Raw genomic sequence first — 99,349 nt, forward strand, 5'->3', positions numbered from 1 at the left:
GCTGTTCTACGACGAGAAGGGCTACGCGGGCCTGTCCGACACCGCCCGCTGGTACATCGGCGGCCTGCTCAAGCACGCCTCCGCCGTCCTGGCCTTCACCAACCCGACGGTGAACTCCTACCGCCGCCTGGTCAAGGGCTTCGAGGCCCCGGTCAACATGGTCTACTCGCAGGGCAACCGCTCCGCCGGTATCCGTATCCCGATCACGGGTTCCAACCCGAAGGCCAAGCGCATCGAGTTCCGCGCTCCTGACCCCTCCTCCAACCCGTACCTGGCATTCGCCGCCCAGCTGATGGCCGGCATCGACGGCATCCGCAACCGGATCGAACCGCCGGCTCCGATCGACAAGGACCTCTACGAGCTCCCCGCCGAGGAGGCCAAGGACATCCCCAAGGCTCCGGGCACCCTCGAGGAGGCTCTGGAGGCCCTGGCCGAGGACAACGAGTTCCTGCAGGCCGGCGGCGTGTTCACCCAGGACCTGATCGACACCTGGATCGAGTACAAGTACGAGAACGAGATCCGTCCGCTCTCGCTGCGCCCGAACCCATACGAATTCGAGCTCTACTACGGCGTCTAGTCCCTGACGTAAACGCAGGTAAGACACAGAATGGCCCCCGCCTTATGGCGGGGGCCGTTCCTCGTTAAGGCTTCCCCGTTATTACTTCCCGGTGAATGCGCAGTTATTCGCCGGTGGCGCCGTCGATCTGTTCCCGCAGCAGATCCGCGTGGCCGTTGTGGCGGGCGTACTCCTCGATCATGTGCACCAGCACCCAGCGGAGTGATATGTTGCCCCGGCGGTGGTGCTTGCCGGTGACGTCCAGGTCCGGCGCGGCGGCGACGAAGGCGTCCGCGAAGTCCACGGCAGCGCGCCAGGCCGCCCAGGCCTCGCCAACGGCCTCGGCGGTGGGTTCCACGCCGTTGAAGTCGTAGTCCGGGTCCTCGTCCGACTCGAACGGGGCCGGGACGCTCTCGCCGGCGAGCATCCCCCGGAACCAATGATGCTCGACGTAGGCAAGATGCCGCACCAGGCCCAGGAGGGACAGGGTGGAGGGCGGCACCGCGGCCCGGGCCAGGTCGGCCGGGGCAAGGCCTGCGCACTTGAGCTCGAGGGTCTGGCGGTGCCAGGTGAGGAAGCCGGTGAGGGTGGTGCGCTCATCGGCGGTGGGGCCCGGTTCGGGACGGGGATCGGTGACGGGGTTGGCAGTCATGGCCGCCAGTCTAAGGCGAAGCCGTCAGAATGCGCGGTACATGATCCGCTGCGGCCCGGCGTTCCCGCCTAGATACTGCCCCCGGTCCTCGAAACCGGCCCTGCGGTACGCCGCCTGCCCGGCCGGGTTGGCCTCGTTGACCGAGAGGACGACGCCGCGCTGGGTCCCGCCGAGCGCGGCGGTGAGCCTGGCAGCCTCCCGGACCGTCCCCGTTGCCGCGGCGGTGCCGTAGCCGCGGCCCTGCGCACGCTGGTCGATGGCGAAACCGCGCAGCAGCCAGGCCGAATCGTCGTCGGCCCAGCCGGCGGAGCGGGCGGCGCCGGACTGCAGGGTCGCGGCGCCCACCGCGGCCCCGTCGACGTCCAGCACGTACGGGTGCCGTGACTCCTCGGCCAGGCCCATCAGGGCCATCCGCAGCGGCTCGCCGACGAACCGGTCCTGGCCGGCGCCGAGTTCGACGCCGGCCAACTCACCGAGCTTGACGGCGCGGGCGTCGTCGTCGAGGTCTTTCAAAGGAATCAGCCACACATGCGGGGCCGCCGGGGGTCGGGCCACGGTCCTAGAGCACCTTGGAGAGGAAGTCCCGGGTGCGCTGCTGCTGCGGGCTGCCGAAGAGGGCCTCCGGCCCACCCTGCTCACAGATGACGCCGTCGGCCATGAACAGGACCCGGTCCGCCACCTCGCGGGCGAAGCCCATCTCGTGGGTGACCAGCACCATGGTCATGCCCTCCGCGGCGAGGTCCTTGATGACCTGCAGCACCTCGCCCACCATTTCCGGGTCCAGCGCCGAGGTGGCCTCGTCGAAGAGCATGATGTCCGGATTCATCGCCAGGGCGCGGGCGATCGCCACACGCTGCTTCTGGCCGCCGGACAGCGACGCCGGACGGGCGTCGGCCTTCTCGGCGAGCCCGACCCGCTCGAGCAGCTTCAGGCCGTTGGCGCGGGCCTCGTCCTTGGTCTGCTTCTTCGATTCAACGGGTGCCAGCATGATGTTCTCGATCACGGACATGTGCGGGAACAGGTTGAAGTGCTGGAAGACCATGCCGATGTGCCGGCGGACCTCGTTGATGTCCACCTTCGGGTCGGTGACGTCGAAGCCGTCCACGGTGACGTGGCCGGCGGTGATGTCCTCGAGCTTGTTCAGGCAGCGCAGGAACGTGGACTTGCCGGAGCCGGAGGGGCCGATCACGCAGACCACCTCGCCCTCGGCCACCTCGGCGTTGATGCCCTTGAGGACCTCATTGCTGCCGAAGGACTTCTTCAGTTCCCGGACCGAGATCTTGCTGGCGGTGGTAGCTGCCGTGGTCATTTGTTGAACCTCTTATCCGCGAAGTTGGCCAGCCTGGTCAGGAGCATGATGACGACGAAGTAGAGCACCGCGACGATCAGCAGGGTTTCGGTGATCCGGAAGTTGCCGGCGTAGATCTGCTGGCCCTGATAGAGCAGTTCGGCGAAGCCGATGGCCAGCAGCAGGGAGCTGTCCTTGAGCATGATGATCAGCTGGTTGATCAGCGACGGGGTCATGATCTTGAAGGCCTGCGGGACCACCACCTTCTGCATGGACTTTGCGTAGCCCAGGCCCAGGCTCCGGCTGGCTTCCAGCTGGCCGGGGTCCACGGACTGGATGGAGCCGCGGACGATCTCGGTGATGTACGCCGCCGAGTTCAGGCTCAGGGTCAGGACGGCGGCGACCCAGATGTCGATGGGCTGTCCGGTGAGCTGCGGGATGCCGAAATAGAAGAAGAACGCCCAGACCAGCAGCGGGGTGCCGCGGAAGATGTTGACGAACGTGGTGGCGATGCCGCGCAGGATGACCGAGGTGGAGATCTTGAAGAAGCCCATGAACAGGCCGATCAGCATGGCCAGGACGAAGGAGATTGCCGTGACCAGGACGGTGTTGCCGAGGCCCTTCATCAGCGCCGGGAAGCTGTTCGCGAGCAGGTCCCAGAAGCTGGAGGAGGTGGCCTGGGTGGGGTCTTTGAGGTACTTGTCGAGGATCTTCTGGTACTCGCCGCTGGACTTCAGGTCGGCGAGGCCGGTGTTAAAGGCCTTGAGCAGTTCCGGGTTGCGGCCCTTGTTGACGGCGAAGCCGTAGGAGCCGCCCTTTTCTTTCTCGGTGACGGACTTCAGCCCGTTGTTCTGGCTGATGCCGTAGGCCAGCACCGGGTAGTCGTCGAAGACGGCGACGGCGTTGCCGGACTTGACCAGTTCGTACATGGTGGCGGACTGGTCCAGGGACTTGACCGTGAAGCCGTACTTGCCGGCGATCGACTTGGCGAAGGTCTCGCCCTCGCTGCCGGTCTTGGCGGTGACGGTCTTGCCCTTGAGGTCCTCGTAGCCCTTGATGTCGGTGTTGTTCTTGGCCACCGCCATCTGGACGCCGGATTCGAAGTAGGGGTCCGAGAAGTCGTAGATCTGCTTGCGCGGCTCCGTGATGGACATGCCGGCGATCACGCCGTCCACCTGGTTGGAGGAGAGCGCTTGCAGCGCTGCGTTGAAGCCGAGGGACTTGATCTCGACCGAGAAGCCCTGGTTCTTGGCGATCGTCCGGATGATGTCCATGTCGATGCCGGTGAGGTCGCCGCCGGCGTCGCGGAACTCGAACGGGGCGAACGTGGTGTCCGTCCCGATGACGTAGGTCTTCCCGGCAACGCTCGACGGCGCGGTTCCCGGCTGTGCGGCGACAGGAGCCGCGGGGGCGGCCGCGGAGGCGCCCTGGGCGGGCGCCGCGGCCGCGCCGGGGGCCCCGAGGATCAGTGCGGCGAACGCGAGCAACGCCCCGAGGACGGTGGCCGTCCGCGGCCGGGAGGTCCCGGCCTGCTGGAGTCTGGGCAAGGTAGAACAACCCCTAGGTAAGTGCGGGTGACGGCCCATGGGACCGGCAAAGTACCCCTCGAGGCTACCCGCATTTGGCCTCCGGCGGCACGCGAGGGCGCCACCCCGGCGCCGCGGCCCGCTACTGGCCGTAAAAAACGCGCTCGAAGACGGCCCGGGCGCGCCGGCTGAGCCGGAGGTAGTCCTCCTCCAGGGCGGCGGCGTTGCCCTGGCCGTAGCCGCACCAGCGGGCCACGGCCTCGAGGTCGCGGCGGGAGGAGGGCAGGAGGTCCGAGGCGCGGCCGGTCCAGATGACGTTGGCGGAGCGGATCCTGCTGGCCAGCCGCCAGGCACGCAGCAGCAGCACTACTTCCCCGGCCTCCAGCAATTCGAGTTCCGCGGCCGCCTCGAGGGCCTGCACGGTGGAGGTGGTCCGCAGTTCCGGGTGCCTCCCTGCGTGCCGCAGCTGCAGCAGCTGGGCGAGCCACTCGACGTCGCTGAGGCCGCCGCGGCCCAGCTTCAGGTGCCGGGCGGGATCCGCGCCGCGGGGCAGCCGTTCGGACTCCACCCGGGCTTTAATCCGGCGGACCTCCCGGACGTCCTGCTCGGCGAGGGACTCGGGGTAGCGGATCGGGTCGATCAGGGCGATGAAGTCGGCGGCGAGCTCGTCGTCGCCGGCCATCGGGCGGGCCCGGAGCAGGGCCTGCGCCTCCCACACCAGGGACCAGCGCCGGTAATACTCCCCGTAGGACTCCAGCGACCGGACCATGGGCCCGTTCTTGCCCTCGGGGCGCAGGTCGGCGTCGACCATGAGGACCCGCTCCGCCAGCACGGCGGGCTTCAGCGGCTGGGTCAGCAGGCTGGAGAGCTTGCCCACGATCCGGGCCGCCTGCTGCTGCGCCTCCTCCTCGGAGACGCCGGGCAGGCCGCGGTGGACGTACATGACGTCCGCGTCCGAGCCGTAGCCGATCTCGCGGCCGCCCTGCCGGCCCATGGCCACCACCAGCACCCGGGTCTTCAGTGGTTCGCCCGCGGCGACGACGGTCTCGGCCACGCGCAGGGCGCCGAGGACCGCGGCGCGGTCCGTGTCCGCCAGGGCGGCGCCCACCTGGTCCTGGTCCAGGAGCCCGGCGCTGTCCGCGATGGCGATTCGGAGGATCTCCCGGCGGCGGATCAGCCTGATCAGCCGCATGGCGCTCTCCGGGTCCGAGTGGCGGGACATCTTCGAGGTGATTTCAAGCCACTGCGCCTCGTAGCTAAGCGGCACCAGGTCCTTGTCAGAGCCGAGCCAGGCCACCGATTCGGGCGAGACCTCCAGCAGGTCCGCGATCAGCCGGGAGTTGGAGAGCACATGGCAGAGCCGCTCGGCGGCCGCCGTCGAATCCCGCAGCAGCCCGAGGTACCAGTGCGTGGTGCCCAGGGCCTCGCTGACGCGGCGGAAGGCCAGCAGGCCGCCGTCGGGGTCCACGCCCTCGGCGAGCCAGCCCAGCAGGATCGGCAGCAGCTGGCGCTGCAGCGCGGCGCGGCGGCTCACCCCCGCGGTCAGCGCCTCGATGTGCCGCATGGCGCCTGGCGGGTCCAGATAGCCCAGCGCCGCGAGCCGGCCCTGCGCGGCCTCCGGGGTCAGCCGGGCCTCCTCGGTGCTGAGGGCGGCGGCCGTGTTCAGCAGCGGCCGGTAGAAGATCCGGTCGTGCAGTTCCCGGACCGAGCGTTTGGTCTTGCGCCAGTCGTCCAGGAGCGCGTCCGGGTGCGGACGGTCGTCGGAGAGGGAGCCCAGCACGGCCTTGGCCAGGGACCGCAGCGATGCCTCCTTGACCGGCATGAGGTGGGTGCGGCGTAGCTGGAAGAGCTGGATCCGGTGCTCCAGCAGCCGCAGGTAGCGGTAGTCGCGGTCGAATTCCGCGGCGTCGGTGCGGCCGATGTAGCCACCGGCCGACAGCGCGGCGATCGCGGCGGTGGTGTCCCGGCAGCGCAGCGACTCGTCGGACTTCCCGTGCACCAGCTGCAGCAGCTGGACGGTGAATTCCACGTCGCGCAGGCCGCCGCGGCCCAGCTTGAGCTGCCGCTGCTCCTCGTCGGACGGGATGTGCTCGGTGACGCGCCGGCGCATGGACCGCACGGATTCGACGAAGCCCTCACGGCCGGCGGAGGACCAGATCAGCGGCGCGACGGCGGCCTCGTAGCGGGCGCCGAGGTCTGCGTCGCCGGCGATGGCCCGGGCCTTCAGCAGCGCCTGGAACTCCCAGCTCTCGGCCCAGCGCGCGTAGTAGCTCTCGTGCGAGGGCAGGGTGCGCACCAGCGGCCCGGACTTCCCCTCGGGCCGCAGGTTCGCGTCGACCTCCCAGAGGCCGGGTTCCTTGCCGGTGGACATGATGGCGCGGGAGAGGCCGGAGGCGAGGGCGGTGCCGATCGTGGCGGCGCGGGCGTCCTCCAGCGGGCCGCCGTCGATCACGTAGATAACGTCCACGTCGGAGATGTAGTTCAGTTCGCGGGCCCCGCACTTGCCCATGCCGATCACGGCGAGCCCGACGGCGGCGACGTCATCCGCCCCGAACTGCTCCGCCGCCTCGGCCCGGGAGACGGCGAGGGCCGCCTCGATGGCGGCGGCGGCGAGGTCCGCCAGTTCGGCGCCGACGGCGGGCAGGTAATCCAGCGGGTCAGCCGCGCAGAGGTCCTTGATGGCCAGGTCCACGACGCCGCGGCGGTACGCGGTCCGGAGCGCGGCGTAGCCGTCCTGGCCGGTCAGCCCGGCGACGGGTCGCGCGGCCTTCGGGTCGGCGCGGACGGACTGCAGCAGCCGGGTGCGCAGCGCGGCGGGGTCCGCCGGGACCGGTTCGGGGCTGACGGGCGCGTCGAACGCGGCCAGGTGCCCCGGGTGGCGGAGCAGGAACTCCCCCAGCGCCTCGGACGCGCCGAGCACCCGGTAAAGCGGCTCGCTGCGCTCCGGATCCGCGGCGAGCCGGCGCAGGTCCGGGTTCTTCTCGATCAGCCGGACCAGGGACAGCAGGGCGGTGTCCGGGTTGGCGGCGAGCCGGAGCCCGGCGAACAGCGCCTCCCGGTCCAGCCCCTCGAGTTCGGGGGCGGCCAGGAAGCGTTCGCCGCGGTCGAGGTCGTCGAACCCCGCGGCGATCAGGCGCCGGGCCAGGCTCACCGGACTCCCCTAGAGGATCGCCAGGTTGCGCTGCAGCTCGTAGGGCGTGACCTGGAGCCGGTAGTCCTGCCACTCGGCGCGCTTGTTGCGCAGGAAGTGTTCGAAGACCTGCTCGCCGAGGATCTGCGGCATCAGCTCCGAGTCCTCCATGGTCCGGATCGCGTCGTGCAGGCTGGCCGGCAGCGGGTCGTGGCCCATGGCGCGGCGCTCCGCGGAGCTCAGCGACCAGATGTCGTCCTCGGCCGCGGCCGGCAGTTGGTAACCCTCCTCGATGCCCTTCAGCCCGGCGCCCAGCAGCACGGCGTAGGCCAGGTAGGGGTTCGCGGCGGAGTCGATGCCGCGGTATTCGATCCGCGCGGACTGGCCCTTGCCCGGCTTGTACAGCGGCACCCGGACCAGCGCGGAGCGGTTGTTGTGGCCCCAGCTGAGGTAGCTGGGCGCCTCTCCCCCGCCCCAGAGCCGCTTGTAGGAGTTCACGAACTGGTTGGTGACGGCGGTGAACTCGGGGGCGTGCTTGAGGATGCCGGCGATGAACTGGCGTGCGGTCTCGGAGAGCTGGAACTCGGCCCCGGCCTCATAGAACGCGTTGGTGTCGCCCTCGAAGAGCGAGAAGTGGGTGTGCATGCCGGAGCCCGGGTGCGCCGTGAACGGCTTGGGCATGAAGGTGGCGTACGTGCCCTGCTGCAGCGCGACCTCCTTGATCACGGTGCGGAAGGTCATGATGTTGTCCGCGGTCTGCAGCGCATCGGCGTAGCGCAGGTCGATCTCGTTCTGCCCGGGGCCGGCCTCGTGGTGGCTGAACTCCACCGAGATGCCCACGGATTCAAGCATGGTCACCGCGGTGCGGCGGAAGTCCTGGGCCACGCCGCCGGGGACGTGGTCGAAGTAACCGCCCTCGTCCACGGGAACCGGGGCGCCGTCCGGGCCGGGCTGCTGCGACTTGAGCAGGTAGAACTCGATCTCGGGGTGGGTGTAACAGGTGAAGCCCATGTCCGCGGCCTTGGCCAGGTTGCGCTTGAGGACGTTGCGCGGGTCCGCGGCGGACGGCTCGCCATCGGGGGTGAGGATGTCGCAGAACATCCGCGAGGTCGCCTCGGTCTCGCCGCGCCAGGGCAGGATCTGGAAGGTGGAGGGGTCCGGCTGGGCCAGCATGTCGGATTCGAACACGCGGGCCAGGCCCTCGATCGAGGAGCCGTCGAAGCCCAGGCCCTCCTCGAAGGCGCCCTCGACTTCGGCGGGCGCCAGCGCCACGGACTTGAGTGAGCCGACGACGTCGGTGAACCACAAACGCACGAAACGCACGTCGCGCTCCTCGATCGTCCGCAGGACAAACTCTTGCTGGCGGTCCATAGTGCCTCTTTCCGGGTCTTCGTCCGTGCCTCGGCGCGCCCAGGCCCATGGCCGGCGGCGGCGCCCGCAGCTGCTCACGGTTCACTCTACTAATCATTACCGCCGATTGCTGGCCCGGCCCGGGCGCGTAACCCAGCGTTAACACAACACCCCGGTCCGGCCACCCGGGAGCGTCCCGGACGGCGCTCCGGACTGCCCGCCGAAGCAGGTCATGCCGGCCCCTCCGGTAGCTAGGACCCCCGGTATCGCACTACGCTCATTCCATGGCCCCCAGCACCAGCCCCGATTCCGGCATGTCCGCAGAACTTCCCGCCCCCTACGGCACCGGCCCCGCGCAGGCAGCGCCGCCCGCCGCGAAGCCCGCCGGCCGGATCCGCACGCACCACCTGCGCCAGGCGAAGGAGAAGGGCGAACGCTTTGCCATGCTCACCGCCTACGACCAGTACAGCGCGGAGATTTTCGACGACGCCGGCATCGAGGTGCTGCTGGTCGGCGACTCGGCCTCCAACAACGTCTTCGGCAACGAGACCAGCCTGCCGGTGACCGTCGACGAGCTGCTCCCGCTGTGCCGGGCCGTGACCCGCTCCGCCCGCCGCGCGCTGGTGGTGGCGGACCTGCCGTTTGGCAGCTACGAGGTCTCCGCCGAGCAGGCCGTCGCCACCGGCGTGCGCTTCCTCAAGGAGGGACTGGCGCACGCGGTCAAGATGGAAGGCGGGGCCTTTTACGCGGACACCGTGCGCGCCATGGTCCAGGCCGGCATCCCGGTCATGGCCCACATCGGCTTCACACCGCAGAGCGAGCACGCCCTGGGCGGCTACCGGGTGCAGGGCCGGGGCGACGACGCCTCGCGCCTGATCGAGGATGCGGTGGCCCTGGCCGACGCCGGGGCGTTCTGCGTGCTGATGGAGATGGTCCCGGCCTCGACGGCGGCCGCCGTCGACGCCGCCCTCGATGTCCCCACCATCGGCATCGGGGCCGGCAACGCCACCACCGGCCAGGTGCTGGTCTGGCAGGACATGGCGGGGCTGCGCGGCGGGAAGATGGCTAAATTTGTCAAGCAGTACGCGGACCTCCGGACCACCCTGACGGACGCCGCCCGCGCCTATGGCGACGACGTCCGTTCCGGGCAGTTCCCGGGCCCCGAGCATTCCTTTTAGGCGGGCTGCGCCCTAGGCTGACTGGGCCTTAGGAGGCGTCCTCGACCTTGATGGCGGAGACCTCGAACTCGAGGGTGATCTTGTCCGAGACCAGGACGCCGCCGGAGTCCAGGGCGGTGTTCCACTTCAGCCCGAAGTCCTGCCGATCGATCCGCCGCGATCCCTCGAAGCCGGCCCGGAGGTTACCCATGGGGTCCCGCTCGACGCCGATGAAGTCCAGCGGGATGGAGATCTCCTTGGTCACCCCGCGGATGGTCACGTCGCCGATGACGATGAAGTGGCCCTCGTCCACCTGGTCCACCCGGCTGCTCTTGAAGGTGATTTCCGGGTAGGTGGGGGCGTCGAAGAAGTCGTTGGTGCGCAGGTGCTGGTCCCGGTCCGCGTTGCGGGTGTCGATGCTCGCCACCTTGACGGTCAGTTCCACCGAGGAGCGTTCCGGGTTCACGGGATCGACGGTGATCACGCCGTCGAAGTCGTTGAAGGCCCCGCGGACCTTGGTGACCATTGCGTGCCGGGTGGAGAACCCGATCCGCGTGTGGGTTGGGTCGAAGCGCCACTGTCCCGCGTATTCCGGAGAGAGTTCGGCCATGATGAACCTCCTAGCGGTACCGGTCGTACCGGCACCCGGATATGGATGGATGGTAATGCGAACGGTGTCCCGGCTCTGGCCGGAGCCGCCGACGGGCGCCGGAGCGCGCCCGGGGTGGCTGTTTAGTCGTCGTCGCCCTTGTCCCACGCCTCGTTGCGTGCCTTGACCTTCTCGAGGGCGTGTTCGGCTTCCTCGCGGGTCTTGTACGGGCCGATGAGCTGGCTCCAGTCCGACATCGCGTCCTCCTCGATCTCGTGGGTGTTGACGTTGTACCAATACTCGGCCATCGGATCTCCTTCTGCACGTGCCGGGCGGCTGCATTTTTTTCGGCTTAGGCCACTGCTTATAGAATCAATCTATGCCTTCCCTCACCTCGACTGCACCCATTGGCACCCTTGTCCCGGGCACGATCAGCCCGCAGCGTGCCGTGCCGGCGTCGATTCCGCGTCCGGAGTACGTGGGGAAGCCCGCGCCGGCGAAATTCACCGGGTCCGAGGTGAAGTCCGCGGAGACCATCGAGAAGATCCGCGTTGCCTCGAAAATCGCCGCCCAGGCGATCGTCGAGGTGGGCAAGCACATCGAACCGGGCGTCACCACGGACGAACTGGACCGGGTGGGCCACGAGTTCCTCCTCGACCACAAGGCCTACCCCTCCACGCTGGGCTACCGGGGCTTCCCGAAGTCGCTGTGTTCCTCGCTGAACGAGGTCATCTGCCACGGCATCCCGGACAGCACCGTGGTCCAGGACGGCGACATCCTGAACATCGACATCACCGCGTTCATCGGCGGCGTCCACGGCGACACCAACCACACCTTCCTGGTGGGCGACGTCGACGAGGAGTCCCGGCTGCTGGTGGAACGCACCGAGGAGTCGCTGCGCCGGGCCATCCGCGCGGTGGCCCCGGGACGGGAGATCAACGTGATCGGCCGGACCATCGCCTCCTACGCCAAGCGCTTCGGTTACGGCGTGGTACGCGACTTCACCGGCCACGGCGTGGGCGAGGCATTCCACACCGGCCTGATCATCCCGCACTATGACGCCGCGCCCGCCTACAACACCGTGATCGAGCCGGGTATGGTCTTTACCATCGAACCCATGCTCACCCTCGGCACCATCGAGTGGGACATGTGGGCCGACGACTGGACCGTGGTGACCCGCGACCGGAAACGCACCGCGCAGTTCGAACACACGCTGCTGGTGACCGACTCCGGCGCCGAGGTCCTCACCCTCCCCTGACCCGCAGTCCCCGCACCACCTTTTCAGCACGAGCCGCGCAGCGCGCGTCCCCAGCCCCTGCCCCCAGCCACGAACGGACACACATTGGCCAAGAAAGACGACAAGTCGAAGAAGAACGCCCCGCTGATCGGCATTGATATCGGCGGCACCGGTATCAAGGGCGGCATCGTCGACTTGAAGAGGGGCAAGCTGGTGGGCGACCGGCTCCGGGTTCCGACCCCGCAGCCCTCGACGCCGGAGGCGGTGGCCGACGTCGTCGCCCAGGTGGTGGCCGAGCTGTCCAAGCGCTCCGACGCCCCGGAGGCCGACAGCCCCGTCGGCGTGACCTTCCCGGGCATCATCCAGCACGGCGTGGTCCACTCCGCCGCCAACGTCGACCACGCGTGGCTGAACCTGGACATCGACGCGCTGCTCACCGCCAAGCTGGGGCGCCCGGTGGAGGTCATCAACGACGCCGACGCCGCCGGCCTCGCCGAGGCCCGCTACGGTGCCGGCAAGGGCGTCGACGGCACCGTCCTGGTGATCACCCTGGGCACCGGCATCGGCTCCGCGTTCATCTTCAACGGCAAGCTGGTCCCCAACGCCGAGCTCGGCCACCTGGAGATCGACGGCTTCGACGCCGAGAGCAAGGCCTCCGCCGTCGCCCGCGAACGCGACGGCTTGAGCTGGACCGAATACAGCGTTCTGCTGCAGCGCTACTTCTCGCACGTGGAGTTCCTCTTCTCCCCCGAGCTGTTCATCGTCGGCGGCGGCATCTCCAAGCGCGCGGACGAGTACCTGCCGCACATGTCGCTGCGGACCCCGATCGTTCCCGCCGAGCTGAAGAACGACGCCGGCATCGTGGGCGCGGCCATCGAGGTGGCGCTGACGCACAAGCTGGCCAAGTAGCCCGCTACTCTGCTCAGGCAGTAAGACCCGCGCCAGAAACAAAGAACCGGCCCGCAGTTGTCCAACTGCGGGCCGGTTCTTCTTTTTCGGATCTCACTGTGGAGCCGGTGGTGGCTGCGGCTTCCCCTCCGTTGCCACCACCGGAGTCTGTGGGTGCCTAGAGCGGGCTCTTCTGGACCGGTTTTCCGTCGAGGCCCTGACCCTCCAACCCCTTCGTCTCCGCCTCGTGGCGGAGCAGGGCGATGGCGGACTCAAAGTCCTCGAGGGATTCGAATGCCTGATAGACGCTGGCGAACCGCAGGTAGGCGACCTCGTCGAGGCGCTGCAGCGGGTTCAGGATGGCCAGGCCCACCTCGTGGGCCTCGATCTCGGCGGCGCCGGCGGCGCGGATGGTCTCCTCGACCTCCTGTGCCAACATGGCGAGGTCGTCCTCGGTCACCGGCCGACCCTGGCAGGCCTTGCGGACACCATTGATGACCTTGCTCCGGCTGAACGGCTCGCCCACGCCGGACCGCTTGATGACGGTGAGGCTGGTGGTTTCCACGGTGGTGAAGCGGCGGCCGCACTCGGGGCACTGGCGGCGGCGGCGGATGGCCGAGCCGTCGTCGGCGATGCGGCTGTCCACCACGCGGGAGTCAGGATTACGGCAGAACGGGCAATACACGTCTCTTCCTTTCCTGCCGCAACTCCGGAAGGAAGCACCGCTGGCGGGGCTTCCGGATTCAGTCTACGACTAGATCTGGGCGAATAACAAGCCTGTAATTACTACATGTTGTGGTTGGCGAACCGAGCGGTCACGGCCTCGCCGTGCGCCGGCAGGTCCTCGGCCACCGAAAGGCTGACGATGTGCCGGCTGACGACCTCCAGCGCGGCCCGGTCGTAGTTGATGACCTGGATGGCGCGCAGGAAGGTGGTGACGTTCAAGCCCGAGGAGAAGGCCGCGGTGCCGCTTGTGGGCAGCACGTGGTTGGACCCGGCGCAGTAGTCGCCCAGGCTGACCGGGCTGTAGTCGCCCACGAAGATGGCGCCGGCGTTGCGGATCCGGGCGGCGACGGCGGCGGCATCCGAGGTCATGATTTCCAAGTGCTCGGCGGCGTAGGCGTCGCAGGCGGCGATTCCCTGCTCCAGGTCCTCGACCAGGACGACGCCGGACTGCGGGCCGGAGAGGGCTTCCCGGACGCGGGCGCTGTGCTTGGTGGCGGCGGCCTGGGTGTCGAGCTCCCGGCGCACGGCCGCGGCGAGATCCTCGGAGTCGGTGATGAGGACCGAGGCGGCCTTGGGGTCGTGCTCGGCCTGGCTGATCAGGTCCGCGGCCACGAGCCCGGGGCGGGCGGTGGCGTCGGCCAGAATCGCGATTTCGGTGGTGCCGGCCTCCGAGTCGATCCCGACGGCGCCCTTGACCAGGCGCTTGGCGGTGGCCACGAAGATGTTCCCCGGGCCGGTGACGACGTCCACCGGGTCGATGCCGGGCAGGGCGGTGTCGGAAGCGTCCGCCGGCGAGGCGTCCGCGGGAACGCCGTAGGCGAAGGCGGCGATGGCCTGCGCCCCGCCGATCCCGTAGACCTCATCGATGCCCAGCAGCGCGGCGGCGGCGAGGATGGTGGGGTGCGGCAGGCCGCCGAAGTCCTTCTGCGGCGGCGACGCCAGCGCGATCGAGGGCACGCCCGCGGCCAGCGCCGGGACCACGTTCATGATCACCGACGAGGGGTAGACCGCCAGGCCGCCGGGAACGTAGAGGCCCACGCGGGAGACCGGCACCCAGTTCTGGCTGACCACCGCGCCGTCGCCCAGTGCGACGTCGGTGTTGGCCGGGCGCTGGGCATCGGCGAAGAGCCGGGCGCGGCGGATGGATTCCTCCAGCGCGGCGCGCACCTCCGGGTCCAGGCCGTCCAGCGCGGACTGCAGTGCCTCTGCCGGCACCCTGGGGTGGGACTGCTCGACGCCGTCGAACCGCCGGGCGAGGTCGCTCAGCGCGGCGAGGCCGCGGGCGCGGACGTCGGCGATGATCTCCTGGACCTTGCCCTCGGCGTCGGCCACGGTGCCGTGCTGGGCACGCGGGACGGCGGCGCGGAGGCCGGCGAGGCTCAGCTGCCGGCCGCGGACGTCCACGGTCCGGAAATCGAGGCCGGTGGAGGCGGGTACCAGGGACGCGGGGCGGTCGGCAGAGGAAGTCACCCGCCTATTTTACGGCTCCTGGTCAGGGTGGCCGAACAGGGAGGCGACGAAGATGGACAGCGCGGTGGCCGCGGGCCAGACCAGCAGCACGGCGTAGGCCCGCAGCGAGAAGGCGATGCTGGCACTGGCGGAGGTGTCCCCGGCCGGGGTGAAGACCGCGCCGGCCAGGACGCCGGTCCCCCACGCCAGGAGCGCCCCGACGGCGCCCGCGGCGACGGCGCCGATGACGGTCAGCGGCGGGAGGCTGGCCGGCTTACTGCCGGCGGCCAGGATCCCGCCGACGCAGCCGGCCGCCAGGTACAGCCCGGCCAGGACCAGGTCCCGGGGCAGCCAGGTGGAGGGGTTGCTGCCGCTGGCCAGCGCCGGGTCGCGGCTGATCAGGTTCAGGCCGGTGGGTGCCAGGGCCCACCAGAGCAGTCCGACCGGGATCCCGGCCAGGGCGATGACCAGCAGCCCGCGCCACGGCGCCCTCCGGTGCCTGGACGCGGGGACGCCGGTGTCGGCGCCGTTGCCCCATCCTGTCCCGCCGGTGCCGGCGGTATCCCCGGGCGTGCCGCCGGTGGGCGCGGCGCCGGAGCCGTGGGGGTCGACGGGCGGGTGCACCGCGGGTTGTGTCATGCAACAAACCTTAACCCAGGATTCCGCGCCCCCGGCACGCCGGCCGGGCCAGGATGACGCCGCGCGGCGCCCCGCGACCGGCCGAATACCGCCGTCGGGCGTTGCGGGAATACGCTGGCACCAGCAACAGCCGCACCACAGCAGGGAGATGGACCACCGTGTCGTCAGCCGAAGAGCCCTTCGAGGGAACGTTCAAGGAAATGTTCCGCCGGCACGCCGCGGGCGTCGCCATCATCACCGCGAGCTACAACGGGGCTCCCTACGGGTTCACGGCCACCTCGGTGGCGTCGCTGTCGGCCAAGCCGCCCCGGTTCACCTTCAACATGGCCCGGACGTCCAGTTCCTGGCCCGCCGTCGCCAACTCCAGCTACATCGGCGTGCACATGCTGGGCTTGGAGAACCAGACCCTGGCCGACCGCTTCGCCCGCGGCCGGGACCGCTTCGAGGGCGACCACTGGGAGGAGGGACCGCACGGGGTCCCGGTCCTCAAGGACGTCTCCGGCTGGCTGATCGGAAAGATCCAGATGCGGCTCTCCTTCGAGAACAACGCGGTCGTGGTCGTCGAAGTGGTCGACGGCGCGGTCGGCGGAGCCTCCGTGCCGCTGCTCTACCACGGCGGCGCCTACTCCCAGCCGGTGCCGCTGGACTACGAGATCTGAGCCCCTACCCGTCCAGGCACGTCGGCCCGAGGAGGACCTTGAGGTCGCCGTAGAGCGAGGGGCTCGGGTTGACCCGCAGGTGCACCGGCAGGCCCATCACCTCTACGCGTGAGTCGCCGTGCAGGTGCAGCCGCACCTCGGACTTGCCCCGGTGGGTCTTCAGGACCTCGCCGAGTTCGTTCACGACGGCCTCGGTGGCCTTGTGCGTGGGCATGGTGATGACCAGCGGCCCGTCCAGGCCCTCGCTGAGGTCCGGCACGGAGAGCTCCATGCAGTTCACCGCGATGGCCCCGTCGTCCCGGCGCTGCAGGCGGCCCTTGACGACGACGATCAGGTCCTCGGCCAGGACGGAGGCGATGGGGCCGTAGACCTGGCCGAAGAACATCACCTCCACCGAGCCGCCGAGGTCCTCGATCTCGGCGCGGGCGTAGGCGTTGCCGCTGGCCTTGGCGATCCGCCGGCTCAGCGAAGTGATCATGCCCGCGATGGTGATGATGGCGCCGTCGTGCGGGCCGTCCTCGGCGATGATCGAGGTGATGGACTGGTCCGCGTGCTGGGTCAGGACGCCCTCCAGGCCCTGCAGCGGGTGGTCCGAGACGTAGAGGCCCAGCATGTCCCGCTCGAAGGAGAGCTTGTCCTTCTTCTCCCATTCGGGCAGGTCCGGGATGTCGATGCTGAGCGAGGACTCCGATTCGGTGTCCTCGATCCCGGCGAACAGGTCGAACTGGCCGATGGCCTCGTTGCGCTTGAGCGTGATGACGGAGTCGATCGCCTCTTCGTGGACCATGGCGAGGGCGCGCCGGTGGTGTCCCAGCGAGTCGAAGGCGCCGGCCTTGATGAGCGATTCGATGGTGCGCTTGTTGCAGACCACGGCCGGGACCTTCATCAGGAAGTCCTTGAAGGAAGTGAAGGCACCCTCGCGTTCGCGGGCGGCCACCATGGCGTCGACGGCGTTGGCGCCGACGTTGCGGATGGCGCCCATGCCGAAGCGGATGTCGTTGCCCACCGGGGTGAAGTTCAACGCGGACTCGTTGACGTCCGGCGGCAGCACCGTGATGCCCATCCGGCGGCACTCGTTCAGGTAGATGGCCGACTTGTCCTTGTCGTCGCCGACGCTGGTCAGCAAGGCCGCCATGTACTCCTGGGCGTAGTGGGCCTTCAGGTAGGCGGTCCAGTAGGAGATCACGCCGTAGGCGGCCGAGTGGGCCTTGTTGAAGGCGTAGTCGGAGAACGGGAGCAGGATGTCCCAGAGGGTCTTCACGGCGTCCATGGAGTAGCCGTTGTCCTGCATGCCCTGGGAGAAGCCGGCGAACTGCTTGTCCAGTTCGGACTTCTTCTTCTTGCCCATGGCGCGGCGGAGGATGTCGGCCTGGCCCAGGCTGTAGCCTGCGAGCTTCTGCGCCACGGCCATGACCTGCTCCTGGTACACGATCAGGCCGTATGTGCCGCCGAGGATCTCGGCGAGCGGTTCCTCCAGCTCCGGGTGGATGGGGATGACCGGCTGGATGCCGTTCTTGCGCAGCGCGTAGTCGTTGTGCGCGTTGGCGCCCATCGGACCCGGCCGGTAGAGGGCCAGGACGGCGGAGATGTCTTCGAAGTTGTCCGGCTTCATCAGCTTCAGCAGCGACCGCATGGGCCCGCCGTCGAGCTGGAAGACGCCCAGGGTGTCACCGCGGGCCAGCAGCTCGTAGGAGGCGGCGTCGTCCAGGGCCAGGGATTCCAGGTCAAGGTCGACGCCGCGGTTCATTTTGATGTTTTCCAGGGCGTCCGAAATGATCGTCAGGTTCCGCAGGCCCAGGAAGTCCATCTTGATCAGGCCCAGGCCCTCGGACGTCGGGTAGTCGAACTGGGTGATGACCTGGCCGTCCTGGAAGCGGCGCATGATCGGGATGACATCGATGATGGGATCGGAGGACATGATGACGCCGGCGGCGTGCACGCCCCACTGGCGCTTCAGGCCCTCGATGCCGAGGGCGGTCTCGAAGACCTTGGCGGCCTCCGGGTCGGTGGCGATCAGCTGCCGGAAGTCCCCGGCCTCGCCGTAGCGCTTGGCCTCGGGGTTCTGGATGTCCGCCAGCGGGATGTCCTTGGCCATAACCGCCGGGGGCAGCGCCTTGGTGAGGGTCTCGCCCATGCTGAACGGGTAGCCCAGCACGCGGGAGGAGTCCTTGAGCGCCTGCTTGGTCTTGATGGTGCCGTAGGTGACGATCATGGCCACGCGCTCGTCGCCGTACTTCTTCGTCACGTAGTCGATCACCTCGGACCGGCGGCGGTCATCGAAGTCGACGTCGAAGTCGGGCATGGAGACGCGGTCCGGGTTGAGGAACCGTTCGAAGATCAGGCCGTGGTGCAGCGGGTCCAGGTCGGTGATGCGCATGGCGTAGGCCACCATGGAGCCGGCGCCGGAGCCACGGCCGGGACCGACGCGGATGCCGTTGTTCTTGGCCCAGTTGATGAAGTCCGCGACCACCAGGAAGTAGCCGGGGAAGCCCATCGAGGTGATGACGTCGAGTTCGTAGTCGGCTTGGGCGCGGACCTTGTCCGGGATTCCCTGCGGGTACCGGTAGTGCAGGCCCTTGTCCACCTCCTTGACCAGCCACGAGGTCTCGTCCTCGCCCTCGGGGCAGGGGAAGCGGGGCATGTAGTTGGCGCCGGTGTTGAAGGAGACGTCGCAGCGCTCGGCGATCAGCAGCGTATTGTCGCAGGCGTCCGGGTGGTCCCGGAAGAGTTCGCGCATCTCCTGCGGAGACTTCAGGTAGTAGCCGCTGCCGGAGAACGCGAACCGTGAGCCGCCGTTGTCGTAGGTGGGTTCGAGCAGGGTGGAGCCGGACTGGATGGCCAGCAGTGCCTCGTGGGCCTTGGCGTCGTGCTCGTGGGTGTAGTGCAGGTCGTTCGTGGCCACCAGCGGGAGGTTCAGTTCCTTGGCCAGGCGCAGCAGGTCGCCGGTGACGCGGCGTTCGATGTCCAGGCCGTGGTCCATCAGTTCGCAGAAGTAGTTCTCCGCGCCGAAGATGTCGCGGAACTCGGCGGCGGCTTCCAGCGCCTCCCGGTACTGGCCCAGCCGGAGCCGGGTCTGCACCTCTCCGGAGGGGCAGCCGGTGGTGGCGATGAGCCCCTCGGAGTAGGTGTTCAGCAGCTCCCGGTCCAGCCGCGGCCACTTGCCGAAGACGGAGTCCAGGGACGCGATCGAGGAGGCGCGGAAGAGGTTCCGCATGCCGGTGTTGTTATAGCTCAGCAGCGTCATGTGCGTGTACGCGCCGCCGCCGGAGATGTCGTCCTTGCGCTGGTTTTCCTCGCCCCAGCGCACCCTGGTCTTGTCCGTGCGGGCGGTGCCGGGCGTGACGTAGGCCTCGACGCCGATGATCGGCTTGATGCCGGCGTCGGTGGCGCGCTTCCAGAAGTCGAAGGCGCCGAACAGGTAGCCGTGGTCCGTGGTGGCCAGCGCCGGCATGCCCAGCCGTCCGGTCTCATCGAACAGTTCCCCGAGCCGGGCGGCGCCGTCCAGCATGGAGTATTCGGTGTGGTTGTGGAGATGGACGAACGAATTGTTGCTGGAAGTCACCGGTTCATTCTAGTGCCGGGCACGGACGGTGGGCGTCAGGCGTTGCCGGAGGCGAGGACCTCGAGCGCGTACTGCAGGTCCTGCGGGTAGTCGCTGGTGACGGTGACCCGCTCCCCCGTCCGGGGGTGGTCGAAGGAGAGCTGCCGGGCGTGCAGCCACTGCCGGGTCAGGCCCAGGGTGGCGGCCAGCCGCGGGTCGGCGCCGTAGGTCAGGTCTCCGGCGCAGGGGTGGCGGAGCGCTGAGAAGTGCACGCGGATCTGGTGGGTGCGCCCGGTTTCCAGGTGCACTTCCACCAGGGACGCCTTGCCGAACGCCTCGAGGACCTCGTAGTGGGTGACCGAGTCGCGGCCGTCCTCGACGACGGCGAAGCGCCAGTCGTGGCCCGGGTGGCGGCCGATGGGTGCGTCGATGGTGCCTGCGAGCGGGTCCGGGAGGCCCTGGACGACGGCGTGGTAGACCTTGTCCACGGTGCGGTCCTTGAAGGCCCGCTTGAGCTTGGTGTACGCGTCCTCGGTCTTGGCGACCACCATGACCCCGGAGGTGCCGACGTCGAGCCGGTGCACGATCCCGGCGCGTTCGGTGGCGCCGGAGGTGGAGATCCGGTACCCGGCGCCGGCGAGGCCGCCGACGACCGTGGGCCCCACCCAGCCGGGCGAGGGGTGCGCGGCGACGCCGACGGGCTTGTCGATCACGACGAAATCATCGTCGTCGAGCAGGATTGTGAGGCCTTCCACGACTTCCTCCACCACTTCCAGGGGGTCCCTGCGGTCCGGGACGACGACGTCGAGTCCGGCGCCGGCGCTGAGCTTCAGCGACTTTCCGACCGGCTTGCCGCCGGTGCTGACGTGTCCCTCGGCGATCAGCGCCGCGGCCTGGGACCGGGAGATGTCCATGAGGCGGGCCAGCCCCGCGTCGATGCGGGCGCCGGCGAGCTCCTGGGGGACGGTGTAGTGCCGGGCCGCGCCGGCTGCCGGCTCAGACATGGTTGCCGCCGTCGTGCTTGTCGGCATCATCCTTGTCGGCGTCGTGCTCGTCGCCGTCGTGGGCTTCCTCGCGCCGCCGGACGCCGTCCAGCGGGATGCCGCGCAGGGTCAGGAGGCAGATGATCACCACGGAGGACACAACCGCGGAGTCGGCGATGTTGAAGATGGCGAAGTTGGGCAGCTGGATGAAGTCCACCACGTGGCCCATACCGAAGGACGGGTCGCGGAAGAGCCGGTCGGTCAGGTTGCCCAGGGCGCCGCCGAGGAGTAGGCCCAGCGCCAGCGCCCACCAGGCGGAGCCGAGCTTGCGCAGCTGCAGCAGGATGGCCACGGAGACGGCGGCCATGATGATGGTGAAGACCCAGGTGACGTTCTCCCCGATGGAGAACGCGGCGCCGGAGTTCCGGATGTAATACCAGTGCAGCAGCGGGGGCAGGACCGGGGTCCGCTCCCCCTCGATCATGGTGGAGGTGACCCACAGCTTGGTGAGCTGGTCGAAGACGTAGGCGAACACGGCGAAGCCCGCGAACAGGGAGAGCAGGAGCCCGCGGCGCGGCCGGCGGGCGGGTGCGTCCCGGGGGACGGCGGGGGTTGGTGCGTTCGTCATAGTGCTTTCGTTCCGGTTCCGGTCATGCCACATGCAAAAAGCCGGTGGCCGAGGAGTCCTCAGCCACCGGCTTTCAGAATACGTGCTGAAGCTGGTGGTCCGCTTCGACTAGTTCGCTTCGACCTCGGGGGCCGCGACGGAACCGCGGGCGTCCAGGTCACGCAGCTGGCCCTCGATGTAGGCCTTCAGGCGGGAGCGGTAGTCGCGCTCGAAGCCGCGGAGCTGCTCGACCTTGCGTTCCAGGACCGAGCGCTGCTGCTCGAGGGCGCCCAGGATCTTGCGGGACTTCTCCTGCGCGTCGTTGACCAGGCTGCTGGCTTCGATCTGTGCCTCGGCGATGATCTTGTCGCGCTGCTGCTCGCCGTCGGCGATGTGCTTGTCGTGCATCTGCTGCGCCATGGCCAGCAGGCCGGCGGCGGATTCCGCGGAGGCGGAGGCGGCGACGGGGGCCGCAGCGGCGGGGGCGGGAGCCTTTTCGGCTTCCTTCTTCTTCGCGGCTTCGGCAGCCTTTGCGTCGGCTTCGGCCTTGGCCTTGGCCTCGGCCTTGGCGCGGTCATCCTGCTCGGCCTTGACGGGTGCGGGGACCTTTTCCACGACGGGTGCGGCCGCGGCGGGGGCCGCAGCCGTGCCGGAACCGGCCTCGGCGAGCTTCTTGCGGAGCTCGTCGTTTTCCTGGTTCAGGCGTCGGAGTTCGACGACGATTTCGTCCAGGAAGTCGTCAACCTCGTCCTGGTCGTATCCTTCGCGGAACTTGGTCGGCTGAAAGCGCTTGTTGACAACGTCTTCTGGCGTCAAAGCCATCTGGTCACCTCGTTGGTCTAGTTAGTCAGGAGGCCTTCCGGCCGTCAAAACTACGGTACCTAAATATGGTCTGGTTCCTCTAATTCAACACCGCAGTGTTGGACCGGAGTTTTATCTGATGATGGTGCTGTCCGCGGGCCGCGTCAGATGGCGACGGCCGTCGCGTAGGTCAGTGACCTGGCTACTCCCATGGCAATCGAGACCGCCAGGAAGAGGACCAGGAAGGCAAGGTCCAGGGAAATTCCGCCGAGCCGGAGCGGCGGGAGGATCCGGCGCAGCAGCTTGAGCGGCTTGTCCGTCACGGCGTAGACCGCGTGGGCGGTGATCAGCGCCGCGCCGCGGGGACGCCAGCTGCGCGCGAACATCTGGACCCAGTCGAAAACCAGGCGCACGATCAGCGCGACAAAGAAGAGCAGCAGCGCGATATAGATCAGCCCGAAAACAATTCCCATGAGTTAGTTCAGTTCTCCATGTTCGTTCCGGATACCGCAGTGTCCTGGCCGGGGGGTGCGCTTCTATTTCAACACGAAAATTCCGGCGGGGCGGCCGGGCAGGTGATCCTGCCTGGCCGCCCCGCCGGAATCAGGGACTAGCTTTGGTTGAAGAAGGAGGCCGTGGTCTCGCTGGCCTTCTTGTCGTCGCCGATCACCTCGACGTAGGAGGGCGAGAGCAGGAACACCTTGTTGGTGACCCGTTCGATGCTGCCCCGGAGGCCGAAGACCAGTCCGGCGGAGAAATCGACCAGCCGCTTGGCGTCCGCCTCCCCCATGTCCGTGACGTTCATGATCACCGGGATGCCGTCGCGGAAGCTCTCACCGATCAGCTTCGCGTCGTTGTAGGACCGCGGGTGGATCGTGGTGATCTGCCGGAGGCCGGAGGTCTCTTCGCGGCTGGCGGCCGCTCGCTTGATGGGTGTCACGGGTGCGCGGTATTCCTCTTCGGCGGCATAGGGCTCTTCCCGGGGGGCTTCGCGGACGGGGGCCGGGGCGCGGCGCTCCTCGCGGTCGTGCTCCATAGGTTCGTCCTCATCCTTGTGCGGGGTGTGATGGTCAGACTCGTAGTGTTCATCGCCGTCGGCGAGCCCAAGATAGATCATTGTCTTGCGCAGAGCGCCAGCCATGGGTCCACTCCTAATCGTGTCAGTATTACCCCGCCATTACCTTCCAATACGTTGAACCTACCGCACGGCCGGACGCGGACCGAGAATATCGGAGCCAATTCGCAGGTGTGTCGCCCCGTGCCGGATCGCGGCCTCCAGGTCCTGGCTCATTCCCGCGGAAATGCCGCTGGCCTGCGGAAAGTCTGCGCGCAGCGCCGCGGCGATGCCGGCGAGTTTTTCGAACGCGGGTTCGGGCGGTGCGCCGAGCGGTGCGACGGCCATGACACCGGCCAGCCGGAGGCCGGGCGCGTCGGCGAGTTGGGCGGCGAGCTCCGGCACGGTCGCGGGCAGCGCGCCGCCGCGGTCGCCGTCGGCGTCGTCGGCCAAGCTGACCTGGATGAAGCAGTCGAGGTCGTCCCGGCCGGTGCGGTCCTGTTCTACGGTGATGGCCTTGGCGAGGGCGGTTGCCAGCTGCGGCCGGTCCACGGAGTGTACGGCGGCGGCGTAGCGGACCACGGACTTGGCCTTGTTGGTCTGGAGCTGGCCGATGAAGTGCCAGCGGAGGGCCAGGGCGGAGAGTTCGGCCGCCTTCTCCGCGGCCTCCTGGTCGCGGTTTTCGCCGACGTCGGTGATGCCCAGGGAGGCCAGGCGTGCCACGTCGGCGGCGGGGTGGAACTTGGTGACCACGATCAGCTGCGGCAGGTCGGCGCCACGGCCGGCGGCCTCCGCGGCCGAGGCGATGCGCCTGCGGACGGCGGTGAGCCGTTCGGAGAGCTGCGCGGTGCGGGGATCCGCCCCGGGATCCGGGGCCGGTGCCCCGCTCATGCCGCCGCCCAGACCAGGCCGGCGAAGCGCCCGGTGGAGGCGTCCCGGCGGTAGGAAAAGAGCTCAGGGTCTTCGAGCGTGCAGCCGCCGCTGTACATGACCTCGACGCCGGCGGCCTCGAGCTGGCTCCGCACCCCGGCGGGGAGGTCGAGCCCGGGGGTTCCCTGCGCGGTGGTGGTCCAGGTGGCGGGGACGGCGGCGGCCACCTCCTCGCGAAGCTCCGCGGGCACCTCGTAGCAGCGGCCGCAGACGGAGGGGCCGATCCAGGCCCGGATCGTCCCGGCACCGAGGGCGCGCATCCGGTCCACGGCGGCGGGGACAACCCCGGCGGCGGTGCCCGGACGGCCGGCGTGGGCGACGCCGAAGACGGGGGCCGGGGCTCCGGCGCCGTCCTCCGCGGCCCGCTCCCCCACGAGGACGACCGGCACGCAGTCCGCCACCATCACGGCCAGCGGCGCGCCGGCGGAGACCAGGGCGTCGGCGGTGGGGGCGACACCCTGGCCGGCGTCCGCGGGGATCTCGGCGACGTCGTTGCCGTGCACCTGGTTCATGAAGGAGAACCCGTCCGGGCCCACGCCGGCCTCCGCCGCGAGGTCCTGCCGTCGCCTGCGCACCTCGGCGGGGTCGTCGCCGACGTGCAGGGCCAGGTTGCCGGCCGCCGCGTTCGTGAAGGCAACCCACACGCCGGGGCTCACCTCTGCCCGACAGGAAAACACGTATCTCACCACTATTCCGGTTGTTGCTGTCTTTCGTGAGCGGATGTCCTCCGCTCCCACCACGGTACCCGCCCGCAACGCAGCATGGCACCGCCGGGGCGGTGCCATGCTGGGTGTTGCGGGTGGTGCCGGTGGCCTACTTCAGGAAGTCGGGGACGTCCAGGTCATCGGAGTGGCGGCCGGACAGGTCCGGCTCCACGACCGAGGGCAGGTCCACGTCGAAGCCCGAATCGGCGGGTACGGCGGCGGGACGCTGCTGGCCCCAGCTGCTCAGGCCAGAGGCACCGACGCCGGCGTGCATCGGCTGCGCCGGGGCGGAGGCCGGAGCCTGGGCCGGGACGGGAGCCGGTGCGGCCTGGCGTACGGGGGCCGGCTGGGACTGGTCCATCGACGGCGAGGTGGCCTTGACGTCGTCGAAGCCGGCGGCGATGACGGTGACGCGGGCCTCGTCGCCGAGGGCGTCGTCGATCACGGCGCCGAAGATAATGTTGGCTTCCGGGTGCGCGACTTCCTGTACCAGGCGGGCCGCCTCGTTGATTTCGAACAGGCCCAGGTCGGAGCCGCCCTGGATGGAGAGGAGGACGCCGTGGGCGCCGTCGATCGAGGCTTCCAGCAGCGGCGAAGCGATGGCGAGCTCGGCTGCCTTGACCGCACGGTCCTCGCCGCGGGCCGAGCCGATGCCCATCAGGGCCGAACCGGCGCCCTGCATGACGGACTTGACGTCGGCGAAGTCGAGGTTGATCAGGCCGGGGGTGGTGATCAGGTCCGTGATGCCCTGGACACCGGAGAGCAGTACCTGGTCGGCGGAGCGGAACGCGTCCAGCACCGAGACGTTGCGGTCGCTGATGGAGAGCAGCCGGTCGTTCGGGATGACGATGAGGGTATCGACCTCGTCGCGCAGGGCGTCGATGCCGGCCTCGGCGGAACCGGCGCGGCGCCGGCCCTCGAAGGTGAACGGGCGGGTGACGACGCCAATGGTCAGGGCGCCGAGGGACCGGGCGATGCGGGCCACGACGGGCGCGCCGCCAGTGCCGGTGCCGCCGCCTTCGCCGGCAGTCACGAAGACCATGTCCGCGCCGCGGAGCACCTCTTCGATTTCATCGGCGTGGTCCTCGGCGGCCTGGCGGCCGACCTCGGGGTTCGCGCCGGCTCCGAGACCACGGGTCAGCTCGCGTCCGACGTCGAGCTTGACGTCGGCATCGGACATCAGCAGCGCCTGCGCGTCGGTGTTGATTGCGATGAATTCGACGCCGCGAAGTCCCACCTCAATCATGCGGTTGACTGCGTTCACGCCACCGCCGCCGATGCCGACGACCTTGATGACGGCCAAGTAATTCTGCGGAGCTGCCACGTTACGTGTCCCTTGTTCGTGTTCTATTGCGAAATCTGATGGAGTCCAGCTTGAAAGGCTAACCTTAACCTTCGACTTGAGGGTTATAGTTATGTCAACTAACTCGTAGTTGGAACGCTATTGGCTAGGCCGGGGACATTCAATGACCGGCTCAGCGTGTCGCGCTAATACCGGCTAAATGGCGAATCTCCCCGGCCGGCCGTCAGCGGGTGACGGGGTGGCGCGGGACGCTGACGTCGTAGACCTTGACCGGGTTCTTGGGGTCCGCCGGCGCCTTCAGCAGGGCGGCCAGGACCCGGGCCTTGAGGTCCTTCTCCCCCGCGTTCCCCCAGACGATTGTCTGCCCGTCCACGAGCTTCAGTTCCACGGCGTCCACGGACTTGGCGGAGGCGTCGGAGAGCCGGGCGAGGATGTCCGGCGGCAGCGCGCCGAGTACGCCGGTGATGGCGTGGAACAGGTCCTGCGGCAGCGCCCCTCCCCCGCCGTCGATGACGGGAAGCTTCACCGCCGCGGCATCCGGCGCGGTTCCGAGCGGAACCCCGTCCGGGTCCACCAGCTGGAAGGCCTCGCCCTGCTTGAGCAGGGCCACCGGGACACGCTCGACGATGGTCACCTGCAGGGTTGACGGCGGCCGGGCCTGGCTGGTTACGGACTTGACCTGCACCAGAGGCTGCAGCAGCGCGGTGACGTCCCGGTCGCTGACCTGGGGCAGGGGCTTGCCCTGCAGCGGTGCCAGCGCGGCCTGGATCTGGTCCTGGCTAAGCATCCTGGTGCCCTGCACGGTCACCGTGCGGACTGCGAGCCACGGCGAATAGACGGCGGCGGCGATGACCCCCGCGATCAGGACCGCGACGACGGCGATGGTGCCGAGGACGATCCGGCGCCGCCGCCGGGCCTTCGGTTCGGGGAAGGCCAGGACCTTGCCGGGCGCCGGCTCCGGCGCCGGGCCCGTGCCGGGGCCGGGAGCTGACTTAGTGGCCGAGATGACGTCCGAGCCGGACCTTGGAGCGCCGGCGCCGCCCCGTTTCGAGCTCCCAGTTGCGGGCGGGTAGCCGGGCCGGCGGGAGCTAGGCACCGGGGATCCCGGCGGTGAGCGCCTCCACCAGCAGCGGCCCGTACGCGGTGACGTCGCCGGCGCCGGCGGTGAGGACGATGTCGCCCGGGCCTGCGGCGGCCAGCACGGCTTGGACGGCGTCCGCGCCGGGGCCCACCAGGTGCCCGTTGGGGCCCAGGTGGTCGGCGATCAGCTGGCTGGTGACGCCGGGGATGGGGTCTTCGCGGGCCGGGTAGATGTCCAGGACCCAGGCGGTGTCCGCGGCGTTGAGGGCCTCGGCGAACTCCCGGGCGAATTCGCGGGTCCGGGAGAACAGGTGCGGCTGGAAGAGCACGTGGACCCGGTGGTCGCCGGCCACCGAGCGGGCCGCGGCCAGGGCGGCGCGGACCTCCGTGGGGTGGTGGGCGTAGTCGTCGTAGACGCGGACGCCGCAGCCCTCGCCCTTGTACTCGAAGCGGCGGGCGGCGCCGGTGAAGCCGCCCAGCGCGGCGGCGGCGGCCTCCGGCGCGACACCCAGCTCCAGTGCCACGGCGAAGGCGGCGGCGGCGTTCAGCGCGTTGTGCCGGCCGGGGACCTGCAATTCGACGTCGTAGCGCCCGGTGGCGGTCTCCAGCGTGAGGGCGCCCCGGCCGCCGTCGTGCAGGATCACGTCGGACTCCGGGGAGGTGCCGTAGAGGAGCACGCGGGTGGTGCCGCGTTCGCGGGTGCGCAGGGCGAGGTCCCGGGCGCCCTCGTCGTCGGCGCAGGCGACCAGCAGGCCGTCGGCCGGAAGCAGGCCGGTGAAGCGGTCAAAGGATTCGTAGACGGCCTCGGCGGTGCCGTAGTGGTCCAGGTGGTCCGGTTCGACGTTGGTGACCACCTCGATCTGTGGGCGGTAGTTCAGGAACGAGGCATCGGATTCGTCCGCCTCGGCGATGAACACCGGCGAGGACCCGGAGGCGGCGTTCACGCCGAGCGCCGGGACGTTCGCGCCGATGGCGAAGGAGGGGTCCAGGCCGGCGCCCTGCAGCAGCACGGTGATCATGGAGGTGGTGGTGGACTTGCCGTGGGTGCCGGCGACCGCGACGGCGGTGTCCCGGGCCATGGCGGCGGCCAGCGCCTCGGAGCGGTGCAACACGGGGAGCCCGGCGGCCTTGGCGGCGGCCAGTTCGGGGTTGTCGGCGCGGATCGCGGACCCGGCCACCACGGTCTGGGCGTCGCCGAGGTTGGCCGCGTCGTAGCCGACGGCGATCCGGGCGCCGGCGGCGGCGAGGTCGGCCATCACCGGCAGGTCCTTGGCGTCGGAGCCGCTGACGGGCACGCCGCGGGCCACCATGATGCGCGCGACGGCGGACATGCCGACGCCGCCGATGCCGATGAAGTGGACCCGCCCCAGTGACTCCTGGGTGCGTTCGGCCGCCTGGCCAGTACCGGTTTCCTGTGCCATTGCTTTACCGCTTCCTGCCGTGCCGGTCACTGCTTGTCCTGCGTCGTGGGGTCTGTGTCTGGGGCGCCCGTGCCGGTGCCATTGCCGGCGTCCGCGCCGGCGGCCTCGAGCACCAGCGCGGCCATCCGCCGGTCCGCGTCGCGGATGCCGAACTGCTCCGCGGCGTGCGCCATCCGGTCCAGCCGCGCCGGGTCGCCCAGGAGCGGGAGGATGGTCCCGGTGATCCACGCGGCGTCGAAGGCGGCGTCGTCGACCAGCAGCGCCGCCCCGGCGTCGACCAGCCCGGCAGCGTTCAGGGCCTGCTCGCCGTTGCCGATGGGCAGCGGCACGAACACCGCGGGGAGCCCGACGGCGGCCACCTCGCAGACGGTCGCTGCACCCGCGCGGGCCAGCAGCAGGTCGGCGGCCGCGTAGGCGAGTTCCATGCCATCGATGTATTCGACCTGGCGATAACCCGGCGCCTCGAGGAGGCGGCCCCGGGCGTCGTGGACGGCTTTGTCCCGGCCGGTGATGTGCAGCGTCTGGACGCCGGCGGCGCCGAGGGCGTCCGCAGCGGCGGCGATCGCCCGGTTGATGCTCTGGGCGCCGGAGGAACCCCCGGTGACGATCAGGGTGGGCTTGTCCTGCTCCAGACCCAGCGCTGAGCGGGCGGCGGCGCGCGCGCCCGCCCGGTCCAGCCCGGAGATCTCGCGGCGCATGGGCATGCCGACGTGGCGGGCGCCGCGCAGCCTGGTGGCCGCGAAGGCGACGGCGACGTGCCGGCTCAGGCGGGCGCCGACCCGGTTGGCCAGGCCCGGGCGGGTGTTGGCCTCGTGGACCACGATGGGGATCTTTCGCCGCCACGCCGCAAGGTAGAGCGGAGTGCAGACGTAGCCGCCGACGCCCACCAGCACATCGGCCCGGGCGTCGTCCAGGATGACACCGGCCTGCCGGACGGCGCCGGCAAGCTTGCCCGGCAGCCGCAGGAGCGCCGTGGACGGCTTGCGCGGGAAGGGCACGCGGTCCACGGTGGCGAGGTCCAGCCCGGCGGCGGGCACAAGCCGGGTTTCCATGCCGCCGGGGGTGCCGACGGCCAGCAGGGCGGCGTCCGGCCGTGCCTCCTTGACGGCGTTGGCGATCGCCAGCAGCGGGCTGATGTGGCCGGCGGTGCCGCCGCCGGCAAGGACGACGGAGAGGGGCGGTGGGGTCTTCATCAGGTCTGGGTACGCTTCCGTGCGGGGTTCTTGGGGCTGGGGGTTCGGGTGCCGGCGGGCCGGGGGGCTGGTGCCGTCGCGGTCGGCGCCGGGCTGGCGGGCTTCGCGGCGGCCTGCTTCGCGCCCGGCTGCTTCGTGCTGGCCTGCTTCGTGCCGGCCTGCTTCGTGCCCGGCGGCTTGCGGGTGGCTGTGGAGGGAGCGGCCGCTGTGGCGGCGGTAGGCGCGGTGGAGGGCTTCGCAGCGGCCGGCGCCGCCGTCGTCGCCTCTCCCTCGCGCCGGGCCACGACCCTGCGGCGCAGGATCCGGGTGAAGCCGGCGGGACCGAAGCGGAGCAGGCCCTTGGGCTGCATGTCCGGCGCCATCTGCGCCCGGGCCAGGGACAGGACGACGCCCACGGCACTGAGGGACATGAGGAGCGCCGAGCCGCCGTAAGAGATGAACGGCAGCGGCAGGCCGATCACGGGCAGCAGGCCGGTGACGACGGCCATGTTGACGGTGGCCTGTCCCAGCAGCCAGACCATGATGGCGCCGGCGAGGACGCGGTGGAACAGGTCCTGCTGGGCCACCACCACGCGGTAGATCGCGGTGCCGAGGACGGCGAAGAGGATGAGGACCACGATCGTGCCGATCAGGCCAAGTTCCTCGCCGATGATCGCGAAGATGAAGTCGTTGTGCGCCTCGGGGATCCAGCTGTACTTCTGCCGGCTCTGGCCCAGGCCCACGCCGAACCAGCCGCCGGAGGCCAGGCCGTAGAGGCCGTTGGTGGACTGGTAGTTCAGGTCCGAGCCGTCGGAGCAGGTCTGCCCGGTCCAGGAGAGGATGCGGCACATGCGGTTGGGGCTGGTCACGGCCAGGACGGCGGTGCCGATCGCCAGTGCCACGCCGGCGATCCCGAACAGGTAGAGCCGGACCCCGGCGAAGAACAGCCCGGCGGCCATGATGATCATGATGATCATGGCGGTGCCGAGGTCGTTGCCAGCCAGGATCAGGCCGAGGATGGCGGCGGCCCCGGGGAACACGACGGGGACCAGCACGTGCCGCCACTGGCTGAGGAACGCGGCCTTGCGGTTGAGCACGGTGGCCATCCAGAGCGCCAGCGCCAGCTTCGCGGCCTCGGAGGGCTGGAAGGTGAAGGGCCCGACGTCGATCCAGTTCTGGTTGCCCAGCGTGCTGCGGCCGATCAGCAGAACCAGGCCCAGCAGGAGGATGGCCAGGAAGATGGCCGGCCAGGCGAAGCGCTTGAGCCAGACGACGTTCACCCGGGAGAGGACGAACATGACGAAGACGCCAATCGCGGCGAAGAGTCCCTGCTTCAGCGCCGCCGAGTAGGGCGACTCCCCCGCGGCGATGGACTCGACGCTGGACGCCGAGAGCACCATCATGATGCCAATCGCCGTGAGCGCCAGGGTCGACCCCAGGATCAGGTAGTAGGTGGAGCCGTTCCGGGACCGGCCGTTGCCCTCGAGTGCGGACCAGAACATCCGGTACCAGCCGCGGAGGCGGCCGGCGGCGGACGTGCCGCTGGTGGGTGCCGTGGCGGGACGGGTGGGCGTGCTGACCATTGCTACTCCTCGGTGGTCTGAGCCTGCCCTTCCACGAGCTCGCGGACGGCTTCGATGAAGGCGTCGCCACGGTGAGCATAGGAAGAGAACTGATCCATGGACGCAGCTGCCGGGGCCAGGAGCACAGTGTCCCCCGGGGCGGCCAGCTGTGCGGCGGACGCTACGGCCTGGGCCATCACAGTTTCGCCAAAGATCGGCGAGGGGGCTGCGTCGGCGTCGGCCGGTCCGGCAGTCTGCTCCTTTTCAGTCTCACCCTTGGCGTGGCCGATCACCGGGACATCCGGCGCGTGTCGCTCGAGCGAGGCCAGCAGGTCCGAGGAGTCGGCCCCGATCAGCACCACGGCCTTGAGCCTGGCGGCGTTTTCGCGCACCAGTGAGTCGTAATTCACACCCTTGGATAGGCCGCCGGCGATCCAGATGACGTGCTCGAACGCGGCCAGCGAGGCGGCCGCGGCGTGCGGGTTGGTGGCCTTGGAGTCGTTGATCCAAAGCACCCCGCCCTGCTTCGCGACGGGCTGGATGCGGTGGTCCCCCGGGAGGTAGTTCTGCAGGCCCTGCCGCACGGCGGCGGGTGCCACCCCGTAGGCGCGGACCAGGGCGGCCGCCGCGAGGGCGTTGGCCACCATGTGCCGCGGGGCCACCGGTCCGAGGTCGCTCATGGCGGCGAGCTCGGCGGCGCTGTCCTTGCGTTCGGCGATGAAGGCACGGTCGACGAGGAGGCCCTCGACGACGCCCACCATGCTGATCGCCGGGGTCAGGGTGGTGAAGGCGACGGCGCGGCAGCCCTCGACGACGTCGGCGTCCTCGACCATCCGCTCGGTCTCGATCTGCTCGGCGTTGTAGACGCAGGCCTTCTGGGTCCGTTCGTAAACCTTGGCCTTGTCCGCGAGGTAGGAGTCGTAGGAGCCGTGCCAGTCCACGTGGTCCTCGGCGACGTTGAGGCACACGCTGGCCACCGGGGAGATGGAGTGGCTCCAGTGCAGCTGGAAGCTGGAGAGTTCCACGGCGAAGACGTCGTAGTCCACCGGGTCGCGCAGCGCGTCCAGGATGGGGGTGCCCACGTTGCCGACGGCGATCGCCTTGAGGCCGGCGGCCTGCAGCATCGACTCGGTCAGGCCCACCGTGGTGGTCTTGCCGTTGGTGCCGGTGATGGTGATCCAGTCGGCGGTCTTGCGGCCCTCACGGACGCGGACCCGCCAGGCGAGTTCGACGTCGCCCCAGATGGGGATGTGCGCCCGCGCGGCGGCGGCGAGCAGGGCCTGGTCCGGGCGCCAGCCCGGGGACGTGACGATCAGGTCCGGCTTCTGGCCGTCCACGGTAGGTACGGAGCCAACGGCGTCCTCGCCGAGCAGCACGCCGGCCGCGCCGACGATCTTGAGTGTGTCCGCCTGGGCCAGGGCCTTGGGGGTCTCGGCGACGTCCACCACCACAACCCGGGCGCCCAGTTCGATCAGGGTGTCCGCGGCGGCGAAGCCGGAGATACCGATGCCGGTCACCACCACGCGCAGGCCGGCCCAGTCGGCGTCCCAGCTGGTGAGTCCCTCCAGCCGGGGCGAGCTGGCGAGGGGTTCGGGAATCGTGCCGATCACAGCAGTACCACCCATTCCGCATAGAAGATGCCGAGGCCGGCGGCAACGAACAGCCCGCAGAGGATCCAGAACCGGACCACGACCGTGACCTCGGCCCAGCCCTTGAGTTCGAAGTGGTGCTGCAGCGGCGCCATCTTGAAGAACCGCTTGCCCTTGGTGATCTTGAAGTAGCCCACCTGGATGATGACCGAGAGGGTAATCAGGACGAACAGGCCGCCGATGAAGGCCAGCAGCAGTTCGGTGCGGGACAGGATGGCGAAGCCGGCCACGGCGCCGCCGATTGCGAGCGAGCCTGTGTCGCCCATGAAGATCTTGGCCGGGGAGGTGTTCCACCAGAGGAAGCCCACCAGGGCCGCGCTGAGGATGGCCGCCAGCAGGGCCAGGTCCAGCGGGTCGCGGACGGTGTAGCAGCCCCCGCCGGCCTGCCGGGGCGATCCGCAGGACTGGTTGCTCTGCCAGATCCCGATCAGCGTGTAGGCGCCGAAGACCATCACGGAGGCGCCGGCGGCGAGGCCGTCCAGGCCGTCGGTGAGGTTCACGCCATTGGTCGCGGCGGTGACGATCAGGTTGGACCAGAGGACGAACAGGATCGCTCCCAGCACGGTGCCGCCGAAGGCCATGTTGAGCCAGGGAATGTCGCGGACCAGGGAGATCTGGTACGACGCAGGGGTGACGCCGTTCTCGTCCGGGAAGGTCAGGGCGAGGACGGCGAAGATGATGCCGACCGCGGCCTGGAGGATGAGCTTGGCCTTGGCGTTCAGGCCCAGGCTGCGCTGGGCGGAGATCTTGATGAAGTCATCCAGGAAGCCCACCAGGCCCATGCCCACCATGAGGAAGAGCAGGAGCATGGCCGAGGCGGTGGGTCCCGGCGAGGCCGGGTTCATCCACCACATCACCAGGTGCGTGGCGAAGTAGGCGATCAGCACGCCCACCACCACGACGGCGCCGCCCATGGTGGGGGTGCCGCGCTTGGTGTGGTGCGAGGTGGGGCCGTCGTCGCGGATGAACTGCCCGTAGCCCTTGCGGACCAGGAAGCGGATGAAGAGCGGGGTACCGAGGAAGGACAGCAGCAGTGCCAGTCCGGAGCCCATCAGCAGTGCGATCACGGCAGGGTGCTCCCGTCGGTGGCAGGGGTGGCGTCCGGGCCGGTGCCCGGGGCGGCGTCCGGCGCCGGTGCAGCTAATGCTATCCGGTCCCCCAGGTGGCGCAGGCCAATGCTGTTGGAGGATTTGAAGAGGACCAGGTCGCCGGGTTCGAGCTCGGCCTGGAGGATCCCGAAGGCCTCCTCGACGTCCTCGGCGAAGATGCACTCGTCGCCCCAGGAACCCTCGTTGACGGCGGAGACGTAGAGGGCACGGGCTTCCCGGCCGATCACCAGGAGCCGGGAGATGTTGAGCCGGACCACCTGGGTGCCGACGGCGGTGTGCTCGCGGATGGAGTCCTCGCCCAGTTCCAGCATGGCGCCGAGTACGGCCCAGGTGCGCCGGCCGCGGCCGAGGTCGGCCAGGGTGCGGAGCGCGGCCCGCATCGACTCGGGGTTGGCGTTGTAGGCGTCGTTGATGATGGTGACGCCGTCGGACCGTTCGGTGCGTTCCATCCGCCAGCGGCTTGCGGCGGTCTGGCTGCTGAGGGACGCGGCGATCTGCGCGCCGGGGATGCCGGCGGCGAACGCGGCGGACGCGGCGGCCAGCAGGTTGGTCAGGTGGTGGGCGCCGATCAGGCGGGCGGAGACGTGGTGCGTGCCGCCGTCGGGCAGCACGAGGTCGAATTCGGGGCTGCCGCCGGCGTTGAGCTCGACGTTGGTGGCGAGGACGCCCGCGCCGGTCTGCCCGGATTCGGCGGAGAAGCCCAGCACGGTGGCCTGGGTCCTGGCGGCCATGGCCGCAACGCGGGGGTCGTCGAGGTTGAGCACGGCGGTGCCGTCGGCCGAGAGGCCCTCGACCATTTCGCCCTTGGCGCGGGCGATGTTCTCGACGCCGCCGAATTCGCCGGCGTGGGCGGTGCCGACGCAGAGCACGACGCCGATCTCCGGGCGGACCATTTCGGCGAGGTAGGTGATGTGGCCGACGCCGGTGGCACCCATTTCGATGACGAGGTAGCGGGTGCCGAAGCCGGCCTTGAAGACGGTCAGCGGGACGCCGACCTCGCCGTTGTAGGAGCCCTGGGGCGCGACGGTTTCGCCGGAGCCGGAGAAGATGCCGGTCAGCAGGTCCTTGGTGGTGGTCTTGCCGGCGGAGCCGGTGATGCCCACCACGGTGAAGTCCTCGCCGGCGGCGGCGCGGTGCTGCCGGATCCGGCGTACGGCCTCGGCGGCGAGGGCGCCCATGGCAAGGACCGCGTCCTCGACGATCACGGCCGGGAAGGGCTTGCCGGCGGCGTCGGAGACTTCGCGCTCGGCCAGCGCCAGGACCGCGCCGCGGTCGAAGGCGGCGGCGACGAAGTCGTGCCCGTCGGCGGCCTCACCGGGCTTGGCCACGTAGAGGGAGCCCGGCGTCGCTTCGCGGGAGTCGGTGACCACTGACCCGGGCGTGAGCTCCGGATCGGCGGCCAGCCGGCCGTTGGTTATGTCGGCGATTTCCGCCGCGGTAAATGCAATCATCTCGGTTTAGGACTCTATCCGCTGGTCGTCGAGAACGGTGAATCCCCGGGCTGTCAAGGCAGTGCGCAGTTCCACGCGGTCATCGAGGGCCACGTTGACGCCCTTGACCTCCTGCCAGACTTCGTGCCCGCGGCCGGCCACCAGGATGGTGTCGTGCGGCGCGGCCAGCTCCGCCGCCTTGCGGATGGCCTCGTCCCGCGGGAAGACCTCCAGCACGGTGCTGGCCAGGGCCTCGTCGCGGACGGCGGCGTGGGCGCCGGCCAGGACGTCGGCCCGGATGCCGCCGGCCTCCTCGTCGTGCGGGTCGTCGTCGCTGACGATCACGACGTCGGCCAGCCGGGCGGCGATCGCACCCATCGCGGGGCGCTTGCCCTGGTCGCGCTGGCCGGTGGCGCCGAAGACGATGATCACCTTGGAGCCGGGCTCCGGGGAGCGGACGGCGGCGAGGGCGCGTTCGAGTGCGTCGGGGTTGTGGGCGAAGTCGACGACGGCGGCAGGCTCGGTGGCGACCAGCTGCATGCGGCCGGGCACGGCGACGGTGAACGGGTCGGCGGCGTCGAGGGCGGCCTGCACCTCCTCGACGGTGGCGCCACCGGCCAGGACCATGACGGTGGCCAGGGCCGCGTTGGCGACGTTGAAGCCGCCCGGCAGGCCGGTGTGGACGGTGAGGACCGCGCCGTTCCGGTGCCGGAGCACGAAGTCGGTGCCGAGCCCGCGCGGGGTGGTCCCGGTGACGGTCCAGTCGGCGTCGGGGCCGGCGGCATTCCCTGAGGTTTCGGGTTCCGTGCCGGCGTTTGTGGCCAGCGTGGTGACCGGCAGGCCGGCCCCGGCGGCGAGGCCGGCGAGCCTGCGGCCCCATTCGTCGTCGACCGTGACCACGGCGGCGCGGGCCAGTTCGGGGGTGAACAGCCGGGCCTTGGTCTGGAAGTACTCCTCCATGGTCCCGTGCAGGTCGAGGTGGTCCTGGGTCAGGTTCGTGAAGCCGGCGACGTCGAAGTCCACCCCGTCGACGCGGTGGAAGGCGATGGCGTGCGAGGAGACCTCCATGGAGGCCGCATCGAGGCCGCGTTCGCGCATGAGCGCCAGCAGGGCGTGCACGTCCGTGGACTCCGGGGTGGTCAGCAGGCTGGGGATCGGCTCGCCGCCGGCCAGGATCTCGATGGTGCCGATCAGACCGGGGCGCCGCCCCAGTGCGCGCAGCAGGGCGTTGGTGAAGTACGTGGTGGTGGTCTTGCCGTTGGTGCCGGTCACGCCGTACAGCGCCGGCGCCGGGTCTGCGGTACCTTCAGACGGGCTGTCTGTTCCCTGCCCGGTGGCCCGCTCGGGGCGGCTGCGGTAGATCAGCGCGGAGAGCTTGCCCACCAGGGCCCGCGGCTCGGGGGTGACCAGCACGGGCACGGGAACGTCGTTTGAGAGCGCCAGCAGCCGCGCGCCGGCGTCGTCGGTCAGCACGGCGACGGCCCCGGCATCCACGGCCTGGGCGACGAAGTCGGCCCCGTGCCGGGTCGCACCGGGCAGCGCGACGTAGAGGTCCCCCGGCCGCACCGAGCGGGAGTTCAGCGAGATGCCGGTGATGTCGACCGCGGCCGAGGCGCCCGGAACCACGACGCCGATCCAGCCGCCAAGGGTTTCCAGGGGCACGGGGGCGACGGCGGCCGGGCGGAACGCCGCGGCGGCGGCCCGGCCCTCGTTCTCGGCGGCCTGATCCTGGGCGGTGGGGTCTGACAAGGGGTTCTCCGTCGGTGGTGCGGGCAGCGCGCGCTGCGCGCGGAGGATTGCCCCGCACCCAGGCCCGGCTGCGTGAATAACGTGCTGCTGGCTGGTGGTCTCGTGTGCTACTTGGCGTACTGCGGCAGCCTGACCGGCGCGCCGGTGGAGGGCTGGACGTTGTAGGTCCGCAGCGTCTGGCCCATCACGGACCGGAAAACGGGCCCGTTGGTGATGCCGTAGATGCTGCCCTTGGGCCGCTGCAGGACCACTTCAACAATAAACCGCGGATCGTCCATCGGCGCCATCCCCACCATGGAGGCCGTGTAGCCGCAGAAACCGGGCTTGCCGTCGTCGCACGGGGACTCGGAGGTGCCGGTCTTGGCGCCCACCCGGTAACCGTCGATCGCCGCGTCCTTGATCTCGCCCTCGGTCACGGCGCTCTCCAGGATGTCCCGGACCTGCTTGGCGGTGTCCTTGCTGACCACCTGCCGGCTGTCCTTGGCGGGGACCTTTTCCTCGTGGCCGTCCGGGTCGATGTAGCTGTCGATCAGGCGGGGCTGGAGCATGACGCCGTCGTTGGCGATGCTCTGGTAGGCCCGCACTGTTTGCAGGGTGGACTGCGCCACGCCCTGGCCGAAGAGGACGGTGTACTGCTGCCGGCCGTCCCACTGGTCCGCGGGGGTGAGGATGCCGGGGGTTTCGGCGGGCAAGCCGATGTCCGGGGCCTCGCCGATGCCGAACTTCTGCAGCCAGTCGTGCCGCTTTTCCTTGCTCAGCTTCTGGCCGACCATCACGGTGCCGGTGTTCATCGAATAGCCCACGATCCCGGCGAGGGTCCGCTGCTCGGTGCCGTGCTCGAACGCGTCGGAGAAGGTCTGCCCGTCCACGGTGTAGGTCGGCGGGACGGTGTAGGTGTCCAGTGGGTGGGAGGTGCCCTCCTCGATGGCCGAAGCGGCGGTGATCATCTTCTCCACCGAGCCGGGCTCGTAGGCGGCGGTGACGGCGCGGACGCCGCGGTCCTTGGCGTCAACCTTGCCCGGGTCGTTGGGGTCCGGGGCGTTGGTGTCCGCCATGGCGATGATGTTGCCGTTCTTCACGTCGGAGATGACGATGATCCCCCACTCGGCGCTGAGCTTATCCTTCTGGCTCTGGATGGCCTGCTGGGCGAAGTACTGCAGGTCCGAGTTCAGGGTCAGCTTGACGTCCTTGCCGTTGACGGCGGGGGTCAGCTGGTCCACACCCACGGGGATGCGCAGGCCGTCGGCGCCGATCTCGAAGACGCGCTTGCCCGGGGTGCCCTTCAGCACGTCGTCCTGGGTCTGTTCGAGGCCGGCCTGGCCGGTCGTGCCGTCCTTGAGGAAGCCGACGATCCCGCCGGCCACCGAGCCGTTGGGGTAGACGCGCTTGCTGGTGCCCTCCGAGGCCAGGCCCGGGATCTGCAGTTTGGAGATCCGGTCCTCGACGTCGGGCCGGATGTCCTTGGCCACGATGTAGTAGCGCTGGGTGCCGGTCAGGGCATTCTTGACGTCGTCCTTTTTCATGCCGAGGACGTTGGCGAGTTCCTCGATGCCCTGGTCCCGCGGGATCTTGACGACCGTGTCCTTGCCGTCCACCGTCTCGAGCCGGGGGAAGGTGGCGGTGGTGGTGTTGACGGTCTGGTCCACCACCACGTTGTAGCGGATGACGCTGCTGGCCAGGACGTTGCCGGAGGCGTCCAGGATTTTGCCGCGCTCGGCCGGCAGCACCGTGGGCGTGAGCCGGTTCTTCAGTGCCGCCTCGGCCATGCCGCCCATGTCCAGGCCCTGGACCAGGAAGAGCTTGGCGCCGACCACCAGCAGCAGAGCGAGCATCAGGCAGAGCCCGATCCGCAGCCGCCGGGTGGCGCTTGAGGTCCGGGATGAGTGTGCCTTGCCGGTGTTCTGCGCCACGGTACTTCCTTGCTGGTCGGCGGTGCGGGGTGGTCCTGTCCGTTACCGGCCAGGGCTACTTGCCGGGGGTCTTCTGTGCCGGCGCCGGGATGGAGCCGCCGTGCAGTTCGACGGCGGGCGCGGCCGCGGCGGCCTTGGCTGCCGCCTGTTCCGCCGCCTGCTTGGCTGCCGCGGCGGCGTCGGCCGCGGTCTTCGCGGCGGCGTCGGTGGCGGAAGCCGCGGCGGAGGTGCTGTCGGCCGGCTTGCGGTTGGCGAGCGGATCCTGGGCGGACGGCGCTGGGACGACGGCGACCTGGCCGGCGATGGCCGGGGCGGCGATCACGGCCGAGGGCGCGTCCGACTTCGCCGCGGGCTTGGCCTTTCCGGTGACCGAGAGCGTGGACAGGTCGATCTGGCCCTTGGCGGTGGAGGCCACCATGCCCAGCTCCGTGGCCTTGGCGGCCAGGTTCTGCGGGGCGTCGTAGTTCTGCACCTGCTGGGTGAGGTCCTGGTTCTGCTTGGTCAGCGTGTTCTGCTTCGCCCGCAGTTCCACCAGCTGGTACTGGGCGGAGGAGACGGAGATGTTCAGCACCAGCACGGCCATCAGGGCCAGGGCCAGCAGGCCGAAGCACATGACGACGAACGGGGCCCGGCGGCGGCGCGGAACGGACCGGGCCACCGAGAGCGGGGTGCGGTTCTTCCGGGCCGGCTGCCCCGGCTGGAGCTCCGGCAGTGCGCGCGCGGTCGCAGCGGTGGACACGGGGTACGTGGTGGCGGCGGCAGCGCTCATGCGTCTCTCCTGGCTTTGATGCGTTCCACGGCGCGGAGCCTGGCGGAGGCTGCGCGTGGGTTTTCGGCGATTTCGGCGGCGGTGGGCACCTCGGTGCCCTTCGTCAGGGTTTTCAGTTCCGGCTTGTGCTCCTCGAGCTCCACCGGAAAGCCCAGGGGCGCGGAGGACTTCGAGCCGGCCTGGAAGACGGACTTGACGATCTTGTCTTCCAGCGAGTGGTAGGACATCACGACGACCCGGCCGCCGAGGGCGATCGAGGCCACGGCGGCGGGGATGGCGCGTTCCAGCACGTCGAGTTCCTCGTTGACCTCGATGCGCAAGGCCTGGAAGGTCCGCTTGGCCGGATGTCCGCCGGACTTTGCGGCGCCGGCGGGGACGACGGCGCGGATGGTGTCGACCAGCTGGGCGGTGGTGGTGAAGGGACGCTCGGCGCGGGCGGCGACGATCCGGTTGGCGATCCGGCCGGCGAACTTCTCCTCGCCCCACTTGCGGATGATCCGGACCAGGTCCTCTTCGCTGTAGGTATTGACGACGTCGGCAGCGGTGATCCCGCGGCTGGTGTCCATCCGCATGTCCAGCGGCGCGTCGAAGGAGTAGGCGAAGCCCCGCTCCCGTTCGTCCAGCTGCAGGGAGGAGACGCCGAGGTCCATCAGGATGCCGTGGACCTCACTGAAGCCGAGGTCCTCGATCACCTCGGCGATTTCGTCGTAGACCGCGTGGACCAGGTCGGTGCGGTCGGCGAACGGGGCCAGCCGCTCCCCCGCCAGGGCAAGGGCTTCCTCGTCCCGGTCGATGCCGATCAGGTGCAGGTCCGGAAACCGCTGCAGCATCGCTTCCGAGTGCCCGCCCATCCCGAGCGTCGCGTCCACGACGACGGGCGTCTCGCCCCGGCGCCGGGCCGCGTCGAATCCCGGGGCCAACAAATTGATGCACCGGTCCTTGAGGACCGGTACATGGCGTTCGGACGTAGGCTTCGCCTGGTTTGAGTCGTCACTCATGCCTGCGTCCTTTCCTGGGTTGGCGGTGCTGGAGGGGTGCTTCTTGGTCCAGATCCCCATCCGCGCCTATCCTGCGGTCCGCCTGGCTCCGGGGAAGTGAGCCAGGTGGGTGCGGGATGGGCGGCTGGAGATCTCGATCAAGAAGCGGTGGTGCGGCGGCGCCGGGGGCTAGAGAATCCCCGGGATGGCGTCGTCGGTTTCCGAGAAGGCGGTTTCCTTCTCAGCCAGGTACTCGTTCCAGGCCTGGGCGTCCCAGATCTCCGCGCGGGTGCCGGCGCCGATGACGGCCAGCTCCCTGCCGAGTCCTGCGTACTCCCGGAGCGCCGGCGGAATCGTCACGCGCCCCTGCTTGTCAGGTACCTCGTCCGAGGCTCCAGAGAGGAAAACGCGGATGTAGTCACGGGCCTGCTTGGAGGACAGTGGAGCCTCCCGCATCTGCTCGTGAACCCGGCCGAATTCCGCCTCACTGAAGACGTAGATGCAACGTTCCTGGCCCCTTGTGAGAACCAGCCCCCCGGCCAGTTCCTCGCGGAACTTTGCCGGCAGGATGATGCGGCCCTTCTCGTCCAGGCGTGGTGAATGAGTGCCGAGAAACACGGCCCACCACCCGTCTGTTCTTGGAAGTCCAACGTCCCCTGTGCTGCCACTACCCTCTTACGCGCTCCACATTACTCCACTTCACTCCCCCGTCAACGACATTCCGGCCTTTCGGCCACAATTTCGACACATTTTTTCTGGCGGCGTCCCGCGCCAACAAAGGGAAGGAGCCAAAGTGGGGCGCGGTGGAGGGCAAAAGGGGCCGGGTGGGGACCAAAAGGTGGGTTAAAAGGCGAAAGGCCCGCCGAAGCGGGCCTTTGTCGCGGAAACCGGGTGCCGGTGGTGTGAAGTGGAGGCGTTGCCGGTGGAGCGGGGTGGAGCAGGGTCTGTGGTCAGGCGTCCCCGCCGCGGTGCCGTTCTTCCCAGCGTTCCTCGAGGTTGCTCATGAATGAGCTGCGGGGCTTGCCGGGTTTGCGGGGTGCTCCTCCGGTCTTGGCCTTGACGCCGCCGTTGCGCATGGTGGCGTAGTAGACGCCGCCGCCCATCACCACGAAGCCGAGGACCCCGACGATGATGTTCTGCAGCGAGACGCCGAGCAACAGCAGGAGGACGCCGGCGAGGGTGCCGAGGATTCCGATCACCAGGTGCCGGGTGGACCAGGAGCGGACCGGGTCCGATCCCATGGAACTGGCAAACTTGGGATCGTCCTCGTGCAGCTGCTTCTCAAGTTGCTCAAGCAACTTCTGTTCGTGCTCCGAGAGCGGCATCACGACCTCCTTTAATCGGCCAACGTCCGGATCTGACGCGGCCCTGTCCTACCTGCCCAACGTCCGGAACTCCCCGTCGGTTCCCGTCGTCCGCCATCGGACGACTGGCACCCTCGAGGCCGTTCACGGTCGCTTCCCCTGACACAGCCGGCAGTCCGAACGTTCCATCCAGCCGTTCGAAATCTACGTATAAATAAGGATAGTTTGTCGGGGCCCGTTCTGAAAGACGCCGAAAGTCCTCCGGCAACGCCCCGCCCGGGTCTCCGCCGCGTGGTCAGTCCGTACCCGGGGACGGGTCCAGCAGGCGGGCCGGAAGGACCGAGCTGGCGCCGAATTTCCGGGTCACCTTATCCAGGGCCTGCTCTGCGGCGCGCCAGTTGTCGTCCCGCCGGTCCAGGCTCAACTGCAGCGGCGCCTGCGCGGCCTCCTCCAGCTGTTCGGCCCGGATGCCGATCAGGCGGACGGCCATGGGGCGGTCCCCGACCGAGTCGAGCAACTGCACCGCCACGCCGTAGAGAAGCTGGGCGCTGTCCAGCGGGGTGCTGACGGTCCGGCTACGGGTAATGGTGGAGAAATCGGCGTAGCGCAGCTTGAGCGCGATGGTCCGCGCGTGCATGCCGGCGCTCCGGAGCCGTCCCGCGGTCCGGTGGGAGAGGCGCAGCAGCTCGCGGTGCAGCAGTGCCGCGTCGGTGGTGTCCACGGCGAACGTCTCCTCGGCGCCGATGCTCTTCTCCAGCCGCACCGGGGTGACCGGCCGCGGGTCGATGCCCCACGAGAGCCGGTGGACGTGTTCGCCGGTGGCGCCGAGGATTTTCCGCAGCGAGGGCAGCGGGGTGGCGGCAACATCGGCCACGGTGCGGATCCCCATCCGGGCCAGGACCTCGACCGTCTTGGCGCCCACGCCCCAGAGCGCGTTGACCGGCAGGGTGTGGAGATAGGGCACGGTCTCCTCCGGGGCGATCAGCAGCAGCCCGTCCGGCTTGCAGCGGGTGGAGGCGATCTTTGCCACGAACTTGCTGGCGGCGATGCCCACCGAGGCGGTGATGCCTAGCTCGGCCGAGACCCGGCGTCGGATCAGGGCGCCGATCTCCCGCGGCGGGCCCAGCCGGCGGATGGCGCCGCCGACGTCCAGGAACGCCTCGTCGACGCTGAGCGGTTCCACCAGGTCGGTGATCGAGCCGAAGATGGCCATGATCTGCCCGGACACTTCGTAGTAGAGCTTGTGGCGGGGTTCGATGATGACCGCGGCCGGGCACATCCGTGCGGCGAGGGCCATCGGCATGGCCGACTTGACGCCGAACTTGCGTGCCTCGTAGGAGGCGGAGAGGACGACGGACCGTTCCCCGGGGTAACCGACGATCACCGGCTTGCCCTTGAGTTCGGGCCGGGTCCGGAGCTCCACCGAGACGAAGAAGGCATCCATGTCCACGTGCAGGATGCTGCTGCCGCGCAACTCACGCAGCGCATCGGCGCTCAACGCCGTTCCGCCGGATGATCCGCTGCCCGTTCCGGCACTGCTGCCGCTCTCCTGCCCCACCGGATCAATCCTAGCCGCAGGGCCTGACTAAACTGGAGGCTGGATCCGGCATCAACACCAGGAGGAATGTCTTCGTGAAGGTAATTGGAGAGCGTACACGGGCCGTGGCCGCAGTCGCCGCGGCAGGGGCCCTGCTGGCCCTGACGGCCTGCACCTCCGGGGCGGGAACGCCGGCCGCATCCTCGGCGGCCGCTCCGGCACCCACCGCGACGGCCTCCGTCACCGCCTCCCCGAGCCCGTCCGCCACGCCGGGCACCTCCGCGACCGTGGGTGCCCTGGTGGCCGGCTTCCCGCAGCAGCTCCTGCCGCTGATGCCGAACGCCAAGGTGGAATCCAGCAGCTTCGACAAGACCGGCTCCCCCGCCACCGTCGCCCTGGTGGGCAAGGTATCTGCGCCGTCTTCCGACGTCGTGGCCTATTACACCCAGCAGCTGGAGGGCCAGGGGTTCAAGGCCGTCCCGGGCGAGAAGGTCGGCGCCGTGGCGTCCAAGGACTTCGTCCGGGGCGACAACGAGACCGTTAACCTCGCCGTCGTCGAGGCCTCCGGGGTGTCCACCTTCACCATCGGCGCCAACGTCGCCCCCGGGTCCGTCAAGTGAGCCTGGCCGAACAACTCCGGGACGAACAGGCCGCCTACGTCGCCGCCGTGGCCGGGAAGCTCACCGAGTTCCTGACCGGGCGGGCCGCGATCATGGCCACCATCTCGCCGGACATCGACCCCCTGATGGGGTCCATCTCCAACCTGGTCACCGGCGGCAAGCGGCTCCGCGCGCTGATGTGCTACTGGGGCTGGCGGGGCGCCGGCGGGGACGCCGCGGCCGCCGAGGTGATCACCGCGGGCTCGGCGCTGGAGCTGTTCCAGGCGGCGGCGCTGATCCACGACGACATCATTGACCGCTCCGACACCCGGCGCGGCGGCCCCAGCGTGCACCGCCGCTTCAGTGAACTGCACGGAGAGCAGGGCTGGGCCCTCGATCCCGAACGCTTCGGCCACGCCGCGGCCATCCTCACCGGCGACCTGTGCCTGTCCTTCAGCGAGGAATCCTTCACCGAGATCGGCAGCCGCGCCGCCGCCGGCAGCCGGGCCCGGCTCATCTTCAACCTGATGCGCGCCGAGGTCATGGCGGGCCAGTACCTGGACATCCTCGAGGAGGTGGCCGGGCCGCGCCGCGACCGGGCCGGGGCCGTCAGCCGGGCGCAGTCCATCATCCGGTTCAAGTCCGCAAAATACTCCACCGAGCATCCGCTGGCACTGGGCGGTGCGCTGGCCGGCGCCACCGATGCCCTGCTGCGCGGGTACTCGGCCTTCGCCCTGCCGCTCGGCGAGGCCTTCCAGCTGCGCGACGACGTGCTGGGCGTGTTCGGCGACCCGGTGACCACCGGCAAGCCCGCGGGCGATGACCTCCGCGAGGGCAAACGCACCGTTCTGGTGGCCTTCGCCCTGGAGATGGCCACCCCGGAGGAGTCCGGGTTCATCGACGCCCGGCTGGGCAGTCCGGGCCTGGGGGACGAAGACGTCGAGGAGATCCGCCGGATCATCGTCGAGTGCGGGGCCCTGCAGGCCACCGAGACGCTGATCGAGGAGTTCGGCCAGGCCGCCTTCGACGCGCTGGAGTCGCTGGAACTGGACGAGCTGCCGAAGACGGCCCTGCGCCGGCTCGCCGAGGCCGCCGTCAGCCGCGCGGCCTGACGCGCGTTAGCGGCAATAACAGCGACAGCAGAAGCACCGACAACAGCAGCGGCAACAAAAAGCGAAGGCCGTGCCCCTGGCAGAGTGACTGCACCGGGCACGGCCTTCGCCGTTGACGCTGAAAGGTGATCCAGGAAACCGCCTCTGCGGTCCGCTACCAGGCCATTGTCTGGGCGCGCCGGCGGATCTCGGTCTTGCGGCCCTCCCGGAGGGCGTCGATCGGACGGCCGCGCAGGGATTCGTCCGCGGTGAACAGCCAGGTAATCAATTCCTCATCCGAATAACCGGCGTCGGAAAGGACCACAATGGTGCCCTTGAGGCTTTCCACCGCGTGGCCGTCCTGGATAAACGCCGCGGGCACGGAGCGGATGCGGCGCTCTCCAACCCGGATCGCCGCCAGCGCACGCTCGTCCAGCAGCGCATGAACCTTGGTGATGGAGACATTCAGCAGCTCGGCAACATCGGGCAGGGGCAGCCATTCGCCTACAAGGCTTTCTACATTACTCACGCGTCAAGAGTGCCATGTCGGGACGTATTGCGCCTAGTCAGCCGCGTCCCGGACGGTAATTCACCCCGCTCCGCAGCACCCGTCCACGACACACCCACAAAACGGTTTTACGGAATGTCAAACAGTTCTTGTGCTATTTCCCAATTCATGAGAGATTCACATAGATCACATTTGTAACTGGGGTATCTAGAGTCACACTGATAACACCAGTAACACCGGCCTGACCTGCAGCGTTCGCCGCTGAGAAGAGGATCTTTCCCATGACGACGTCCCGTGCGCCGAAGCCAACCCCTAGGCCCGGCCTCCCGCTGATCGCGGCCACGACGGCGGCCCTGCCCGCCGTCGTCCTGTCTTCGCTGGCGATCGCCCAGCCGGCCACCGCGGAATCCCGGCCGCGCGCCATCCCGGCCACCCTGGCCGCCGCCATGAAGGCCCAGGCCGCCGGGCTCACCGCCCAGGCCCTGCCGTCCGCAGTCATCCCGGCCGCCGCCGTCTCCACCACCATCCCGGCGGCATTCCAGCCGGCCCAGGCGCCGGCGCCGGCCGAGTACACGATTGCCCGCGGCGACACCGTCAGCGCGATCGCCGGCAAGTTCGGCCTGGACACCTACCAGGTCCTGTCGCTGAACAACATGCAGCCGAACACGATCATCTACCCGGGCCAGAAGATCAAGCTCAGCGGCAACGCGGTCGCCTCCCCCCAGGCTCCCGCCGCGCCATCGGCCCCGGCACCCGCTCCCGCCGGCGGCCAGTCCTACACCGTGAAGTCCGGCGACACGCTCAGCGCGATTGCGGCCCGCAGCGGCGTCCAGCTCTCCGATGTCCTGAACTGGAACGGGCTGAACATGCGCTCGATCATCTACCCGGGCCAGCAGATCAAGGTGGGCGGCGGTTCCGCCCCCTCCGCCCCGGCACCGGCGGCTCCCGCCCCTGTGGCAGCCCCCGCGCCGTCCGCACCCGCGCCGGCACCGGCCCCCGCCTCCGGCTCCTACACCGTGAAGTCCGGCGACACCCTCTCCGGTATCGCGGCTAAGAACGGCGTGAAGCTCGCCGACATCCTCTCGGCGAACCGGCTGACCATGAGCAGCATCATCTACCCGGGCAACAAGCTGGTCATCCCGGGCGCGGGTTCCTCCACCACGGTCAACCCGAGCTCCAGCACGCCGCCGGCCACGGTCACGCCGCTCGTCCCGAGCACCTTCCTCGGCTTCAGCTACCCGGAGGCCGTGGTCAGCTCCGCCAACGCGAACAAGGCGATCCTGAACGCCTCACCGGTGCCCAGCACCGCGCAGATGAAGCAGATCGTCGCGGACACAGCGCGCCGGATGGGCGTCGACCCGTCCCTGGCCATGGCCTTCGCTTTCCAGGAGTCCAGCTTCAACCAGCGCTCGGTTTCCCCCGCCAATGCCATTGGCACCATGCAGGTCATCCCGTCCTCGGGACAGTGGGCCTCGGACCTGGTGGGCCGCAAGCTGAACCTGCTGGACCCGTACGACAACGCCACGGCCGGCGTCGCCATCATCCGCCAACTGGTCCGCACCAGCAAGGACCTGGACACCGCGATCGCCGGTTACTACCAGGGCCAGTACTCGGTGAGCAAGAACGGCATGTACGACGACACCAAGGCGTACGTCGCGTCCATCAAGCGGCTGCAGCAGCAGTTCAGCTGACCCCGGCTTCGCGCGGGGCTGAGCCCTCCGTCGCGTAACGATACGGGCCCGGATTGCATGTCAATCCGGGCCCGTTTCTGTGCAGAACGTAGGATCGAATGGTGCAGGACTACACTTCGGATGCTCTCGTCGGGACCCTCGTGGACAACCGGTACCTGGTTCGTTCCAAGTTGGCCAGGGGCGGCATGTCCACCGTCTACCTCGCAACGGACCGCCGCCTGGAGCGGGACGTGGCGCTCAAGGTCCTGCACCCGCACATGGCCGGCGACCCGCAGTTCCTGGACCGCCTGGGCCGGGAGGCGAAGGCGGCGGCCCGGCTCTCCCACCCGCACGTGGTGGGCATGCTGGACCAGGGCGAGGACGGCCCGCTGGCATACCTGGTCATGGAGTACATCAAGGGCCACACCCTCCGGGACATGCTCAAGGAACGCGGCGCCCTCACGCCGCGACTGGCCTTGGCCTACATTGACCCCGTGGTTGAGGGCCTCGCCGCCGCGCACGCCGCCGGGCTGATCCACCGGGACGTGAAGCCGGAGAACGTCCTGATCGCCGACGACGGCCGGATCAAGATCGGCGACTTCGGCCTCGCGCGGGCCATCACGACGTCGACCAGCACCGGCGCGCTGATCGGCACGGTGGCGTACCTCTCCCCCGAGCTGGTGATGGGGCGGCAGGCTGATGCCCGCAGCGACATCTACTCCCTGGGCATCATGCTCTATGAGATGCTCACCGGCCGCCAGCCGTTCGACGGCGAGGTTCCCATCCAGGTGGCCTACCAGCACGTGAACTCCAGCGTGGGCGCGCCCTCGCTCCTGGTGCCTGGACTTGCCGGGGAAATCGATGAGCTGGTGCAGTGGTGCACCGCCAACGACCCCGACAAGCGCCCGGTGGACGGGCAGGCCCTGCTCTCCGAGCTGCGCCACATCCGGACCAACCTCAGCGACGCCGAACTCGACCTGCAGCCGCCCGCCGCCCGCCCGCTCTCTCCCGCGCTGCCCGGCGCCGCGGCCGGAGCTGCTGCCGGAGCCGCTGCCGGCGACGGCGGGGCGCACACCGAGTTCCTCGGCGCCCTTCCGCAGCCCACCGAGGTGATCGGCCGCGGCGGCAGCAACCCCACCACCGTGATCCCGGGAACGTCCCGTCCGCCGGCCCGGGGAGCCGCCGCCGGCGGCTTCGGCCCGCTGACCGCCCCCGGCGACTCCGACGACGGCGACTCGCCCTACGGCGACTCCGGCGACAGCGGCTCCGGTTTCGGGGCGGAGGCCTGGGCCGGTGACGCCGCCGCGCCGCCGACCAGCAAGCGCGCCCAGCGCAAGCTGGACCGGGACGAGGAGAAGGCCCGGCAGCGCGCCGCCGCCACGCCCAGCCGCACCCTGCGGCCCGGCAACCCCCGCCGCCGCGGCCTGGTCTGGATCGTGGTGCTGGTGCTGGTGGCGGTGCTCGCCGCCGGAGCCGGGTGGTTTTTCGGGATGGGTCCCGGCTCGCCCGGCACCGTGCCGCAGGTGGGCAACAAGACCGTCGCCGAGGCCCAGGCCCTGCTGCGGACGGCCGGTTTCAACTCGACCACCCGGGACGTCTACGACGACAGCGTCTCCCCCGGCCTGGTGGTCGGCTCGGAACCCCCGGCCGGCAAGGTCATCCGCAAGTTCGAACCGGTCTCCCTGGCCGTCTCCAAGGGCCCGGAGCTCTTCCCGCTGCCCGGGCTGACCGGCAAGTCCCTGGACGAGGCGAAGACGGCGCTCAACGGCGCCGGCATGGCGCTGGGCCCGGTCACCCAGACCTTCGACGAGTCCGCCCCGGCCGGTGCCGTGCTGGCTCAGGACCCGGCCGGGGGCACGCCCGCCAAGCACGGCACCCCGGTGGGCCTGACAGTCTCCAAGGGACCACAGCCCATCCCCGTCCCGGATGTGCGCGGCAAGGACCAGGACGCCGCCGCCAAGGCCCTGCAGGCCGCCGGGTTGCAACCCGTCGTCGCCCCCGAACCCGTCTTCGACCGCTCGGTGCCCAAGGGCGCCGTCGTCAGCCAGGACCCCGCCGGCGGCGCCACCCTCACCCGCGGCGGCTCGGTCACCCTGACCATCTCCAAGGGGCCGCGGATGGTGGACGTGCCCAGCTTCGTGGGCAAGCAGGCCAAGGAGGCCCGCGACGCGCTGGAGAAACTGGGCTTCAAGGTGCAGGTGGAGAACATCCTGGGCGGGTTCTTCGGCACCGTCCGGGCCCAGGACCCGGTCAACCGGAGCGTCCCGGAGGGATCCACCATCACCCTGACCGTGGTCTAGCCGGCCCGGCCAGGCCCTCCCAAGGGGACTTAAGCGCAAGGACCCCCGGTCGCCGAGCGGCGGCCGGGGGTCCTTGCGTTTAAGCTGGGCGGGGTCCTAGCGCTTGGCGAGGGATCCGGCCACGAGGAACGCCATCTCGAGGGACTGCATGTGGTTCAGGCGCGGGTCGCAGACCGACTCGTAGCGGTCCAGGAAGGCGTCCTGGTCGATCGGGTCCGCGCCGCCCAGGCACTCGGCCACGTCGTCGCCGGTCATCTCCACGTGCAGGCCGCCCGGCACGGTGCCGAGGCCGTGGTGGACCTCGAAGAAGCCGCGCACCTCGTCGATGACGTCGTCGAAGTTGCGGGTCTTGTAGCCGTTCGGGGAGGTAACGGTGTTGCCGTGCATCGGGTCCGTGACCCAGAGGACCTGCGCGCCGGAGGCGGTGACGCGCTCCACGATGGGCGGCAGTTTCTCGCGGATGTTGCCGGCGCCCATGCGGGTGATGAAGGTCAGGCGGCCCGGTTCGCGGTTCGGGTCCAGCTTGTCGATCAGCCGCAGCGCGTCGTCACCCGTGGTGGTGGGGCCGAGCTTCACGCCGATAGGGTTGCGGACCCGGGAGAGGAAGTCCACGTGGGCGTGGTCCAGCTCGCGGGTGCGCTCCCCGATCCAGAGGAAGTGCGCGGAGGTGTCGTACGGCAGGCCGGTGCGGGAGTCGATGCGGGTCAGCGCCCGCTCGTAGTCCAGCAGCAGCGCCTCGTGGCTGGCGTAGAACTCCACGCGCTTGAGTGCCTCGAAGTCCGCGCCGCAGGAGGACATGAACTTGATGGCCCGGTCGATGTCGCGGGCGAGCGATTCGTAGCGGGCGTGCGCCGGATTCTCGGTGAAGCCCTTGTTCCACTGGTGCACCAGGCGGAGATCAGCGAAACCGCCCTGGGTGAAGGCCCGGATCAGGTTCAGGGTCGACGCCGAGGTGTGGTACGCCTTCAGCATCCGGCCGGCGTCGTGGGCGCGGGATTCCGGGGTGAAGTCGTAACCGTTGACGATGTCGCCGCGGTAGGCCGGGAGGGTCACACCGTCGCGGGTCTCGTCGTTGGAGGACCGCGGCTTGGCGAACTGCCCCGCCATCCGGCCCATCTTGATCACGGGCATGGCTGCGCCATAGGTAAGCACGACGGCCATCTGCAGGATGGTCCGGACCCGGGCGCTGATCTTGTCCGCGGTGGCGGCCTCGAAGGTTTCGGCGCAGTCACCGCCCTGGAGCAGGAACGCCTCGCCCCGGGCCGCGGCGGCGAGCCGTTCCCGGAGGATGTCCACCTCGCCGGCGAACACCAGCGGCGGCAGCACGGAGAGCTCCTTGACCGAGGCCTCGAAGACGGCCGGGTCGGACCAGGTGGGCTGCTGGGAGGCCGGGAGCTTCCGCCAGTCGTCCAGCCCGGGATAGTTGGCCGCCCCGCTCTGGGAGATGCCGGCGAAGGCGCCGGCTGCGAACGCGGGGGCCACGGGGGCGCCCGGCATCGGGGAGGAGGTGAGAGGGGACGTGGAGGGTGCGGATAGCTCAGTCACCCTCCTAGGATAGTTCGCCGGGAGCGGTTCAACGGCGCCGGGGCGTCAAAGTCCGGGCCCCTCCCGTCACACTGTTCCCGGCGCCTCCGGGCCCGGGCCGGCCTCCTGCGTGGGTGCCTCGGTGGCCTTGCCGGCGAGCCGGAGCTTGACGACGGCGGCGTACTCGTCCACGTACTCCTGCCCGGAGAGTCTCATCAGCTCGTACATGATCTCGTCCGTCACGGAGCGCTGGATGAGCCGGTCGTCCTCCATGCCGTAGTAGCGGCTGAAATCCATCGGCTCGCCGAAGATCATGCCGATCCGGCGGATGTTGGGGACCCGCTTGCCGATCGGCTGGACCTTGTCCGTGCCGATCATCGCCACCGGGATCACCGGGACCCGGGCCTGCAGCGCCAGCCGGGCCACGCCCACCTTGCCGCGGTACAGCCGCGAGTCCGGGCTGCGGGTGCCCTCGGGGTAGATGCCCAGCAGCGAGCCGTTCTTCAGCACGTCCATGCCGGCGTTCAGTGACTGGGCGGAGGCCGCTCCCCCGGACCGGTCCATCGGCAGCTGGTTGGTCAGGCGGAAGAAGGCGGCCGTGAGCTTGCCCTTGACGCCCTTGCCGGTGAAGTACTCGGACTTGGCCAGGAACACTACCGGCCGGGGCACCATCAGGGGCATGAAGATGGAATCGGAGAAGGAGAGGTGGTTGGAGGCAAGGATCGCGGCGCCGCTGGCGGGAACGTTGTCCAGGCCCTTGACCCACGGCCGGAAGAGCGTCTTGAGGACCGGTCCGAGGACGAACGTCTTCATGAACCAATAAAACACGTGGTGTACCTCTCCGGCAGGCGTCTGGCCGGCCCTTCCTCGGGTCCGGCCAGGACTTCAATGACACCCTACTCTAGTGAGTTTTGTCCCGAACAGTGACACGATGGGCTCATGAGCGACAGCAGTACCTCCTCCCGGCCTGCCGCTTTCTCCTACCCCGGCCACGGCGCGAACGCGCGCACCGGCGTGGCCATCTGCCACGGCTTCACAGGCAGCCCGCTGAGCGTGCTGCCGTGGGCCGAACACCTTGCCGCCGCTGGCTACGCGGTGAGCGTTCCCTTGCTTCCCGGACACGGCACGAACTGGCGGGATCTCGCGCGCCGGAGCTGGCTGGAATGGTACGGCGCCTTCGAGGATGCCTACCGGGAACTGGCCGCCACCACCGGTACCTGCTTCGTCGCGGGCCTGTCCATGGGCGGGACCATCGCGCTGCGCACCGCCGCCCGGAACCCGGTGGCCGGAGTCGCCGTCGTCAACCCGGGGCTGAGCTTCTACGACCGGCGCGTCCGCTACGTCGGCGTCCTCAAATATCTGCAGCGCACCACCGTTCCGCTGCAGGAGGCGGAGTCGACGGCGGCCGCCACCGACGACGGCGACTACTCGCTCACGCCGCTGCAGGCCGTACACCAGTTGCGCAAGCTCTTCTCGACTACGCTCCGGGAACTGCCCTCGGTCACCGCGCCGGCCCTGGTGTTCAAATCGGACACCGACGCCGTGGTGCCGGCCTCCTCGCTGGCCCTGCTCGAGCGCCGGCTGGGTCCGTCCGCACCGGAGGTGGTGCGGCTGCCGGACATCGGACACGTGGCGACCCTCGATGTCGATGCGCCACTGATCTTCGAACGCTCGCTACGCTTCTTCCAGGACCACACCCCCGCCCCCTCAGGAACCCCGGAGCAGCCATGACGCCAGCGCCCGACCACTCGCCGTTCAGCCACCCCTTCAGCGGGGAGGGCCCGAGCGTCGGCGTGGTGGTGTCCCACGGCTTCACCGGCAGCCCGCACGGTGTCCGGGCGTGGGCGGAGTCCCTCGCGCGGGAAGGCTACGCGGTGCGGATGCCGCTGCTGCCGGGCCACGGCACCAGCTGGCAGGAGCTGGCCCGGACGCGCTGGCAGGAATGGCACGCCGGCCTGGAGGCCTCCTACCTGGAACTGGCGGAAGAATGCGACCACGTGGTGGTGGCCGGACTCTCGATGGGAGGGGCGCTGGCGTTGCGGCTGGCCGCCACCCACCCGGTGGCGGGCGCCGTGCTGGTCAACCCGGGCCTGGTGATCGACGATCCCCGCGCCCCGCTGGCCGGCTTCGTGCGCTTCGTCCTCAAGAGCACACCGGCGATCGCCGGGGACATCCTCAAGGAAGGCGTCGACGAGGGCGCCTACGCCCGCACCCCGGTGGCGGCCGCCTACGAGTTGAACAAGATGTTCAAGGACACGGTGCGGCTGCTCCCCCGCGTCACCGCCCCGGTGCGGGCCTACCGCTCCACGGTGGACCACGTGGTCTCGGAGGCCAGCATGACGGCGCTGCGCCGTGGACTGGCCAACGCCCCGCTGGAGGTGGTGCCGCTGAGGAACAGCTACCACGTGGCTACCATGGACAACGACGCGCCGCAGATCTTCAGCGGCACGGCCGAATTCATCCGCTCGATCGTGGCAGCCCACGAACCGGGCGCCAGCAGCAGCCAAGGAAGAAACGGCAGATGACGCATTCCGATCCCAAGTCCCCGGACCCGGATTCCGGCGCGAACCAGGACGATGCCGTCTGGCTGGACCTGGTGGCGCGGCTGGAGCAGACCGACTCGGGCCTGACGCCGGAACCCGTCGCAGGCGGGGAAAAGACAGGCGGAGAAGAGACAGCCGGGGGAAAAACTGGCGGGGACGGGACCGGCGGGGAAAAGACGGACGGAGACGGAGCCGGCAAGGGTGGCGCCGGCACCGGCGGGGATCCTGCCGGGCCGCGGCGCTTCAGCGACTTCGACCCGCTGGGCCTGGCCGCGCCGGGACCCGGATCAGCCCCGGGGTCTGCCCCCGCTGCCCGCGGCGCGGCGGGCAGAGGGCCGCGGGACTACGAGGCCGACGACGACGGGGACGGCGAGTTCGTGCCGGAGGAGCCGCCGAAGCTCTCGGACACGGACCCGTTGACCATGCTGGCGTGGATCGGCGCGGTGGGCGGTCCGATTGCCCTGCTGCTCTCGGTGATGTTCTGGCGCTCGGCCCCGCTGCTGGCGATCATCGGCATGGTGGCCGCGTTCGCGGTGTCCGTGGTCTACCTGATCACCAAGCTTCCGCACGAAAAAGACGAGTACGACGACGGCGCCCGGGTCTGACGTGCCCCGGAGCGGTACCGCTAGCTCCGCATCCGGCTGCTGACCCGGGACAGGTCGGCGGCGCCGATCAGGCCCGCGTTGGGGCCGAGCGCCGCGAGCTCGATCCGGGCCGCCGGGCGGAAGCCCCGCCCGGTGAGGTTGCGGGCGAAGGCCGTGCGGGCCGGGCCGACGAGCAGCTCGCCGGCATCGCAGAGCCCGCCGCCGATCACAAAGGTCCCCGGGTCCAGGGCGGCGGCCAGGTTGGCCAGGCCCAGGCCCAGCCACTCGCCCACGTCCTCCAGCAGTTCCCGGGCGGTGGGGTCCCCGGCCTTGGCCAGTTCGGTCACGGTGACGCCGGTGATATCCCCGACGCGGCCGCCGACGGCCTTGAGCAGTTCCTGCGCCATCGGGGAGTTGGCGGCGGCAAGTTCACGGGCCTCGCGGCCCAGCGCATTCCCGGAGGCGTACTGTTCCCAGCAGCCCCGGTTTCCGCATTCGCAGCGGTGGCCGCCGGGCTGGATGATCTGGTGGCCGAATTCGCCGGCGACGCCGAAGCGTCCGCGTTCCAGCCGGCCGTCCATCACCATCGCCCCGCCGATGCCGGTGCCCAGGGTGATGCAGACCAGCCGGTCCTCCCCGCGGCCGGCGCCGAAGCGCCACTCGGCCCAGCCGGCGGCGTCGGCGTCGTTGGTCAGCAGCACCGGCCGGCGCAGCAGCCGCTGCAGGTTCTCCCGCAGCGGCTCGTTCCGCCAGGCGAGGTGGGGGCTGAAGAGCACGGTGGCGCCGTCGAGGTCCATCCAGCCGGCGGCACCGATGCCTACGGACCAGATCCGGTGCCCTTGGCCCAGCTCCTCGACCAGCTCCACGATCACCTGCTCCACGGCGCGGGGGTCGTTGCCGGGGGTGGACCGCCGCGCCTCCTTGAGGATCCTGCCCTCGGCGTCGACCACGCCGGCCGCCACCTTGGTGCCGCCGATGTCGATGCCGATCGCCAGGCCCTTGCGGCCCAGCCTCAGGTGTTCGCGGAAGCGGCCTGCCGGCTCGGCGCCCGGGCGGCGTGTGGTCCGGTGCCGCCACATGGGGCTCCGGCGGGACGGGGCCGGCTGCGGGCCCGGAAGTGGAGTGTGCATCGCTCCTCATTCTAGGGCCAGCCGCCCCACCGTCCCGGGGCGGCGCGGCCCGCCGGGAGGCCCGCCGGGTGGCATTAGGCCCCCGACGGCCGTAAAGTTACTGGCCAGTAGGTGAAGTGCGCCACACCCGTACCAAGGCCGCGTACTAGTCTTAGTCGTACCCCTCGGGGGTTTACGGATATCAAAGGAGCTATCGTGCGAGAAATCATTGTCCCGCCCCTGGTCACCGTCCCGCCGGAGACAAACATCACCGACCTGGTGCTGCGCCAGGCGGCGAAGCAGTCCAACCCGGCACTGTTCTCCCGGCTCGACGCCGCCGGGCAGTGGCAGGACATCCGCGCCACCGAGTTCCTGGCCGACGCCTCCGCCCTCGCCAAGGGCCTGATGGCCAGCGGTGTGGGCGCCGGCGACCGGGTGGGCATCATGTCCCGCACCCGCTACGAATGGTCCCTGATCGACTTCGCGATCTGGTTCGCCGGAGCCGTGTCGGTGCCGATCTACGAGACCTCCTCCCCCTCCCAGGTCGCATGGAATCTCGGCGACTCCGGCGCCGTCGCCGCGTTCGGCGAGTCCGCCCACCACGAGGACATCATCCGCCAGGCCGCCACCTCCGAGGGCCTGACCGCACTCCGCCACGTCTGGCAGCTCGAGGGCGACGCCCTGGACGAGGTCCGCGCCGCCGGCGCCGGGATCAGCGACGAGGAGCTGGAGCAGCGCCGCTCAAGCGCCGGACTCGCCGACCTGGCCACCATCATCTACACCTCGGGCACCACCGGCCGGCCCAAGGGCTGCGAGCTGACCCACGGCAACTTCGTGGAACTCTCCGACAACGTGCTGGCCACCTCCCTGGGCCTGACCGTCAACGAGGACGCCCGCACCATCATGTTCCTGCCCCTGGCGCACGTCTTCGCCCGGTTCATCTCGGTCCTGGCCGTGGCGGCCGGCGTGACCGTGGCACACACCCCGGACATCAAGAACCTGCTGCCGGACCTGCAGAGCTACAGGCCCACCTTCATCCTGGCCGTCCCCCGGGTCTTCGAGAAGGTCTACAACTCGGCCCTGACCAAGGCCGAGGACGGCGGCAAGGGCGCCATCTTCCACCGCGCCGCCGAGACCGCCATTGCATACTCCCGGGCCCGGCAGGACGGGAAGGTGGGGCTGGTACTGCGCGCCAAGCATGCCCTCTTCGACAAGCTGGTCTACGGCAAGCTCCGCGACGCCATGGGCGGCCAAGTGGCCCACGCGGTCTCCGGCGGCGGCCCGCTGGGCGCCCGGCTGGGCCACTTCTTCCAGGGCATCGGCCTGCAGATCCTCGAGGGCTACGGCCTGACCGAGACCACCGCCCCGGTCACCGTCAACACGCCCTCGCTGATCAAGATCGGCACCGTCGGGGCGCCCATCCCGGGCAACGCGGTGAAGATCGCCGACGACGGCGAGATCCTCGCCAAGGGCGTCTGCGTGATGCGCGGCTACTTCAACCGGCCGGACCTGACGGATGAGGCGTTCATAGACGGCTGGTTCCGGACCGGCGACATCGGCCAGCTCGATGACCAGGGCTTCCTGACCATCACCGGCCGGAAGAAGGAAATCATCGTCACCGCCGGCGGCAAGAACGTGGTCCCGGCACTGCTCGAGGACCAGATCCGCGCCGACGCCCTGGTCTCCCAGGTGCTGGTGGTGGGCGACAACCGCCCGTTCATCGGCGCCCTGGTGACCCTGGACGAGGAGGCCCTGCCGGGCTGGCTGCAGCGCCACAACCTGTCCGCGTCCGGCGTGGCCGAGGCCGCGGAGCTCCCGGCGGTCCAGGCCGCGGTCCAGGAGCTGATCAACCGGGCCAACCAGTCGGTCTCCCAGGCCGAGGCGATCAAGTCCTTCCGGATCGTCCCCTCGGACTTCACCGAGGCCTCGGGCCACCTGACCCCCTCGATGAAGGTCAAGCGCGCCCAAGTCCTCAAGGACTTCGATGCCGTCATCGAGGAGATGTACGCGGCCAAGCGCCCCACGCACGCCTGAGCCGCGAGCGCACCGGCCACGGCAGCCGGTGGCCAGCAACCGGCAACCAGAAACCAGAAAGGGCTCCCCCGGCGTCAGCCGGAGGAGCCCTTTCTAATGCGTGGGTCCTACTCCCCGATGACGAGCAGCAGGTCCCCGCCCTGGACCTGTTCGACGGCGCTGACCGCCAGCCGTGCCACGGTGCCGGCCACCGGCGTCGTGATGGAGGCTTCCATCTTCATCGCCTCGATGGTGGCCACCGTGTCGCCGGCGTTGACCTTGTCCCCGGCCTTGACGGTGAGGGTGACGGCGCCGGCGAACGGTGCTGCCACCTGGCCCGGCTGGGAGGCATCGGCGCGCTCGGCGGCCTTGACGTTGCTGACCACGGACCGGTCGCGGACCACGACGGGCCGCGACTGGCCGTTCAGGGTGCACATCACGGTGCGCATGCCCTTCTCGTCGGGTTCGGAAACGGCCTCCAGCGAGGCGATCAGGCGGACGCCCTTCTCCAGCTCGATCTCGTGCTCGGCGCCGCGCTGCAGGCCGAAGAGGTAGTCGCGGGTATCCAGGACCGAGAGGTTGCCGTAGGTCTCGACGCTCTTCTGGTAGTCCTTGGTGGGCCCGGCGAAGAGCAGACGGTTGAGGGTCTGCTGCACCGTCTTTGAGTCGCCCTTGAGCGCGGCGCTGTCCTCGGCGCTGAGCTCCACGTCCCGGACCTTGACGCTGCGGCCCTGCAGGGCCTTGGTGCGGAACGGTTCCGGCCAGCCACCGGGCGGGTCGCCGAGTTCGCCGGAGAGGAAGCCGATCACCGAGTCCGGGATGTCGTACTTCTGCGGGTTCTCGTTGAAGTCAGCCGGGTCGGCGTTGAGGCCCACCAGGTGCAGGGCGAGGTCGCCCACCACCTTGGAGGAGGGCGTGACCTTGACGAGCCGGCCGAGGATGCGGTCGGCCGCGGTGTACATGTCCTCGATGGCCTCGAAGCGCTCACCCAGGCCCAGCGCCATGGCCTGCTGGCGCAGGTTGGAGAGCTGGCCGCCGGGGATCTCGTGCTGGTAGACCCGGCCGGTGGGGCCGGGCAGGCCCGACTCGAACGGGGCGTAGACGCGGCGGACGGCCTCCCAGTAGGGCTCCAGGGAGCAGACGCTGTCCAGGTCCAGGCCGGTGTCCCGCGGCGTGTGCGCGAGAGCCGCGACCAGGGCGGAGGCGGCCACCTGGCTGGTGGTGCCGGCCAGGGAGGCAGAGGCGACGTCGACGGCGTCGACCCCGGCGTCCGCGGCCGCCATCAGGGTGGCCAGCTGACCGCCGGCGGTGTCGTGGGTGTGCAGGTGGACGGGGAGGTCGAAGCGTTCCCGCAGGGCGGTGACCAGCTTGGCCGCGGCTGCCGGACGCAGCAGGCCGGCCATGTCCTTGATCGCGAGGATGTGCGCCCCGGCGTCGACGATCTTCTGCGCCAGCTCCAGGTAGTAGTCCAGGGTGTAGAGCTTCTCCTCGGGATCAAGCATGTCCGAGGTGTAGCAGAGCGCCACCTCGGCCACGGCGGTCCCGGTGTCGCGGACGGCGCGGATGGCCGGGGCCATCTGGTTGACGTCGTTGAGGGCGTCGAAGATGCGGAAGATGTCGATGCCCGTCTTCGCCGCCTCGTTGACGAACGCCACCGTCACCTCCTCCGGGTACGGGGTGTAGCCCACCGTGTTCCGGCCGCGGAGCAGCATCTGCAGGCAGACGTTGGGCAGCGCCTTGCGCAGGGCCGCAAGCCGGTCCCAGGGGTCCTCGCCGAGGAAGCGGAGGGCGACGTCGTAGGTCGCCCCGCCCCAGGCCTCGACCGAGAGCAGCTCGGGCAGCAGCTTGGACACGGCGGGGCCGGCGGCGACGAGGTCGCGGGTGCGCACCCGGGTGGCCAGCAGCGACTGGTGCGCGTCGCGGAAGGTGGTGTCCGTGACGGCGACTTCGTTCTGCTCGCGCAGGGCGCGGGCGAAGCCCTCCGGACCGAGTTCCTGCAGCCGCTGGCGCGAGCCGGGGCGGGCCTCGGCATCGGGCAGCGCGGGCAGCTTGTCGGCAGGGTCCGTGTGCACGGTCAGCTCGCCGTTGGGCTTGTTGACGGTGACGTCGGCCAGCCAGGTCAGCAGCTTGGTGCCGCGGTCCGCGGAGACGCGGGCCTTGAGCAGCTCGGGACGCTCGTCGATGAAGGACGTGGCGACGTCGCCGGCGATGAAGTCCGGGTCGTCCAGGACGGCCTGGAGGAAGGAGATGTTGGTGGAGACACCGCGGATGCGGAACTCGGCCAGGGCCCGGCGGGCGCGGGCGACGGCGGTCGGGTAGTCGCGGCCGCGGCAGGTGAGCTTGACCAGCATGGAGTCGAAGTGCGGGCTGATCTCGGCCCCGGAGTACACGGTGCCGCCGTCGAGCCGGACGCCGGCGCCGCCGGCGGAGCGGTAGCCGGTGATCTTTCCGACGTCGGGCCGGAAGCCGTTGGCCGGGTCCTCGGTGGTGATGCGGGACTGCAGGGCGGCGCCGCGCAGCCGGACGGTGTCCTGCGAGAGGCCGAGGTCCGCGAGCGTCTCGCCGGAGGCGATGCGCAGCTGGGCCTGGACCAGATCGACGTCGGTGACTTCCTCGGTCACGGTGTGCTCGACCTGGATGCGCGGGTTCATCTCGATGAAGACGTGCTGGCCGGCCCGGTCCCCCACGGTGTCGACCAGGAATTCGACGGTGCCGGCGTTGACGTAGTTCAGGGCCTTGGCGAACTTCACGGCGTCACGGTAGAGGGCCTGGCGGATGCCCTCGTCCAGGTTCGGTGCCGGGGCGATCTCGATAACCTTCTGGTGGCGGCGCTGGATGGAGCAGTCGCGCTCGAACAGGTGCATGACGTTGCCTTCGGCGTCGGCCAGGATCTGCACCTCGATGTGGCGGGGCCGCAGGACGGCCTGCTCCAGGAACATGGTGGGGTCGCCGAATGCGGCGTCCGCCTCCCGCATGGCGGCCTGCAGGGCCTCGGGCAGCGCCTCCCGGGTGTCGACGCGGCGCATGCCGCGGCCGCCACCGCCGGCGACGGCCTTGGCGAAGACGGGGAAACCGATCTCATCCGCGGCGGCGATCAGTTCGTCGACGTCCTTGGACGGCTTGCTGGACTTCAGGACCGGGACGCCGGCCTTGCGGGCGGCCTCCAGGGCGGCCACCTTGTTGCCGGCCAGCTCCAGGACCTCGGCGGGCGGGCCCACGAAGGTGATTCCGGCGTCCGCGGCGGCCCGGGCCAGGTTGGGGTTTTCCGAGAGGAAGCCGTAGCCGGGGTAGATGGCGTCGGCGCCTGCCTCCTTGGCGACCCGGACCACCTCGTCGACGTCGAGGTAGGCGCGGACCGGGTGGCCCTCCTCGCCAATCAGGTAAGCCTCGTCGGCCTTTTGGCGGTGGATCGAGTTGCGGTCCTCGGTGGGAAACACCGCAACGGTCTTGGCTCCCAGCTCGTAGCTGGCACGGAAGGCGCGGATCGCGATTTCGCCGCGGTTAGCCACCAGAATCTTGGAAAACATACTTCTCCCTGCATCTTCGCGGGCGGTTCGGTAAGTGGTCACAGTTTCTAAGACGGTGGCGGCCAACACAAATCATTGTGGCCGTCATCACAGAATTATCCGTCATGTGCCCGGGAAGCGGCAGACGGCGTCCGCCGCCCTCCGACACGGGGTTGTTCCGCGGCCGGGCAGCAGCGCAGACACGGCCCGGGGCACGGACTCATCCGTGGGCTGCGGCGCGGCCCGAGGGACCGGACTTCCGCCTCTGCCGGGGTGGATGAGGCGGGTTTATTGTGCGCCGCCGCCTATGATGGGTAGGTGGGTGGCGCATGTCCGCCCCGGCCCGGAGGAACGCACGGGCCGGCATGACCCAGTCTCGGCAACCGGCGTTAGGTATTGGTTTTCAAGTGCACGTAGTCAGCATCAGCAGCCTCAAAGGCGGAGTCGGCAAGACATCGGTCACCACCGGACTGGCCTCGGCCGCCCTCGCCGCCGGCATCCCCACCCTGGTGGTCGACCTTGACCCGCACGCCGACGCCAGCACCGCCCTGGGCGTCCGCGCCGGCGAGCAGCTGGACATCGGCCGCATGCTGAAGTCCCCGCGCCGCGCCCGCCTGGCCGAGAACGTGGTCCCCAGCGGCTGGCTGGAGCGCGGCAACTCCACCGCCGGAACCCGTGCCGGCAACAGCGAAGAATCCATTCTGGACGTCGCCGTCGGCTCCGCCTACACCGGCATCTACGACCGCCCGGACCTGGGCCGCCGCGACCTGCGCCGCCTCTCCACCGTCCTGGCCGGCGCCGACCGGTACGAGCTGGTCCTGATCGACTGCCCGCCGTCCCTCAACGGCCTCACCCGGATGGCCTGGTCCGCCAGCGACAAGGTGGCCCTGGTGGCCGAACCCGGCCTCTTCTCCGTGGCCGGCACCGAGCGCACCATGCGCGCCATCCAGCTGTTCCGCCAGGAGTTTGCCCCCGGGCTGATGCCGGCCGGCATCGTCGCCAACCGGGTCCGCTCGGGCTCGGCGGAGCACGCCTTCCGCCTCTCCGAGATGGACTCGATGTTCGGCGAACTGCTGCTCACCCCGCACATCCCGGAACAGGCCAACTGGCAGCAGATCCAGGGTGCCGCCCACGCCGTGCACTCCTGGCCGGGCGACTCGGCCAAGAACGCCGCCGGCCTCTTCGACGAACTGCTGGCGAACCTGCTGGGCAACCGTGGCGAACTCGTCGGCGCGGGCCGGGCCCGGTCCCGCAGCAGCCGCTGACGTTTGGCCCGCCGGGGCCGATTAAACGACAGAAGCGCGGGGCCACCTGGTGGCCCCGCGCTTCTGTGTCTGAAGGGAAAGAATCAGCCGGTCTTGCGGGCCGCCCGGCGCTTGCTCAGTTCGTCGTCGGGAAAGGACTGGTCGGCGGCGTGCTCGCTGGGAAGGGCCGCGAGGCTGCCCTCCACCTCGCGCCAGACCCGGCCGACGGCGATGCCGAAGACGCCTTGGCCGCCCTGGACCAGGTCGATGACCTCGTCGGCGGAGGTGCATTCGTAGACGCTGGCGCCATCGCTCATCAGGGTGATCTGGGCCAGGTCCTCCACACCGCGTTCACGCAGGTGTTCGACGGCGGTGCGGATCTGCTGCAGGGACACTCCGGTGTCCAGGAGACGCTTGACGACCTTGAGGACCAGAATGTCACGGAAGCCGTAGAGCCGCTGCGAGCCGGAACCGGCGGCGCCGCGGACGGCGGGTTCCACCAGTCCGGTGCGGGCCCAGTAGTCAAGCTGGCGGTAGGTGATACCGGCGGCCTTGCAGGCGGTCGGTCCGCGGTAGCCGGCATCTTCGTCCAGGACGGGGAGGTCCTCGGTGAAGAGCAGGCCCTGCGCGCCGGTAGCGGGCACGGCAACACCTGCCGTCGAAGCCTGCTTGAGCTCGCCTGCGTCGCCTTTCGGACTCACGTGGATCCTCCTCATTCTGAGCTCCCGCGGGGAATTACAGCCTTAGCGCGCTTTCCTGCCGCCGTCGGGCCGTCCCGGCGCGGGAGTGATCCGCGCCGTTCGGGTCCGGCTGCTCAGTCCAGTGTGACGTGCGCACCTGTTGTCTGCAATGGGAACTTGTATCTCTGACGTTAGGCTGACCGGCCCCTCAGGTCAAAGACGTTGGGGCTATAGCCGGGGCGTGTCGAAAGTTTCGACCTCAACTTGAGACTTCGGCGGGGTCAGCCCGCGAAATCCTCGGGTTCGACGTCGTCCAGGAATTCCCGGAAGCGGCGCATCTCCCCCTCTTCGTCGACGGCGGGACCCGGCTCCGTGTCCTCACCCTCATCATGCTCGGTGATCCGCACGCCGGCCTCATCCATGACGGCGTCGGCGCACCAGATCCGGCACTTGGCGCGCAGCGCCAGGGCGAGGGCGTCGGACGCCCTGGAGCTGACCGTGGTGCCGTCCTCGAACTGCAGCTGGCCGTAGAAGACGTTATCCTCCACGGCGACGATGTTGACGCTGACGATCGTGTGGCCGAGCGCCTCGACGACGTCGATCAGCAGGTCGTGGGTCATCGGCCGCGGCGGGACGACGCCCTGCTGGGCCAGGGCGATGGCGCTGGCCTCGGGGGTGCCGATCCAGATCGGCACGTGCCGTTCGCCGTGCATCTCCTTGAGCAGCACGAGCGGCTGGTTGGAGGGCAGTTCGATCCGAACGCCTACGATCTCGACCTCAATCATCAGATGTCCATCCTCGAGATGCGGTCCTGGACCAGAGCCCGGTGCAGCGAGAGGCAGAGGTCGCTGATTTCCCGGGCCGCCTCGGCGGCGCGGGCGTGCGAGGCGGCGTCCTTGCGGGACGTGAGGGTGGCGACGGCGCGTTCCACCAGGCCGAACTCCCGGTCCGCGGCGGCCTGGAAGGGGCGCAGGTGGCGGGGCTCAAGGCCGTGGCTTTCCAGCTGGACGCAGGCCTTGGCCACCTGCAGGGCGTGCTCGTCGAACTGGCCGTTGACGTGGCCGATCAGCCCGTAGCTCAGCAGGGACTCCAACAGCGGGACGCTCGCCCCGGATTCGGTCCGCAGCTGTTCCTCGCTGAGCCGGCGCACCCGGTTGTTCAGCTCGGAGGCGAGCTCGTCGGAGACGATCCGCGGCGAGACGGTGACGCCGGGCGGAAGGTTGTCCGGGCGTTCGCCGCGGTCGATCGCGTCGAGGTAATCCTTGATCACCTTCAACGGCAGATACTGGTCGCGCTGGAGCGCCAGCACGAAACGGAGCCGCTCGACGTCGTTCTCCGAGTACTGCCGGTACCCCGCGGGGGTCCGCTGCGGGTTGATGAGTCCCTTTTCCTCAAGGAACCTGATTTTCGACGCGGTCATGGACGGGAAGTCGTCACTGAGTTGCCCCAGGACCTCCCCGATGTTCAAAACCTGGGGTCCGCGCCGTTCGGCTTGTGCCATGGCCACCGGAAAGTACTCCGATATCAGACGTTGCCTGCGGTGCGGACAGGGCTCAGGTAGAAGGTCAGGCGGAACTTGCCGATCTGCACCTCGTTGCCGGACTTGAGTTCCACGGCGTCGACGCGGTCGTTGTTGACGTAGGTGCCGTTCAGGCTGCCGGTGTCCACCACTTCGAAGCTGCGGGCCGTGCGGCGGAATTCGACGTGGCGGCGGGACACCGTGACGTCATCGAGGAAGATGTCGGCGTCGGGGTGCCGGCCGGCGGTGGTGACGTCCGAGTCCAGCAGGAAGCGGGCACCACTGTTGGGACCGCTGTGCGCGATCAGCAGCGCCGAACCTGCCGGCAGCGATTCGATCGCGGTGCGCTCCTCGGTCGAAACCTTCGGGGCGATCGTCGGCTCGTCGCGGACCGGGGTGAGGTGGATCGAGGTGGTCTCCGAGGCTTTCACTCCACCCGTGCCGTATTCACCGGTGTCGTTCTGTCCGTGCCCAACCATTGAATCCTCCTGATTCGTTGCAGGTTCCCCCCTGCAAACAACGCATGCCGTCCGGAAAAGCCTGGCAGATCCGGTAGTCGGTCCGCCGTCCGGCAGCTGTCTCCAGCGGCAGGGCCGGGCGGCCTTGCCTTTAGCCTACCTGCTGTTCGTACTCCGATGCACTGAGCAGCGACTCGACCGCGTCGGCCTCGGCCAGCTTGATTTCCAGCAGCCAGCCCTCGCCGTAAGGATCGGAGTTAATCAGGGCCGAATCGGTGTCCAGCGCCTCATTGCGGGCCACCACTTCGCCGCTGACCGGGGCGTAGATGTCGCTGACGCTCTTGGTCGATTCGACCTCGCCGACGACGTCATTGGCGGTGAGCTTGGTGCCCACCTCCGGCATCTGGGCGTAGACCACGTCGCCGAGGGCGTCCTGGGCAAAATCCGTGATGCCCACCCGGACGACGCCGTCGGCGTTGGGGGCGGTGACCCACTCGTGTTCGGCGGTGTAGGAGAGGTCTTCGGGAATGATGCTCATGACGGGCCTTTCGTCGGGTCAAGCACTACAGGTCAAGCACTGCGGGTCAATCTTTAGGGTCAATCACTGGGTCCAGCGCTGGAGATGCGGCGGCCGGAGGAACGGGCCGCCGCTGAAAGTATAGGCATATCGGCACCGGCCCGGGAGGTCTCTGGCATGATGGGGCCATGGCCGCCCCTGCACCGGAACGGAACGTGTTTGCGTATGCCTGAACTGCCCGAAGTCGCGGCGCTGGCGGACTTCCTCGCCGCCCGCCTGGCCGGCTGCGAGGTCGCCGGCATCCAGGTGGTCTCCTTCGCCGTGCTGAAGACCGCCGATCCCCCGATCAGCGCGCTCGAGGGCCGCACGGTGTCGGGCGTCCGGCGGTACGGGAAGTTCGTGGCGGTGGAGGCGGACGGGCTGTTCCTGGTCTTCCATCTCGCCCGCGCCGGCTGGGTCCGGGTGACGGAGGCCCCCACCGGGGCCGTACTCAAGCGCGGCGGCGGGCACATCGCGGTCCGGCTGTCCCTGACCGGCGGCGCCGGTCCCGTGGACGTGGACCTGACCGAGGCGGGGACCCGCAAGAGCCTGGCCGTGTACCTGGTCCGGGACCCGGCCGAGGTTCCGGGGATCGCGGCGCTGGGGCCGGACCCGCTGGGCAAGGATTTCGACGTCGAATCGCTCGCGGCGATCCTGGCCGCCCACTCCCAGCAGGTCAAGGGGGTGCTGCGCAGCCAAAGCATTATGGCCGGGATCGGCAACGCCTACAGCGACGAGATCCTGCACGCGGCACGGATCTCCCCGTTCGCGATCGCCGCGTCCCTGGACCGCGACGCCGTCGAACGCCTCTACCGGGCGATCCATGAGGTGCTCGGCGCGGCCGTGGCGGAGGCAGCCGGAAAGCCGCCCGCCGAACTCAAGGACACGAAGCGGACCCACCTGCGGGTTCACGGCCGGGCCGGGGAGGCCTGCCCGGTCTGCGGGGACACCGTCCGGGAGGTCTCCTTCGCGGACACGGCCCTGCAGTACTGCCCCACCTGCCAGACGAAGGGGAAGATCCTGGCGGACCGGCGCACCTCGCGCTTCTTGAAGTAACCGGCCCCCGTAGCAGCCCGCGCCGCGGCGGGTTACCCGGGAAAGCAGAAAACCCCGCCCCTGCCGTTTCCGGCAAGGACGGGGTTTTTTCTGTTGGTCGGGCTGACAGGATTTGAACCTGCGACCCCTTGACCCCCAGTCAAGTGCGCTACCAAGCTGCGCTACAGCCCGCTGGTTCCGTCGTTCTCCGCTCCGTGGCTCCGGAGGGATTTCTCCCTGCCGTATTCACTGAGCAGTCCGGCCGAACCACCTTGAAAAGCTTACACGATCCCGGAGGGTGCCCGTGACATTTCGCCGCCGCCACGGGCACTTTTCCCTCCGGTGTGGCCGAATTAACGCTTCTTGCTGCGCTTTTCCCGGACCCGCATATTGACCTCGATCGGGGTGCCCTCGAAGCCGAAGGTTTCACGCAGGCGGCGGGTGATGAAGCGGCGGTAGCCCGGGTCCAGGAACCCGGTGGTGAAGAGGACGAACTTCGGCGGACGGCTGGAGGCCTGGGTGCCGAAGAGGATGCGGGGCTGCTTGCCGCCGCGGACCGGGTGCGGGTGCGCCGCGACGAGTTCGCCGAGGAAGGCGTTGAGCCGGCCGGTTGGGATGCGCTTGTCCCAGCTTTCCAGCGCCGTGTCCAGGGCGGGAACCAGGCGGTCCTTGTGCCAGCCGGTCTTGGCGGAGATGTTCACCCGGGGGGCCCAGGCCACGTGGGCCAGGTCGCGGTCGATCTCGCGCTCAAGGTAGATCCGGCGTTCGTCGTCCAGCAGGTCCCACTTGTTGAACGCCAGCACCAGTGCCCGGCCGGATTCGATGGCCAGCTGCAGGATGCGGACGTCCTGCTCGCTGAGGACCTCGTCCACGGCGAGGAGCACGACGGCGACCTCGGCCTTTTCGAGCGCGCTCTGGGTGCGCAGGGAAGCGTAGAAGTCGGCGCCTTGGGCCATGTGCTGGCGGCGTCGGATGCCGGCGGTGTCCACGAAGCGCCAGGTGCGGCCGCCGAGCTCGATGAATTCGTCCACCGGGTCGCGGGTGGTGCCGGCGGTGTTGTCCACGACGACGCGCTCGGAGCCGGCCAGCTTGTTCAGCAGCGAGGACTTGCCCACGTTCGGGCGGCCGATCAGCGCGATGCGGCGGGGGCCGCCGCTGCGTTCCAGGCCCTCGATGGTGGAGAACTCGGGCAGGACATCCATCACGTGGTCCAGCAGGTCTGCCACGCCACGGCCGTGCAGGGCGGAGACCGGGTAGGGCTCGCCGAAGCCGAGGCCCCAGAGCGCGGCCGAGTCGGCTTCCTGGGCGAAGTCGTCCACCTTGTTGGCCACCATGATGACCGGCTTCTTGGACTTGCGGAGCATCTTCATGACGCCCTCGTCGGTGGCGGTGGCGCCGACGGCGGAGTCCACCACGAAGAGCACGGCGTCGGCCAGCTCCACGGCCATCTCGGCCTGCTCGGCGACGCGGGCGTGGATGCCGCGGGCGTCGTGCTCCCAGCCGCCGGTGTCCACCAGAGTGAAGTTGCGGCCGTTCCAGTGCGCCGAGTACATGACGCGGTCGCGGGTGACGCCGGGGGTGTCCTCGACGACGGCCTCGCGGCGGCCCAGGATGCGGTTGACCAGCGTGGACTTGCCCACATTCGGGCGGCCGATGATGGCCAGGACCGGGTCCAGCTTCAGCGGGCCGTCGAAGTCCTCGTCCTCGAAGTCGCCGCTAAGCAGCGCGGCGTCGTCCTCGTCGAGCTCGTAGTCCTCCAGGCCGGCGCGCAGCGACGCGGCGCGGAGGTCGGCCTCGTCGTCGTCCAGGGCGGCGAGGTTCTCCGCCACCTGGTCCGTGCCGGTGGGCGTGTATTCGTCTTCGCCGGCGCCGAAGTTGCCGGAGGTTTGAGTCGTATCGCTCATTGCACTTTCCTTAGGTGGTGATCTGCCGGCTCTCCGGCTACTGCTGTCTGGCGTTCATGCGGTGTTTCTGATTGCGGTGCTGCTGATCCGGCGCGTGCTGTTTCCGCGTCGGGCAGGCGGTGTCCGCTGGCCTGGATGGTGTCCTGGACGTGCCGCGCCAGCGCAGCACGGATCCCGGTTCCCACCCTGTCCATTGAAGCACGCCCGGTCTCCCCCGGCCTGCGGTCCGCGGTCAGCGCCGGGCCGAAGCTGACGTGCAGCCGGCGGCCCGGGCGGGGCACGGTGTTGAGGTGTTCGTCGCCGGTGCGGGTTCCGAGGATGGCGACCGGGATGACGGTGGCCGCCGAGTTCAGCGCCAGCCAGGCCACCCCGTTGTTGATCGCCGCCGCCTGGCCGCTGCCCCGGGTGCCTTCGGGGAGGATGCCCACACAGGATCCGGCGTCCAGGATGGCCTTGGCGCGCTGCAGCGCCGCCCGGTCCCCGGACCGGTCCACGGGCAGCTGGCCCGCCGCGGTGAGCACCCGGCCCAGGATCCCGCCGAACATCTCCTGTTTGACCAGGATGTGCATCGGCCGCGGGGCGGCACCGAACATCACCGGCCCGTCGAGGTAGCTGATGTGGTTCCCGGCGAAGATCACCGGGCCCGCCTGCGGGACGTTGGCCCGTCCCGTGACGGTGGTCCGGTACACCAGGTGGTCCAGTGCCCACCCCACGGGGCGGCTCCAGGCCATGGTCCCGGTGAGGAACAGGCGTCCGGGGACCGCGGCCACGCGCTCAGTCACGGGTGAAGGGCGCGTGCTCAACGACCCGCCGCACGATCCCGAGGGCCGCGTCGACGGTCTGCTCAAAGTCCAGATCCGAGGAGTCCAGGGTCACCACGCCGTCGGCGGCCCGGGTGAAGTTCACCACGGTGGAGTCCTTGGCGTCCCGCGCCGTCACCTGGGCGGCGAGCTGCTCGGCGTTCTGGGTGCCGCCCAGCTGCAGGCCGCGGCGGCGCAGCCGGGCCTCCTCGCTGGCGGTCAGCAGCATCCGCACCTCGGCGTTGGGCGCGACGACAGTGGTGATGTCCCGGCCCTCCACCACCATGCGGCGGTGGTGCTTGTCGATCAGTGCGCGCTGGCGGCGGATCAGTTCAGTGCGGGCGCCCAGGTTGGTGGCGACGGCGCTGACCGCGGCGGAGATGGAGGGTTCACGGATGGCGTCGGTGATGTCCACGCCGCCCACGCGCACGTACTCCTCCCCCGCGCTGGTGCTGATGTCCAGATCCAGGACCTCGGCGGCGTCCTCGACGGCCTGCCCGTCGGCCAGGTCGGTCCCGGCGTCGAGGCAGTACCAGGTCAGGGCCCGGTACATCGCGCCGGTGTCCAGGTAGGCCAGCCGGAGCCGGCGGGCCACCTCCTTGCTGACACTGGACTTGCCCGACCCGGAGGGCCCGTCAATGGCGACGACGAGGCTCTTGCCGGGACGGACCACGTCCGTCGCTACTGCTGCTGTTTCCTGGGTCATTACTGGAGTACCCGCCATCCGCGGTCGTTGAGGGCTTCGATGAGCATTTCGTGTTTGTTGGGCAGGACGGAGATCTCCACCATGCCCACGTTCTGGCCGGACGAGTGGTCCAGGCGCAGGTCTTCGAGGTTGACACCGATCTCGCCGATCTCGGTGAGCAGCCGGGCGATCTGCCCCGGCGTGTCGTCCACCAGGACGGTGAGCCAGGAGTAGGCCTGCGGCGGCCCGCCGTGCTTGCCCGGGATGCGGGCCTGGCCGGCGTTGCCCTCGCTGATCAGCTGCGCCAGGTCCAGCCGCGCGCCCGGCGCGGTGGGGTTCTCCAGCGTGCTAATCAGGCGGTTCAGGTCCTCCCGGACGCCGTGCAGCAGCCCCACCATGGGCCCGGCGTTGGCGCCGAGGATCTGCACCCACAGCGTCGGGTCGCTCGCGGCGATCCGGGTGGTGTCCCGGAGCCCGTTCCCGGCCAGGGACAGAGCGTGCAGGGGCGTGCCCTGCAGCCGGCTGGCCAGCAACGAGGACATCACCTGGGGCAGGTGTGAGACCAGCGCCACGGCGTCGTCGTGTTCCTGGGCATCGAATTCGGCGACGACGGCGCCGAGGTCGCCCGCCAGCGCGCGCGCCGTCGTGAGGGCCTCAGGCCGGGTCTCCGGCGTCGGGCACAGCACCCACGGCATGGAGGTGAAGAGTTCCCCGCGCGCGGCGACCGGCCCGGACTTCTCCCGGCCGGCCATCGGGTGGGTGCCGACGTAGCGGCCCAGGTCGGCCCCGCGGTCGCGGAGCTCTGCCTGGATGCCCGCCTTGACGCTGGCGATGTCCACCACGGTGGCGTCGGGGTAGTCCGCCAGGGCGCGGGCGACGACGTCGGCCGTCACGTCCGGCGGGGCCGCCACGACGACGAGCTCCGGGGCCTCCCCCTCGAGCCGCTCCAGCGGCAGGCCGGCGCCGATGTCGACGGCGACGGCCTGGTTGGTCGGCGAGGGGTCGGTCAGGTACACCGGGACGCCGCGGCCGCGCAGGCCCAGCCCGATGCTGGTGCCCAGCAGCCCGGTGCCCACGACGACCACGGGGCCGTTGAGGTGCCCGCGGCCGTGGGTGCGGAAAGCGGACATGCCTACAGCCCCACGGATGCCAGCAGGTGGCCGACTTCCTGCTTGCCGAGGTTGCGGATGCTGCCCTGGCGCTGGTCGCCCAGGCCGATGGGGCCGACCTTGACGCGGACCAGGCGCAGCACGGGGAAACCGACGGCGTCGAAGAGGCGGCGAACGATCCGGTTCTTCCCCGAGTGCAGGACCACCTCGATCAGCACGTGGCCCGGGGTGGAGTCGACCAGCCGGAACGAATCCACCGAGGCCATGCCGTCTTCCAGCTCGACGCCGGCCTTCAGCTGGGCGCCGACGCCCTGCGGGAACGGGCCGCGGACCTGGACCAGATAGGTCTTGGGCACCTCGTAGGAGGGGTGCGTCAGCCGGTTGGCCAGTTCGCCGTCGTTGGTCAGCAGCAGCAGGCCCTCGGTGGCGACGTCCAGCCGGCCCACGTGGAAGAGCCGCTCGCCGTGGTGGTTGCGGACGAAGTCGCTGATGCACGGCCGGCCGTCCGGGTCTTCCATGGTGGAGACAACGCCCTTGGGCTTGTTGAAGACCATGTAGACCATGTTTTCGTCCAGCTGAATGCGCAGGCCGTCGACGTGGATCACGGAGGTGGCGGGGTCCACCCGCATGCCCAGTTCGGTGACGACGCGGCCGTCCACCTCGACCCGGCCCTCGGCGATCATCTCTTCGCAGACGCGACGGGAGGCCACGCCGGCGGAGGCCATGACCTTCTGCAGGCGGACACCGTCGGCATCGTGCAGCTCGGACTGCGGCACGGCGCCGCGCGGGCCGCGCTTGCGGGTGGGCTTGCGGACCGGGCCGAGGTTCTGGCCGAAGCGTTCGCTGCCGAAGGCTTTCGAGCCGGTGGCCTTGGCGGCGCCGGCCCCGATGCGGGCCTTGGGCTTCAGGGCGCCGGGGGTGCCCGGCGCCTTGCCGGCGCCGGGCTTGCGGGCTCCAGGCTTCTTCGCCGCGGGCTTGCCGCCGCGCTGTGCCGGCTCCGCCGGACCCGGGTTCAGGTCCGGGTCAATGAAGGCTTCCTCGCGCGGCTTGGGCCGCTTGAAGCCGCGGTCGGCTCCGCCGGAGAAGCCGCCCTTGCCGGCGTCGCGCTGGCCGCGGCCGGCGCCGCCGGCTCCCTGGCTGCGCGGTGTGTTGTGTCCGGCCCTGTTGCCGGCTCCGGTCCGTCCCGAACCGTTACGTGGTGAACCCTGGCGTCCCGCCTGTGTCATGACCCGTCCTTCGTTGTGGTGAAATCTGTGCGCAGGCTGCGTGGCTGCCCGCTGGTGTGTGGTGCTCTTACATGCGTCCGGCGTCGTAGTACTCCGCGATGCCCTCGAGTCCGGGAAGGTGCGGGGAGAGCTGGGGCAGTTCCGCCACCGACCCGATCCCCATCCGTTCCAGGAAATACGAGGTGGTGCGGTAGAGGACTGCCCCGGATTCGGGATCATGTCCCGAGTCCTCGATCAGTCCGCGCTGCACGAGCGTCCGCACCACGGAGTCGACAATGACGCCTCGAATTGCCGAGACCCTGGCCCGGGATACGGGCTGCCGGTAGGCGATCACGGCGAGCGTTTCGAGCGCCGCCTGCGTCAGCCTGGCCGTCTGGCCTTCAAGGACGAATCCGCCAACCACGTCGGCGAATTCGGCCCGGGAATAGATCCGCCAGCCACCGGCGATGTTCCGCAATTCGAAACCCCGGGGGGCTGTGGCCACATCCGGGGAACTTCCAGTATAGCCGTTATACTCCCGCCGCAGGTCCTCGAGCAGGTCCTCGACGACGTCGACGGGCTGGCCGAGGCCCGCGGCGAGCCGCGCCGCCGTCGCCGGTTCGTCGATCACCATCAGCACGGCCTCCAGCGCGGCGCGGATGCCGCCGGGAAGATCCGCGACGTCGGGGGTTCCCGGGTCCGGCTGTCCGGCGGGGGTGCCAGCCGGTCCGGGGCGAGTCTCTGGTCCGGTGGTCATGGCTGGTCCTCGTATTCCTCGCTCAGGGCCGCACTGTTCCATTCGGGGTCGGCGGCCGTCCAGTGCACGGAGAGTTCGCCGAGGGGCTGCAGCTGGTCGAAGGAGACCGCCTTGTCGCGGAACATCTCCAGCAGGGCCAGGAAGCGGGCCACCACCACCAGGGTGGATTCGGCGTCGGCGGTCAGGGCCCGGAAGGTCAGCGGCCGGCCCTGCCGCAGGCGCAGCCCGAGGATCTCGGCCTGTTCCCGGACGCTGACGGGGCTGCCGTGCAGGTGCGCCAGGCCCACCTCGGTGGGTGCGGCGGCCTTGGGGGTCAGCGCGGCGCCGGCGAGGGCGGCGAACTGGGCCGGGGTGTGCTTCCAGACCAGGTCCGGCAGCAGCGCGGCGAAGTGTTCCTCGAGGGCCACCTGGCGGGGGTAGCGCTGCGCCTCCTGTTCCAGGGTGGCGCCGAGCAGGCCGGCGACGTGCTTGAAGGCCTTGTACTGCAGCAGCCGGGCGAACAGCAGGTCCCGGGCTTCCAGGAGCGCCACGTCCTCGGCGTCCTCGACCTCGCCGGCGGGCAGCAGCCGGGCGGCCTTGAGGTCCAGCAGGGTGGCGGCCACCACCAGGAACTCGCTGGCCTCGTCCAGGGCCCAGTCCTCCCCTTGCTCCTGGAGCTTCCGGGTGTACTTGATGAACTCATCGGTGACGGTGGCCAGCGCCACCTCGGTGATGTCCAGCTGGTGTTTGGAGATCAGGCCCAGGAGCAGGTCGAAGGGGCCGGTGAAGTTGGCCAGCCGGACCTCGAAGCCGGGCTTCTTCGCCGCCGGTGACAGCTCCTCCGGCGCGGTGAGCGTCGCCGTCACGGTGCCTAGGGCGCGCCGCCGCGCGAGATCAGTTCCTTGGCCAGGCGGCGGTACGCGTCCGCGCCGGCGTGGTTCCCGGCGTAGCTGGTGATCGGTTCAGCGGCGACGGTGGCGTCGGCGAACTTGATGGAGCGCTTGATGACGGTTTCGAAGACCTTGTCGCCGAAGGCCTCGACCAGCCGCGCGATGACCTCGCGGCCGTGGAGGGTCCGCGCGTCGTACATGGTGGCGAGGACGCCGTCGACCTGCAGGCGGGGGTTGAGCCGGTCCTGGACCTTGTCGATGGTCTCGACCAGCAGCGCCACGGCGCGGAGGGCGAAGAACTCGCAGATCAGCGGGATGATGACGCCGTGGGCGGCGGTGAGGGCGTTGACCGTGAGCAGGCCGAGGGAGGGCTGGCAGTCGATCAGGACGACGTCGTAGTCGTCTTCGACCTTTTTGAGTGCCCGGTCCAGGACCTGTTCGCGGGCCACCTCGTTGACCAGCTGCACCTCTGCGGCGGAGAGGTCGATGTTGGCCGGGAGCAGGTCCACGTTCTCGACGCCGGTCTTCTGGATCGCGTCGCGGATGTCCACCTTGCGGTCCATCAGGACGTTGTAGACCGTCAGGTCCAGCTCGTGCGGGTTGGTGCCGAGGCCGGCGGACAGCGCACCCTGCGGGTCGAAGTCCACCAGCAGGACGCGGCGGCCGTACTCGGCCAGGGCCGCGGCCAGGTTGATGGTGGACGTCGTCTTGCCGACGCCGCCCTTCTGGTTCACCATGGCGATGACGCGGGCCGGGCCGTGGGAGGACAGCGGCGCGGGCTCAGGGAACTCCCGCAGGGGACGCCCGGTGGGCCCCATGACGGCGTCGTCCGGGTCGAGTCCGGTGCCTTCCAGGGTGGCTGACCCCTGTTCGCTGCTCACGTATCTATCCACACTTTCGATGACGGTGATATTTGCTGCCCGATCCCGCCGCGGTTCGTCGGCGGCGATCGTTATTCCTCCCAAGGTTACAGCCCCCGACACGGTATTCGACGGACCTTGACAACCGCCGTTTTGCGCGCCTTGACCTTCTGGTAGAGGTCGAGGGTTGCCGCGGGGAGGCCGGGCCGGGGATGCGAAACCGCCCGGACGCGGCGGGGCGTCCGGGCGGTTTCGCGGTAATGCGTTGCGGGTGCGGCGGCCGGTCAGGCGTTGGCCGGCACCTGCGGGCGGGCGGACTCTGCGGCCGCTTCGCCGGCCGGTTCGCCGGCCACGTGGCCGGCGATCATGGTCTGCTCGTCGAACGGGACGGCACCGGAGAGGACGCGCTCCACCTGGCCGCCGTCGATCTCCTTGACCCAGGTGCCGATCAGGATGGTGGCGACGGCGTTGCCGGTGAAGTTGGTCAGCGCGCGGGCCTCGGACATGAACCGGTCGATGCCGACGATCATGCCGACGCCGCCGAGCAGTTCCGGACGGTGGGCCTGCAGGCCGGCGGCCAGGGTGGCCAGGCCGGCGCCGGTGACACCGGCTGCGCCCTTGGAGGCGATGATCATGAAGATCAGCAGCGAGACCTGGGCGCCCAGGTCCAGCGGGGTGCCCATGGCGTTGGCGACGAAGAGGGAGGCCATGGTCAGGTAGATCGCGGTGCCGTCCAGGTTGAAGGAGTAGCCGGTGGGGACGGTGACGCCGACGACCGGCTTGGAAACACCCAGGTGTTCCATCTTGGCGATCAGGCGGGGCAGGGCGGCCTCGGAGGAGGAGGTGGAGAAGATCAGCAGGTATTCGCGGCCCAGGTACTTCATCAGGCGGAAGATGTTGACGCCGGAGACGACCTGCAGGATACCGCCGAGGATCACGACGATGAACACGGCGCAGGTGATGTAGAAGGCGACCATCAGGGTGGCCATGCTGATGATGGCCTGGACGCCGGTGGCGCCGACGACGGCGGCGATGGCGCCGAAGGCACCCACCGGGGCGAGCCACATGATCATGATCAGGATGCGGAAGACGAGGGCCTGGCCGTGGCCGATGGCCTTGAGGATCGGGGCGCCCTGGGTGCCCATCTTCTGCAGCGCGAAGCCGACCAGGATGGCGGCGAGGAGGGTCGGCAGGACGGGGATGTCGCCGGGGATGATGCCGAGCAGGAAGTCGACGGTGCTGTCCGTGGCAGCCTTCTTGTTCGGATCGTACGGGGCAAGCTTCAAGCCGGTGCCCGGGTGGATCAGGTTGCCGACGACCAGGCCGATGGCCAGGGCGAAGGTGGACATGACGATGAAGTAGCCCAGGGCCAGGCCGCCGACCTTGCCGACGGTGGCCGCCTTGGCGATGGAACCGATGCCCAGGACGATGGTGCAGAAGATGACCGGGGCGATCATCATCTTGATCAGCTTGATGAACCCGTCGCCGAGGGGCTTGAGGGACTTTCCGACCTCGGGGAACATCAGGCCGACGACGGCGCCGAGGACGACGGCCACGATGACCGCGATGTACAGGTAGTGGGACTTGTCCAGCCCCTTGCGCTTGACCGGCGCCGCGGCCGTTGCCGCTGACTCTCCTCGTTGAGAGGCCATGGTATTTCTCCTTGGATAGGCTGGACGTCGATGCTGTCCGTGGACGCATCCGTCCTTTCTGCGTGTTCCTCCATCATTGGGTACGGAGTGACGCGCATCACCGTTGCGTTCATATTGGTCATGGAGGGTGCACTTTGATCCACTGGAGCATCGCCCGGCGCCTGTTCGTGGCCCATCTGCTGTTCATGCTGGCGCTGACCGCCGTCGTCGGGACCGCCACCTATGTGGACGCACGGGACCACGCGTACCAGGAGGCCGGGCGGCGGATGGCCGGGATCGCCACCTCGGTGGCGGACAACCCGCTGGTCCTGCAGGCCGCCGCGGCGCCGAACCCGTCGGCGCTGCTGCAGCCCTACTCCATGGAGGTGATGCGGGACGCCCAGGCCGACTTCATCACGATCATGGCCCCGGACCGGACCCGCTGGACCCACCCCCGGGACGAGGAGCTGGGCAAACCGTACATCGGGTCTATCGATGCGGCGTTGCAGGGCCGGGTCTTCACGGAGATCATGGCCGGCACGCTGGGCCCCTCGGTGCGCACGATCGCCCCGGTAAAGGACGCCAACGGCACGGTCAAGGCGCTGGTGGCGGCGGGCGTGACCGTGGGAACGGTGGACGTGGCGTTCTCCGGCCGGCTGCCGGCCCTGCTGGTGATCGCGGCGGCGCTGCTGGCAGGCGGCTCGGTGGCGTCCTGGCTGCTGGGCCGGTACCTGCGGCGCGTGACCCGGGGCTGGGGCCCGGAGCAGCTGGCCCAGCTGTTTGCCTACTACGAGTCCGTGCTGCACTCGGTGCGTGAGGGCGTGATCCTGATCAACCCGCGCGGCCGGGTGGTGATGTACAACGACCAGGCGGCGGCGCTGCTGGGCGTGCCGCCGCGGCCCGCGGACGCGGCGGTGGACGCCGACGGCGGTGCCGCCCTGGGCATCACCCGCAGCGCAAACCACGGCGCGGACCACGGCGCAAACCACAGCGCGGACCGGGACGGCGTCGGCCGCCCGGCCGACGCCCCCTCACTGGCGGAGCTGCCGCTGGCGCCGAGCCTGCGGGAGCTGTTCCGGTCCGGGCGGTTGGCCCAGGACGAAATCCACCTCACCGGCGAGCGCGTGCTGGTGGTCAATCAGGGCCCCGCGGTGGGTCCCGCTCCGGGGCCGCTGGCAGCCTCGCGGGGGGCCCGGCGGCAGCGGGGGTCGTCGCGGCGGCCGGTCTTCGGGACGGTGGCCACCATCCGGGACCGGACCGAGATCGAGTCCCTGGGCAGCGAGCTGGAGACCATGCGGACGCTCTCGGACGCGCTGCGGGCGCAGACACACGAGCACGCCAACCGGCTGCACACCATCGTCTCGCTGATGGAGCTGGGCCGGGACGCCGAGGCGCTGGACTTCGCCACCAAGGATCTGGAGCTGTCCCAGCGGCTCACCGATGACTTGGTGGGCTCCATCGAGGAGCCGGTACTGGCGGCCCTGGTGATGGGCAAGTCCGCCCAGGCGCACGAACGCGGCGTGGAGCTGATTCTCACCACGGCCGGCTCCACCGCCGTGACCGGCCTGGCCGTGCAGGACCTGGTGACCATCCTGGGCAACCTGCTGGACAATGCGATCGACGCCGCCGCGGACGCTCCCCCGCCGCGGCTGGTGGAGCTGACAGTCACCGCCGGGCCGGAAGCTCTGGAGATTACCGTGGAGGACAGCGGGCCCGGCATCGACCCGGCGGCGGTGGACGACGTCGTCCGGCATGGCTTCAGCACCAAGGAGTCCGGGCCCTTCGGCCGCGGACTTGGCCTGGCGCTGGTCCGGCAGGCGGTCCGGCGGCTGGGCGGTACCATGACAATCACCAGCCCGGCCGGGGCGCTGTTCCGGGTCAGCCTGCCGACGGGGCAGGCCGCGGGGAACGCGGCGGCCGGTATTGCAGAGGGACACCATGAATGAGATCCGTGTGCTCGTCGTCGAGGACGAGCCGATCGCGGCCGCCGCGCACGCCGCGTACATCGGCCGGCTGGAGGGCTTCACCCTCGCCGGATCCGCCCCGGACGGGCAGTCGGCCCTGCGCCTGCTGACGGAGCTCAACGCCGCGGGCCAGCCGGTGGAGCTGGTCCTGCTGGATATGAACCTGCCGGACCTGCACGGTCTGGACATCGCCCGCCGGATGCGCACCGCCGGGCTCTTCGCGGACATCATCGCCATCACCGCCGTGCGTGAACTGAACATCGTCCGCAGCGCCGTGGCCACCGGCGTCGTGCAGTACCTGATCAAACCCTTCACCTTCGCCACCTTCGCGGACAAGCTGCGGAGTTACCGGCAGTTCCGTGAGCAGCTGGCCTCCCCCGCTGCCGGCGGACCAGGGACCGGGGCCTCGCAGAGCGACGTGGACCAGGCGTTCGCGAGCCTGCGCGCCCCCTCGGAGCTGCCGCTGCCCAAGGGACTCGCCTCCTCCACCCTGGAGTCGGTGCAGGAGTTCATGAAGCGCCAGGCCGGGGCCGTGTCCGCCAGCGAGGTGATGGAGGCCCTGGGCATGTCCCGGGTGACCGCCCGCCGCTATCTGGAGTACCTGGCCGACGCCGGGACGGTCGCCCGCACGGCCCGCTATGGCGCGCCGGGCCGGCCGGAGAACGAATACCGCTGGAGCCGGCCGGCGTCCTAGGAGCCGCTTTCCAGGACCGCGCCGTTCAGGACCGCGCGGTGTCGGGCCGCAGGGTGCCCAGCAGCTGCTCGATCACGCCCGCGTCCTCAATGGTGGAGGGCACCACGTAATCCTCGCCGTCGGCGATCTGCCGCATGGTCTTGCGGAGGATCTTCCCCGAGCGGGTCTTGGGCAGCGCCTCCACCACGGTGACGTGCTTGAAGTCGGCCACGGCGCCGATGTCGCGCCGGACCAGGGCCACCAGCTCCTTGGCCAGCACCTCCCCCGGCACGTCGACGCCGGACTTGAGGACCACGTAGCCGCTGGGCCGCTGGCCCTTGAGCGGGTCGGCCAGGCCGATCACGGCGCACTCGGCGACCGCGGGATGCTGGCCGATCACCTGCTCCATCGCCCCGGTGGAGAGCCGGTGGCCGGCCACGTTGATAATGTCGTCGGTGCGGCCCATCACGAAGAGGTAGCCGTCCTCGTCCCGGTAGCCGGAGTCGCCGGTGGCGTAGTAGCCCTCGAAAGCCTGCAAATAAGAGGAGACGTAGCGGTCATCGTTGCGCCAGAGGGTGGCCAGGGTACCCGGCGGCAGCGGCAGGCCCAGGACGATGTTGCCCTCCGTTCCCGGTTCCACTTCCTCCCCCGAGCCGTCGAGGACCTGCAGGCGGAAGCCCGGCATCGGAACGCTCGGGGACCCGGCCTTGATGGGCAGTTCGGCCATGCCGCGGGGGTTCGCGCAGATGGCCCAGCCGGTCTCGGTCTGCCACCAGTGGTCCACCACCGGCACCCCCAGAACCCGGGCGGCCCAATGGAAGGTGTCCGTGTCCAGCCGCTCCCCCGCGGCGAACAGGGTCCGCAGGCTGGAGATGTCGTAGTTCTTCAGCAGATCCGCTTCCGGGTCGGCCTTGCGGATGGCCCGCAGCGCCGTCGGGGCCGTGAAGAGGACGTTGACCTTGTGGTCCTGGATCACCCGCCAGAAGGCGCCGGCGTCCGGGGTGCCCACCGGCTTCCCCTCGTACATGACGGTGGTGGCCCCGGCCAGCAGCGGACCGTAGACGATGTAGGAGTGGCCCACCACCCAGCCGACGTCGGAGGCGGTCCACATGACGTCGCCGGGGCCGACGTCATAGATGTTCTCCAGCGTCCAGCTCAGGGCGACGGCGTGGCCGCCGTTGTCCCGCACCACGCCCTTGGGGGTGCCGGTGGTGCCGGAGGTGTAGAGGATATACAGCGGGTCCGTGGCCTTGACGTTGACCGGAGACGCCGGTTCGGCGGCGGCCATCTCGGTGTCCCAGTCCAGCCAGCCGCCGTGGTTCGCGGCGGTGTCGGCGAAGCCGTCCCGGGCCTTGACCAGCACCGGGGTGTCCGGGGTTCCGGTGAGCTCCAGCGCCTCCGCGACGGCCGGCAGGTACTCGATCCGGCGGGCCGGCTCGATGCCGCCCGAGGCGGTGACGACGGCGGCCGGGCCCGCGTCGCGGATGCGGGCGGCGAGCTCCTTGGGCGCGAAACCGCCGAAAACCACCGAGTGGACGGCGCCGAGCCGCGCCGTGGCGAGCATGGCGATGGCCGCCTCTGGGATCATCGGCATGTAGATGACCACCCGGTCGCCGCGGCCCACGCCCCGGGCGCGGAGGACGCCGGCGAACCGCGCCACCTGGTCCGTCAGCTCGGCGTAGGTGAAGCTCTTCCGGAGGCCCAGCATGGCGGAGTCGTAGATCAGCGCCGTCCGGTCGCCGTGGCCGGCCGCCACGTGCCGGTCCAGGGCATTGAAGCAGGTGTTCAGTTCGCCGTCGGGGAACCAGCCGTAGAGCGGGGCGCGGCTCGAATCCAGGGCGCGGGTGGGCGGGACGCTCCAGTCGACCTTGCGGGCCGCGTCGAGCCAGAAGTCTTCCGGCTGGTCCATACTGCGCGCATAGCTGCTCCCGTAGCTGGCGGTGCTGCGTTCTTCGTAGCTGCTGGTGTCGGAGCTGCGTTCCGAGGTCTCCCGGTTGCCGGCGTTGCCCATGGCGTTCTCCCGTTCCACGACGTTGTGATGCAGACCATGCTAGACGGACGCTCCGACGCCCACAAGGGGTTTGTATACACGGGGTGGGCCTATTCGGGATTTTCTCCCGAATTGCTTGGATGCGAAGCAGTCTGTGTATACACTGGTGGGGATTCGGCGAGGAAGGAGAGCATCATGCGCGCCAGTGACAGGGCCTATGCGGCACTCCGCGACGACATTATCGAGTGGCGGCTGGCTCCCGGCACGGTTCTCGCCGAGGTGGAGCAGTCCGAGCGCCTGGGCGTCTCCCGGACCCCGCTGCGGGAGGCGCTGAGCCGGCTCACCGCGGAGGGTTTGACGACGACGGCGGGCGGCCGCGGCGTCGTCGTCACCGACATCTCTCTGGAGGACATCGACGAACTCTTCGAGCTTCGCGAAACCCTGGAAGGCAAGGCCGCGGCGCTGGCCGCCGAACGCGGCGATTCGGCCGTCTTCGCCGGGCTGCAGCGCGAATTGCTGCGGGCACCGGAGCTGATCAACGGTGCGGACCCCGCCCGGCACGACTACTACGACCTTGTCGGCCGGCTCGATGCCGCCGTCGACGCCGCCATTTCCAACGCCTACCTGGCCCAGGCGATGCGCAGCCTGCGCGTGCATCTGGTCCGGGTGCGCCGGCTGGCCGCCGACGACGCCGCACGCCTCACCGCCGCGGCCGCCGAACACGCGGCGATCGCCGAGGCCATCGCCGCCGGCAACCCCCGGCTGGCCGAGGCCGCCACCACGCTTCACCTGCACCGCAGTCTTTCCCACGTCAAAGCAACCCACGTACCGCACTAGTACGGACCCCTTCAGAAGGAGCACCATGGTCAAGGAACACCACGTCCGCGTCTATAAGAGCGAAGAGAACCTGGCCCGCGAGGACCAGCTGGCCTACAAGATCGCCAAGGTCGCCGCCGACCCGGTGGAGGTCACCGACGAGGTCACCGACATGGTGATCAACCGCATCATCGACAACGCCTCCGTGGCCATCGCCTCGCTGAACCGCGCGCCGATCGTTGCAGCACGCGCCCAGGCCCTCACGCACGGCCCCAGCACCGGCGGCAAGGGCTCCAAGGTCTTCGGCATCGAGGAGCGCGTATCCCCTGAATGGGCCGCCTGGGCCAACGGCGTGGCCGTCCGCGAACTCGACTACCACGACACCTTCCTGGCCGCCGAGTACTCCCACCCGGGCGACAACATCCCGCCGATCCTGGCCGTCGCCCAGCACGTCGGCTCCAGCGGCCGCGACCTGATCCGCGGCATCGCCACCGGCTACGAAATCCAGGTCAACCTGGTCAAGGCCATCTGCCTGCACAAGCACAAGATCGACCACGTCGCCCACCTGGGCCCCTCCGCCGCCGCCGGCATCGGCACCCTGCTGGGCCTCGACGTCGAGACCATCTTCCAGTCCGTCGGCCAGGGCCTGCACACCACCACCGCCACCCGGCAGTCCCGCAAGGGCGAAATCTCCACCTGGAAGGCACACGCCCCGGCGTTCGCCGGCAAGATGGCCGTCGAGGCCGCCGACCGCGCCATGCGCGGCCAGACCTCCCCCGTGCCGATCTACGAAGGCGAAGACGGCGTCATCGCCTGGATGCTCGACGGCCCCACCGCCGACTACCTGGTGCCGCTGCCCGAGGAGGGCGAGGCCAAGCGCGCCATCCTGGACACCTACACCAAGGAGCACTCCGCCGAATACCAGGCGCAGGCCTGGATTGACCTGGCCCGCAAGCTGCACGGTGAGCACCCGGAGGTCACGGACCCGGCCAACGTCGAGTCCGTCCTGATCAAGACCAGCCACCACACGCACTACGTGATCGGCTCCGGCGCGAACGACCCGCAGAAGTACAGCCCCACCGCCAGCCGGGAAACCCTGGACCACTCCATTCCGTACATCTTCACCGTCGCCCTGCAGGACGGCCGCTGGCACCACGTGGACTCCTACTCCCCCGAGCGTGCGGGCCGGCCGGACACGGTGGAACTCTGGCACAAGGTCACCACGGTGGAGGATCCCGAATGGACCCGCCGCTACCACAGCCTGGACATCTCCGAGAAGGCCTTCGGCGGCTCGGTGGAGATCACGCTCAAGGACGGCACCGTCATTACCGACCAGATCGCCGTCGCCGACGCCCACCCGCTCGGCGCCCGGCCGTTCGCCCGCGAGCAGTACGTGAACAAGTTCCGCACCCTCGCCGCTGGCCTGGTGGCCGAGGAAGAGATCGAGCGCTTCCTCGCCGCAGCCGCCCGCCTGCCCGAGCTCGCCGCCGGTGAGCTGGACCAGCTGAACATCAAGGCCGCCGACGGCGTGATCGACCTGGCGGCCGCACCGAAGGGACTCTTCTAATGCTGTACTCGAAGACCACGCCGGAGCAGAAGCGCATCCGTTTCCGCGAGCTGCTCTCCTCCAGCACCATCGCGCAGTTCCCCGGCGCGTTCAGCCCGCTCTCGGCGCGGCTGATCGAGGAGAAGGGCTTCGCCGGCGTGTACATCTCCGGCGCCGTCCTGGCCAACGACCTGGGCCTGCCGGACATCGGGCTGACCACGCTCACCGAGGTGGCCACCCGGGCCGGGCAGATCGCCCGGATGACGGACCTGCCCTCGATCGTGGATGCGGACACCGGCTTCGGTGAGCCCATGAACGTCGCCCGGACCGTACAGGAACTCGAGAACGCCGGCCTGGCCGGCCTGCACATCGAGGACCAGTTCAACCCGAAGCGCTGCGGGCACCTTGACGGCAAAAACGTCGTGGACCTGGACACCGCCACCAAGCGGATCCGCGCCGCGGCCGACGCCCGCCGGGACCCGAACTTCCTGATCATGGCCCGCACCGACATCCGCGCCACCGACGGCCTGGAGGCTGCCCAGCAGCGCGCCAACGCCCTGGTGGAGGCCGGTGCCGACGCGATCTTCCCCGAGGCGATGAAGGATCTCTCCGAGTTCCAGGCCATCCGCGACGCCGTGGACGTGCCGATCCTGGCGAACATGACCGAGTTCGGCAAGAGCGCACTCTTCACGGTGGACGAGCTGGCCGGCGTCGGCGTCAACATGATCATCTACCCGGTGACCCTGCTTCGTAGTGCCATGGGCGCGGCGGAGCGTACTCTGGAGACGATCAAATCAGACGGCACCCAGGAGGCACAGGTTCCCAACATGCTGACCCGTGCACGGCTGTACGACCTCGTGGACTACGAGGCCTACAACCACTTCGACACCGGGGTGTTCAATTTCCAGATCCCCGGCATCTGACACCCCACCGGACCGCCGGCCCCGGCCGGACAACAGGCGTTAGGAACAAAGGAGTTCAGCATGGCTGACAACGAGATCAAGAAGGGCCTTGCCGGCGTCGTGGTGGACTACACCGCGGTGTCCAAGGTCAACCCGGAAACCAACTCGCTGCTGTACCGCGGCTACCCCGTCCAGGAGCTGGCCGCCAAGTGCAGCTTCGAGGAGGTGGCCTACCTGCTCTGGAACGGCGAGCTGCCGACCGACGGGCAGTTGGCGGAGTTCACCGCCAAGGAGCGCGCCGGGCGTGCACTGGACCCGGTGCTGAAGACCGTCATCGACGCCCTTCCCGTCACGGCGCACCCGATGGATGTCTGCCGGACGGCGGCGTCGGTACTGGGCGCCCGGCACCCGCTGGCGGAGGACTCCTCCCGGGAGGCCAACATGGCCAAGGCCGTGGATTTGTTCGCCGCGATGCCGGCTGTGGTGGCGTATGACCAGCGCCGGCGGCACGGGCAGGAACCAGTGGAGCCCCGCGATGACCTGGGCTACTCTGCCAACTTCCTCTGGATGGCGTTCGGCGAGGAGCCGGTCCAGGAAGTCGTCGAGGCGTTCAACGTCTCGATGATCCTGTACGCGGAGCACTCCTTCAACGCCTCGACCTTCACCGCCCGGGTGATCACCTCGACGCTCTCGGACCTGCACTCGGCCGTGACCGGGGCGATCGGGGCGCTCAAGGGACCGCTGCACGGCGGCGCCAACGAAGCCGTCATGCACACCTTCGACGAGATCGGCATCCGCCAGGAAGAATCGCTCGAGGAGGCCGCCGCCCGGGCCAAGGCCTGGATGGAGGACGCCCTGGCCAACAAGAAGAAGGTCATGGGCTTCGGCCACCGCGTCTACAAGCACGGTGACTCCCGCGTCCCGACCATGAAGGCGGCGCTGGACAAGATGATCGCGCACTACGGACGGCCCGAGCTGCTGGGGCTGTACAACGGGCTGGAAACCGCCATGGACGAGGCCAAGGCCATCAAGCCGAACCTCGATTACCCGGCCGGACCGACCTACCACCTGATGGGCTTCGACACCCCGACGTTCACTCCCCTGTTCGTCGCCAGCCGGATCACCGGCTGGACGGCGCACATCATGGAGCAGCTCGACTCGAACTCCCTGATCCGCCCGCTGAGCGAGTACAACGGCGTGGAAGAGCGGCACGTGCCGTAACTCCCGAACCGCTTCCCCGCCTCAGGCGGTAAAGCAAAGCCAACGGCCCGGCCACCCCTTCTGGGTGGCCGGGCCGCTGTGTTTGGCGGGGTTTCGGGGGGGGGCGCCGGGGCTAGCCCTGGGTGACCTTCAGCGAGGTGATCATGCGCTTGGCGTTGAGGTACTCGGCGCCCTGCATGTAGGCCCGCGCGTCGGCCATCGTGGGGAACGACTTGGGACCCTTGTGGCCGGGAATCTGCTGCTGGACTCCGGTGTTCACCTGGTAGGCGTCCGCGAAGGAGAACAACGGCGAGTCGGAGGGCCCGCTGACAATGTTGTAGAACATGCAGGTGCTGCCGTTTTGACCGGCCGGGGAGCTGGTGAGTCCGTAGGACGCCGTGACGTGGTCGGCTTCCTGCAGGGCGCGGAAGGCGAACCTCGGGCTCACGGAGCCCTTGGTCGGCTGGTAGGGGATGTCGACGTTGACCGAGTCGAGGACGGTGTAGGGCACCGGCCCCTCGCAGGCTCCGCCGACGCCGCCCGACGGTCCGGAGTGCAGGGACGCCACGATCACGCCGGATTCGTCGGCAACCTCCACGTCCGTCGACCCGGTATTCGCGGGCGGGGCCTGGGTCGCCGTCCAGGTTCCGGGGTACTCGAAGCTGATCCGGCGGTCGGCACTGGTGAACGTCCGCCAGTCGGCGGCGGCGTCGGTGGGCGGCTGGGTGTTTGCTGCGGCCGGGGTCGTGGCCGTGGCGGTGGGTGTTGCCGTTTGGGACGGGGCCGCCGCGGCACTGGTGGACAGCGCGGCGGGCGCCGTCGGGGTTTCGGAGGGCGCCGGTGACGAGGCTGCCGCGGGCGCCTTGGACCCCATGGTCGCTGCGACGGCTACGCCGCCTCCCACCGCTGCCAGGGCGAGCACGACGACGGCGGCGGCAAGCGGCCAGCGCCGTCGGGCGTCGCCCGGAGAGTCCCCGCGGTCTGCAGAGTCGGGATAGTCGCCGTCGTCGTCGCCGGGGAGGTGAAGGTTGTTGCCGCTCATGCCGGGCCTCCAGGGTGCGCGGATCAGGTGCCGGCGGATCCGGCATTTTCACGCCTAGGCTACCGGCCCGCCGAATGACTGCCGGTCTCGCCCCGCCGGGCGGCATCGTTTCCCGGCGGGAAGCGTGTTAGCGCTGCGCCCCGGCGGCCCCCTGCGTACCCTTCCCTTGCTCATCGGGGTAGCGGACGGAGGCCACCGTTTCGTTGTCGTCATTCAGGACGACGACGACGTCGATCGTCTCGCCGGAGAGCGCCGGCGGCAGCCAGTGTTCGGCGTCCTGCCACATGCGTTCGAGGGGCAGTTCCGTGGTGCCGAACCATTCCGGGGTGATCTCGCGGCTCTCGGCGGGTTCGCCGTCCCAGCGCCGGGTGGTGAAGAGCCGGCAGGACATGTTCCACTCGGGTCGGGCCGGGAAGACGAACTCCACGAGGCCTGCGTGGCTGAGGTCGGGCTCGGCAACGATCAGCCCGGTTTCCTCGAAAACCTCGCGGACGACAGCCTGGGCGTCGGTCTCCCCGGGTTCGACGTGGCCGCCGATGCCCACAATTTTTCCCAGCCCGAACCCGGTCCGCTTCAGGCCCAGCAGCACCTCCGTCCCGTCGGGCGTGTCCCGGAGGGCGAAGCAGAGGGTCACCGGTGCGGCTGTCATGGTTTCAGCCTAGTAGCTGCTCTCCGGGCGCCTCTATTTGCCGGCCGGGCCTTCACCGACCAACTGCGGCCGCAGAGTGACCGGGATCCCCTTCTCGGCAAACTCCTTGTCCATGGCCTGCTGCGCCGTCAGCCCCTGGTTGTTCAGCGCCTGGAACTCCCAGTTGTAGACCGTGGCCGAGGGTTGGCGGACATCCCAGAGGAAGCGGCCATTCTGGAGTTTGGCGAGCCGGAACCAGGCGTTCCCGCCGTCGAGCTTAAGTGCCTGCCCGCCTTCATCGGAGATCACGTAGGCGAGCCAACCGTCGGCGCAGCCGAGCACGGTGTAGTACCGCTGCTCCGCGGCGGGGATCGGCAGGATTGTGGGCTGTCGGTCGTTGCGCAGCTGGTCGATGTTCGCCGGCGTGCAGGCTACTCCCCCGGTGCTGGGCGGGGTGGTCTGGCTGGGGGTAGCCGGCACCGGAGACGTCGGCGACGGCGTCGGTGAAGCAGGCGACGGCGACGGCGTGGCGGGGGCGCTCTCACTGATCGTGGTGTTCGGCCCGGCTGGCACCGGCTGCGCGGGTCCGGGCACCGTCGGGAAGTTCCCGCCCACGACGACGGCTCCTGCCACCGCCGCGGCGGCGAGGCCGGCAGCTGCCACGGCGGCAATCCTGGTACGGCGTCGCCGGGTGGCCTCGCGGTGCGCGAAGGCGGCCCGCGGCATTGTGACCACGTTCGGGTCCGTGGACGTCACCTCCGAGCGGAGGACCCCGCGGTCCGGGACCGTGACCGACGGCTTGATGTCCTTCATGAGCTGTTCGATGCGGTCCATGGCTAGTCTCTCCGTTCTGTCATCAGGTGGGCGGGTGCGGCATTCGCGAAGGCACGCCGGGCCCTGTGCAGCCGGACGCCGGCGGCCGAGACCGAACAGCCGAGGGCTGCGGCCAGTTCGGCGCCGCTGAGATCCTCCCAGTAAGTCAGCATGAGGATGTCGCGGTCCTTGTCCCGGAGTTTCATCAGCACGGCTGCTACGACGGAGCGCTGGTCGCCGGCGGTGGTGACGTCATCGGTGCGCGCCTCCTCGGCGAGGCGTTCGAACAGTTCCTGCCGACGTCGGCGGCCCTTGTATTCGTTGCCGAGGACGTTGCGTGCGGTTGCCAGGAGCCAGCCGATGCCGGGCGGTTCAGGCAACTGTTTCTCCCAGGCGATGCGAAAGACGTCCGCGGCGAGCTCCTCGGCCCGGTGGGCGTCGTTGATGCGGCGGGCGATGTAGCCGTAGACACGGGCGGCGTGCTGGTCATGCAGCTCAATGAATGCCTGCTCCTTCGCAGCCAACATGATGTTTCCCCCGAACAATCGATGACGTGGTTCTACCCAATCAGTGTCCCGGGATGCCCGGATCCTTACACACGGGCGTGTCGAAAATCAGGCGCAGTGCCGCAACGTCTGGAAAAAGCCCGGCAGGCTAGCCCTGGGCGCGCGGGTGTGCGGCGGCGTAGATTTCGCGCAGCGTGTCGGCGGTGACCAGGGTGTAGACCTGCGTGGTGGTGACCGAGGCGTGCCCCAGCAGTTCCTGCACCACGCGGACGTCGGCGCCGCCCTCCAGCAGGTGGGTCGCGAAGGAGTGCCGCAGCGTGTGCGGGGAGACGTCCTTGGTGATGTTGGCCTTCTCGGCAGCCGTTTTCAGGATGGTCCAGGCGCTCTGGCGGCTGATCCGGCCGCCGCGGGCGTTGAGGAACAGCGCCGGAGTGCCCTTGCCCTTCGCCGCCAGGAGCGGCCGCCCTCTTACCAGGTAGGCGTCGAGCGCGCGGGCACCGTAGGACCCCAGCGGCACCAGCCGCTCCTTGGAGCCCTTGCCGAAGAGGCGCACGATCGCCGGCCCCCCGCCGTCGTCGGGAGCGCTCCCGGCCAGTGCGATGTCGTCCACGTCCAGTCCGACGGCCTCGCTGATGCGGGCCCCGGTGGAGTAGAGGAATTCCAGCAACGCCCGGTCGCGCAGGCCGGTGGCGGTCTCCGTGCCCGCCGCCTCCAGGATGCGGGTCACCTCGTCCACCGTGATGGCCTTGGGCAGCCGTTTGCCGGGCATCGGCGGATGGACGTCGCTGGCGGGATCGGTCGGGGTAAGGCCCTCGAGGGCCCAGAACTTATGCAGCCCCCGGACAGCGACGACGGTGCGGGCCGCGGACCGGACGCCCAGCGCTGTCCCGCCGTCGGAGCCGTCGGAGAGGGCCTGGACAAAGGCGGTGACGTCTCGCCGGGTGATGTCCTCGGGGCGGTTGCGCCCGGCGGCCGCCAGGTGGCGGGCGTAACGGGCCAGGTCCCGCCGGTACGCGGACAGGGTGTTGGCGGCCAGTCCGCGCTCGACCCCCATGTGCTGCAGGTAGTCGGTGATGGCGCGGTCGACGGCGGTGGGCGGCCGGGGGGCATCCGTGGTGGCGTCCGCGGCTGCCGGTGCCGCCGGGTCGGGAGCGGAGGCAGCCGCCGCGGGAGGCTCCGCCGCCAGCAGGCCGGTCATCCGCGCTGGCTGGGGTGCGCCGGCCAGGGCGCGTCCGCGGGCCGGAGCCGGTCGAAGCCGTTGGCCTTGGCCGCGGCAGCGGCGAGGATGCCGACGACGGCGGACGGGTTGTGCAGGCGCCCCTCCAGTACCGCCGTGACCGCCGCATCCAGCGGCAGCCAGTGCAGCTCGATCTCGGCCTCCTCGTCGGTGCGGACGTGCAGTTCGTGGCCGGGCACGTCACTCAGTCCGCGGGCCAGGTAGATCCGGATCGCCTCGCTGGAGGAGCCCGGCGAGTTGAAGAAGTCGGCCAGCACGTTCCATTCCGCGGCCACGAGGTCGGCTTCCTCGGCGAGTTCCCGGGCGGCGCCCGCCACGAAGTCCTCGCCCTCGACGTCGAGCAGTCCGGCCGGGATCTCCCACAGCGCCATGCCCACCGGGTGCCGGTACTGCTTGATCAGGAGGATCTCGCCGTCGTCGTTCATCGGCAGCACGGCCACCGCGCCTGGGTGGTCGATGTAGTCCCGGGTCAGGGCGTCGCCGTCGTCATTCAGCTGGAAGCTGTCGCTGACCACGTCCCAGATCCGGCCCTCGTAGACCTTCTCGGACGACAAAAGACGGCGCGGGCTCGGCTCATCTGAAACCTGCCGTGCAGCATCATGGGTCTCAGACATTCCGGGCATCGCGCCGTCCTTTGATGTAGTTGGTGTTACTTGGCCTGCGCCGCGGCCTTTGCCGCCGGCTTGGCGGTACCCTGTTGGTGGTCGCCGTGCTGGTGGTCGCCGTGCTGGTGGTCCAGGGCGGCCCGGACCAGGCCCGCGAACAGCGGGTGCGGGCGGGTCGGCCGGGAGCTCAGCTCCGGGTGGGCCTGGGTGGCGACGTAGTACGGGTGCACCTCGCGCGGAAGCTCCACGTACTCCACCAGTTTGCCGTCCGGGGAGGTACCGGAGAAGACCAGGCCCTGCGCCGCGATCTGGTCGCGGTACTTGTTGTTGACCTCGTAGCGGTGGCGGTGGCGTTCGCTGACCTTGGTGGTGCCGTAGGTCTCGGCCACGACCGAGCCTTCGTCCAGCTTGGCCTCGTACAGGCCCAGGCGCATGGTGCCGCCCAGGTCGCCCTTGCCGTCAACGATGTCCAGCTGCTCTTCCATCGTGGCGATGACCGGGTACTTGGAGTCCGGCTCGAACTCGGAGGAGGAGGCGCCCTCGAGGCCGACGACGTTGCGGGCGTACTCGATGACCATGCACTGCAGGCCCAGGCACAGGCCCAGGACCGGGAGCTTGGTTTCGCGGGCGAACTTCAGCGCGCCGAGCTTGCCTTCGAGGCCGCGGATGCCGAAGCCGCCGGGAACGCAGATGGCGTCGACGCCGGCCAGGGCCTTCTTGGCGCCGGCCTCGGTGTCGCACTCGTCCGAGGGGACCCAGCGGATCTTGACCTTGGTGTTGTTCGCGAAGCCGCCGGCGCGCAGCGCCTCGGTCACGGACAAGTATGCGTCCGGCAGGTCGATGTACTTCCCGACCAGGGCGATCTCAACCTCGTGCTTGGGGTTGTGGACGGCCTCAAGCAGGGTATCCCAGCTGGTCCAGTCGACGTCCTTGAACGGCAGGTCCAGCGCGCGGACGATGTAGGAGTCCAGGCCCTGGGAGTGCAGCGTCTTGGGGATGTCGTAGATGCTCGGAGCGTCCGGGCAGCCGATGACGGCGTCGAGGTCGACGTCGCACATCCGGCCGATCTTGTCGCGCATCGCCTGGGGCACCTCGCGGTCCGAGCGGATCACGATCGCCTCGGGCTGGATACCGATGGAGCGGAGCGCGGCAACGGAGTGCTGCGTCGGCTTGGTCTTCAGTTCCTGGGACGGTCCGATGTACGGGACCAGGGAGACGTGCAGGAAGAAGACGTTGTTCCGGCCGATGTCCTGGCGGACCTGGCGAGCGGACTCGAGGAACGGCTGGGACTCGATGTCGCCGACCGTGCCGCCGATCTCGGTGATGATGACGTCCGGGGCGTTCTTGCCCTCGGCGGGCAGCCGCATGCGGCGCTTGATCTCGTCGGTGATGTGCGGGATGACCTGGACGGTGTCGCCGAGGTACTCGCCGCGGCGTTCCTTGGCGATCACGGTGGAGTAGACCTGGCCCGTCGTGACGTTGGCGGAACCCTCGAGGTTCTCATCGAGGAAGCGCTCGTAGTGCCCGACGTCGAGGTCGGTCTCGGCGCCGTCGTCGGTCACAAAGACTTCGCCGTGCTGGAAGGGGTTCATCGTGCCCGGATCCACATTCAGATAGGGATCGAGCTTTTGCATAGTTACAGACAAGCCGCGTGCCCGCAGGAGGTGGCCGAGGCTCGAAGCCGTCAGACCCTTTCCGAGCGAGGACGCCACACCGCCGGTGACGAAGATGTGTTTGGTCGTCTTGGACGAGCCCGGGAACCGGGAATTTACACGGGAATTTGATCGCTGCACCACGGAATTTGAGCCTATCATCAAATCGGTCTTCTGAGGGTCCGAATCGCGCCGCTGTGATGGTCATCCCAGCGGCGCGCGGGGTCACGCCTGCTGCGGCAGGAGTTTCGCGTCGTCGAGCAGTTCCTGGGCGTGGGCGCGGGCCGACTCGGAGTCCTCCTGGCCGGCCAGCATGCGGGCGAGTTCGCGGACGCGCTCGGACTCGTCCAGGAGCTGCACGTCGCTGGAGGTGAACCCGGTGGCAGTGGCGCCGTCGGATCCCCGGACGGAGGTCTTGGTGACACGGATGTGCTGGTTGGCGAAGGCCGCCACCTGGGGCAGGTGGGTGACCACCAGGACCTGGACGTGCCGGGCGAGCATGGCCAGCCGGCGGCCGATCTCGACGGCGGCGCGGCCGCCCACGCCGGCGTCGACCTCGTCGAAGACGAAGGTGGGGACCGGGTCGACGGCGGCGAGCACCACCTCGATGGCAAGCATCACCCGGGAGAGTTCACCGCCCGAGGCGCCCTTGCCGAGCGGGCGGGCGGGGGCGCCCGAGTGCGGCTGGAGGAGGAACGCGATCTCATCGGCGCCGTAGGGCCCGAGGCCGTCCCCGGCTTCAATATTGATCACCAGCGTGGCGTCGGCCATGGCCAGGGCGGTCAGCTCGGCACTGACGCGGGCGGCAAGGTCCTTGGCCGCCTTCTTGCGAGCCTTGCTGATGGCCGCGGCCTGCTTGGCCAGTTCGGCCTCGGAGCGGACGACGTCGGCCTCGAGGGCCTCGATCCGGGTCGAGTCGTCCTGCAGCTCGGTGAAGCGTTCCCGCGCCTGGTCGGCCCAGACCAGCACTTCGTCGATGCTCGGCGCGTATTTGCGCACCAGTGCGGCCAGCGCGGCGCGGCGGTCCTCGATCTCGGCGAGCCGTTCGGGGCCCTCGGTGTCGAGGCCGGCCTGGTAGCTGGCCAGCTCGCCGGCGATGTCGTTGAGCAGGAAGCCCACCTCGGCCAGCCGGGCGGCCGCCGAACCGAGCTCGGCGTCGTGCTCGGCAACGTGTTCCAGGGTGCGTTTGGCGGCGTCCACCAGCGTGGTGGCGTCGGCTCCCTCGCCGAAGTCCTCGCTGATCAGGGCCTGGTGCGCGGTGCTCGCGGCGATCCGCAGCTCCTCGACGTTGGCGAGCTTGACCGCCTCGGCCTTGAGGGCCTCGTCCTCGCCGGGCTGCGGCTCCACGGCGTCTATCTCGGCCAGGGCGGCTTCCAGCGATTCGGCCTCGCGGAGCCGTTCCCGCGCCGCGTTGCGCAGCTCGTCCAGCTCGGCCTGGCTGCCCTTCCAGTGGGTGTAGAGCTGCTGGTAGGCGGCGAGCGTCTTGGCGAGAGGCTCCCCCGCGAACTTATCCAGCGCCTCCCGCTGCGCCACGGCGCTCTTGAGCCGGATCTGGTCGGATTGTCCGTGGACCACCACCAGGGCGCCACCGATCTCGGCGAGCACCCCTACGGGGGCGGTCCGGCCGCCCAGGTAGGCGCGGCTGCGCCCGTCGGCACCGACGCTGCGGGCCAGGAGCAGCTCGGCGCCGCCGTCGAACTCCTCGACGTCGGCGCCGGCCTCACGGGCGCGTTGGACGGCGGCGTGGCCGGCGTCGAGTTTGAGGACCGCCTCGGCGGAGGCGCTCTTGGCGCCGCTGCGCACGGCTCCGGCGTCGGACCGGGCACCGAGGAGCAGGCCGACGGCGGTGACCACCATGGTCTTGCCGGCACCGGTCTCGCCGGTCACCACGCTCAGGCCGGGGCCGAGCGGGAGGGTGGCGTCCGTGATGACACCGAGGTCGCGGATTCGCAGTTCTTCAAGCATGGGTCACTTCGCAGTCGAGGGATCGGTGGGGTCGGGCAGCGGCATCGGCCGGGGCGTGCGCACCACGGGCATCGGGCCGGTGGGGATGGCGTCCGGTTGCGGCACCGGGCCGCGCCAGCCCTGGATGGGAAGCTCGAACTTCCTGACCAGGCGGCCGGAGAACGGGGTCTGGTGGGTGCGTGCCAGCCGGACCGGGGTGGCGGAACGGGTGACCTCCACGCGGGCGCCCGGGGGCAGGTCCACGGACCGCCGTCCGTCGCACCAGAGCACGCCCTGGGCGTCCGTCCGGCCGAGGATCTCGACGGCCAGCCGGGAGCGCGGTGAGACCACCAGCGGCTTGGCGAACAGTGCGTGGGCGCTGATCGGGACAATGACCAGTGCCTCCACCTCGGGCCATACCACGGGGCCTCCAGCGGAGAAGGCGTAGGCGGTGGAGCCGGTGGGGGTGGCGAGGACGACGCCGTCGCAGCCGAAGGAGGTCAGGGGGCGTTCGTCCACCTCCGTGACCACCTCGAGCATCCGTTCGCGGTTGCCCTTCTCGATCGCCGCCTCGTTCAGCGCCCAGGTGTGCCAAATCTTCTGGCCCCGGACCCACACCTGGACGTCGATCGTCATCCGCTCCTCCACCGTGTACTGGCGGCTGGCGATCCAGTCCACGGTCTGGGCGAGGTCTGCACGCTCACTCTCGGCCAGGAAGCCCACGTGCCCGAGGTTCACCCCCAGCATCGGCACGTCCACCTCGCGCACCAGTTCCGCGGCGCGCAGGATGGTCCCGTCGCCGCCGAGCACCATGACGAGTTCGACGTCGTGCAGCTTCACGTGGTCGTGCAGGACCTCCACGGGCTGGTCCAGCCGGCCGTAGAAACGCACCATGTCGCCGAGTTCGGACTTCTGCATCACGGGCACGATGCCTGCGGCGTGCAGCATGGCGCACGCGTCCCAGGCGGCCTTGAGGGAGTCCTCGCGGCCGGTGTGGGCAAGGATGAGGACACGCCTGCTCATCAGGTTCCGCCTTCTACTGCTTCGATTGCTGCATGGGCTGCTGGTTAGGTCCAGATGGTTCCAAGGAGCGCGGCCAGGGCCGCGTCCCGCTCCTCGATCTTAGGCAGGTCCGCCCGGATCGCGCGTTTTATCCACAGGAAGTACTCGACGTTTCCGTCCTGCCCCGGCAGGGGGCTCTGCGCCAGCCCGGCCAGTTCCAGTCCGGCGTCCAAGGCCGCGGCGGCCACCTTTTCGACGGCGAGGCGCCGTTCCCGTTCGGAGGTGACGACGCCGGTGCGGCCCAGTCGGTCCTTGCCGATCTCAAATTGTGGTTTGACCATCAGGACCAGATCCCCGCCGGGTTCGGTGCAGGCGGCCAGCGGCGCCACCACCAGGGTCAATGAGATGAAGGACAGGTCCGCGACGGTGAGGGCGGCCGGCCCTCCGATGGTCTCCGGGGTCATGTACCGGACGTTCAGGCCCTCGTGCACGGAGACCCGCGGGTCGTTGCGGATCTGCGGGACCAACTGGTCGTGGCCGACGTCCACCGCCACCACGTGCGCCGCACCCCGGCGCAGCAGCACCTCGGTGAAGCCCCCCGTGGAGGCGCCGGCGTCGAGGCAGCGCTTCCCCTCGACGGCGACGGCGGGGAAGGCGTCGAGGGCGCCGGCGAGCTTGTGCGCGGCGCGGCTGACGTAGTCATCCCCCGGGGTGGCGGCGACGTCCAGGCCGGTCGCGTCATCCACCTGCTGCGAGGCCTTCGCCAGGACGGTGCCCGCCGAACTGACCTTGCCGTCGGCGATCAGCCGGGCCGCGTGGGTGCGGGAACGGGCGAGTCCGCGGCTGACCAGCGCCTGATCCAGCCGGGTCACGTGCGGGCCTCCCCCGTCACGTCCTCATTCAGGGCGTCGGCCAGCGCGTCGTGCAGGGCCGCGTAGACGTCGCCGTGGTCGGTTACCGGCAGGTGCGCGAGCGTGTCCAGAGGTTCGAGCAGCGCCTCGACGGCGGGGTCGGCGGCCAGCGGTGCGTCCGCCGTGCGCGCGGGCCAGTCCGGCTGAATGTCACCGACGCCGGGTGCGCCCGCAGGTGCGGGCTCGGCGGGGCGGGGCGATTCGATCATGCCTTTCAGTCTAGTGACCGGTCCAGTGCAGCTCCGGCGCCTGGGCGGTGGCGGCCTCCGGGGTGGCGGCCCACCACGCGGCACAGCCGGCGCGCCAGGCATCGAGGTCCGCGGGGTCCCCCGTGATGCGCAGGACCGTGCCGTCCACGACGGCGGTGGCGGCGCCGCAGCGGAACCCTGCCCCGCCGTCGTGCTCGATGTCCGGGTAGGGCTGGAAGAGTCCGTCGAGGTCCTCGATCAAGTAGCCGGGGCGTTCGGCGGTCCGGGCGGCGAGGATGCTCTCGCGGGTGTCGACGCCGGTCAGGACCGCCACGGTGGCGAATCCGGCGTTGTTGCCGCCGAGGATGTCGGTGTCCAGGCGGTCACCGACCACCAGGGGCCGTTCCGCGGCGAGCCGCTTGGCGGCGGTGTGGAAGAGCGGTGCCTCGGGTTTGCCTGCGACCAGCGGCGTGCTGCCGGTGGCGGAGGCGACGGCGGCCACGAGGGTGCCGTTGCCGGGCGCGATGCCGCGGGCCTGCGGGATCGACAGGTCCGTGTTGGTGGCCACCCAGAGGGCGCCGGCGGCGACCACATAGGCCGCCTCGGCCAGGTCCTTCCAGCCCAGGTCCGGGTGGAAGCCCTGCACGACGGCCACGGGCTCGTCGGCCTGGCTGCGGACCGGTACCAGGCCCGCGAGTTCGATCTCGCGGGCGAGCGCGGGGCCGCCGGTGATGAGGACGCGGGAGCCCGGGGGCAGCTTGGCGGCCAGCAGTTCACCGGCGGCCTGCGAGGAACTAACTACCTGCTCATCCTCGGCGGGCGCGCCCAGTTCACGCAGGTGGGCGGCGACCTCGGCGGGGCTGCGCGACGCGTTGTTCGTCACGTAGCCCAGCCCGACGCCGATCCCCGCCAGCCGTCCCAGCGCCTCGACGGCACCGGGGATGGCGTGCGGTCCCGCGTAGACGACCCCGTCGAGGTCCGAAAGGAGCGCGTCGAAGCGCGAGATCAGCCAGTCGTGGTCCATCGGGGCCTAGTCCTCCGTGTGGTCCCGGTTGCCGGCGTGGTCCTCGTGGCCGGTGTTGTCTTCGTGGCCGGCCAGCTCGTCGGCTTCCACCGAATCCTCGTCGGATTCGGCGTCGTCGGACTCGAAGAAGCCGGCTTCTTCGTCGTCGGAACCGGAGTCGACGTCGTCGGCCCGGCCTTCGGTGTTCTCCGGCAGGCCGGCGACCGCGGCGGCGCTGGCGGCCCGCGGGGCCTCGTCAGCGGTGATGCCAGCCTGGCGGTCCGCCTGCTCCTTCAGGAGACGACGGCGGCGCTGCTCCTCGCGGGCTTCCTCCTCCTCATCCCAGCCGAGGTCGATGATGTCCGGTTCCTCGTCGACGCCGAGGCCGAGGGCGTTCTCGGCCACAACGGCCTGGCGCTGCCACTTGGCGGCCTCGGTTTCGCGGCCCACGGCCGTCAGCGCGTCCGCGTAGGCGCGGAACAGGCGGGGGCTGTAGGAGAAGGCGCGGTTGATGTCGAGCTGAGGGATCTCCAGCTCGGACACGGCGGCATCCAGCTGGCCGAGGTCGGTCCGGGCGCCGGCGGCCACGATGGCGAGTTCCACCTTGCCGGGGGCGTCCAGGTCCTTGGCTTCCTCCGAGCGGGCCATGTCGAGGGCACGGTCCGGACGGCCCAGGCCGCGTTCGCAGTCGGCCATGACGGGCAGATGCGTGTTGGAGCCACTGATCCGGCGGTAGGTGCGGAACTCGCGCAGGGCTTCGCCGTAGTGTCCGGCGGAGTAGGCGGTGAGGCCCACGGCTTCGCGGACGGCGGCGAGACGGCCGCCGCGGCGGCTGGCGGCGAGGGCGTGCTGGAAGGCCAGCTCGGGCTCGTCGTCGATCAGGCGGCCGGCCATGACCAAGTGGCGGGCCACCCAGGTCGCGCTGTTGTCCTCGAGGGTCTTGATCTGGTGCTGCGTGGCGCGGTCCAGTTCCTTGCCCGTGACGTCCTCGTCGATTTCGGGCGAACGGTCCCGGTCGGGGCGGTTGGCGCTGCGCAGGTCGGCGGCGTTGGGCTGGCGGACCGGACGGTCCTCCGCGCGGTCGCGGCCGAACTGGCGCGGCCCGGAGTCGCCACGATCGAAGCTGCGGGCAGGACGGTCCTCGCGGTCGCCGAAGGGCTTGCGGTTGTCTCCGCCGGAAAACGGCTTGCGGTCCCGGTCGCCACCAAAGCTACGGCGCTCACCATCACGAGCCGGACGATCACCAAACGGCTTACGATCACGATCACGATCGCCACCAAAGCTACGGCGCTCACCATCACGAGCCGGACGATCACCAAACGGCTTACGGTCACGATCACGATCGCCACCGAAGCTACGGCGCTCACCATCACGGGCCGGACGATCACCAAACGGCTTACGATCCCGGTCGCCACCGAAGCTGCGGCGCACACCATCACGAGCCGGACGGTCACCAAACGGCTTACGGTCACGATCACGATCGCCACCGAAGCTACGGCGCTCACCATCACGAGCCGGACGATCACCAAACGGCTTACGATCACGATCACGATCGCCACCAAAGCTACGGCGCTCACCATCACGAGCCGGACGATCACCAAACGGCTTACGGTCGTTCCCACCCGAGAAAGGCTTGCGGTCACGGTCACCAAACGGCTTACGATCACGATCGCCACCGAAGCTGCGACGCTCACCGTCGCGGGCCGGACGTTCACCGTCTCGGGCCGGACGTTCACCGTCTCGGGCCGGACGTTCACCGTCTCGGGCCGGACGGTCACCGTACGGCTTGCGGTCACGATCATCCCGGCCGCGGAAGCCGCGGGGGTCGCCGCCGGAGTTGTTGGCCCGTCGGAATCCGCCGCCGCCGGCGTTACGGCCCCCGCCAAAGTTGCCGCGGTCGTCGCGGCCGCGGTTACCGTCGTTGTGATCAGCCATGCTGGATTCCTCCTGTTGTGAGCCGACCACTGGCGCAATCGCAGCCGCTCTGTTTTTCGTGTTTCGTTCCTACGCAACCCGAAATCAAGCGCTTCGAAGTCCGTACATCTCATTCAATTCTAGGCGAGGAGCACTCCCCCGGCTAACTGCCGGCGCCCCGTGGGCCCCGCGGTGGCACGCCTCACAGGGCGATGCCGGCCGGTCGCGCCCCGCATCACTTCTCCTCGCGGAAACGGCGGATACCGGCCCGGAGAGAGCAGAATGTCTGGACCCTCCAGGGCGACGGCGTGAGCAACCACGACGGCGCGCGGCCGGGTGGCGGGGGGCCAGGATTCTCGGGGAGGCCGGCGCGATGCGGGTGGATTACGTGCGGGTATGGGAGTGACCGGCTTTTCCGTGTGAATCCTGTATGGGTGGTTTAAAGTGGGAGAGCCTCCAACCTGGTGGTTGGAGGCTCTCGACCTAATGGTTGTCCGGCGGTGACCTACTCTCCCACACCCTCCCGGGTGCAGTACCATCGGCGCTGTGGGTCTTAGCTTCCGGGTTCGGAATGGGACCGGGCGTTTCCCCCACGCTATGACCGCCGTAACCCTGT

At 69.8% G+C, this 99,349-nt stretch carries 88 protein-coding genes, 1 tRNA gene, 1 rRNA gene and 1 pseudogene (1 of these 91 running past the window's edge); 22 read left to right on the top strand and 69 right to left on the bottom strand.

Annotation, left to right across the window (positions count from 1 at the left end; genetic code table 11):
* Positions 1–577: the 3' end of a type I glutamate--ammonia ligase gene (gene glnA, locus QWJ39_RS12490; RefSeq protein ID WP_290258158.1), read on the top strand. Its footprint begins 848 nt before the window's first position; 577 of the gene's 1,425 nt are visible here — the last part of the coding sequence; its start codon lies off the left edge, out of view; the stop codon is at positions 575–577.
* Positions 578–680: 103 nt separating this feature from the next.
* Here glnA (QWJ39_RS12490) and QWJ39_RS12495 read toward each other — a convergent pair whose 3' ends face one another.
* The 6 genes from QWJ39_RS12495 to glnA (QWJ39_RS12520) all read right to left on the bottom strand — a co-directional run bounded on the left by QWJ39_RS12495 (position 681) and on the right by glnA (QWJ39_RS12520) (position 8,523).
* The gene (locus tag QWJ39_RS12495; protein ID WP_290258159.1) at positions 681–1,208 is read right to left on the bottom strand and encodes a DinB family protein; all 528 of its coding nucleotides are present in this window, start codon (positions 1,206–1,208) and stop codon (positions 681–683) included.
* Positions 1,209–1,232: 24 nt separating this feature from the next.
* Entirely contained in the window at positions 1,233–1,763 is a 531-nt protein-coding gene (locus tag QWJ39_RS12500; RefSeq protein WP_290258160.1) for a GNAT family N-acetyltransferase, read from the bottom strand.
* Between the two features lie 4 nt (positions 1,764–1,767).
* Positions 1,768–2,517, bottom strand: a complete 750-nt coding sequence (locus QWJ39_RS12505; protein ID WP_290258161.1) for an amino acid ABC transporter ATP-binding protein — start codon at positions 2,515–2,517, stop codon at positions 1,768–1,770.
* Positions 2,514–4,043 (bottom strand): amino acid ABC transporter substrate-binding protein/permease, encoded by a 1,530-nt coding sequence (locus QWJ39_RS12510; RefSeq protein WP_290258162.1) that lies wholly within the window; start codon positions 4,041–4,043, stop codon positions 2,514–2,516. The genes QWJ39_RS12505 and QWJ39_RS12510 overlap by 4 nt, the downstream gene beginning before the upstream one ends.
* 121 nt (positions 4,044–4,164) lie before the next feature.
* Positions 4,165–7,173 carry a bifunctional [glutamine synthetase] adenylyltransferase/[glutamine synthetase]-adenylyl-L-tyrosine phosphorylase gene (locus QWJ39_RS12515; RefSeq protein ID WP_290258163.1) on the bottom strand — a complete coding sequence of 1,003 codons (3,009 nt, stop codon included), beginning with the start codon at positions 7,171–7,173 and terminating at the stop codon, positions 4,165–4,167.
* Between the two features lie 9 nt (positions 7,174–7,182).
* The gene (gene glnA, locus QWJ39_RS12520; protein ID WP_138769615.1) at positions 7,183–8,523 is read right to left on the bottom strand and encodes a type I glutamate--ammonia ligase; all 1,341 of its coding nucleotides are present in this window, start codon (positions 8,521–8,523) and stop codon (positions 7,183–7,185) included.
* Between the two features lie 263 nt (positions 8,524–8,786).
* Between glnA (QWJ39_RS12520) and panB the strand changes: the two genes are divergently transcribed.
* Positions 8,787–9,680, top strand: a complete 894-nt coding sequence (gene panB, locus QWJ39_RS12525; protein ID WP_290258165.1) for a 3-methyl-2-oxobutanoate hydroxymethyltransferase — start codon at positions 8,787–8,789, stop codon at positions 9,678–9,680.
* Positions 9,681–9,708: 28 nt separating this feature from the next.
* Here panB and QWJ39_RS12530 read toward each other — a convergent pair whose 3' ends face one another.
* Both QWJ39_RS12530 and QWJ39_RS12535 read right to left on the bottom strand, forming a co-directional pair.
* Positions 9,709–10,269, bottom strand: coding sequence for a YceI family protein (locus QWJ39_RS12530; RefSeq protein WP_290258166.1), 561 nt, complete (start codon positions 10,267–10,269; stop codon positions 9,709–9,711).
* A gap of 122 nt (positions 10,270–10,391) precedes the next feature.
* Positions 10,392–10,556 (bottom strand): SPOR domain-containing protein, encoded by a 165-nt coding sequence (locus tag QWJ39_RS12535; RefSeq protein WP_290258167.1) that lies wholly within the window; start codon positions 10,554–10,556, stop codon positions 10,392–10,394.
* A gap of 71 nt (positions 10,557–10,627) precedes the next feature.
* Here QWJ39_RS12535 and map point away from each other — a divergent pair, with 71 nt between their 5' ends.
* Positions 10,628–11,506, top strand: coding sequence for a type I methionyl aminopeptidase (gene map / locus QWJ39_RS12540; protein ID WP_290258168.1), 879 nt, complete (start codon positions 10,628–10,630; stop codon positions 11,504–11,506).
* A gap of 84 nt (positions 11,507–11,590) precedes the next feature.
* Entirely contained in the window at positions 11,591–12,394 is an 804-nt protein-coding gene (ppgK, locus tag QWJ39_RS12545; protein WP_290258169.1) for a polyphosphate--glucose phosphotransferase, read from the top strand.
* A 157-nt stretch (positions 12,395–12,551) separates the two neighbouring features.
* Here the strand turns inward: ppgK and nrdR are convergent, their stop codons facing one another.
* From nrdR to QWJ39_RS12560, 3 genes are all read right to left on the bottom strand, one after another.
* A complete protein-coding gene (nrdR, locus tag QWJ39_RS12550) occupies positions 12,552–13,058 on the bottom strand; it encodes a transcriptional regulator NrdR (RefSeq protein ID WP_290258170.1) in 507 nt (168 codons plus the stop codon).
* A 101-nt stretch (positions 13,059–13,159) separates the two neighbouring features.
* A complete protein-coding gene (hisD, locus tag QWJ39_RS12555; RefSeq protein ID WP_290258171.1) occupies positions 13,160–14,569 on the bottom strand; it encodes a histidinol dehydrogenase in 1,410 nt (469 codons plus the stop codon).
* 9 nt (positions 14,570–14,578) lie between these two features.
* Positions 14,579–15,187, bottom strand: coding sequence for a hypothetical protein (locus tag QWJ39_RS12560; RefSeq protein WP_290258172.1), 609 nt, complete (start codon positions 15,185–15,187; stop codon positions 14,579–14,581).
* Positions 15,188–15,387: 200 nt separating this feature from the next.
* Between QWJ39_RS12560 and QWJ39_RS12565 the strand changes: the two genes are divergently transcribed.
* A complete protein-coding gene (locus QWJ39_RS12565) occupies positions 15,388–15,846 on the top strand; it encodes a flavin reductase family protein (RefSeq protein ID WP_290258259.1) in 459 nt (152 codons plus the stop codon).
* Between the two features lie 4 nt (positions 15,847–15,850).
* On the opposite strand, the gene dnaE is transcribed toward QWJ39_RS12565, so the two are convergent.
* From dnaE to dinB, 23 genes and pseudogenes are all read right to left on the bottom strand, one after another.
* Complete coding sequence (dnaE, locus tag QWJ39_RS12570) at positions 15,851–19,408, bottom strand: DNA polymerase III subunit alpha (protein ID WP_290258173.1); 3,558 nt, start codon at positions 19,406–19,408, stop codon at positions 15,851–15,853.
* Between the two features lie 35 nt (positions 19,409–19,443).
* Positions 19,444–20,391 (bottom strand): RluA family pseudouridine synthase, encoded by a 948-nt coding sequence (locus QWJ39_RS12575; RefSeq protein ID WP_290258175.1) that lies wholly within the window; start codon positions 20,389–20,391, stop codon positions 19,444–19,446.
* Entirely contained in the window at positions 20,384–20,998 is a 615-nt protein-coding gene (lspA, locus tag QWJ39_RS12580) for a signal peptidase II (protein WP_290258176.1), read from the bottom strand. The genes QWJ39_RS12575 and lspA overlap by 8 nt, the downstream gene beginning before the upstream one ends.
* A gap of 108 nt (positions 20,999–21,106) precedes the next feature.
* Positions 21,107–21,799: a DivIVA domain-containing protein gene (locus tag QWJ39_RS12585; protein WP_290258178.1), complete on the bottom strand. Its 693-nt coding sequence runs from the start codon at positions 21,797–21,799 to the stop codon at positions 21,107–21,109.
* 143 nt (positions 21,800–21,942) lie between these two features.
* The gene (locus QWJ39_RS12590; protein WP_290258179.1) at positions 21,943–22,251 is read right to left on the bottom strand and encodes a YggT family protein; all 309 of its coding nucleotides are present in this window, start codon (positions 22,249–22,251) and stop codon (positions 21,943–21,945) included.
* 137 nt (positions 22,252–22,388) lie between these two features.
* The gene (gene sepF, locus QWJ39_RS12595; RefSeq protein WP_290258180.1) at positions 22,389–22,919 is read right to left on the bottom strand and encodes a cell division protein SepF; all 531 of its coding nucleotides are present in this window, start codon (positions 22,917–22,919) and stop codon (positions 22,389–22,391) included.
* Positions 22,920–22,976: 57 nt separating this feature from the next.
* Entirely contained in the window at positions 22,977–23,723 is a 747-nt protein-coding gene (locus QWJ39_RS12600; protein ID WP_290258181.1) for a YggS family pyridoxal phosphate-dependent enzyme, read from the bottom strand.
* On the bottom strand, positions 23,720–24,439 hold the full coding sequence (locus QWJ39_RS12605) for a polyphenol oxidase family protein (protein WP_290258182.1): 720 nt from the start codon (positions 24,437–24,439) through the stop codon (positions 23,720–23,722). Before QWJ39_RS12605 ends, QWJ39_RS12600 begins: the two co-directional genes overlap by 4 nt.
* Positions 24,440–24,575: 136 nt before the next feature.
* Positions 24,576–25,790 carry a cell division protein FtsZ gene (gene ftsZ, locus QWJ39_RS12610; protein WP_290258183.1) on the bottom strand — a complete coding sequence of 405 codons (1,215 nt, stop codon included), beginning with the start codon at positions 25,788–25,790 and terminating at the stop codon, positions 24,576–24,578.
* A 202-nt stretch (positions 25,791–25,992) separates the two neighbouring features.
* Entirely contained in the window at positions 25,993–26,865 is an 873-nt protein-coding gene (locus QWJ39_RS12615) for an FtsQ-type POTRA domain-containing protein (protein WP_290258184.1), read from the bottom strand.
* Complete coding sequence (gene murC / locus QWJ39_RS12620) at positions 26,858–28,270, bottom strand: UDP-N-acetylmuramate--L-alanine ligase (protein WP_290258185.1); 1,413 nt, start codon at positions 28,268–28,270, stop codon at positions 26,858–26,860. The genes QWJ39_RS12615 and murC overlap by 8 nt, the downstream gene beginning before the upstream one ends.
* Positions 28,271–28,296: 26 nt before the next feature.
* Positions 28,297–29,463: an undecaprenyldiphospho-muramoylpentapeptide beta-N-acetylglucosaminyltransferase gene (gene murG / locus QWJ39_RS12625; protein ID WP_290258186.1), complete on the bottom strand. Its 1,167-nt coding sequence runs from the start codon at positions 29,461–29,463 to the stop codon at positions 28,297–28,299.
* Between the two features lie 323 nt (positions 29,464–29,786).
* Positions 29,787–31,025 (bottom strand): annotated as a pseudogene (ftsW, locus tag QWJ39_RS12630) (putative lipid II flippase FtsW); the annotation flags it as partial.
* A 2-nt stretch (positions 31,026–31,027) separates the two neighbouring features.
* Positions 31,028–32,629, bottom strand: coding sequence for a UDP-N-acetylmuramoyl-L-alanine--D-glutamate ligase (gene murD / locus QWJ39_RS12635; protein WP_290258187.1), 1,602 nt, complete (start codon positions 32,627–32,629; stop codon positions 31,028–31,030).
* Positions 32,611–33,720, bottom strand: coding sequence for a phospho-N-acetylmuramoyl-pentapeptide-transferase (gene mraY, locus QWJ39_RS12640; RefSeq protein ID WP_290258188.1), 1,110 nt, complete (start codon positions 33,718–33,720; stop codon positions 32,611–32,613). Before mraY ends, murD begins: the two co-directional genes overlap by 19 nt.
* A complete protein-coding gene (gene murF / locus QWJ39_RS12645; protein WP_290258189.1) occupies positions 33,717–35,213 on the bottom strand; it encodes a UDP-N-acetylmuramoyl-tripeptide--D-alanyl-D-alanine ligase in 1,497 nt (498 codons plus the stop codon). Before murF ends, mraY begins: the two co-directional genes overlap by 4 nt.
* A gap of 6 nt (positions 35,214–35,219) precedes the next feature.
* The gene (locus QWJ39_RS12650; protein WP_290258190.1) at positions 35,220–36,941 is read right to left on the bottom strand and encodes a UDP-N-acetylmuramoyl-L-alanyl-D-glutamate--2,6-diaminopimelate ligase; all 1,722 of its coding nucleotides are present in this window, start codon (positions 36,939–36,941) and stop codon (positions 35,220–35,222) included.
* Positions 36,942–37,048: 107 nt separating this feature from the next.
* Positions 37,049–38,851: a penicillin-binding protein 2 gene (locus tag QWJ39_RS12655; RefSeq protein ID WP_290258191.1), complete on the bottom strand. Its 1,803-nt coding sequence runs from the start codon at positions 38,849–38,851 to the stop codon at positions 37,049–37,051.
* A 55-nt stretch (positions 38,852–38,906) separates the two neighbouring features.
* Positions 38,907–39,620, bottom strand: a complete 714-nt coding sequence (locus tag QWJ39_RS12660) for a hypothetical protein (protein WP_290258192.1) — start codon at positions 39,618–39,620, stop codon at positions 38,907–38,909.
* Positions 39,617–40,618: a 16S rRNA (cytosine(1402)-N(4))-methyltransferase RsmH gene (gene rsmH / locus QWJ39_RS12665; RefSeq protein ID WP_290258193.1), complete on the bottom strand. Its 1,002-nt coding sequence runs from the start codon at positions 40,616–40,618 to the stop codon at positions 39,617–39,619. The genes QWJ39_RS12660 and rsmH overlap by 4 nt, the downstream gene beginning before the upstream one ends.
* A gap of 168 nt (positions 40,619–40,786) precedes the next feature.
* Positions 40,787–41,215, bottom strand: coding sequence for a division/cell wall cluster transcriptional repressor MraZ (mraZ, locus tag QWJ39_RS12670; RefSeq protein ID WP_290258194.1), 429 nt, complete (start codon positions 41,213–41,215; stop codon positions 40,787–40,789).
* 332 nt (positions 41,216–41,547) lie between these two features.
* Positions 41,548–41,922, bottom strand: a complete 375-nt coding sequence (locus QWJ39_RS12675) for a DUF3040 domain-containing protein (protein WP_290258195.1) — start codon at positions 41,920–41,922, stop codon at positions 41,548–41,550.
* A 274-nt stretch (positions 41,923–42,196) separates the two neighbouring features.
* Positions 42,197–43,399 (bottom strand): DNA polymerase IV, encoded by a 1,203-nt coding sequence (gene dinB, locus QWJ39_RS12680; protein WP_290258260.1) that lies wholly within the window; start codon positions 43,397–43,399, stop codon positions 42,197–42,199.
* 134 nt (positions 43,400–43,533) lie between these two features.
* Between dinB and QWJ39_RS12685 the strand changes: the two genes are divergently transcribed.
* Together QWJ39_RS12685 and QWJ39_RS12690 are read left to right on the top strand one after the other, a co-directional pair.
* Positions 43,534–44,058 (top strand): hypothetical protein, encoded by a 525-nt coding sequence (locus tag QWJ39_RS12685; protein WP_290258196.1) that lies wholly within the window; start codon positions 43,534–43,536, stop codon positions 44,056–44,058.
* Positions 44,055–45,149 carry a polyprenyl synthetase family protein gene (locus tag QWJ39_RS12690; RefSeq protein WP_290258197.1) on the top strand — a complete coding sequence of 365 codons (1,095 nt, stop codon included), beginning with the start codon at positions 44,055–44,057 and terminating at the stop codon, positions 45,147–45,149. The genes QWJ39_RS12685 and QWJ39_RS12690 overlap by 4 nt, the downstream gene beginning before the upstream one ends.
* A gap of 154 nt (positions 45,150–45,303) precedes the next feature.
* Here QWJ39_RS12690 and QWJ39_RS12695 read toward each other — a convergent pair whose 3' ends face one another.
* A complete protein-coding gene (locus QWJ39_RS12695; protein ID WP_290258198.1) occupies positions 45,304–45,657 on the bottom strand; it encodes an Rv2175c family DNA-binding protein in 354 nt (117 codons plus the stop codon).
* A gap of 260 nt (positions 45,658–45,917) precedes the next feature.
* Here QWJ39_RS12695 and QWJ39_RS12700 point away from each other — a divergent pair, with 260 nt between their 5' ends.
* Both QWJ39_RS12700 and QWJ39_RS12705 read left to right on the top strand, forming a co-directional pair.
* Positions 45,918–47,327 (top strand): LysM peptidoglycan-binding domain-containing protein, encoded by a 1,410-nt coding sequence (locus QWJ39_RS12700; protein ID WP_290258199.1) that lies wholly within the window; start codon positions 45,918–45,920, stop codon positions 47,325–47,327.
* A gap of 98 nt (positions 47,328–47,425) precedes the next feature.
* The gene (locus tag QWJ39_RS12705) at positions 47,426–49,606 is read left to right on the top strand and encodes a PASTA domain-containing protein (protein ID WP_290258200.1); all 2,181 of its coding nucleotides are present in this window, start codon (positions 47,426–47,428) and stop codon (positions 49,604–49,606) included.
* A 96-nt stretch (positions 49,607–49,702) separates the two neighbouring features.
* Here the strand turns inward: QWJ39_RS12705 and QWJ39_RS12710 are convergent, their stop codons facing one another.
* Positions 49,703–51,151: a class II 3-deoxy-7-phosphoheptulonate synthase gene (locus tag QWJ39_RS12710; protein WP_290258202.1), complete on the bottom strand. Its 1,449-nt coding sequence runs from the start codon at positions 51,149–51,151 to the stop codon at positions 49,703–49,705.
* Positions 51,152–51,217: 66 nt separating this feature from the next.
* A complete protein-coding gene (locus tag QWJ39_RS12715) occupies positions 51,218–51,958 on the bottom strand; it encodes a lysophospholipid acyltransferase family protein (RefSeq protein WP_290258203.1) in 741 nt (246 codons plus the stop codon).
* 111 nt (positions 51,959–52,069) lie between these two features.
* Between QWJ39_RS12715 and QWJ39_RS12720 the strand changes: the two genes are divergently transcribed.
* The 3 genes from QWJ39_RS12720 to QWJ39_RS12730 are packed head-to-tail and all read left to right on the top strand — an operon-like array spanning position 52,070 to position 54,278.
* The gene (locus tag QWJ39_RS12720) at positions 52,070–52,861 is read left to right on the top strand and encodes an alpha/beta fold hydrolase (protein ID WP_290258204.1); all 792 of its coding nucleotides are present in this window, start codon (positions 52,070–52,072) and stop codon (positions 52,859–52,861) included.
* Positions 52,858–53,655 carry an alpha/beta fold hydrolase gene (locus QWJ39_RS12725; RefSeq protein ID WP_290258206.1) on the top strand — a complete coding sequence of 266 codons (798 nt, stop codon included), beginning with the start codon at positions 52,858–52,860 and terminating at the stop codon, positions 53,653–53,655. Before QWJ39_RS12720 ends, QWJ39_RS12725 begins: the two co-directional genes overlap by 4 nt.
* The gene (locus QWJ39_RS12730; protein WP_290258207.1) at positions 53,652–54,278 is read left to right on the top strand and encodes a hypothetical protein; all 627 of its coding nucleotides are present in this window, start codon (positions 53,652–53,654) and stop codon (positions 54,276–54,278) included. Before QWJ39_RS12725 ends, QWJ39_RS12730 begins: the two co-directional genes overlap by 4 nt.
* Positions 54,279–54,298: 20 nt before the next feature.
* Here the strand turns inward: QWJ39_RS12730 and QWJ39_RS12735 are convergent, their stop codons facing one another.
* Positions 54,299–55,387: an ROK family glucokinase gene (locus tag QWJ39_RS12735; RefSeq protein WP_290258208.1), complete on the bottom strand. Its 1,089-nt coding sequence runs from the start codon at positions 55,385–55,387 to the stop codon at positions 54,299–54,301.
* Positions 55,388–55,582: 195 nt separating this feature from the next.
* On the opposite strand from QWJ39_RS12735, the gene QWJ39_RS12740 reads away from it, so the two are divergent.
* Positions 55,583–57,400 carry an AMP-dependent synthetase/ligase gene (locus tag QWJ39_RS12740; protein WP_290258209.1) on the top strand — a complete coding sequence of 606 codons (1,818 nt, stop codon included), beginning with the start codon at positions 55,583–55,585 and terminating at the stop codon, positions 57,398–57,400.
* A gap of 107 nt (positions 57,401–57,507) precedes the next feature.
* On the opposite strand, the gene QWJ39_RS12745 is transcribed toward QWJ39_RS12740, so the two are convergent.
* Entirely contained in the window at positions 57,508–60,906 is a 3,399-nt protein-coding gene (locus tag QWJ39_RS12745; RefSeq protein ID WP_290258210.1) for a pyruvate carboxylase, read from the bottom strand.
* A gap of 386 nt (positions 60,907–61,292) precedes the next feature.
* On the opposite strand from QWJ39_RS12745, the gene QWJ39_RS12750 reads away from it, so the two are divergent.
* Complete coding sequence (locus QWJ39_RS12750; protein WP_290258211.1) at positions 61,293–62,150, top strand: ParA family protein; 858 nt, start codon at positions 61,293–61,295, stop codon at positions 62,148–62,150.
* 83 nt (positions 62,151–62,233) lie between these two features.
* On the opposite strand, the gene QWJ39_RS12755 is transcribed toward QWJ39_RS12750, so the two are convergent.
* The 5 genes from QWJ39_RS12755 to gcvH form a co-directional block, all read right to left on the bottom strand.
* Positions 62,234–62,830, bottom strand: coding sequence for a MerR family transcriptional regulator (locus QWJ39_RS12755; protein WP_290258212.1), 597 nt, complete (start codon positions 62,828–62,830; stop codon positions 62,234–62,236).
* 260 nt (positions 62,831–63,090) lie between these two features.
* A complete protein-coding gene (locus QWJ39_RS12760; protein WP_290258214.1) occupies positions 63,091–63,594 on the bottom strand; it encodes a bifunctional nuclease family protein in 504 nt (167 codons plus the stop codon).
* Positions 63,594–64,310: a MerR family transcriptional regulator gene (locus QWJ39_RS12765; RefSeq protein ID WP_290258215.1), complete on the bottom strand. Its 717-nt coding sequence runs from the start codon at positions 64,308–64,310 to the stop codon at positions 63,594–63,596. Before QWJ39_RS12765 ends, QWJ39_RS12760 begins: the two co-directional genes overlap by 1 nt.
* A gap of 23 nt (positions 64,311–64,333) precedes the next feature.
* Positions 64,334–64,807, bottom strand: a complete 474-nt coding sequence (locus QWJ39_RS12770; RefSeq protein ID WP_290258216.1) for an FHA domain-containing protein — start codon at positions 64,805–64,807, stop codon at positions 64,334–64,336.
* Positions 64,808–64,937: 130 nt separating this feature from the next.
* The gene (gene gcvH, locus QWJ39_RS12775) at positions 64,938–65,324 is read right to left on the bottom strand and encodes a glycine cleavage system protein GcvH (protein ID WP_290258217.1); all 387 of its coding nucleotides are present in this window, start codon (positions 65,322–65,324) and stop codon (positions 64,938–64,940) included.
* Positions 65,325–65,528: 204 nt separating this feature from the next.
* Between gcvH and QWJ39_RS12780 the strand changes: the two genes are divergently transcribed.
* A complete protein-coding gene (locus QWJ39_RS12780) occupies positions 65,529–66,398 on the top strand; it encodes a DNA-formamidopyrimidine glycosylase family protein (RefSeq protein WP_290258218.1) in 870 nt (289 codons plus the stop codon).
* A gap of 94 nt (positions 66,399–66,492) precedes the next feature.
* Here the strand turns inward: QWJ39_RS12780 and QWJ39_RS12785 are convergent.
* The 10 genes from QWJ39_RS12785 to QWJ39_RS12830 form a co-directional block, all read right to left on the bottom strand.
* A tRNA-Pro gene (locus tag QWJ39_RS12785) sits at positions 66,493–66,569 on the bottom strand.
* Between the two features lie 161 nt (positions 66,570–66,730).
* Positions 66,731–68,281 (bottom strand): ribosome biogenesis GTPase Der, encoded by a 1,551-nt coding sequence (der, locus tag QWJ39_RS12790; protein ID WP_290258219.1) that lies wholly within the window; start codon positions 68,279–68,281, stop codon positions 66,731–66,733.
* The gene (locus QWJ39_RS12795; protein WP_290258261.1) at positions 68,278–69,012 is read right to left on the bottom strand and encodes a lysophospholipid acyltransferase family protein; all 735 of its coding nucleotides are present in this window, start codon (positions 69,010–69,012) and stop codon (positions 68,278–68,280) included. Before QWJ39_RS12795 ends, der begins: the two co-directional genes overlap by 4 nt.
* Positions 69,013–69,055: 43 nt before the next feature.
* The gene (cmk, locus tag QWJ39_RS12800) at positions 69,056–69,787 is read right to left on the bottom strand and encodes a (d)CMP kinase (RefSeq protein ID WP_290258221.1); all 732 of its coding nucleotides are present in this window, start codon (positions 69,785–69,787) and stop codon (positions 69,056–69,058) included.
* Positions 69,787–70,896, bottom strand: a complete 1,110-nt coding sequence (locus QWJ39_RS12805) for a prephenate dehydrogenase (RefSeq protein ID WP_290258222.1) — start codon at positions 70,894–70,896, stop codon at positions 69,787–69,789. The genes cmk and QWJ39_RS12805 overlap by 1 nt, the downstream gene beginning before the upstream one ends.
* Positions 70,897–70,898: 2 nt before the next feature.
* The gene (locus tag QWJ39_RS12810; RefSeq protein WP_290258223.1) at positions 70,899–72,101 is read right to left on the bottom strand and encodes a pseudouridine synthase; all 1,203 of its coding nucleotides are present in this window, start codon (positions 72,099–72,101) and stop codon (positions 70,899–70,901) included.
* Between the two features lie 67 nt (positions 72,102–72,168).
* A complete protein-coding gene (locus tag QWJ39_RS12815) occupies positions 72,169–72,837 on the bottom strand; it encodes an SMC-Scp complex subunit ScpB (protein WP_290258224.1) in 669 nt (222 codons plus the stop codon).
* Entirely contained in the window at positions 72,834–73,682 is an 849-nt protein-coding gene (locus tag QWJ39_RS12820; protein ID WP_290258225.1) for a ScpA family protein, read from the bottom strand. The genes QWJ39_RS12815 and QWJ39_RS12820 overlap by 4 nt, the downstream gene beginning before the upstream one ends.
* Positions 73,683–73,687: 5 nt before the next feature.
* Positions 73,688–74,587 (bottom strand): AAA family ATPase, encoded by a 900-nt coding sequence (locus tag QWJ39_RS12825; protein WP_290258226.1) that lies wholly within the window; start codon positions 74,585–74,587, stop codon positions 73,688–73,690.
* Between the two features lie 263 nt (positions 74,588–74,850).
* Positions 74,851–76,218, bottom strand: a complete 1,368-nt coding sequence (locus QWJ39_RS12830; protein ID WP_290258227.1) for a cation:dicarboxylase symporter family transporter — start codon at positions 76,216–76,218, stop codon at positions 74,851–74,853.
* A 134-nt stretch (positions 76,219–76,352) separates the two neighbouring features.
* Here QWJ39_RS12830 and QWJ39_RS12835 point away from each other — a divergent pair, with 134 nt between their 5' ends.
* Positions 76,353–78,143, top strand: coding sequence for an ATP-binding protein (locus QWJ39_RS12835; protein WP_290258228.1), 1,791 nt, complete (start codon positions 76,353–76,355; stop codon positions 78,141–78,143).
* On the top strand, positions 78,136–78,855 hold the full coding sequence (locus QWJ39_RS12840) for a response regulator (RefSeq protein ID WP_290258229.1): 720 nt from the start codon (positions 78,136–78,138) through the stop codon (positions 78,853–78,855). Before QWJ39_RS12835 ends, QWJ39_RS12840 begins: the two co-directional genes overlap by 8 nt.
* Positions 78,856–78,880: 25 nt before the next feature.
* Here QWJ39_RS12840 and QWJ39_RS12845 read toward each other — a convergent pair whose 3' ends face one another.
* Positions 78,881–80,863: a propionyl-CoA synthetase gene (locus QWJ39_RS12845; protein ID WP_290258230.1), complete on the bottom strand. Its 1,983-nt coding sequence runs from the start codon at positions 80,861–80,863 to the stop codon at positions 78,881–78,883.
* A 156-nt stretch (positions 80,864–81,019) separates the two neighbouring features.
* Here QWJ39_RS12845 and QWJ39_RS12850 point away from each other — a divergent pair, with 156 nt between their 5' ends.
* Genes QWJ39_RS12850 through QWJ39_RS12865 form a run of 4 tightly spaced genes read left to right on the top strand, consistent with a single transcriptional unit; the run spans position 81,020 to position 85,309 of the window.
* A complete protein-coding gene (locus QWJ39_RS12850; protein ID WP_290258231.1) occupies positions 81,020–81,661 on the top strand; it encodes a GntR family transcriptional regulator in 642 nt (213 codons plus the stop codon).
* A gap of 25 nt (positions 81,662–81,686) precedes the next feature.
* Positions 81,687–83,207, top strand: coding sequence for an MmgE/PrpD family protein (locus tag QWJ39_RS12855; protein ID WP_290258232.1), 1,521 nt, complete (start codon positions 81,687–81,689; stop codon positions 83,205–83,207).
* A complete protein-coding gene (gene prpB, locus QWJ39_RS12860; RefSeq protein WP_290258233.1) occupies positions 83,207–84,109 on the top strand; it encodes a methylisocitrate lyase in 903 nt (300 codons plus the stop codon). Before QWJ39_RS12855 ends, prpB begins: the two co-directional genes overlap by 1 nt.
* 60 nt (positions 84,110–84,169) lie before the next feature.
* Positions 84,170–85,309 (top strand): bifunctional 2-methylcitrate synthase/citrate synthase, encoded by a 1,140-nt coding sequence (locus QWJ39_RS12865; RefSeq protein ID WP_290258234.1) that lies wholly within the window; start codon positions 84,170–84,172, stop codon positions 85,307–85,309.
* A 112-nt stretch (positions 85,310–85,421) separates the two neighbouring features.
* On the opposite strand, the gene QWJ39_RS12870 is transcribed toward QWJ39_RS12865, so the two are convergent.
* The 13 genes from QWJ39_RS12870 to QWJ39_RS12930 all read right to left on the bottom strand — a co-directional run bounded on the left by QWJ39_RS12870 (position 85,422) and on the right by QWJ39_RS12930 (position 97,713).
* A complete protein-coding gene (locus QWJ39_RS12870; protein WP_290258235.1) occupies positions 85,422–86,330 on the bottom strand; it encodes a hypothetical protein in 909 nt (302 codons plus the stop codon).
* 127 nt (positions 86,331–86,457) lie between these two features.
* On the bottom strand, positions 86,458–86,979 hold the full coding sequence (locus QWJ39_RS12875; protein ID WP_290258236.1) for an 8-oxo-dGTP diphosphatase: 522 nt from the start codon (positions 86,977–86,979) through the stop codon (positions 86,458–86,460).
* A 33-nt stretch (positions 86,980–87,012) separates the two neighbouring features.
* Positions 87,013–87,792: a hypothetical protein gene (locus QWJ39_RS12880; RefSeq protein ID WP_290258237.1), complete on the bottom strand. Its 780-nt coding sequence runs from the start codon at positions 87,790–87,792 to the stop codon at positions 87,013–87,015.
* 2 nt (positions 87,793–87,794) lie between these two features.
* Positions 87,795–88,298 (bottom strand): sigma-70 family RNA polymerase sigma factor, encoded by a 504-nt coding sequence (locus QWJ39_RS12885; protein ID WP_290258238.1) that lies wholly within the window; start codon positions 88,296–88,298, stop codon positions 87,795–87,797.
* Positions 88,299–88,425: 127 nt separating this feature from the next.
* Positions 88,426–89,475 carry a site-specific tyrosine recombinase XerD gene (gene xerD / locus QWJ39_RS12890; protein WP_290258239.1) on the bottom strand — a complete coding sequence of 350 codons (1,050 nt, stop codon included), beginning with the start codon at positions 89,473–89,475 and terminating at the stop codon, positions 88,426–88,428.
* Complete coding sequence (locus tag QWJ39_RS12895; protein WP_290258240.1) at positions 89,472–90,137, bottom strand: NUDIX hydrolase; 666 nt, start codon at positions 90,135–90,137, stop codon at positions 89,472–89,474. The genes xerD and QWJ39_RS12895 overlap by 4 nt, the downstream gene beginning before the upstream one ends.
* 26 nt (positions 90,138–90,163) lie before the next feature.
* Positions 90,164–91,933 carry a CTP synthase gene (locus tag QWJ39_RS12900; RefSeq protein WP_290258241.1) on the bottom strand — a complete coding sequence of 590 codons (1,770 nt, stop codon included), beginning with the start codon at positions 91,931–91,933 and terminating at the stop codon, positions 90,164–90,166.
* Between the two features lie 63 nt (positions 91,934–91,996).
* Positions 91,997–93,736 (bottom strand): DNA repair protein RecN, encoded by a 1,740-nt coding sequence (gene recN / locus QWJ39_RS12905; protein WP_290258242.1) that lies wholly within the window; start codon positions 93,734–93,736, stop codon positions 91,997–91,999.
* Positions 93,737–93,739: 3 nt separating this feature from the next.
* Positions 93,740–94,738 (bottom strand): NAD kinase, encoded by a 999-nt coding sequence (locus QWJ39_RS12910; protein ID WP_290258243.1) that lies wholly within the window; start codon positions 94,736–94,738, stop codon positions 93,740–93,742.
* A 44-nt stretch (positions 94,739–94,782) separates the two neighbouring features.
* A complete protein-coding gene (locus QWJ39_RS12915) occupies positions 94,783–95,589 on the bottom strand; it encodes a TlyA family RNA methyltransferase (protein ID WP_290258244.1) in 807 nt (268 codons plus the stop codon).
* On the bottom strand, positions 95,586–95,837 hold the full coding sequence (locus QWJ39_RS12920; protein ID WP_290258245.1) for a hypothetical protein: 252 nt from the start codon (positions 95,835–95,837) through the stop codon (positions 95,586–95,588). The genes QWJ39_RS12915 and QWJ39_RS12920 overlap by 4 nt, the downstream gene beginning before the upstream one ends.
* Before the next feature lie 10 nt (positions 95,838–95,847).
* The gene (locus tag QWJ39_RS12925) at positions 95,848–96,840 is read right to left on the bottom strand and encodes an HAD-IIA family hydrolase (protein WP_290258246.1); all 993 of its coding nucleotides are present in this window, start codon (positions 96,838–96,840) and stop codon (positions 95,848–95,850) included.
* A gap of 6 nt (positions 96,841–96,846) precedes the next feature.
* Positions 96,847–97,713 (bottom strand): hypothetical protein, encoded by an 867-nt coding sequence (locus QWJ39_RS12930; RefSeq protein ID WP_290258247.1) that lies wholly within the window; start codon positions 97,711–97,713, stop codon positions 96,847–96,849.
* Here QWJ39_RS12930 and QWJ39_RS12935 point away from each other — a divergent pair.
* On the top strand, positions 97,666–98,775 hold the full coding sequence (locus QWJ39_RS12935; protein ID WP_290258248.1) for a hypothetical protein: 1,110 nt from the start codon (positions 97,666–97,668) through the stop codon (positions 98,773–98,775). The two genes, QWJ39_RS12930 and QWJ39_RS12935, sit on opposite strands and share 48 nt — an antisense overlap.
* Before the next feature lie 450 nt (positions 98,776–99,225).
* Here the strand turns inward: QWJ39_RS12935 and rrf are convergent.
* Positions 99,226–99,342 (bottom strand): 5S ribosomal RNA (gene rrf / locus QWJ39_RS12940).
* Positions 99,343–99,349: the final 7 nt, after the last annotated feature.

It is taken from the genome of Arthrobacter sp. YD4, assembly GCF_030410515.1.
Lineage (GTDB): Bacteria > Actinomycetota > Actinomycetes > Actinomycetales > Micrococcaceae > Arthrobacter.

What these genes read in the sequence shown, in the direction of transcription:
- QWJ39_RS12495 (WP_290258159.1), bottom strand. Translation starts at nt 1,208, where the DNA reads ATGACTGCCAACCCCGTCACCGATCCCCGTCCCGAACCGGGCCCCACC.
- QWJ39_RS12505 (WP_290258161.1), bottom strand. Translation starts at nt 2,517, where the DNA reads ATGACCACGGCAGCTACCACCGCCAGCAAGATCTCGGTCCGGGAACTG.
- glnA (WP_138769615.1), bottom strand. Translation starts at nt 8,523, where the DNA reads ATGGACCGCCAGCAAGAGTTTGTCCTGCGGACGATCGAGGAGCGCGAC.
- panB (WP_290258165.1), top strand. Translation starts at nt 8,787, where the DNA reads ATGGCCCCCAGCACCAGCCCCGATTCCGGCATGTCCGCAGAACTTCCC.
- QWJ39_RS12530 (WP_290258166.1), bottom strand. Translation starts at nt 10,269, where the DNA reads ATGGCCGAACTCTCTCCGGAATACGCGGGACAGTGGCGCTTCGACCCA.
- QWJ39_RS12535 (WP_290258167.1), bottom strand. Translation starts at nt 10,556, where the DNA reads ATGGCCGAGTATTGGTACAACGTCAACACCCACGAGATCGAGGAGGAC.
- map (WP_290258168.1), top strand. Translation starts at nt 10,628, where the DNA reads ATGCCTTCCCTCACCTCGACTGCACCCATTGGCACCCTTGTCCCGGGC.
- QWJ39_RS12560 (WP_290258172.1), bottom strand. Translation starts at nt 15,187, where the DNA reads ATGACACAACCCGCGGTGCACCCGCCCGTCGACCCCCACGGCTCCGGC.
- QWJ39_RS12565 (WP_290258259.1), top strand. Translation starts at nt 15,388, where the DNA reads ATGTTCCGCCGGCACGCCGCGGGCGTCGCCATCATCACCGCGAGCTAC.
- QWJ39_RS12575 (WP_290258175.1), bottom strand. Translation starts at nt 20,391, where the DNA reads ATGTCTGAGCCGGCAGCCGGCGCGGCCCGGCACTACACCGTCCCCCAG.
- lspA (WP_290258176.1), bottom strand. Translation starts at nt 20,998, where the DNA reads ATGACGAACGCACCAACCCCCGCCGTCCCCCGGGACGCACCCGCCCGC.
- QWJ39_RS12585 (WP_290258178.1), bottom strand. Translation starts at nt 21,799, where the DNA reads ATGGCTTTGACGCCAGAAGACGTTGTCAACAAGCGCTTTCAGCCGACC.
- QWJ39_RS12590 (WP_290258179.1), bottom strand. Translation starts at nt 22,251, where the DNA reads ATGGGAATTGTTTTCGGGCTGATCTATATCGCGCTGCTGCTCTTCTTT.
- sepF (WP_290258180.1), bottom strand. Translation starts at nt 22,919, where the DNA reads ATGGCTGGCGCTCTGCGCAAGACAATGATCTATCTTGGGCTCGCCGAC.
- QWJ39_RS12600 (WP_290258181.1), bottom strand. Translation starts at nt 23,723, where the DNA reads ATGAGCGGGGCACCGGCCCCGGATCCCGGGGCGGATCCCCGCACCGCG.
- murC (WP_290258185.1), bottom strand. Translation starts at nt 28,270, where the DNA reads ATGGCACAGGAAACCGGTACTGGCCAGGCGGCCGAACGCACCCAGGAG.
- murG (WP_290258186.1), bottom strand. Translation starts at nt 29,463, where the DNA reads ATGAAGACCCCACCGCCCCTCTCCGTCGTCCTTGCCGGCGGCGGCACC.
- murD (WP_290258187.1), bottom strand. Translation starts at nt 32,629, where the DNA reads ATGGGTGGTACTGCTGTGATCGGCACGATTCCCGAACCCCTCGCCAGC.
- murF (WP_290258189.1), bottom strand. Translation starts at nt 35,213, where the DNA reads ATGATTGCATTTACCGCGGCGGAAATCGCCGACATAACCAACGGCCGG.
- QWJ39_RS12660 (WP_290258192.1), bottom strand. Translation starts at nt 39,620, where the DNA reads ATGAGCGCTGCCGCCGCCACCACGTACCCCGTGTCCACCGCTGCGACC.
- rsmH (WP_290258193.1), bottom strand. Translation starts at nt 40,618, where the DNA reads ATGAGTGACGACTCAAACCAGGCGAAGCCTACGTCCGAACGCCATGTA.
- QWJ39_RS12675 (WP_290258195.1), bottom strand. Translation starts at nt 41,922, where the DNA reads ATGCCGCTCTCGGAGCACGAACAGAAGTTGCTTGAGCAACTTGAGAAG.
- QWJ39_RS12700 (WP_290258199.1), top strand. Translation starts at nt 45,918, where the DNA reads ATGACGACGTCCCGTGCGCCGAAGCCAACCCCTAGGCCCGGCCTCCCG.
- QWJ39_RS12705 (WP_290258200.1), top strand. Translation starts at nt 47,426, where the DNA reads ATGGTGCAGGACTACACTTCGGATGCTCTCGTCGGGACCCTCGTGGAC.
- QWJ39_RS12720 (WP_290258204.1), top strand. Translation starts at nt 52,070, where the DNA reads ATGAGCGACAGCAGTACCTCCTCCCGGCCTGCCGCTTTCTCCTACCCC.
- QWJ39_RS12725 (WP_290258206.1), top strand. Translation starts at nt 52,858, where the DNA reads ATGACGCCAGCGCCCGACCACTCGCCGTTCAGCCACCCCTTCAGCGGG.
- QWJ39_RS12730 (WP_290258207.1), top strand. Translation starts at nt 53,652, where the DNA reads ATGACGCATTCCGATCCCAAGTCCCCGGACCCGGATTCCGGCGCGAAC.
- QWJ39_RS12735 (WP_290258208.1), bottom strand. Translation starts at nt 55,387, where the DNA reads ATGCACACTCCACTTCCGGGCCCGCAGCCGGCCCCGTCCCGCCGGAGC.
- QWJ39_RS12745 (WP_290258210.1), bottom strand. Translation starts at nt 60,906, where the DNA reads ATGTTTTCCAAGATTCTGGTGGCTAACCGCGGCGAAATCGCGATCCGC.
- QWJ39_RS12760 (WP_290258214.1), bottom strand. Translation starts at nt 63,594, where the DNA reads ATGATTGAGGTCGAGATCGTAGGCGTTCGGATCGAACTGCCCTCCAAC.
- QWJ39_RS12765 (WP_290258215.1), bottom strand. Translation starts at nt 64,310, where the DNA reads ATGGCACAAGCCGAACGGCGCGGACCCCAGGTTTTGAACATCGGGGAG.
- QWJ39_RS12770 (WP_290258216.1), bottom strand. Translation starts at nt 64,807, where the DNA reads ATGGTTGGGCACGGACAGAACGACACCGGTGAATACGGCACGGGTGGA.
- gcvH (WP_290258217.1), bottom strand. Translation starts at nt 65,324, where the DNA reads ATGAGCATCATTCCCGAAGACCTCTCCTACACCGCCGAACACGAGTGG.
- QWJ39_RS12780 (WP_290258218.1), top strand. Translation starts at nt 65,529, where the DNA reads ATGCCTGAACTGCCCGAAGTCGCGGCGCTGGCGGACTTCCTCGCCGCC.
- der (WP_290258219.1), bottom strand. Translation starts at nt 68,281, where the DNA reads ATGAGCGATACGACTCAAACCTCCGGCAACTTCGGCGCCGGCGAAGAC.
- QWJ39_RS12795 (WP_290258261.1), bottom strand. Translation starts at nt 69,012, where the DNA reads ATGGCCTGGAGCCGCCCCGTGGGGTGGGCACTGGACCACCTGGTGTAC.
- cmk (WP_290258221.1), bottom strand. Translation starts at nt 69,787, where the DNA reads ATGACCCAGGAAACAGCAGCAGTAGCGACGGACGTGGTCCGTCCCGGC.
- QWJ39_RS12805 (WP_290258222.1), bottom strand. Translation starts at nt 70,896, where the DNA reads ATGTCCGCTTTCCGCACCCACGGCCGCGGGCACCTCAACGGCCCCGTG.
- QWJ39_RS12810 (WP_290258223.1), bottom strand. Translation starts at nt 72,101, where the DNA reads ATGACACAGGCGGGACGCCAGGGTTCACCACGTAACGGTTCGGGACGG.
- QWJ39_RS12815 (WP_290258224.1), bottom strand. Translation starts at nt 72,837, where the DNA reads ATGACCACCGGACCAGAGACTCGCCCCGGACCGGCTGGCACCCCCGCC.
- QWJ39_RS12830 (WP_290258227.1), bottom strand. Translation starts at nt 76,218, where the DNA reads ATGGCCTCTCAACGAGGAGAGTCAGCGGCAACGGCCGCGGCGCCGGTC.
- QWJ39_RS12840 (WP_290258229.1), top strand. Translation starts at nt 78,136, where the DNA reads ATGAATGAGATCCGTGTGCTCGTCGTCGAGGACGAGCCGATCGCGGCC.
- QWJ39_RS12850 (WP_290258231.1), top strand. Translation starts at nt 81,020, where the DNA reads ATGCGCGCCAGTGACAGGGCCTATGCGGCACTCCGCGACGACATTATC.
- QWJ39_RS12855 (WP_290258232.1), top strand. Translation starts at nt 81,687, where the DNA reads ATGGTCAAGGAACACCACGTCCGCGTCTATAAGAGCGAAGAGAACCTG.
- prpB (WP_290258233.1), top strand. Translation starts at nt 83,207, where the DNA reads ATGCTGTACTCGAAGACCACGCCGGAGCAGAAGCGCATCCGTTTCCGC.
- QWJ39_RS12865 (WP_290258234.1), top strand. Translation starts at nt 84,170, where the DNA reads ATGGCTGACAACGAGATCAAGAAGGGCCTTGCCGGCGTCGTGGTGGAC.
- QWJ39_RS12870 (WP_290258235.1), bottom strand. Translation starts at nt 86,330, where the DNA reads ATGAGCGGCAACAACCTTCACCTCCCCGGCGACGACGACGGCGACTAT.
- QWJ39_RS12875 (WP_290258236.1), bottom strand. Translation starts at nt 86,979, where the DNA reads ATGACAGCCGCACCGGTGACCCTCTGCTTCGCCCTCCGGGACACGCCC.
- QWJ39_RS12880 (WP_290258237.1), bottom strand. Translation starts at nt 87,792, where the DNA reads ATGGACCGCATCGAACAGCTCATGAAGGACATCAAGCCGTCGGTCACG.
- QWJ39_RS12885 (WP_290258238.1), bottom strand. Translation starts at nt 88,298, where the DNA reads ATGTTGGCTGCGAAGGAGCAGGCATTCATTGAGCTGCATGACCAGCAC.
- xerD (WP_290258239.1), bottom strand. Translation starts at nt 89,475, where the DNA reads ATGACCGGCCTGCTGGCGGCGGAGCCTCCCGCGGCGGCTGCCTCCGCT.
- QWJ39_RS12895 (WP_290258240.1), bottom strand. Translation starts at nt 90,137, where the DNA reads ATGCCCGGAATGTCTGAGACCCATGATGCTGCACGGCAGGTTTCAGAT.
- QWJ39_RS12900 (WP_290258241.1), bottom strand. Translation starts at nt 91,933, where the DNA reads ATGATAGGCTCAAATTCCGTGGTGCAGCGATCAAATTCCCGTGTAAAT.
- recN (WP_290258242.1), bottom strand. Translation starts at nt 93,736, where the DNA reads ATGCTTGAAGAACTGCGAATCCGCGACCTCGGTGTCATCACGGACGCC.
- QWJ39_RS12910 (WP_290258243.1), bottom strand. Translation starts at nt 94,738, where the DNA reads ATGAGCAGGCGTGTCCTCATCCTTGCCCACACCGGCCGCGAGGACTCC.
- QWJ39_RS12920 (WP_290258245.1), bottom strand. Translation starts at nt 95,837, where the DNA reads ATGATCGAATCGCCCCGCCCCGCCGAGCCCGCACCTGCGGGCGCACCC.
- QWJ39_RS12925 (WP_290258246.1), bottom strand. Translation starts at nt 96,840, where the DNA reads ATGGACCACGACTGGCTGATCTCGCGCTTCGACGCGCTCCTTTCGGAC.
- QWJ39_RS12930 (WP_290258247.1), bottom strand. Translation starts at nt 97,713, where the DNA reads ATGGCCGGCCGCCTGATCGACGACGAGCCCGAGCTGGCCTTCCAGCAC.